This window comes from Nitratireductor sp. L15S-10 (genome assembly GCF_045011005.1).
GTDB lineage: Bacteria > Pseudomonadota > Alphaproteobacteria > Rhizobiales > Rhizobiaceae > Nitratireductor.
In genome coordinates this window covers 2,582,949-2,694,553 of record NZ_CP120674.1, presented here as the reverse complement: position 1 = coordinate 2,694,553, position 111,605 = coordinate 2,582,949, and the positions used below count along the sequence as shown (strand labels likewise).

112 protein-coding genes, 1 tRNA gene, 1 pseudogene and 1 riboswitch (2 of these 115 cut by a window edge) are annotated in these 111,605 nt (G+C 59.2%); of the genes and pseudogenes, 55 read left to right on the top strand and 59 right to left on the bottom strand.

What is annotated here, in order from left to right:
- A protein-coding gene (locus P2W41_RS12930) for a xanthine dehydrogenase family protein molybdopterin-binding subunit (RefSeq protein WP_292893321.1) crosses the window boundary here: on the top strand, positions 1-716 show its 3' portion. 1,594 nt of this gene lie to the left of the window's left edge; the window shows 716 of its 2,310 coding nt (coding positions 1,595-2,310); the start codon falls outside the window, past its left edge; the stop codon is at positions 714-716.
- 67 nt (positions 717-783) lie between these two features.
- On the top strand, positions 784-1,737 hold the full coding sequence (locus P2W41_RS12925; protein WP_292893324.1) for a DMT family transporter: 954 nt from the start codon (positions 784-786) through the stop codon (positions 1,735-1,737).
- On the opposite strand, the gene P2W41_RS12920 is transcribed toward P2W41_RS12925, so the two are convergent.
- Positions 1,732-2,550, bottom strand: a complete 819-nt coding sequence (locus tag P2W41_RS12920; RefSeq protein ID WP_292893327.1) for a helix-turn-helix domain-containing protein — start codon at positions 2,548-2,550, stop codon at positions 1,732-1,734. The genes P2W41_RS12925 and P2W41_RS12920 overlap by 6 nt on opposite strands.
- A 138-nt stretch (positions 2,551-2,688) precedes the next feature.
- Here P2W41_RS12920 and P2W41_RS12915 point away from each other — a divergent pair, with 138 nt between their 5' ends.
- A complete protein-coding gene (locus P2W41_RS12915; protein WP_292893329.1) occupies positions 2,689-3,078 on the top strand; it encodes a hypothetical protein in 390 nt (129 codons plus the stop codon).
- A 51-nt stretch (positions 3,079-3,129) separates the two neighbouring features.
- Here P2W41_RS12915 and P2W41_RS12910 read toward each other — a convergent pair whose 3' ends face one another.
- The 4 genes from P2W41_RS12910 to P2W41_RS12895 all read right to left on the bottom strand — a co-directional run bounded on the left by P2W41_RS12910 (position 3,130) and on the right by P2W41_RS12895 (position 6,251).
- On the bottom strand, positions 3,130-4,014 hold the full coding sequence (locus tag P2W41_RS12910; RefSeq protein ID WP_404933340.1) for a hypothetical protein: 885 nt from the start codon (positions 4,012-4,014) through the stop codon (positions 3,130-3,132).
- Between the two features lie 82 nt (positions 4,015-4,096).
- The gene (locus P2W41_RS12905; RefSeq protein WP_404933339.1) at positions 4,097-4,921 is read right to left on the bottom strand and encodes a uracil-DNA glycosylase family protein; all 825 of its coding nucleotides are present in this window, start codon (positions 4,919-4,921) and stop codon (positions 4,097-4,099) included.
- Positions 4,922-4,993: 72 nt separating this feature from the next.
- On the bottom strand, positions 4,994-5,419 hold the full coding sequence (locus tag P2W41_RS12900; RefSeq protein ID WP_292893338.1) for a hypothetical protein: 426 nt from the start codon (positions 5,417-5,419) through the stop codon (positions 4,994-4,996).
- A 232-nt stretch (positions 5,420-5,651) separates the two neighbouring features.
- On the bottom strand, positions 5,652-6,251 hold the full coding sequence (locus P2W41_RS12895; RefSeq protein WP_292893341.1) for a DUF2585 family protein: 600 nt from the start codon (positions 6,249-6,251) through the stop codon (positions 5,652-5,654).
- 469 nt (positions 6,252-6,720) lie between these two features.
- Here P2W41_RS12895 and P2W41_RS12890 point away from each other — a divergent pair, with 469 nt between their 5' ends.
- Positions 6,721-8,403 (top strand): 4Fe-4S dicluster domain-containing protein, encoded by a 1,683-nt coding sequence (locus P2W41_RS12890; protein WP_404933338.1) that lies wholly within the window; start codon positions 6,721-6,723, stop codon positions 8,401-8,403.
- 5 nt (positions 8,404-8,408) lie between these two features.
- Positions 8,409-9,260: a class I SAM-dependent DNA methyltransferase gene (locus P2W41_RS12885; protein WP_404933337.1), complete on the top strand. Its 852-nt coding sequence runs from the start codon at positions 8,409-8,411 to the stop codon at positions 9,258-9,260.
- Here the strand turns inward: P2W41_RS12885 and P2W41_RS12880 are convergent.
- The 4 genes from P2W41_RS12880 to P2W41_RS12865 are packed head-to-tail and all read right to left on the bottom strand — an operon-like array spanning position 9,257 to position 12,245.
- Positions 9,257-10,276: an endonuclease/exonuclease/phosphatase family protein gene (locus P2W41_RS12880; protein WP_404933336.1), complete on the bottom strand. Its 1,020-nt coding sequence runs from the start codon at positions 10,274-10,276 to the stop codon at positions 9,257-9,259. The two genes, P2W41_RS12885 and P2W41_RS12880, sit on opposite strands and share 4 nt — an antisense overlap.
- 57 nt (positions 10,277-10,333) lie before the next feature.
- Positions 10,334-11,833: an AMP nucleosidase gene (locus tag P2W41_RS12875; protein WP_292893351.1), complete on the bottom strand. Its 1,500-nt coding sequence runs from the start codon at positions 11,831-11,833 to the stop codon at positions 10,334-10,336.
- Between the two features lie 42 nt (positions 11,834-11,875).
- Positions 11,876-12,016 carry a hypothetical protein gene (locus tag P2W41_RS12870; RefSeq protein WP_404933335.1) on the bottom strand — a complete coding sequence of 47 codons (141 nt, stop codon included), beginning with the start codon at positions 12,014-12,016 and terminating at the stop codon, positions 11,876-11,878.
- Positions 12,017-12,074: 58 nt separating this feature from the next.
- Positions 12,075-12,245 (bottom strand): hypothetical protein, encoded by a 171-nt coding sequence (locus P2W41_RS12865; RefSeq protein WP_292893354.1) that lies wholly within the window; start codon positions 12,243-12,245, stop codon positions 12,075-12,077.
- 225 nt (positions 12,246-12,470) lie between these two features.
- Between P2W41_RS12865 and P2W41_RS12860 the strand changes: the two genes are divergently transcribed.
- Positions 12,471-13,175, top strand: a complete 705-nt coding sequence (locus tag P2W41_RS12860) for a glutathione S-transferase family protein (RefSeq protein ID WP_292893356.1) — start codon at positions 12,471-12,473, stop codon at positions 13,173-13,175.
- A gap of 64 nt (positions 13,176-13,239) precedes the next feature.
- Here P2W41_RS12860 and P2W41_RS12855 read toward each other — a convergent pair whose 3' ends face one another.
- Entirely contained in the window at positions 13,240-13,557 is a 318-nt protein-coding gene (locus P2W41_RS12855; RefSeq protein WP_292893359.1) for an SMR family transporter, read from the bottom strand.
- Positions 13,554-13,904: a multidrug efflux SMR transporter gene (locus P2W41_RS12850; protein ID WP_292893362.1), complete on the bottom strand. Its 351-nt coding sequence runs from the start codon at positions 13,902-13,904 to the stop codon at positions 13,554-13,556. The genes P2W41_RS12855 and P2W41_RS12850 overlap by 4 nt, the downstream gene beginning before the upstream one ends.
- Positions 13,905-14,003: 99 nt before the next feature.
- Here P2W41_RS12850 and P2W41_RS12845 point away from each other — a divergent pair, with 99 nt between their 5' ends.
- Positions 14,004-14,912, top strand: a complete 909-nt coding sequence (locus P2W41_RS12845; protein ID WP_404933334.1) for a LysR family transcriptional regulator — start codon at positions 14,004-14,006, stop codon at positions 14,910-14,912.
- Positions 14,913-15,003: 91 nt separating this feature from the next.
- Here P2W41_RS12845 and P2W41_RS12840 read toward each other — a convergent pair whose 3' ends face one another.
- Both P2W41_RS12840 and P2W41_RS12835 read right to left on the bottom strand, forming a co-directional pair.
- Positions 15,004-15,348, bottom strand: a complete 345-nt coding sequence (locus P2W41_RS12840) for a DUF2147 domain-containing protein (protein ID WP_292893368.1) — start codon at positions 15,346-15,348, stop codon at positions 15,004-15,006.
- A 115-nt stretch (positions 15,349-15,463) separates the two neighbouring features.
- Positions 15,464-16,363 (bottom strand): ABC transporter substrate-binding protein, encoded by a 900-nt coding sequence (locus P2W41_RS12835; RefSeq protein ID WP_292893371.1) that lies wholly within the window; start codon positions 16,361-16,363, stop codon positions 15,464-15,466.
- 120 nt (positions 16,364-16,483) lie between these two features.
- On the opposite strand from P2W41_RS12835, the gene P2W41_RS12830 reads away from it, so the two are divergent.
- The 4 genes from P2W41_RS12830 (at position 16,484) to P2W41_RS12815 (ending at position 19,900) form a co-directional block, all read left to right on the top strand.
- Positions 16,484-17,485 (top strand): iron ABC transporter permease, encoded by a 1,002-nt coding sequence (locus P2W41_RS12830; protein ID WP_292893374.1) that lies wholly within the window; start codon positions 16,484-16,486, stop codon positions 17,483-17,485.
- 47 nt (positions 17,486-17,532) lie between these two features.
- Complete coding sequence (locus tag P2W41_RS12825; protein WP_404933333.1) at positions 17,533-18,525, top strand: FecCD family ABC transporter permease; 993 nt, start codon at positions 17,533-17,535, stop codon at positions 18,523-18,525.
- Positions 18,518-19,345, top strand: coding sequence for an ABC transporter ATP-binding protein (locus P2W41_RS12820; protein WP_404933332.1), 828 nt, complete (start codon positions 18,518-18,520; stop codon positions 19,343-19,345). The genes P2W41_RS12825 and P2W41_RS12820 overlap by 8 nt, the downstream gene beginning before the upstream one ends.
- Positions 19,346-19,633: 288 nt before the next feature.
- Positions 19,634-19,900, top strand: a complete 267-nt coding sequence (locus P2W41_RS12815; protein ID WP_007008458.1) for a sel1 repeat family protein — start codon at positions 19,634-19,636, stop codon at positions 19,898-19,900.
- An 81-nt stretch (positions 19,901-19,981) separates the two neighbouring features.
- Here P2W41_RS12815 and P2W41_RS12810 read toward each other — a convergent pair whose 3' ends face one another.
- Positions 19,982-21,937: an acetyl/propionyl/methylcrotonyl-CoA carboxylase subunit alpha gene (locus tag P2W41_RS12810; RefSeq protein ID WP_404933331.1), complete on the bottom strand. Its 1,956-nt coding sequence runs from the start codon at positions 21,935-21,937 to the stop codon at positions 19,982-19,984.
- Between the two features lie 862 nt (positions 21,938-22,799).
- On the opposite strand from P2W41_RS12810, the gene P2W41_RS12805 reads away from it, so the two are divergent.
- Both P2W41_RS12805 and P2W41_RS12800 read left to right on the top strand, forming a co-directional pair.
- A complete protein-coding gene (locus P2W41_RS12805; RefSeq protein WP_404933330.1) occupies positions 22,800-26,510 on the top strand; it encodes a TonB-dependent receptor in 3,711 nt (1,236 codons plus the stop codon).
- Between the two features lie 205 nt (positions 26,511-26,715).
- Positions 26,716-27,327 (top strand): DUF922 domain-containing Zn-dependent protease, encoded by a 612-nt coding sequence (locus P2W41_RS12800; protein WP_404933329.1) that lies wholly within the window; start codon positions 26,716-26,718, stop codon positions 27,325-27,327.
- A 17-nt stretch (positions 27,328-27,344) separates the two neighbouring features.
- On the opposite strand, the gene P2W41_RS12795 is transcribed toward P2W41_RS12800, so the two are convergent.
- From P2W41_RS12795 to P2W41_RS12765, 7 genes are all read right to left on the bottom strand, one after another.
- Positions 27,345-28,952, bottom strand: coding sequence for a carboxyl transferase domain-containing protein (locus P2W41_RS12795; protein WP_404933328.1), 1,608 nt, complete (start codon positions 28,950-28,952; stop codon positions 27,345-27,347).
- Between the two features lie 25 nt (positions 28,953-28,977).
- Entirely contained in the window at positions 28,978-29,703 is a 726-nt protein-coding gene (locus P2W41_RS12790) for a flavodoxin family protein (protein WP_404933327.1), read from the bottom strand.
- 55 nt (positions 29,704-29,758) lie between these two features.
- On the bottom strand, positions 29,759-30,919 hold the full coding sequence (locus P2W41_RS12785; protein ID WP_404933326.1) for an isovaleryl-CoA dehydrogenase: 1,161 nt from the start codon (positions 30,917-30,919) through the stop codon (positions 29,759-29,761).
- 13 nt (positions 30,920-30,932) lie between these two features.
- On the bottom strand, positions 30,933-31,541 hold the full coding sequence (locus tag P2W41_RS12780) for a TetR/AcrR family transcriptional regulator (RefSeq protein ID WP_292893405.1): 609 nt from the start codon (positions 31,539-31,541) through the stop codon (positions 30,933-30,935).
- 285 nt (positions 31,542-31,826) lie between these two features.
- Positions 31,827-32,381, bottom strand: coding sequence for a cysteine hydrolase family protein (locus tag P2W41_RS12775; RefSeq protein WP_404933325.1), 555 nt, complete (start codon positions 32,379-32,381; stop codon positions 31,827-31,829).
- 19 nt (positions 32,382-32,400) lie between these two features.
- Positions 32,401-33,021 (bottom strand): LysE family translocator, encoded by a 621-nt coding sequence (locus P2W41_RS12770; protein ID WP_404933324.1) that lies wholly within the window; start codon positions 33,019-33,021, stop codon positions 32,401-32,403.
- 49 nt (positions 33,022-33,070) lie between these two features.
- On the bottom strand, positions 33,071-34,264 hold the full coding sequence (locus P2W41_RS12765) for an MFS transporter (RefSeq protein ID WP_404933323.1): 1,194 nt from the start codon (positions 34,262-34,264) through the stop codon (positions 33,071-33,073).
- Positions 34,265-34,566: 302 nt separating this feature from the next.
- Between P2W41_RS12765 and P2W41_RS12760 the strand changes: the two are divergent.
- From P2W41_RS12760 to P2W41_RS12745, 4 genes and pseudogenes are all read left to right on the top strand, one after another.
- Positions 34,567-35,613, top strand: a pseudogene (locus P2W41_RS12760) (P1 family peptidase).
- 135 nt (positions 35,614-35,748) lie between these two features.
- Positions 35,749-36,819: an imelysin family protein gene (locus P2W41_RS12755; RefSeq protein WP_292893418.1), complete on the top strand. Its 1,071-nt coding sequence runs from the start codon at positions 35,749-35,751 to the stop codon at positions 36,817-36,819.
- Positions 36,809-37,903: a DUF1513 domain-containing protein gene (locus P2W41_RS12750; protein WP_292893421.1), complete on the top strand. Its 1,095-nt coding sequence runs from the start codon at positions 36,809-36,811 to the stop codon at positions 37,901-37,903. The genes P2W41_RS12755 and P2W41_RS12750 overlap by 11 nt, the downstream gene beginning before the upstream one ends.
- A 60-nt stretch (positions 37,904-37,963) precedes the next feature.
- Positions 37,964-38,116: riboswitch (FMN riboswitch) on the top strand.
- An 82-nt stretch (positions 38,117-38,198) separates the two neighbouring features.
- The gene (locus P2W41_RS12745) at positions 38,199-38,633 is read left to right on the top strand and encodes a 6,7-dimethyl-8-ribityllumazine synthase (protein ID WP_404933322.1); all 435 of its coding nucleotides are present in this window, start codon (positions 38,199-38,201) and stop codon (positions 38,631-38,633) included.
- A gap of 169 nt (positions 38,634-38,802) precedes the next feature.
- Here P2W41_RS12745 and P2W41_RS12740 read toward each other — a convergent pair whose 3' ends face one another.
- Positions 38,803-39,915, bottom strand: a complete 1,113-nt coding sequence (locus P2W41_RS12740) for a pyridoxal phosphate-dependent aminotransferase (protein ID WP_404933321.1) — start codon at positions 39,913-39,915, stop codon at positions 38,803-38,805.
- A 161-nt stretch (positions 39,916-40,076) separates the two neighbouring features.
- Positions 40,077-41,198 (bottom strand): porin, encoded by a 1,122-nt coding sequence (locus P2W41_RS12735; protein WP_292893428.1) that lies wholly within the window; start codon positions 41,196-41,198, stop codon positions 40,077-40,079.
- A 495-nt stretch (positions 41,199-41,693) separates the two neighbouring features.
- Between P2W41_RS12735 and P2W41_RS12730 the strand changes: the two genes are divergently transcribed.
- From P2W41_RS12730 to P2W41_RS12720, 3 genes are all read left to right on the top strand, one after another.
- Positions 41,694-41,784: transfer RNA gene (locus P2W41_RS12730), tRNA-Ser, on the top strand.
- 162 nt (positions 41,785-41,946) lie between these two features.
- Positions 41,947-43,026, top strand: a complete 1,080-nt coding sequence (locus P2W41_RS12725) for a porin (protein ID WP_404933320.1) — start codon at positions 41,947-41,949, stop codon at positions 43,024-43,026.
- 402 nt (positions 43,027-43,428) lie between these two features.
- The gene (locus P2W41_RS12720; RefSeq protein ID WP_292893434.1) at positions 43,429-44,364 is read left to right on the top strand and encodes a site-specific integrase; all 936 of its coding nucleotides are present in this window, start codon (positions 43,429-43,431) and stop codon (positions 44,362-44,364) included.
- Positions 44,365-44,436: 72 nt separating this feature from the next.
- Here P2W41_RS12720 and P2W41_RS12715 read toward each other — a convergent pair whose 3' ends face one another.
- On the bottom strand, positions 44,437-45,366 hold the full coding sequence (locus P2W41_RS12715; RefSeq protein ID WP_404934978.1) for an alpha/beta fold hydrolase: 930 nt from the start codon (positions 45,364-45,366) through the stop codon (positions 44,437-44,439).
- A gap of 167 nt (positions 45,367-45,533) precedes the next feature.
- Positions 45,534-47,609 (bottom strand): transglycosylase SLT domain-containing protein, encoded by a 2,076-nt coding sequence (locus P2W41_RS12710; RefSeq protein WP_404933319.1) that lies wholly within the window; start codon positions 47,607-47,609, stop codon positions 45,534-45,536.
- 234 nt (positions 47,610-47,843) lie between these two features.
- Here P2W41_RS12710 and dapA point away from each other — a divergent pair, with 234 nt between their 5' ends.
- Both dapA and smpB read left to right on the top strand, forming a co-directional pair.
- Positions 47,844-48,725 carry a 4-hydroxy-tetrahydrodipicolinate synthase gene (dapA, locus tag P2W41_RS12705; protein ID WP_292893443.1) on the top strand — a complete coding sequence of 294 codons (882 nt, stop codon included), beginning with the start codon at positions 47,844-47,846 and terminating at the stop codon, positions 48,723-48,725.
- A 119-nt stretch (positions 48,726-48,844) separates the two neighbouring features.
- Positions 48,845-49,318 carry an SsrA-binding protein SmpB gene (gene smpB, locus P2W41_RS12700; protein WP_292893446.1) on the top strand — a complete coding sequence of 158 codons (474 nt, stop codon included), beginning with the start codon at positions 48,845-48,847 and terminating at the stop codon, positions 49,316-49,318.
- 29 nt (positions 49,319-49,347) lie between these two features.
- On the opposite strand, the gene P2W41_RS12695 is transcribed toward smpB, so the two are convergent.
- Together P2W41_RS12695 and P2W41_RS12690 are read right to left on the bottom strand one after the other, a co-directional pair.
- On the bottom strand, positions 49,348-50,013 hold the full coding sequence (locus P2W41_RS12695; protein WP_292893449.1) for a uracil-DNA glycosylase: 666 nt from the start codon (positions 50,011-50,013) through the stop codon (positions 49,348-49,350).
- Positions 50,010-50,600 carry an NYN domain-containing protein gene (locus tag P2W41_RS12690; protein ID WP_292900095.1) on the bottom strand — a complete coding sequence of 197 codons (591 nt, stop codon included), beginning with the start codon at positions 50,598-50,600 and terminating at the stop codon, positions 50,010-50,012. The genes P2W41_RS12695 and P2W41_RS12690 overlap by 4 nt, the downstream gene beginning before the upstream one ends.
- 297 nt (positions 50,601-50,897) lie before the next feature.
- On the opposite strand from P2W41_RS12690, the gene rpoZ reads away from it, so the two are divergent.
- Together rpoZ and P2W41_RS12680 are read left to right on the top strand one after the other, a co-directional pair.
- Positions 50,898-51,296, top strand: a complete 399-nt coding sequence (gene rpoZ / locus P2W41_RS12685; protein WP_292893452.1) for a DNA-directed RNA polymerase subunit omega — start codon at positions 50,898-50,900, stop codon at positions 51,294-51,296.
- Positions 51,297-51,429: 133 nt separating this feature from the next.
- On the top strand, positions 51,430-53,682 hold the full coding sequence (locus P2W41_RS12680) for a bifunctional (p)ppGpp synthetase/guanosine-3',5'-bis(diphosphate) 3'-pyrophosphohydrolase (protein WP_292893455.1): 2,253 nt from the start codon (positions 51,430-51,432) through the stop codon (positions 53,680-53,682).
- A gap of 59 nt (positions 53,683-53,741) precedes the next feature.
- Here the strand turns inward: P2W41_RS12680 and P2W41_RS12675 are convergent, their stop codons facing one another.
- Positions 53,742-54,119, bottom strand: coding sequence for a hypothetical protein (locus P2W41_RS12675; RefSeq protein WP_404933318.1), 378 nt, complete (start codon positions 54,117-54,119; stop codon positions 53,742-53,744).
- A gap of 120 nt (positions 54,120-54,239) precedes the next feature.
- Here P2W41_RS12675 and P2W41_RS12670 point away from each other — a divergent pair, with 120 nt between their 5' ends.
- The 7 genes from P2W41_RS12670 to recO all read left to right on the top strand — a co-directional run bounded on the left by P2W41_RS12670 (position 54,240) and on the right by recO (position 59,676).
- Positions 54,240-55,193, top strand: a complete 954-nt coding sequence (locus P2W41_RS12670; protein ID WP_404933317.1) for a methyltransferase, TIGR04325 family — start codon at positions 54,240-54,242, stop codon at positions 55,191-55,193.
- Positions 55,194-55,419: 226 nt separating this feature from the next.
- Positions 55,420-56,016 (top strand): DUF2062 domain-containing protein, encoded by a 597-nt coding sequence (locus P2W41_RS12665; protein ID WP_404933316.1) that lies wholly within the window; start codon positions 55,420-55,422, stop codon positions 56,014-56,016.
- Positions 56,013-56,420 (top strand): holo-ACP synthase, encoded by a 408-nt coding sequence (gene acpS / locus P2W41_RS12660; RefSeq protein ID WP_292893467.1) that lies wholly within the window; start codon positions 56,013-56,015, stop codon positions 56,418-56,420. The genes P2W41_RS12665 and acpS overlap by 4 nt, the downstream gene beginning before the upstream one ends.
- 91 nt (positions 56,421-56,511) lie before the next feature.
- Complete coding sequence (gene lepB / locus P2W41_RS12655) at positions 56,512-57,261, top strand: signal peptidase I (protein ID WP_292900097.1); 750 nt, start codon at positions 56,512-56,514, stop codon at positions 57,259-57,261.
- Between the two features lie 13 nt (positions 57,262-57,274).
- Positions 57,275-57,991 (top strand): ribonuclease III, encoded by a 717-nt coding sequence (gene rnc / locus P2W41_RS12650; RefSeq protein ID WP_292893469.1) that lies wholly within the window; start codon positions 57,275-57,277, stop codon positions 57,989-57,991.
- Entirely contained in the window at positions 57,991-58,917 is a 927-nt protein-coding gene (gene era, locus P2W41_RS12645; RefSeq protein ID WP_404933315.1) for a GTPase Era, read from the top strand. Before rnc ends, era begins: the two co-directional genes overlap by 1 nt.
- A gap of 18 nt (positions 58,918-58,935) precedes the next feature.
- Positions 58,936-59,676, top strand: coding sequence for a DNA repair protein RecO (gene recO, locus P2W41_RS12640; protein ID WP_292893472.1), 741 nt, complete (start codon positions 58,936-58,938; stop codon positions 59,674-59,676).
- Positions 59,677-59,681: 5 nt separating this feature from the next.
- Here recO and P2W41_RS12635 read toward each other — a convergent pair whose 3' ends face one another.
- Positions 59,682-60,923, bottom strand: a complete 1,242-nt coding sequence (locus P2W41_RS12635; RefSeq protein WP_292893475.1) for an MFS transporter — start codon at positions 60,921-60,923, stop codon at positions 59,682-59,684.
- Between the two features lie 199 nt (positions 60,924-61,122).
- Between P2W41_RS12635 and P2W41_RS12630 the strand changes: the two genes are divergently transcribed.
- Both P2W41_RS12630 and P2W41_RS12625 read left to right on the top strand, forming a co-directional pair.
- Positions 61,123-61,638 (top strand): sigma-70 family RNA polymerase sigma factor, encoded by a 516-nt coding sequence (locus tag P2W41_RS12630; RefSeq protein WP_292893478.1) that lies wholly within the window; start codon positions 61,123-61,125, stop codon positions 61,636-61,638.
- The gene (locus P2W41_RS12625) at positions 61,638-62,429 is read left to right on the top strand and encodes an anti-sigma factor (RefSeq protein WP_292893481.1); all 792 of its coding nucleotides are present in this window, start codon (positions 61,638-61,640) and stop codon (positions 62,427-62,429) included. The genes P2W41_RS12630 and P2W41_RS12625 overlap by 1 nt, the downstream gene beginning before the upstream one ends.
- 9 nt (positions 62,430-62,438) lie before the next feature.
- Here P2W41_RS12625 and P2W41_RS12620 read toward each other — a convergent pair whose 3' ends face one another.
- The gene (locus tag P2W41_RS12620) at positions 62,439-63,332 is read right to left on the bottom strand and encodes a mechanosensitive ion channel family protein (RefSeq protein ID WP_404933313.1); all 894 of its coding nucleotides are present in this window, start codon (positions 63,330-63,332) and stop codon (positions 62,439-62,441) included.
- A gap of 223 nt (positions 63,333-63,555) precedes the next feature.
- Between P2W41_RS12620 and P2W41_RS12615 the strand changes: the two genes are divergently transcribed.
- Both P2W41_RS12615 and P2W41_RS12610 read left to right on the top strand, forming a co-directional pair.
- A complete protein-coding gene (locus P2W41_RS12615; RefSeq protein ID WP_292893486.1) occupies positions 63,556-64,032 on the top strand; it encodes an N-acetyltransferase in 477 nt (158 codons plus the stop codon).
- Positions 64,029-65,480 (top strand): RimK family protein, encoded by a 1,452-nt coding sequence (locus P2W41_RS12610; RefSeq protein WP_404933312.1) that lies wholly within the window; start codon positions 64,029-64,031, stop codon positions 65,478-65,480. Before P2W41_RS12615 ends, P2W41_RS12610 begins: the two co-directional genes overlap by 4 nt.
- A gap of 29 nt (positions 65,481-65,509) precedes the next feature.
- On the opposite strand, the gene P2W41_RS12605 is transcribed toward P2W41_RS12610, so the two are convergent.
- The 7 genes from P2W41_RS12605 to P2W41_RS12575 form a co-directional block, all read right to left on the bottom strand.
- Complete coding sequence (locus P2W41_RS12605; protein ID WP_292893492.1) at positions 65,510-66,328, bottom strand: mechanosensitive ion channel family protein; 819 nt, start codon at positions 66,326-66,328, stop codon at positions 65,510-65,512.
- A gap of 253 nt (positions 66,329-66,581) precedes the next feature.
- Positions 66,582-67,202: a YfbR-like 5'-deoxynucleotidase gene (locus P2W41_RS12600; RefSeq protein WP_404933311.1), complete on the bottom strand. Its 621-nt coding sequence runs from the start codon at positions 67,200-67,202 to the stop codon at positions 66,582-66,584.
- On the bottom strand, positions 67,202-68,059 hold the full coding sequence (locus P2W41_RS12595; protein ID WP_404933310.1) for a YgfZ/GcvT domain-containing protein: 858 nt from the start codon (positions 68,057-68,059) through the stop codon (positions 67,202-67,204). Before P2W41_RS12595 ends, P2W41_RS12600 begins: the two co-directional genes overlap by 1 nt.
- A gap of 84 nt (positions 68,060-68,143) precedes the next feature.
- The gene (locus tag P2W41_RS12590) at positions 68,144-68,560 is read right to left on the bottom strand and encodes a hypothetical protein (protein WP_292893501.1); all 417 of its coding nucleotides are present in this window, start codon (positions 68,558-68,560) and stop codon (positions 68,144-68,146) included.
- Positions 68,561-68,621: 61 nt separating this feature from the next.
- Entirely contained in the window at positions 68,622-69,425 is an 804-nt protein-coding gene (locus tag P2W41_RS12585) for a hypothetical protein (protein ID WP_404933309.1), read from the bottom strand.
- A 9-nt stretch (positions 69,426-69,434) separates the two neighbouring features.
- Positions 69,435-69,776: a TIGR02301 family protein gene (locus P2W41_RS12580; RefSeq protein ID WP_404933308.1), complete on the bottom strand. Its 342-nt coding sequence runs from the start codon at positions 69,774-69,776 to the stop codon at positions 69,435-69,437.
- 140 nt (positions 69,777-69,916) lie between these two features.
- Positions 69,917-70,324 (bottom strand): NUDIX hydrolase, encoded by a 408-nt coding sequence (locus P2W41_RS12575; RefSeq protein ID WP_404933307.1) that lies wholly within the window; start codon positions 70,322-70,324, stop codon positions 69,917-69,919.
- A gap of 66 nt (positions 70,325-70,390) precedes the next feature.
- Between P2W41_RS12575 and P2W41_RS12570 the strand changes: the two genes are divergently transcribed.
- The gene (locus P2W41_RS12570) at positions 70,391-71,017 is read left to right on the top strand and encodes a DUF2799 domain-containing protein (RefSeq protein WP_404933306.1); all 627 of its coding nucleotides are present in this window, start codon (positions 70,391-70,393) and stop codon (positions 71,015-71,017) included.
- A 24-nt stretch (positions 71,018-71,041) separates the two neighbouring features.
- Positions 71,042-71,797: an SOS response-associated peptidase gene (locus P2W41_RS12565; RefSeq protein ID WP_404933305.1), complete on the top strand. Its 756-nt coding sequence runs from the start codon at positions 71,042-71,044 to the stop codon at positions 71,795-71,797.
- Here the strand turns inward: P2W41_RS12565 and P2W41_RS12560 are convergent.
- A complete protein-coding gene (locus P2W41_RS12560; RefSeq protein WP_404933304.1) occupies positions 71,794-73,077 on the bottom strand; it encodes an NAD(P)/FAD-dependent oxidoreductase in 1,284 nt (427 codons plus the stop codon). The genes P2W41_RS12565 and P2W41_RS12560 overlap by 4 nt on opposite strands.
- Before the next feature lie 195 nt (positions 73,078-73,272).
- Positions 73,273-73,431: a transcriptional regulator gene (locus P2W41_RS12555; protein ID WP_141686065.1), complete on the bottom strand. Its 159-nt coding sequence runs from the start codon at positions 73,429-73,431 to the stop codon at positions 73,273-73,275.
- A 446-nt stretch (positions 73,432-73,877) separates the two neighbouring features.
- Between P2W41_RS12555 and cysS the strand changes: the two genes are divergently transcribed.
- The 5 genes from cysS to rarD all read left to right on the top strand — a co-directional run bounded on the left by cysS (position 73,878) and on the right by rarD (position 79,623).
- A complete protein-coding gene (gene cysS / locus P2W41_RS12550; RefSeq protein ID WP_404933303.1) occupies positions 73,878-75,353 on the top strand; it encodes a cysteine--tRNA ligase in 1,476 nt (491 codons plus the stop codon).
- Positions 75,354-75,492: 139 nt separating this feature from the next.
- Positions 75,493-76,005, top strand: a complete 513-nt coding sequence (locus tag P2W41_RS12545; protein ID WP_292893527.1) for a GFA family protein — start codon at positions 75,493-75,495, stop codon at positions 76,003-76,005.
- Positions 75,998-76,951: a prolyl aminopeptidase gene (pip, locus tag P2W41_RS12540; protein WP_404933302.1), complete on the top strand. Its 954-nt coding sequence runs from the start codon at positions 75,998-76,000 to the stop codon at positions 76,949-76,951. Before P2W41_RS12545 ends, pip begins: the two co-directional genes overlap by 8 nt.
- Entirely contained in the window at positions 76,948-78,579 is a 1,632-nt protein-coding gene (gene cimA, locus P2W41_RS12535) for a citramalate synthase (RefSeq protein WP_292893533.1), read from the top strand. Before pip ends, cimA begins: the two co-directional genes overlap by 4 nt.
- Before the next feature lie 108 nt (positions 78,580-78,687).
- Complete coding sequence (rarD, locus tag P2W41_RS12530) at positions 78,688-79,623, top strand: EamA family transporter RarD (RefSeq protein WP_292893537.1); 936 nt, start codon at positions 78,688-78,690, stop codon at positions 79,621-79,623.
- A gap of 246 nt (positions 79,624-79,869) precedes the next feature.
- Here the strand turns inward: rarD and P2W41_RS12525 are convergent, their stop codons facing one another.
- Positions 79,870-80,481 carry a TIGR00730 family Rossman fold protein gene (locus P2W41_RS12525; protein ID WP_292893540.1) on the bottom strand — a complete coding sequence of 204 codons (612 nt, stop codon included), beginning with the start codon at positions 80,479-80,481 and terminating at the stop codon, positions 79,870-79,872.
- 233 nt (positions 80,482-80,714) lie between these two features.
- Between P2W41_RS12525 and P2W41_RS12520 the strand changes: the two genes are divergently transcribed.
- From P2W41_RS12520 to pssA, 5 genes are all read left to right on the top strand, one after another.
- Positions 80,715-82,109, top strand: a complete 1,395-nt coding sequence (locus tag P2W41_RS12520) for a LysM peptidoglycan-binding domain-containing protein (protein ID WP_404933301.1) — start codon at positions 80,715-80,717, stop codon at positions 82,107-82,109.
- Positions 82,110-82,174: 65 nt separating this feature from the next.
- Positions 82,175-82,549, top strand: coding sequence for an ArsR/SmtB family transcription factor (locus P2W41_RS12515; protein WP_404933300.1), 375 nt, complete (start codon positions 82,175-82,177; stop codon positions 82,547-82,549).
- A complete protein-coding gene (locus P2W41_RS12510) occupies positions 82,539-84,416 on the top strand; it encodes an ABCB family ABC transporter ATP-binding protein/permease (protein WP_404933299.1) in 1,878 nt (625 codons plus the stop codon). The genes P2W41_RS12515 and P2W41_RS12510 overlap by 11 nt, the downstream gene beginning before the upstream one ends.
- Positions 84,417-84,558: 142 nt before the next feature.
- A complete protein-coding gene (locus P2W41_RS12505) occupies positions 84,559-85,257 on the top strand; it encodes a phosphatidylserine decarboxylase (RefSeq protein WP_292893552.1) in 699 nt (232 codons plus the stop codon).
- Positions 85,257-86,081 (top strand): CDP-diacylglycerol--serine O-phosphatidyltransferase, encoded by an 825-nt coding sequence (gene pssA, locus P2W41_RS12500; RefSeq protein ID WP_292893555.1) that lies wholly within the window; start codon positions 85,257-85,259, stop codon positions 86,079-86,081. The genes P2W41_RS12505 and pssA overlap by 1 nt, the downstream gene beginning before the upstream one ends.
- A 9-nt stretch (positions 86,082-86,090) precedes the next feature.
- On the opposite strand, the gene P2W41_RS12495 is transcribed toward pssA, so the two are convergent.
- The 15 genes from P2W41_RS12495 to P2W41_RS12425 all read right to left on the bottom strand — a co-directional run bounded on the left by P2W41_RS12495 (position 86,091) and on the right by P2W41_RS12425 (position 100,239).
- Entirely contained in the window at positions 86,091-86,756 is a 666-nt protein-coding gene (locus P2W41_RS12495; protein WP_404933298.1) for a 1-acyl-sn-glycerol-3-phosphate acyltransferase, read from the bottom strand.
- A gap of 202 nt (positions 86,757-86,958) precedes the next feature.
- A complete protein-coding gene (locus P2W41_RS12490) occupies positions 86,959-87,708 on the bottom strand; it encodes an SDR family NAD(P)-dependent oxidoreductase (RefSeq protein ID WP_404933297.1) in 750 nt (249 codons plus the stop codon).
- Positions 87,705-89,180 carry an amidophosphoribosyltransferase gene (purF, locus tag P2W41_RS12485; RefSeq protein ID WP_292893563.1) on the bottom strand — a complete coding sequence of 492 codons (1,476 nt, stop codon included), beginning with the start codon at positions 89,178-89,180 and terminating at the stop codon, positions 87,705-87,707. Before purF ends, P2W41_RS12490 begins: the two co-directional genes overlap by 4 nt.
- A 42-nt stretch (positions 89,181-89,222) precedes the next feature.
- Positions 89,223-89,762 carry a CvpA family protein gene (locus P2W41_RS12480; RefSeq protein ID WP_292893566.1) on the bottom strand — a complete coding sequence of 180 codons (540 nt, stop codon included), beginning with the start codon at positions 89,760-89,762 and terminating at the stop codon, positions 89,223-89,225.
- A 114-nt stretch (positions 89,763-89,876) separates the two neighbouring features.
- Positions 89,877-91,265 (bottom strand): DNA repair protein RadA, encoded by a 1,389-nt coding sequence (radA, locus tag P2W41_RS12475; protein ID WP_292893568.1) that lies wholly within the window; start codon positions 91,263-91,265, stop codon positions 89,877-89,879.
- Positions 91,265-92,440: an alanine racemase gene (alr, locus tag P2W41_RS12470; RefSeq protein ID WP_404933296.1), complete on the bottom strand. Its 1,176-nt coding sequence runs from the start codon at positions 92,438-92,440 to the stop codon at positions 91,265-91,267. The genes radA and alr overlap by 1 nt, the downstream gene beginning before the upstream one ends.
- Positions 92,441-92,447: 7 nt before the next feature.
- On the bottom strand, positions 92,448-93,941 hold the full coding sequence (locus P2W41_RS12465; protein ID WP_292893573.1) for a replicative DNA helicase: 1,494 nt from the start codon (positions 93,939-93,941) through the stop codon (positions 92,448-92,450).
- A gap of 231 nt (positions 93,942-94,172) precedes the next feature.
- Positions 94,173-95,432, bottom strand: coding sequence for a class I SAM-dependent methyltransferase (locus tag P2W41_RS12460; protein ID WP_404933295.1), 1,260 nt, complete (start codon positions 95,430-95,432; stop codon positions 94,173-94,175).
- 269 nt (positions 95,433-95,701) lie between these two features.
- The gene (rplI, locus tag P2W41_RS12455) at positions 95,702-96,322 is read right to left on the bottom strand and encodes a 50S ribosomal protein L9 (RefSeq protein ID WP_404933294.1); all 621 of its coding nucleotides are present in this window, start codon (positions 96,320-96,322) and stop codon (positions 95,702-95,704) included.
- A 205-nt stretch (positions 96,323-96,527) separates the two neighbouring features.
- On the bottom strand, positions 96,528-96,776 hold the full coding sequence (rpsR, locus tag P2W41_RS12450) for a 30S ribosomal protein S18 (RefSeq protein ID WP_002963610.1): 249 nt from the start codon (positions 96,774-96,776) through the stop codon (positions 96,528-96,530).
- A complete protein-coding gene (gene rpsF, locus P2W41_RS12445) occupies positions 96,776-97,207 on the bottom strand; it encodes a 30S ribosomal protein S6 (RefSeq protein ID WP_292900103.1) in 432 nt (143 codons plus the stop codon). Before rpsF ends, rpsR begins: the two co-directional genes overlap by 1 nt.
- 638 nt (positions 97,208-97,845) lie before the next feature.
- A complete protein-coding gene (locus tag P2W41_RS12440; RefSeq protein ID WP_404933293.1) occupies positions 97,846-98,001 on the bottom strand; it encodes a hypothetical protein in 156 nt (51 codons plus the stop codon).
- 137 nt (positions 98,002-98,138) lie between these two features.
- A complete protein-coding gene (locus P2W41_RS12435; RefSeq protein WP_065818315.1) occupies positions 98,139-98,900 on the bottom strand; it encodes an ABC transporter permease in 762 nt (253 codons plus the stop codon).
- On the bottom strand, positions 98,897-99,826 hold the full coding sequence (locus P2W41_RS12430) for an ABC transporter ATP-binding protein (RefSeq protein ID WP_292894334.1): 930 nt from the start codon (positions 99,824-99,826) through the stop codon (positions 98,897-98,899). Before P2W41_RS12430 ends, P2W41_RS12435 begins: the two co-directional genes overlap by 4 nt.
- A gap of 134 nt (positions 99,827-99,960) precedes the next feature.
- Positions 99,961-100,239, bottom strand: coding sequence for a hypothetical protein (locus P2W41_RS12425; protein WP_292894337.1), 279 nt, complete (start codon positions 100,237-100,239; stop codon positions 99,961-99,963).
- Positions 100,240-100,416: 177 nt separating this feature from the next.
- On the opposite strand from P2W41_RS12425, the gene fabD reads away from it, so the two are divergent.
- From fabD to gmk, 8 genes are all read left to right on the top strand, one after another.
- Positions 100,417-101,358: an ACP S-malonyltransferase gene (gene fabD / locus P2W41_RS12420; RefSeq protein WP_404933292.1), complete on the top strand. Its 942-nt coding sequence runs from the start codon at positions 100,417-100,419 to the stop codon at positions 101,356-101,358.
- 51 nt (positions 101,359-101,409) lie between these two features.
- Positions 101,410-102,147 carry a 3-oxoacyl-[acyl-carrier-protein] reductase gene (gene fabG / locus P2W41_RS12415; RefSeq protein WP_404933291.1) on the top strand — a complete coding sequence of 246 codons (738 nt, stop codon included), beginning with the start codon at positions 101,410-101,412 and terminating at the stop codon, positions 102,145-102,147.
- Between the two features lie 23 nt (positions 102,148-102,170).
- Positions 102,171-102,725 (top strand): GNAT family N-acetyltransferase, encoded by a 555-nt coding sequence (locus P2W41_RS12410; RefSeq protein WP_404933290.1) that lies wholly within the window; start codon positions 102,171-102,173, stop codon positions 102,723-102,725.
- Positions 102,726-102,958: 233 nt separating this feature from the next.
- Positions 102,959-103,195 (top strand): acyl carrier protein, encoded by a 237-nt coding sequence (locus P2W41_RS12405; protein ID WP_007007691.1) that lies wholly within the window; start codon positions 102,959-102,961, stop codon positions 103,193-103,195.
- Between the two features lie 51 nt (positions 103,196-103,246).
- Positions 103,247-104,503 carry a beta-ketoacyl-ACP synthase II gene (gene fabF / locus P2W41_RS12400; RefSeq protein ID WP_404933289.1) on the top strand — a complete coding sequence of 419 codons (1,257 nt, stop codon included), beginning with the start codon at positions 103,247-103,249 and terminating at the stop codon, positions 104,501-104,503.
- A gap of 188 nt (positions 104,504-104,691) precedes the next feature.
- Positions 104,692-105,858, top strand: coding sequence for an endolytic transglycosylase MltG (gene mltG, locus P2W41_RS12395; RefSeq protein WP_404933288.1), 1,167 nt, complete (start codon positions 104,692-104,694; stop codon positions 105,856-105,858).
- 42 nt (positions 105,859-105,900) lie between these two features.
- Entirely contained in the window at positions 105,901-106,791 is an 891-nt protein-coding gene (locus P2W41_RS12390; protein WP_404933287.1) for a YicC/YloC family endoribonuclease, read from the top strand.
- A gap of 3 nt (positions 106,792-106,794) precedes the next feature.
- Positions 106,795-107,460 (top strand): guanylate kinase, encoded by a 666-nt coding sequence (gene gmk, locus P2W41_RS12385; protein WP_292894361.1) that lies wholly within the window; start codon positions 106,795-106,797, stop codon positions 107,458-107,460.
- A gap of 3 nt (positions 107,461-107,463) precedes the next feature.
- Here the strand turns inward: gmk and rsmA are convergent, their stop codons facing one another.
- From rsmA to P2W41_RS12365, 4 genes are all read right to left on the bottom strand, one after another.
- Entirely contained in the window at positions 107,464-108,294 is an 831-nt protein-coding gene (rsmA, locus tag P2W41_RS12380; protein ID WP_292894364.1) for a 16S rRNA (adenine(1518)-N(6)/adenine(1519)-N(6))-dimethyltransferase RsmA, read from the bottom strand.
- Positions 108,291-109,301, bottom strand: coding sequence for a 4-hydroxythreonine-4-phosphate dehydrogenase PdxA (gene pdxA / locus P2W41_RS12375; protein ID WP_404933286.1), 1,011 nt, complete (start codon positions 109,299-109,301; stop codon positions 108,291-108,293). Before pdxA ends, rsmA begins: the two co-directional genes overlap by 4 nt.
- Before the next feature lie 70 nt (positions 109,302-109,371).
- A complete protein-coding gene (locus P2W41_RS12370; RefSeq protein WP_404934977.1) occupies positions 109,372-110,307 on the bottom strand; it encodes a SurA N-terminal domain-containing protein in 936 nt (311 codons plus the stop codon).
- A gap of 187 nt (positions 110,308-110,494) precedes the next feature.
- Positions 110,495-111,605 carry the end of an LPS-assembly protein LptD gene (locus tag P2W41_RS12365; protein ID WP_404933285.1) on the bottom strand. It continues 1,259 nt past the right edge of the window, so only the last 1,111 of its 2,370 coding nucleotides appear in the window; its start codon lies off the right edge, out of view — the gene reads right to left on this strand; the stop codon is at positions 110,495-110,497.

Below are 111,605 nucleotides of genomic sequence, written 5' to 3'. Positions count from 1 at the left end.
GCACGGGCGGCTCGCGCTCCATTCCGCTGGGCGGTGTCTCTGCCGCGCGGGCGGGTGAAGACCTCGCCGAGAAAATCCGCAGGCTGGCGGCAGACGAACTGGAAGCGTCGGTCGATGATATCGAACTGTCCGGTGGGGCCGCGCGCATCGTCGGCACGGACCGCGCCGTGGACTTTGCAGCCATCGCCAGGGCAGCAAAGGCACCTGAAGACCTGGAAGGCTTCGGTGAGTTCGTGCAGGAAGAGGCGACCTATCCGAACGGCACGCATATCTGCGAGGTCGAAATTGACCCGGAAACCGGGCGCACGGAGGTGTTGGCTTATTGGATCGTTGATGATTTCGGCGCGACAGTGAACCCGATCCTTCTGGCTGGTCAGGTTCATGGTGGTGTTGCGCAGGGGCTTGGGCAAGCCCTGACGGAAGACACGGTCTACTCCGAGGATGGGCAACTCGTCACCGCAAGTTTCATGGACTATGCGATGCCACGGGCGGATGATCTGCCGTTCATCCATTTCGAGACCCGCAACGTGCCTTCGACCACCAACGCCATGGGCATCAAAGGGGCTGGCGAGGCCGGCACGATCGGTGCCACGCCGGCTGTTCTCAACGCCGTGACGGATGCGCTCTACCGCGCCTACGGCATCACCCATATTGACATGCCCACCACGCCTTCGCGGGTGTGGGAGACGATCCGACAGGCCAGAGAGGCGGCATGATGGCATCGTCGGCGATGATTTTGCTCCACCCTCCCGCTTCTTTATCGGCCTTATAGGATATCAGATCATGCCCGCTGAGACCGAAGTCGGTGCCGAAGGCAAACCACTGATCGGCATCGCGCTTAAGGTCATTTCGGTCTCGGTTTTTGTCATGATGTCCTCGCTGATCAAATCGGCGGGGATGGTGCCTTCGGGCCAGATTGTCTTCTTCCGCTCGTTCTTTGCGATATTCCCGATCATCGCCATGCTGGCCTGGCGGCGTGAGTTGGCGACAGCTTTCCGCACCACACATCCCGTCAGCCACATCATGCGCGGCCTTGTGGGCGTTACCTCCATGGGCCTCGGCTTCTTTGCGCTGACGCGCCTGCCTCTGCCCGATGCGATTACGCTCAATTACGCGCAGCCGCTCATTGTTGTCGTCTTCTCGGCAATCTTCATGGGCGAGGTCGTGCGCATCTACCGCTGGAGCGCAGTGGCGGTCGGCTTCCTGGGGGTCATCATCATCGCCTGGCCAAAACTCACCCTTCTAACCGGGGACGCCGGCCTTGAGGCGGCTGAGGCGGTGGGTGTCATCGCAGCCCTTTGCGGCGCGACCGGCTCTGCCGTCGCCATGCTTCTTGTTCGACGGCTTGTCCAGACAGAAAAGACGGCCACCATCGTTCTGTGGTTCTCGGTTACCGCCACCGTGCTCTCCCTCTTCACCATCCCTTTCGGATGGGCAGAGTTATCGCGCGGTCAGTTTCTCGCTCTGGCCGGCGCGGGAATTTGCGGCGGGGTGGCACAGATCCTCATGACCGAGTGCTATCGTCATGCGGAGCTATCCACCATCGCGCCTTTCGAATACACGTCGATGCTCCTTGCCATCGTGATCGGCTATTTCGCTTTCGGCGACGTGCCGACCCTTTACACGCTGGTGGGCGGAACGATTGTGATCGGGGCTGGTCTCTTTATCATCTGGCGCGAGCGTCGACTCGGCCTCAGACGGGTGGCTGCCCGCCGTTTCGTGCCGCCTTCCTCATGACCCCTTGCCTTGCGACTGCCTTAGAAAGGCAGCGGTTGTAGCGTCGGTTGGGAAAAAACTTTCAATGGCAAGCTCCGACAGCGTCACGTCGAGTGGTGTGCCAAACACGGTCGTCGTGGTGATGAAGGAAAGTTCGGTTGCTCCAAGGCGCAGTCGAAGGGGAACGGCGATCATGTCCGCCGCGCCGGGTTTGAGCTCCGGCCCGGTTTTTTTGACCGGGTAGCCAGCCAGTTCCTTTTCCAGCGCCATGAGTTGTGGATCGGCCGAGTGGTCAATCAGGAGGCGCAGTCGTTCCAGCACATGTGCGCGCCACGAGGCCAGATTGACGATGCTCGGTGCAACACCCTCGGGATGCAGGCTCAGGCGCAGGACATTCACCGGCGGTTTTAGCAACTCCGCATTGGTCACAACCTCGAGCAGCGGTGCGATGGCCCGGTTTGCGGCGACCATGGTCCAGTGCCGGTCGATCGCGATTGCAGGGTTGGGCGCGTGGCCATCGAGCACGGCCTGTACGACGTTCATTGCAGGCTTCAAAGCCGGATCGTGAATATCGCGTTCTGAGAAGCCCGGTGCATGGCCCGAGGCAAGGAGGATGCGATTGCGCTGCCGAAGCGGGATGGAAAGACTGTCCGACAACAACAGGACCATCTCTCGCGACGGATTCGAGCGGCCTCGTTCCAGGAAGCTGAGGTGGCGCTGGGAAATGCCCGCCTCCAGCGCAAGATGAAGCTGGCTCATGCGCCGTCGCTCCCGCCACTCCCTGATGAGCGCACCGGCGCTGGTCTTTCTGGGTAAGGTATTTTCTGTGTTCATGAGAACACTGTAGAGCCGAGCGGCACGCATTTCCATTACCTCCCAGGTAATCGCCCGAGGGCGCTCCATCGGTCAGGTTCCCAGGCATCGAGGTCGACATCCGACCCGCCAAACCCGGTCTGAAGAAAGGAAACCGTCATGCCACTCACGCTCACACCCGCTCTGAGAAAATCACTTCAGCTCGACGCTGTCATGAGTGGAGCCGCAGCACTCCTGCTTCTTTTCGCGGCGCCGCCGCTATCACGGCTTCTCGCCTTGCCCGAAGACCTGCTGTTTTGGGCCGGTGTGGTTCTGGTGCCTTTCGTGATGATGCTGTTGATGATCGCCGCCCGGACAACACTGTCCCGTCTTCTGCTCATAGACGTGATTTTGCTTAACGCAGGCTGGGTCGTGTTGAGCTTCGCGCTGCTCGCAAGTGGATGGGTCTCTCCCAATTTACTTGGAACCGCTTTCGTCAGCCTTCAGGCCTGCGCGGTTGCCCTTTTTGCCCTGCTTCAGTTCGCGGCGATGCGTAAGGCGCAATGCTGAAAGGCACGGGCCCGCCTAATAGCGCGGCCCGGCCGTTCTGCATTCAATAATTCAGTAGTTGAGATAGGGCGCGGCGGTCCAGACCGGACCGTTGCGCTCTTCTTCCCGCAGGCTGGTAGAGCCGAAATGGTAGCGAAAACCCGCTACAATACCGTGAGATGTTGTGTCCCCGGCATGCACATCGCCCGATGTCAGCGAGGATGAGCGAAATCGATATCCTCCGAATGCGGTTACCGGCTTGTCCGAAAGCCGATAATTGGCAGCCGTTGATATGGAGTAGGTTTTCAACGCAGCATCTTCACTCAGCAATTGCTCAAAGCCTGCGTCGAGATCGAAGCGCAGGTTGTCTGTGTAATAATACCGTGCGCCGAGGATACCATTGAGCTTGGATGCCTCCTGCTCTTCCAGATGCGCCTGGCCGAGACCGATTTGGCCCAGGACAGTTGTCTGGCTAAGAAAGAAGGCACCTTCCAGTCCGGCCGAAATTTCCGTCGGCCCCACCGCCAGGGTTTCGTTGGAGATACGCTCATACTGGGCATAGAGGCCAATGGCGTAGCTGTCCGGCTTGCGGTAGTAGCCATGTGCGCCGAACTCCATGGTCTGGTCGGAAAGATCCTCGAACTTCAGTTTTTCTAGCCGGCCGTCGAGCTGGACGTTAAAGCGCTCTCTGATGGGCAGGTTTGCCACGCCGCGCAGCGCCCATCCGCTGCTCTTGACAGGTTCTTCCACCAGATTGGCTTTGCCCAGTGCCGAATTCACTTCGACAAAGCCGGAAAAGCGCCGGCCGAACTTTAGAAGCAATGGCGCGTTCTCCACGTTGGGAGGAACCGGTGGATCGGATGTCACCAGATCCGCGGCAGGCGCGGGATGCGATCCCAGGGTAAGGAAAGAGAGAAGGAAAAACAGGCGCCCCCCGGACGTGACGCGAACACACATGCTCGACTCCGGGACGTTGTTACGAGACGCTACCTTGCGCCCACAGCGTTAATGCGCGCTTAATTCGCGCAGTTCTGTCGTCTCAGTGAGCGCTTTCCAGCTTCAGTTTGATTTGCAGAAAATCCTGCCAGGCGAGCTTCTTGTGGGCCGGATTTCGCAGAAGATAGGCTGGATGCAGCGTTGGCATGGTGGGTATTTCGATGCCTGAAGGTGTCTTGTGTATGGCCCAGTTGCCGCGCATCCGCATGATGCCGGTCTGTGTGTTCAAAAGAAGCTTCGTCGACGGGTTTCCGAGCGTCACCAGCACCTTGGGTGCAACGAGCTCGATATGCCGCTCGATGAAGGGGCGACAGATTTCCGTTTCCAGAGGGGAGGGGTCCCTGTTTCCCGGCGGTCGCCACGGGATCACGTTGGAAATATAGACGGTGGTGCGGTCGAGACCTATGGCCGCCAACATGCGATCCAGCAGTTTGCCGGACCGACCGACGAAGGGCAGGCCCTGGATATCCTCGTCGCGGCCCGGCGCTTCTCCGACGAACATCACGCTGGCCTGCGGATTGCCGTCGGCAAATACGGTGTTTTTTGCCGTGGTCTTCAGATTGCAGCCGTCGAAACCTGTCAGCTGCTCGCGCAGTGTATCGAGGTTTTCCGCGCTTCTGGCGATCTCACGCGCCCGCGCGGCCTGTGCATCGTCCGGAACCGCGGCCTTGGCTGCAGCCGGAGCAGCGGGGCGGGGCTGCATGGTCGCCACTGGTTTCTGCTGCGTTGGCTGCTGCCGTTGCGCGGCTCTTTTTTCCGCCTCCGCACGCGTTTCCTGAAACCGGTCGGGCGCTTCATCCATAAGAGGTTCGTCCACGCCGGCATCGGCGTAGAAAGTCAGAAGCTCCCTGAGTTCAGCGGAATCCATTGCGTCCGAAATCCTGAGCGTCGGCGAGGACGAAAGAAAGCATTTTCTCTTTCTTTGCCGCTGGTTGCAAGCTCAGGAAGCGGGAATGCGCGGGTCCTGCACCAGATAAAATACCGGTTTCGGGGTCAGGTCGGTGATCAGCAGTCGAAATGTCACGGAATGAGCTGCGTTGACGGTACCTGACTGGAACAGAAGGCGGTCATAGGGTTCTAGTTTGCGATCGTGCACGGCAAACGCACTGGAGCCGATGTGATCGGACCCCGCATTTCTCTGATCGAAAGAGAGACCGTCTCCATAGACGCTCGAGACGCCGCGCATCTCCTGAAGCTCGAATTCAAACTCGACCCAGGGCAGGTTGCTTGCATTCAGTGTGTCGATTTCCATGAAGAGATAGCCTGCGCCCGCCCTTTCGTCATAGGCATATCGCGGGACATCCCCGGTCGCCCTGATGACAAGAACGACGGCGGCAGCCGTATAAAGCTCCTGTTTTAGAAGCACCGGGTCGCTGCGTGAGCCTGTGCCTGAAACCGCCAGAATGCGGAAGCCGCCAAGCTCATCGGAAAAGGAATAGTGTCCGGCCTGCCAGCGTCCGTCATCTCCCGGGCCCGCGCCAAGAAGGACGGCGAGCAGGGGGAACAGGATTATGGAGACGGCACGGGGCAGGACAGCACCTCCCTTCCTGCCGCATTATACCGCCATTTCTCGCTCTGGAGAACGGGAAAGCATGCCCTCAGCCACCAGTCTGCCAGTTGGAGACCGTCTGTGAGGGGTAGACAAGCTGAAGAATGTTGAGCGTGAGATTGTCGCGGATCATGACCGCCATGAAAATTTCCGTCGCAACGACCAGAAGAATGCTGACCCATAGAGGCGAAACGCGTGCGACGAAAAAACCGGTGATGGTGGCAAGTGTGTCGGAGAGCGAATTGATCACGCTGTCTCCGTAGTAGCCCTGCGCAAGTGCCGATTCCCTGTAACGGTTGATTACCATGGGTGTGTTTTCCGCCATCTCCCATGCAGCCTCCAGCCCCACTGCAAGTGCAAGTCGGTAGCCGAGCGGCATGCGCGGCGCGACAAGCCAGATAAGCCCGTAGAAGAGCAATCCGTGCAGAAAGTGCGAGTAGGTGTACCAGTCGCCGATATGCTGTGAAGTCTCGGGGCCGGAGGGGTCCGAATACCAGAGCTTCACCGTTCCGCAGTCGCAGATCGTCGTCTGACCCATGAGTTTCAGGAACAGCGCCTGAAGGGCGAGGATGGCAAGCACACAAAAGGCGGTAACGGCGACCGGCCTCTGCCTGTAGGCGACCAACAGTCTATTTTCGCGCATCCCCATGCTCCTTGCCAATGCCCCTTAAATTGCACCAGTCCCTTAACGTATCTGCTTCCACAGTGTCCCGAACGGCTTCAGAACCGTCTGCCTGCTCTCATGCGGGCCCTGCCGAACCGTGGACCACTCCCATCAGAGATGCCTCATGGTCGAACATGTTCGACATAGGTTCGTGTTCCGCACGGTGCGCGTATTGCACCTTCCATCAACAGAGCGGCTGAAATTGCTCGGATTCGATCCGGGAGGCAAACAGGAATTGCCCGCGGGAAAATTGTCAATTATTGACGTTTACGTTAAAGTAATATCAGTTTGCGGCAATCAGGAATGGATTGATGCAACTTCTCTGGTTTCGACAGTCGCGCGGATGCGCTATAGCCCGGCGTTGAAACCGTTATGCGGGACTGATGGGTATCCGGATCGCGCCGGCGCCAAACGAGAGCAGGGCGCGCGAGAGAAAAAGACTGCGGAGGGTGGAATGAGCGAAGTGGAACGCGAAAGCATGGAATTCGATGTGGTCATCGTCGGCGCAGGTCCGGCGGGGCTGGCCGCGTCCATCCGGCTCAAGCAGCTGAACCCGGAGCTTTCCGTCGTTGTACTCGAAAAGGGCGGCGAAGTCGGTGCGCATATTCTTTCAGGCGCCGTGGTAGATCCCATCGGCATCGACCGGCTCTTGCCGGAATGGCGAGAAGACCCCGATCACCCGTTCAAGACCCCCGTCACCGACGATCAGTTCCTCGTTCTCGGGCCGGCGGGCTCCATGCGGATTCCCAATTTCCTGATGCCGCCGCTGATGAACAATCACGGCAATTACGCCGTATCGCTCGGCAATGTCTGCCGCTGGCTTGCGGGCTACGCGGAGGGACTGGGCGTTGAAATCTATCCGGGCTTTGCCGCCTCCGAAGTGCTCTACAACGACGAAGGCAAGGTCATTGGCGTCGCCACCGGCGATATGGGCGTCGAGCGCGATGGCTCGCACGGCCCCAACTATCAGCCCGGCATGGCGCTCCTGGGCAAATATGTCCTGATCGGCGAGGGCGTGCGCGGCTCGCTCGCCAAGCAGCTGATTGAAAAATTCCGCCTGTCCGAGGACCGCGAGCCTCAGAAATTCGGCATCGGCCTGAAGGAACTCTGGGAGGTCAAGCCGGAGAACCACAGGCCGGGTCTCGTCCAGCATTCCTTTGGCTGGCCGCTCGACATGAAGACCGGCGGCGGCTCCTTCCTCTACCATCTGGAAAACAATCAGGTGGCGGTCGGTTTCGTGGTTCACCTGAACTACAAGAACCCGTTCCTGTCGCCGTTTCAGGAGTTTCAGCGCTTCAAGACGCACCCCGCGATCAGCAAAACGTTTGAAGGTGGCAAGCGCATCTCCTATGGCGCCCGCGCCATCACCGAGGGCGGCTGGCAATCCGTGCCGAAGCTTGTGTTCCCGGGCGGGGCCCTCATCGGTTGCTCGGCAGGCTTCGTCAACGTCCCGCGCATCAAGGGGTCTCACAATGCGGTCCTCTCGGGCATGCTTGCCGCCGAGCATGTTGCGGAAGCGCTGGGCGAGGGACGCGGCAATGATACGCTGGAAGGCTACGAGGCCGCCTGGCGCGCCTCGGACATCGGCAGGGACCTGAAAAAGGTGCGCAACGTCAAGCCGCTCTGGTCGCGCTTCGGCACGCTTCTGGGCGTCGGCATTGGCGGCTTCGACATGTGGATGAACTCGCTGTTCGGCTTTTCGCTGTTCGGCACCCTGAAACATGGCAAGACCGACGCGGCTTCGCTGGAGCCGGCCGCAAAGCACAAGCCGATAGACTACCCGAAACCCGACGGTGTGCTCACCTTCGACCGTCTCTCCTCGGTGTTCCTGTCCAACACCAATCACGAGGAGGAGCAGCCGGTTCATCTTCAGGTGAAGGACATGGAACTGCAGAAGACGTCGGAATACGCCGTCTATGCTGGTCCGTCTTCGCGCTATTGTCCCGCGGGGGTCTATGAATGGGTGGATGCTGACGGCAATGCGCTCACCGATGGCAGCGATGTGGCTGACGCCCGCTTCGTCATCAACGCGCAGAACTGCGTCCACTGCAAGACCTGCGACATCAAGGACCCGAACCAGAACATCAACTGGGTGCCGCCGCAGGGTGGCGAGGGCCCTGTCTATACCGGGATGTAACACCATTGTCCGAGCCCGAACCCGAAAGCGGCACCGCCAGCCCCATCGATGAAGAGGCGCTGGCCGAGGCCTATAACCGCGCCCTCGCGCTCGAAAAGGCCGGCGACCTCGATGCAGCCGCTGCCGCCTATCGGGAGGTGCTTGCTCTCGATCCTGCCGACCATGGCGGTGCCGCGGTGCGGCTTGCGTCTATGGGACGGGGCGAGACACCCTCACGGGCATCGGAAGCCTATGTGGCGACCCTGTTCGATCAGCACGCCGGCGCGTTTGAGAGCATTCTGGTCGATCAACTCGGCTACGACGTGCCGGCACTGACCCGCAGGGCGCTGGATGAGGTGGCGCCGGGGCCGTTCAGCCGCATGCTGGATCTCGGTTGTGGAACTGGGCTTGCCGGAGAGGTTCTGCGCGACATCGCGGACCACATCACCGGCATCGATCTTTCGGAGACCATGATCGAGGTCACCGACGAGAAGGAGGTCTACGACGCGCTCTATGTGGGCGATGCGGTGGACTTTCTCCATCACGCGGATGTCGAACCTTTCGATCTGATCACCGCGACCGATGTTTTGCCCTATCTGGGCGATCTGGATGCTTTCTTCGCCGGCGCGGCGGAACTCGCCATGGACGGTGCGGTCCTCGCCTTTTCAAGTGAGACCCTGCCGGACGACGTGCTTGCCAGTCGCGCCTTCATGGTCGGGCCGCATCAGCGTTTTGCCCATTCCGAGAGCTATCTCGCCGAAATGCTCGCCACACACGGCTTTGCGGGGCTTGCCATAGGCAACATCGTGGTGCGACACGAAAAGGGAAAACCGGTTCCCGGTCACCTGGTCATCGCGCGCAGGAAGCCCACCGCTTAACGTCCGTTTCGTGCCAGCTTCACTTCAATCACGTCTTCGGGCTGACCGTCGGGCATGACGCCGAATTCGAGCAGAACGGGCAGGTGATCGGACCCCACATCTTCGAGCCGCTCGACCGTGAGTGGCACGATGCGGCCCTTGGTGAAAAGATTGTCGATGGGCAGTCCCACCAGCCGGCGGAGCCGTTCTGGGAGGATGGGCTTCATCCATGTGGGGCCGATGCCGGGCATGAGATTCATCTGGCCGGCGGCGGCCACACGGTGCGCAGTCACACTCCAGGGGGTTGCGTTCAAATCGCCGGCGAGGATGGCAGTGTCGGGAAATCGTTCAAGCACTGGCGTGACCCGGCTTACCTGATGGTGCTGTTCGAAAGGCCACGGCCAGCCGAGATGCAGGGCCCCGACCTCCACTGCTTCCGCACCCAGCCGAACGGTCGCCACAGCCATGGAACCGCGATCATAGCAGGCAAAGGCTTCTGGATCGGCGAATGGTCGGCGCGAGAGAATGGCAACGCCGCCAATGCGGGCCGGCGGCGGGCAAATTACCCGGTAGGGATAGGTGGCTTCGAGGAACTCGAGTTCCTTCATCCACATGCCGGACACTTCGTTCAGCGTCACGATATCCGGTTTTGTGCGACCGATCAGTGAAAAGACCCGCTTGGGAGTGGCGTTGTCATATCTGAGGTTGAGCTGCAGAAGCCGATAACGCGCCGCTGGCGTGTCGGTGGGTTCTGCTCTCGCCGAACCGGCGGCAGACTGGAAAGAAAGCAGCGTTGCACTCAGGGTCGCGATGCCGAGCACGGTTCCCGCCGCACCGATCTGACGCCAGCCTTTCACGAACAGCAGCGGTGCCGACAAAAGAGCGATGAGCACCGCAAGATGAAGACGGAAATGCGCCATGGAATCGAGGGCCGGGTGCAGCCTCCCCCAGAAACCGGCGACCAGCGGGAGCGAAACCGCAAAAACCCCGAGGGCCAGAACAGCCGGCAGGATTGTAGCGATCCTCAATTTCTTCATCGCTTTGCGCCCATGGACCTGAGTGTGAATGCAGCAGCGCCTATCCGCATTTTCGGGCTATTGAAAGGCGGTTTCGAAAAAGCTCCTCAACTTGCGCGAATGAAGCCGCTCGGGGGGCATCGCTGCAAGCTTTTCCACGGCTCGCATCCCGATCTTGAGATGCTGGGAGACCTGCCTCTTGTAGAAATCAGTGGCCATGCCCGGTAGCTTCAGCTCGCCGTGGAGTGGCTTGTCGGAAACACACAGTAAAGTGCCGTAGGGCACACGGAAGCGGAAGCCGTTGGCGGCAATCGTGGCCGATTCCATGTCGAGCGCGATCGCGCGCGATTGCGACAGGCGCTGCACCGGGCCGCGCTGTTCGCGCAGTTCCCAGTTGCGGTTGTCGATGGTGGCGACCGTACCGGTCCGCATGATGCGCTTCAGCTCATAGCCGGAGAGCCCGGTGATCTCGGCCACCGCTTCCTGCAGCGCCACCTGTACTTCTGCCAGTGCTGGCAGGGGCACCCATACGGGAAGATCGTCGTCGAGCACGTGATCCTCGCGCACATAGGCATGGGCCAGAACATAGTCGCCAAGCGCCTGTGTGTTTCTCAGCCCCGCGCAATGGCCGAGCATGAGCCAGGCATGAGGGCGAAGCACCGCCACATGGTCGGTGATTGTCTTGGCGTTGGAGGGCCCAACACCGATGTTGACCATGGTGATGCCCGCATGGCCGTCGCGCGTCAGATGATAGGCCGGCATCTGCGGCAGACGTGCAAGAGCACTCGACGACGGGCTCGTCTCCCCGGCTTTGGTGATGACATTGCCCGGCTCCACGAAGGCGGTGTAACCGTTTCCGCCCTCGGCCATCATCTCGCGGGCGAGCGCACAGAATTCGTCGATGTAAAACTGGTAGTTCGTGAACAGAACGAAATTCTGGAAATGCACCGGTGCCGTGGCGGTGTAGTGCGAGAGACGGTGCAGGGAATAATCGACGCGCTGCGCGGTGAAGGGGGCGAGCGGCAGGGGTTCCCCGGGCGGCGCTTCATGTGTGCCGTTGACAATGTGGTCGTCCGTGGCGTTCAGATCCGGCACATCGAAGAGATCGCGCAGAGGCCGTTTCAGCCGGTCCGCGATGGACCCTTCCACATAGGTGTCCTGAAGGAACGCAAAATGCAGCGGTATCGGTGTTTCCGATTCGCAGATGGTGACGGGAACGCCATGGTTGCGGATCACGAGGCTTAGCTGGTCGATCAGGTAATCCTCAAAGAGATCCGGCCGGGTGATCGTGGTGGCATAAACGCCGGGCGCCGCCACATGGCCATAGGCAAGCCGCGTATCGATCTGGGCATAGGAGCCGGTGGCGAGGCTGACTTCGGGATAGAAGGCGCGAAAGCGGCGGTCGCTTTCGCCGTCCTTGGCGACCTGCGCAAAGGCATCGCGCAGGAATGCGGTGTTGCGCTCGTAGAGCGCCTTCAATGCCGCAACGGCTTCGCGGGCATCGGTAAAGCTTTTCCGGGCAAACGGCTCGGGGCTTGAAATCGTCTGAATAGGCTGAGGGTATATTCTATGTTCCATGGCCTTTTATATGGATATTCTTCTTCTTCTCAAGGCCTGAGCCTACCTTGAACGTTTCAGACTGACCATCAGGACGAGGCCGACACCGCTCGAGCGCTCATAGTTTCCTTCAATGATGTTTTCATTACCAGCGCGGACGTTCTGAACCGCAAGCAGCGGTGAGCCGATTAGGGCAGCAAACATCAATCCCCGGGCCATGTGTGTAATCGTCCGCATCGTCTCATACCTCAATTCATCTTGCTCAGCGCAGCGCCGTTCTGCCGCAAAGGGCTGTCTGCTCACCGGAGCAGGAGAACGGCCGATTGTTCTGCCAGGGATCGGAAGGCCTGCTGGCTTCTGCAACCAGTATGGCGAGTGCCATGCCGAAGATGGCGGTGATCAGACAGACAATTGAAAAGCGGCGCATCAACATTGGTTTGTCCTCAGTGTCGCCATCACTGTGGCAGACGCGGACTGAACCGATACTGAGAGGAGCATTCATCCAGGGTTCAGCAGTGTTAACACCGTGATTATGAGAAGATAACGGATCGTTTACCGGCAGGCGCGTTGCAAAGTCAGCAGCCGGTGCTTACTTGCCCGGGTATTGCCGCATTCCTCCCCCGACTGCGCGGCATCCAACACCTGGAGGCAACAAAGCATGACCACCCAGACCAAGCCGATCGAGCTCCACTACTGGCCCACGCCCAATGGCTGGAAAATCACCATTTATCTTGAAGAGACCGGGCTTCCCTACGATGTGCACTATGTGAACATCGGCAAAGGCGAACAGTTCGAACCTTCCTTCCTCAAGATCGCGCCGAACAACCGCATGCCGGCGATTGTCGACCCCGAAGGTCCGGGCGGCGAGCCGATCTCGGTGTTCGAATCGGGTGCCATTCTGCAGTATCTGGGTCGCAAGACGGGCAAGTTTTATCCGACTGACGAACGGTCCCGTGTGGAGGTGGATCAGTGGCTCTTCTGGCAGATGGGCGGGCTCGGCCCGATGGCCGGACAGGCCCACCACTTCCGCAAATATGCCCCGGAAAAGATTGCCTACGGCATCGAGCGCTATACCAATGAGGTGAACCGCCTCTATGGTGTCATGAACAAGCGCCTCGCAGACCGGCCCTTTCTCGCCGGCAACGAGTATACGATCGCCGATATGGCGAGCGTCGGCTGGGTGAAGCCCTATGAACAGCAGGGGCAGGACCTCAACGATTTTCCAAATCTCAAGCGCTGGTTCGAGACGATCATGGCGCGGCCAGCGGTCGTGCGCGCGCTCGAGGTCGGTCAGGAGCATCGCCGCAACATCGCCGAAGACAAGGAAGCACAAAAGGTGCTCTTCGGTCAGCGCGCCAGCTGACGACGGGCTTGCACGGTTCAGACAGGGCGGGCGTCCATTGGGCGCCCGCCCTTTGCTATTTCGACTATCCGAGGCGGATCAGCAGAATGGCGAGGATGAGAATGCCCACGCCCAGCCAGCTCGTCAGATTGAGCCGGTGTCCGAAGACGAGCCAGACAGCAAGCGCCGTTCCGAGGATCGAGAGTACGCCCCACACCGCATAGGCGATGAAAAGGTCCATGCCGGTGACAGCGAGCGCCAGAAGCGCAAAGGCCGCCATGATGAGCAGGACGGCTGCAGATCCCCACCCCCTGCGCGCAAAGCCGCCGGATTTCTCCAGAGCCAGATTGGCGAGGATGTCCAGTGCCACCGAACCCAGAACATAACCCATATAGATGTTCATCTCGTTTCGCCCTGCTGGTGGTGGCCATAGTTGATCACCGCGATCCCAAGCAGCGCCACGCCGATGCCGATGCCCTGCATCGGCGAGATCGTCTCGTCGAAAAGGTGAAGCGACACGAGCGCGATCATGATCATGCCGAACCCTTCCCAGAACGCATTGGCCAGCGCAACGGGGATGCGAAGCGTCGCGCGTCCCAGAAAGAGATAGGCGATGCCGATCATGGCAATCGCCGCCATCGTTCCCTGAAGAAGCGCGCCGCCGGATACCAGGAGTTTCATGAGTGTGGTTCCGACCACTTCTGCAAAGACCGCAGCGATCAGATAGAACCAGTGCAATTTCGACCTCATATTGTCAGATCAAGTTTTATGTCACTCGATTGAGATATCTGCCCAATTGCCATATGGAAAATCGCTGAGCGACAGGATTTTTGACGAAGAAGCTTTGCCGTGAGACTGGATTATCTGGAGTATTTCGTGGCCGCGGCGCGCGCGGGCTCCATCTCGGGTGCCGCGCTCCAGCTTGGGCGCAACCGTTCCACGGTCAGTATGGCAATCGCGGCGCTTGAGGATGAGCTTGGGGCCGCGTTGTTCGTGCGGCGCGGCAACAGCCTTGCCCTCTCGCCGGTCGGCGAGCACATTCTCGATGACTGCGCCCGCATCGTCGCGCTTTCAAACAGCATCATCGAGCGTTGCGCGCGCGGCGAGGAGACCGCAGGTCAGGAGTTGCGGATTGGCCGTGACGACGTTCTATCGGAAAACTTCTGGCGTCACGTGATCCGGGCCATCCGAAAGGCGCGGCCCAATGTGCGCCTCAGCATGCGTTATGCCGAAAGCGATGTGCTTCCCGAACTGGTGCGTGAGGGCCAGCTCGATATCGCCTATTTTATTGCTTCAGGCCGTGCCGGTCCCGCTCCAGGGCTTTACAGCCGCGTAGTCGCGCGCATCGGCATGCGAATGATGGTGGCAAGAACCCATCCGCTCCACTCCATGAGCTATGTCGCCGACGACGATCTCGCCATCCTGCCGCAGATCACCTATCTCGACAGCACGCAGCGCGAGCGGTTTCATCTTGAGGCGATGGGCAGCGAGCGCATTGCACTCAGCAGTTTCGAGCTGGGAAAAGACGCGATCTGTGATGGTCTGGGATGGGGGTATGTGCCGGAATCTCTTTTGTCGGCAGAAGATGATGCGCAACTTGGCCAGATCAATCACGGACTGGGCGCTGCCTGGTATCCTTATTTCGTATGCAGCCGGGAGCCGCTCACCATCGGGGGGAGGGCGGGTTCTGCTTTGCAATCATGTGCCCACGACATCATTCTTGCTCAAATGCGCAGCGAAGGCCTCATAGCAGATTGAGCCCCCACGCGTTTCGCAGGGAGGAAACGCGTGGGGGCTCCGACTGGAGACGGTATTCATTGTGCGAATGGCAATCTGGGCAGCGTCTGGTTCAAAGGCGCGACCACGTCTGGTTTCGGCAAATCAGTCCGCCGAGAACGCAGCCGCCCATCTTGAGACTGTTGCCGGAGAGCGTGCCCTTGCCGGAATAGGTCTTGTCGTTGGCCGGATCCGTGATCTTACCGGTATATCTGCTGCCGCCGGCCGCCTGAAACGTGCCGATCTTCTTGCCTGCGTGCTTGCCGCTTTTCAGCGTGATGCAATAAGATCCGCCGCACGATGCAATCTGAGCCGTCGCACCGGACTCCGTCCGCCAGTTCCCTTCGATAGGGTCGGCCATGGCAATCCCGCCCGCCAAAAGCAGCGCTGCGCTACTTAGAACAAGTCTGCCAATCATCACTCTTCCTCCCAATGATGTTGCAAGTGCAGCTTACGCAAACGTAAACGTAATACAACTGCTTTCTGCACTCGCACTTTCAAGGGGCTGTTCGCCTGGTCGGCGGTGCTGCGGATCACTCGAGACCGTAGAGCCGGGCGATATCTTCGAGCATGAGCCGCGCGGCCAAAACACCGCCCGCTGTATTCCAGATCGTGTCGTCAACCTCGTGAACATTGCCGGCCTTCACCGCCGAAAGCGTTTGCCAGAGCGGATCCCGAAGCACCTCATCGGAAAGTTTTGTCGCCTCGCCATCGCCGGGCTCATAGGTGAAATAGAAGATGCGGTCGCCATCCATGTCCGGAATGCTTTCCTTGCCCACCTTCAGCACGAAGCTGTCGACATCCTGGTTCTCGGGCCGTTTGAAACCGATCTTTTCGAGAACGAAGCCGGAAAAACTGTCTTTCTGATAAATGCGGATGTGACCCGGCATGAAGCGGACGACAGAGACCTTTTCGTTCACTTTCTCTCCCAGGGCGTCCGCAAGTTGCCGGACGCTCGCGTCGAAGTCCGAAAGCACTTTCTCGCCCGCTTCCTCTTTGTTCACGGCCTTCGCCCAGAGCTGGAAGTTCTCACGCCAATCGCCCCGTAGTCGCTCAGATATGACAGTGGGCGCAATTGCCGAAAGCTGCTCAAAGATTGCCTCATGGCGGAGCTTGGTTCCAAGGATGAGATCGGGCTCCAGAGCGGCGATCAGTTCCAGATTGACCGCACTTTCCTTGCCGACCGGTTCCACATCGCTCATTTTCTCGGAGATGTGATGGTACCACGGGTCGCCATTCCACGAATTGGCGGCACCCACAGGCTTCACGCCAAGCGCCAGCAACGCTTCGGTACCCTCGTTGGTGAGAACGACGACGCGTTGCGGTTCATCCGGAACCGTTGCCACCCCCATGGCATGCTCGATCTCGGCAGCACTTGCCGACATGGCGAAACCCGCAATCAATGCGGCCGATAAAAAAGGCAGAAAGCGCATCTACGTCTCCTGTTGTGGCGCGACGTCCTGTCGAAGGCATCGTCCAAACAAATGTTGTATAATAATGTCAAGTTTTAAGTTGACATGGCTTTCCCATTTCTGAAATGCAGCGGGGTGAAGATGAGATCGACGCCGCGCCATTTACCGCATGTTCTGATGCTCGGGCTGATCGCTGTCCTGGCGGTCGTCAGTCTGCATGTGGGGATTCGGTTCACGCCTGCGAGCGAGGTCTGGCGCGCCTTGACCGAAGGTGGAGAAGATCAAACGGCCTTGATCGTCAACACGCTCCGTGTGCCTCGCACCCTGATTGCCATGGTGGTTGGCGGTGGGCTCGGACTTTCGGGGCTTCTGCTCCAGACTGCAAGTCGCAACCCGCTGGCCGAACCCGGCCTGCTTGGCATCAATGCCGGGGCGGGGCTGGCCGTGGTGTTGCTCGTCGTCTGCGCAGGAACCAGTTCGCTCACCCTGATCGCGGCAGCGGCCTGTCTGGGCGCGCTGTTATGCGCGCTCCTTGTCTTCTCTCTGGCATTTTCGGCAGGTGGGATAGCCTCCCCGTCCTACCTGCTGCTCGCCGGCGTCACGGTTGCAGCGCTTCTTTCCTCCGGGATTCAGATCATCATGGTGGCCGATGAACGAACCATGGAGGAGCTGATCTTCTGGCTGTCAGGAGGCTTCGCTGACCGGAATGCTGACCTTCTCTATCTAGCAGCACCGGCCATCGGCGGATGCGCGCTGATCAGTGCGCTGCTTTATCCAATGCTGGATGCGCTGCTTACCGATGACATGACAGCTCAATCTTTGGGCGTTCCGGTTGTTAAACTTCGTCTGGCAGCGCTCATTCTGGCGGCGCTCATGGCCGGGATCGGCGTCTCGGTCGCGGGGCCGGTGGCGTTCATCGGCCTTGCCGCGCCACATCTTGCAAGGCTCACCGGCCTGCAGAGCCATCGGGATCTCATCCCTCTATCCCTCCTGACAGGTTCCGCACTCGCGTTGGCGGCAGACATTGCCGCTCGTTTCGTCATCTATCCGTCTGAAGCGCCCGTCGGTGTGCTTCTGGCGGCGGTGGGAGTGCCGGTGCTGCTATATCTTCTGCAGAGAAAACGGATTGGAGGCGCGGCGTGAGGGCAGCCAGTCCTGTATACTTTGCCACTCCCGTCGCATCGCGGATCATGGTTCTTGCCCTCTGTGTGTCGGTCGTTTGCCTTCTGGGGCTTGCCGGTGTTGCGCTGGGAAGTTCCGGCATGCCGCTGAACCGCGTGGTGTCGGCCATTTTGGGAATGGGGGAGCGGAGCGATGGCATCATCATCTGGTCATTGCGCATGCCCCGTCTGCTGATGGCTGGGTTGAGCGGCGTGGCGCTCGCGCTCGCCGGTTTCATCCTTCAACGGGCAACGCGTAATGAGCTTGCTTCCCCAGCGGTGCTCGGCATTGTCGATGGCGCGGCGCTGGGTGTGATGTGCTTCCTTTTCATGTTCAGCAATGAATCGAACGCTCTTGTTGTCAGCATCATGTGGCAGCCACTGGCTGCCGCACTGGGGGGCATATTCTTCGCGAGCGTCGTCATCATTCTCGCTGTGCGCACGGAAGCGCCGCCATTACGCACCATTCTCTATGGTGTGGCGCTGGGAGCGCTGGCAAAGGCGGGAGTGACGCTCTTTCTTGTCGATGGACCTGTGCATCGCGCCAGCCAGGCAGCCATGTGGCTCGCAGGCTCAGTTTATCAGGCGCGCTGGGCAGACGTCGAGGTGATGGCCATGGTGCTTGTCATTCTTGTGCCGCTCACCTTTCTGTTTTCACGCCGCATGGATCAGCTGCAGCTCGACGAGATCAGCGCACAGGCAAGTGGTCTGCCCGTGCGCTCCACTCAGTTGATGCTGTTTGCGCTCGCGGCATTCCTCACCGCTGCCGCCGTTTCCTTTGCCGGCGCCATCGGTTTTGTTGGTCTCATGGCTCCCCACGTTGCGCGCCTTATTTTGCCGGGGCGCGCCGGCACGCAGATGCTGGCTGCGGCATTGGTGGGCGGGGCGATGGTTATGGCAGCCGATATCGTGGTGCGGATCCTGTTCGCCCCGCTTGAGGTTCCCGCCGGCGCGGTGACGGCAGTAATCGGTGCGCCGTATTTCCTTTTCATTCTCATACGTGCGGGGCGCGTTCATGCATAACGATCAACGAAATGAGATTGAGTTGCGCTCCGTTACGCTCGGCTATCCGGGCAAACGTGTGTTCAGCGACCTGAACCTCTCGATCCGTCCTGGGAGGCTGACGGCCTTCTGTGGGCCCAATGGCTGCGGCAAATCAACGGCGTTGCGCGCCATGCGGGCGCTCCTGCCGGCAGATGCCGGTTTGGTGCTGCTGCGCGACACGCCCATTACCGATCTGCCGGTGAGGGCGCTTGCCCGTGAAATCGCCATGCTGACGCAAAGCCCCACAGCACCCGGGGAACTGTCTGTTGAACAGCTGGTCACACTTGGCCGCTATGCACACCGCAGGGCCTTTACCTCTGCCGCGGGGAATGACCGCACGGCCGTTACAAATGCGCTGCGGGAAACGAATCTGGCGGATATGGCCGACCGCCCAATCGGCACGCTGTCGGGTGGGCAGCTTCAGCGGGTATGGATTGCGATGGTTCTGGCGCAGGCATCTCCTGTCATCCTGCTGGACGAGCCCACCAACCATCTGGATATTGCGCATGCTCTGGAAGTGCTGGCGCTGGTGCGTCGTCTCGGCGCGCAGGAGGGCAAGACGGTGGTGGTCGTACTCCATGATTTGAATCTGGCTGCACGTTTCGCCGACGATATCGTCTTCTTTCGCGGGGGCGAAGTGGCTGGATCCGGCCCGGTGGAAGAAGTCTTCCGTCAGGAACTCATCCAAGATGTGTTCGGGATCGAATGCATCGTGCGGCAGGAAGAGGTGTCTCAACGGCCTTTCTGTGTGCCCATCGCTGCCTGTCCCGGACGCCGGGATCGCCTGGTTCAGGACTAGAATTTTCAGGAAATGCTTCGCCAAAGCGTTTCGCATGGTTATCAGAACCTTGCTGCGACCGTTAACGATTTGAGCTTGTCCGTCTGCCCAAAACCCATGACCGGCAGGGCTTTGCGATGCTTAACAAAAACAGGCATTTACTGAAAATTTGAACTTTGTTTTCTTCAAATTAAGCACAAGATTTAACGGCGATTTCAGCCGCACCCTGCATTCTCGAAAGCATCGAAGGGCTGGCCCGACAGGGACAAAACAAAAGGCTCTCGGGAGTAAAAACAGGGATCTTGAATTATGGCACGTTACGATGTTCAGGAAGCAGGCTTCGGTACGGCTGGTTCGTCCACCCAGGCCGACGTGCTGTTTCAACTTGGAATGATGTATGCGACCGGTCGCGACTGCGACGTCGATCTGGTGGCCGCGCACAAATGGTTCAATATTGCAGCCATCAAGGGTTCTGAACGTGCGGCTGAGCTGCGCTCGGAACTGGCGGCGGGCATGTCCAAGCCAGAGCTCGCCAGAGCGCTGCGCGATGCCCGTGAATGGATGACGATGCACTGATGCGGTGGGGGGCGGACCGTTCAGGGCCTGGCCTGAAACTGGCCGGGCCCTGAGCGCAAGGCACCATCAAAAAATGGCCGCCTATTCGGCGCCCTGAAAACGGACGAGCATTGCACCATCGTTGACCTGCGCACCCTCAGCCGCGATCTCGGCGATGACACCGTCATGCGGCGCGGTAATGGTGTGCTCCATTTTCATTGCTTCGAGCACCAGTAGTGGCTGGCCTTTCTGCACCGTTTCGTTGACCGCGGCACGGACCAGCTTCACCAGACCGGGCATCGGCGCCCTTAGTCGGTCGCCACCGCCACTTTCTTCAGCGGCCTGCAAAGGGTCCGGCACTTTCAACGTCAGCGCATCGGCACCCTCAAACACTGTAATGTGCCCTGGCCACGAGGCAATGCGGGTGGGATCGTCACGTCGCACGATGATGGGTTGAGCGGATTGATCATCGCCAAGGCGAATGGCCAGCGCGCCATCGGCCTGGGCCGAGACGCGGGCTTCCACAATGTCCTCATCATGCATTACCGTCCGCTTGTGAATGAGCGGCCTGAAATGGCCATAGCCCGAAATTGCGGAGAATGGGCTGGCCGTGTCTTCCGAACGATCAGTGCTGCTCGTTGCCGCGATGGCTGCTGCAAGATGTCTTTCCTGCAGCGCCGCGGTCTTGGTCAGAACGTCCTGCTTGCGGCCGATCAAGCCGGTTTCAAGCCGCCCGGCATAAAAATCATCGTCGCGCAGCAGCCGTGTTAGAAAACCGAGATTGACGGTGGAGCCGGCAACTTCGGTTTTCTCAAGCGCGGTTGCCAGTCCGTCAATGGCGCCCTCTCGCGTCGGGGCATGGACGATCAGCTTCGCGATCATCGGATCGTAAAAGGGAGTGATCGCATCTTTCTCCGCGACACCGGCATCAATGCGCAGCGTTGCGGTGTCGAGCCTGTCTGGGAACCGCAAATGGTGCAGCGTTCCCGTGGCCGGGAGAAAATCCCGTGTCGCATCCTCCGCGTAAAGACGCGCTTCGACCGCATGGCCGGTCAGGGTGATCTCCTCCTGGGTGCGGGGCAGGGGCTCGCCTGCAGCCACCCGCAACTGCCACTCTACGAGGTCAACGCCTGTGACCATCTCGGTCACGGGGTGCTCCACCTGCAGCCGCGTGTTCATTTCCATGAACCAGAAGCGATCCGGTCGTAGCCCTTCCGAAGCATCGACGATGAACTCGATCGTGCCGGCGCCGCTATAGGAAATGGCCCTGGCCGCCTTCACGGCGGCGTCCGTCATCGCGATACGTGTTTCCTCGTTCATTCCGGGCGCAGGAGCCTCTTCGATCACCTTTTGGTGCCGGCGCTGGGCCGAGCAATCGCGTTCGAAGAGGTGGACGGCGTGACCGTGCCTGTCCCCGAAAACCTGCACCTCGATATGCCTCGGTGACTGAATATACTTTTCGACCAGCACGCGCTCATCGCCGAACGCCGCCTTTGCTTCCCTTTGGGCGGCCGCCAACGCATCGGGAAAGGCGTCGGGGTCGGATACCAGCCGCATGCCCTTTCCCCCACCGCCCGCGCGTGCCTTGATGAGCACCGGATAGCCGATTTCATTGGCCTTGGAGGCAAGGGCGACAAGCGCCTGCGTGTCACCATGATAACCCGGCACGACTGGGACCCCGGCCTTCTCCATGAGCCTTTTTGCGGCATCTTTCAGGCCCATTGCGCGGATGGCTTGCGATGACGGGCCGACAAAGATCAGACCCGCCGCCTCCACCTGTTCAACGAAGTCCGGATTTTCTGACAGAAAGCCATAGCCTGGATGGATGGCCTGCGCGCCGGTTTCACGAGCAGCGGCAATGATTTTCTCACCATTGAGATAGCTTTCCGCAGCCGGGGCAGCACCGATGCAGATTGCCTGGTCAGCGACACGCACATGCAGTGCGTTCCTGTCCGCATCTGAATAGACCGCCACTGTAGCGATCCCCAGACGTCGTGCGGTTCTGATGACCCGGACGGCAATTTCTCCGCGATTGGCAATGAGAATTTTGTCGAACATGCAGAACGTTCCTCCTACGAAGCAGCAATACCATAGTGTGTTGAGAGCGGTTTGTGGCGGGAAATTTGCCGCTTATTCCATCCGTTCTGCGCGGCTCCCATATCGCTTGCGTCTCTTGGAAAATTTCTTTCCTCGGCACGGAATATTTGAAGTGTATCTCACCCGAAAGTGGGTAAGCCATACAGTATTGATGACCCCCGCATCCGGTAATGATACCCAGAACTACTGCGACATGGCCGATCCGATCAAATATGTTTTGGTGAAAGTGCCGGGGGTTTTTTGTAGCGCCTGCATGCTCCTCATATGCCTTGCAGGGGGAGAAAATCGGCTCCTCGGCAAATGGAATACTACTGTGTGTGTCCCGAGACGGCCGCAGTGCGAAGCGCGTGTGGCTCCGCCTGCCCGGGATACTTCAGAAACAGCCGGTTCGCGTTCGACGTAGTTTGACCTTGAAATCCTGTGCGCGGGTATGAGCTGCTCGAGTGGAATAGCGTTGCAACGCCGGGAAACGGTGTTCTGGGCAAACGAGTAGCGAAAACCATTGGCGAGAAAAAAGCGGATCGGTGGGTTGAGCCCGCCGCGAGCCGTAGCGGCCGCGCGTATGACAGTGAGTCGGGAATGTTCGGAGGCGTGAAGCGGAGCAATTCGCTGAATTTGTCAGCAGATAACAGATGGAAATTCCATGATGAAATATTCACCATCCCGCTTTCTGTTCGCCAGTAGTCTTGTATCTATTTCGGCTACTCTGCAAATCGGACCGCTCTTCGCAGCGGATATGCAGGGGACGGAGCCCATTCCTGAGCCACCAATATTCTCTTCCTCCCCCTTGCGGCAGAATGCGCGCATTGTGGGAGGTGCTCCCATGGGGGGGACGGTTGGTGGAGCCCCTATGCTCGTGCCTGGAGATGCGGTTCCCGTATACAAAGGGGACGAGATGCCGCCGCTTGTCGATCTGGAAGGAAACTGTGGCGGCGTTCCCTGTCCTGCGGCCATGCGCGGAAAGATGCTGGACAACAGTTCCGTAGGAAAGTTGCGGATCGGTGAGAACACGGAATTCGCTGGACCAGGCGATCGACCGGCTGTTCCGTTCGTCATTTCCGTTGATGGGCAGATTGTCGATGAAAGCGGTCAGATCACGAATGAGGGCATGTTCGGCGTTTCACCGAATTCGCGACCGGTCGACAAGCAGCGCAAAACCGATCTCGACCTCAGCTCCGTGGATATTCAGATCAAGTTCGACGGGTTGGACACGGAACCATTGCTCAATGTGTCGACCGTGCCCGTGCAGCGGATCTTTCGCGAAGGAGAGCCTGTTCGTTTCTACGCCACCTCCAATTACCCTGCATTTATCACGCGCGCGGAAATTCGCATCTACGAGAGCAACGTTGCCTGGAGCAACCGGCCTTTGGCGGTCGTTCCCATCAATGTTAATGGCGAGGCCAGCTGGGTTATGCCTGCCCGAAGTGGCCGTGAGTTCCACTATGTGTTGCGTGTCTACGATGCCAAGGGTCGCTTCGACGAAACAGTACCGCTGAGCATCGCCAGCACGCGCGGCGAGTTTCTATCCGATTCGGGATACGGCGTGGCTCCAGGCAAAGCGGAAGACAGGACCGCATTTCGCAATATTCCGGTCTACGGCGGTGCCATAACGGTCTACGGAAAGAACGTTCCTGAAGGCTACGGTATCGTCGCATTCGATGAACTTGTTCCCCTGGACCCCAACGGGACATTTGTCACCCAGCGCATTATGCCTCCGGGGCAGCACGTGGTCGACGTTGCTGTTGATGGTGGCTCGAAGGCCGGTGGCCTTTACTTCAGCCGCGACGTGAACATTCCGACCAATGATTGGTTCTATGTTGCGCTTGCAGATTTCACTATCGGCAAGCGAACCGGCGATAGCGGTATCGAGGAAGTGCGGACAGGTGAGTTTGACAAAGTGTGGAACACAGGTCGCCTCGCGTTCTATCTGCGTGGTAAGATCAAGGGCAAGTTCCTGCTGACGGCAGCCGCTGATACAGGCGAGAACGAGGTCAAGAACCTCTTCCGGGATCTCGATGCGCGAGATCCGAGGGAGCTTCTGCGTCGTATCGATCCCGACAAGTATTATCCCGTCTATGGTGACGATTCCACCTCGGTCGAGGACGCGCCCACCAACGGGAAGTTCTATGTGCGCCTGGCCCGTGGTGAGAGCCACGTGATGTGGGGCAACTACAAGACAAAGATTTCGGGGACACGCTTCCTCCAGGTGGACCGTGGTCTTTATGGCGCCGAGATGGTTCTGCGTTCAGCGGGCAATAACGCGAACGGCGAGCCCAAATTCACAGCAACGGCCTTCGCGGCAAAGCCAGAAACGCTCCCACAGCGGGACGAGTTTCTTGGCACTGGTGGTTCGGCATACTTCCTCAAGCGGCAGCGCATCATAGAGGGGTCGGAGACGCTTCACATCGAATACCGCGACAAGATTACAGGGCGAGTTATCGAGAGGCGCGCTCTGGTCTATGGCGAAGACTATACCATCGACTATCTGCAGGGCGTCGTCATTCTCGATGCACCGCTGTCTTCCGGTTCCATTGATGACGGTGCGGTTCGTGAGGGTGCTCTGGGTGGCTACAAGGCCTACATGATCGCCCAGTACGAGTATCGTGCACGAGCCGGTGATATGGAAAACTATGTCTATGGTGGTCGTGCGCAGACCTGGCTTGGCAAGAGCATTCGGCTGGGTGCCACCGGTATCAAGGATTCGACGGGATTGTCCGATCAGACAGCCTACGGCGCCGATTTGCGCCTGCAGCGATCCGAGGACACCTTTATTGACGGTGAAATCGCGTATTCGAAGGGGCCAGGTTTCGGGCTCTCGCGGTCAACCGACGGCGGTCTGTCACTGGCGGATCAGGAGACGGCGGGACGCGAGGGCATTTCGGCCAAGGCGTGGAGCCTGCGTGGTCAGATGGCCTTCAAAGACCTGCGCTTCCTGGGCACTGCAGGCAAAATTGGCGGATATTATGAGCAGAAAGAAGCTGGCTTCTCCAGCGTGACCGAGCAGGTGGATTCCGACGAGCGCAGTTGGGGCGCGGAAGCCGAAATTCCCTTGAGCGCAGCCATGAACCTCAAGCTCTCTTATGACGACTATCTGAACGAAGATGGCAAGCAACACAGCAATGCGGAACTGGAGGTCAGTTACGCCTTCGATGCCTACTGGAAGGCGGCCTTCGGCATCGCCTATTCCAAACTCCACTCGCCAGGAGCCATTGCGTCTGGAAAATCCGGTTATGACGGGACGCGGCTCGACGCGGGTCTGCGTGTCGACTATCGCCAGGATGATGATTACCTCTACTATGGTTTCGTTCAGGGAACAGTCGACAGGAAAGGCAATATTTCCAAGAATGATCGCTACGGTGTGGGCGCGGAAGTCCGTCTGAGCGAAAAGCTTGGCGCCGAGGGCGAGGTGTCCTGGGGTAAATCCGGGATCGGCGGACTTGCCGCGCTGACTTACGATCCGACACCTGAAGATCACTACTATATCGGTTATCGCCTCGATCCGGATCGCGCTACGGACGGCACCTATGGATACGACCTCCAGGGCCGGGACCATGGCGCCGTGGTTGCGGGCGTAAAGAAGCGAATGAGCGATGTGGTTTCGGCCTATTCGGAAGCCGATGTCGATCTCTTCGGACGTCGTAACTCCCTGGCTCAGCGTTACGGTGTCATCTACACACCTGATGTCGCCTGGACTGTCGATGGCGGTTTCGAAGCCGGCAATATCGAGGATGATCGCATCAACCCCGCCTCCGGGAAACAATATGCCGATTTCGAACGGTACGCGGGCTCACTCGGCGTAGGATTCAAGGACGAGGAATTGGGCGTCAGCGCACGGGTTCGAGGTGAAGCCCGGATCGAACGGTCCGAAGATGAAACACGAAACCGCAATACCTATGTCGTAAGCGCCGGCGCCAGTATGGATCACGACGGGTATGGCAGGGTTCTCGGAAGCGTTGACGCCGTAATCTCGCAGACGCCGTTGGGTACTTACTACAACGGAGACTATATCGAGGGTTCGCTGGGATACGCCTATCGCCCCGTCGACAACGATCTCCTGAACGCCTTGTTCAGATATACCTACCTCTACAATCTCCCGGGCAACGACCAGATCAGCAGCATGTCGCGTTCCACAAATGGCCCGCTTCAACGCAGCCACATCGTCTCCGCCGATCTGACTTATGACCTCCTTCCGTGGTTGTCCGTTGGTGGCAAGTACGGCATGCGCCTGGGTGAGATCCGGGCAAGGAGCAGCGACAGTTCCATGGGCGATTGGGAAAAATCCTCAGCCCATCTGGGCATCGTCCGCGCCGATCTGCATGTCGTGAAGAACTGGGATGCGATGCTTGAAGGCCGAGCCTTCTATCTTCCGGAGATTCAATCGGTGGATTACGGCGCGCTTGCCGCTCTGTACAGGCATGTCGGCAACAACTTCAAGGTCGGCGCAGGGTACAATTTCGGGCGCTTCTCAGATGATCTCCGCGATCTCACGCTGGACGACCGTGGAGCCTTCCTCAACGTGGTTGGGAAGTTCTGACGCCCGAAGCGGGCGCCGCTCGTGGGGGGAGGCGCCCGCACCCGCTTCCGCCAGAAGGGAGATTTGTCGTCATTTCGACAAGGTTGTGTCCTGAAACACATCCAACATTCAAGCGCCAGGGCGTCTTTCCAGACGCCCTGGCGATCTGCTACGTCAATGGTGGCACCGCAGCGGACGCTGCTGGCAACAAACGGGGGCATTGGAGTTGGCCAAAATTCGCTGGACCGTCCTGGCCGTGGCCACGGCCATTTTTCCTGGTTCGGCGCTGGCCGACTGGAAGCCGGTCGAACGTGTCGAACCCTACGCCATCTCCGGGGCAACTGCACTGGATCTTTATAGGTCCATCGGAGAGCGCGGGCCCAAACTCGGCGTACGCCGGGTGATCGCATACACGGATTTCAAACTCACCTGGCGTCGCGATTATCAACCACGCAAGGATGGCGCCTGCGTCCTGGCTTCAGCAACGCCGAAACTGATCATCACCTACCGCCTGCCACAGGTCACAGGGGCGCTGTCATCGCAGACACGTTCGGCCTGGGAGCGCTTCATAGAGGGGGTGAGGGCGCACGAGCGCGTTCATGGAGATATCATCACTGATATGGTGAAGAAGATTGAAGAGGTGTCGGTCGGATTGCGGGTCGAGAATGATCCTGGGTGCCAGAAGGTGCGTGCAACACTGCAGGAGCATCTGGGAAAGCTCTCTCAGGAACAGCGACAACGCAGCCGCGAGTTCGATCGCGTCGAAATGGGCGATGGCGGTAATGTGCACCGCCTCGTGATGGAGTTCATCAATGGCGACAGGCAGCGCAGCAACTGACGCTGCCTGTCCGCGTCCTACATTCTGAATACACCGAACTTCGTATCAGCGATTGGCGCGTTCAGTGCTGCGCCAAGGGACAGGGCAAGAACCTCCCGCGTCTTGGCAGGGTCGACGATACCGTCGTCCCAAAGGCGGGCGCTCGAATAGAGCGGGTGGCCTTCGCGCTCGTATTTTTCGAGGATGGGCCGCCGAAATTCGGCTTCCTCCTCCGCGCTCCAGCTTCCACCCTTACGCTCGATGCCTTCACGCTTGACGATGGAAAGAACGGTGGCCGCCTGCTCGCCGCCCATGACCGAAATGCGCGCATTTGGCCACATCCAGAGGAAACGGGGAGAATATGCGCGGCCACACATGCCGTAATTGCCGGCACCGAACGATCCGCCGATGATCGCTGTGACCTTTGGCACCTGTGCCGTCGCGACTGCCGTCACCAGCTTGGCTCCGTCGCGTGCGATGCCCCCGGCCTCATATTTGCGCCCGACCATGAACCCGGTGATGTTCTGCAGGAACACAAGAGGGATCTTTCGCTGGCAGCACAATTCGATGAAATGGGCTCCTTTCAATGCGCTTTCGGAGAAAAGCACACCGTTGTTTGCCAGAATGCCTACCGGAATCCCGTAAATATGGGCAAAGCCGGTAATCAGCGTGGTTCCATAATTGGCCTTGAATTCATCGAACTCCGAGCCGTCCGCCACGCGCGCGATCACCTCGCGCACATCGTAGGGCTGGCGGGTATCGGCGGGGATGATGCCGTAGATCTCACGTGGATCGTAGGCGGGCGGAATCGGTTTGCGAAGATCGAGCGATATGCTCTTCTTTCGATTCAGGTTTTTGACAATGCGCCTGACGATGGCGAGCGCATGTTCATCGTCCAGCGCATAGTGGTCTGCAACGCCGGATTCACGCGTATGGACCTCTGCGCCGCCGAGCTCTTCCGCGGTAACCACCTCGCCGGTCGCCGCCTTTACGAGCGGCGGTCCGCCGAGAAAAATTGTGGCGTTGCCCTTCACCATCACGGTTTCATCACTCATTGCCGGCACATAGGCGCCGCCGGCAGTGCACGATCCCATCACACAGGCGATCTGGGGAATGCCTTTCGCGGACATGTTCGCCTGATTGTAGAATATGCGGCCGAAATGATCGCGGTCGGGAAAAACCTCGTCCTGATTGGGCAGGTTAGCGCCGCCTGAATCGACCAGGTAGATGCAGGGGAGGTTGTTCTCCAGCGCAATTTCCTGGGCACGCAGATGCTTCTTCACCGTCAGAGGATAATAAGTGCCGCCTTTCACGGTCGCATCGTTGACGACCACGACACATTCCTGCCCTTCAATGCGTCCCACACCGGCAATCAGGCCAGCGGAAGCAATGTCTCCGCCATACATATCGAAGGCGGCGAACTGGCCGATCTCGAGAAAGGGGGCGCCCACATCCAGCAATTGCGCAAGTCTCTCGCGTGGCAGGAGCTTGCCACGATTGACGTGGCGTTCACGAGCCTCATCCGACCCGCCGCGCTCGATCTGTGCGGCTTTTCCGGTCATTTCGCCCACCAGCGCCTGCATCCGGTCGAAATTGGCCTTGTAGGCGTCGGAGGAGGGGGAAAGTTGCGATTGAAGGACGGTCATGCGATCTCCTGCGGCGAATGGGGCACTATGCCCAATCCGTGGTTTGATTCCCATGGTCTGGCAAGCCGCCTGCATCACGCAGCATACGAGCCAGGTGCATTAGGTTGAAGGTCATGAAGGTCAGGTTGCGTCGCGTGAACGCGCTGTCGTAGCCGGCACGGCCGCCGTTCTCGGTCTCATCGCCGTAGGACGGGCCCGGGCCAGCTTCGCCAATCCAGCCGCAATCGGCCTGAGGCGGAATCGTGTAGCCGATATGCTGCAGCGAATAGAGCACGGTCTTGGCCACATGCTTGATGCCATCTTCATTGCCGGTGATGATCGCCCCGCCGACCTTGCCATAGTAAATGTACTGGTCCTTGGTGTTGCGCTGGCCGGAATGGGCGTAGAGCCGTTCGATGATCACGCGGCAGATGGAGCTCTCTTCGCCAAGCCAGATGGGTGAGCCGATCACCAGAATGTCGGCTGCATTTACTTTTGGCCAAATCTTCTCCGGCCAGTCATCAATCGGAGCACCTTCCTCCCGCATATCCGGCGAAACGCCAAAAGCAATGTTGAAGTCGACCGCGCGCAGATAATCGGTCGCGACCCCGCAGCGCTTCATCAGGGCGATGGAATCCTGCATCAGGTCTTCGGTATGCGATGCAGTCCGGTCGCTTGGTTTCAGCGTGGTATTGATGAACAGCGCTCGAAGATCGGAAAAATCAGTGCTGGTCTCATCGGCAAGGCGCTTCTGCAGATCATTGAGTGGCATGGGTTTTCTCCATGTGTGTGTGACCAGGGTCAACGCACGGGAGAGGACATGGTTCTCACGCCTCTGACATCATCTCACGTCCGATCAGCCAGCGCCTGATCTCGCTCGTACCTGCGCCGATCTCGTAGAGTTTGGCATCTCTCAGGAGACGCCCTGCCGGAAATTCGTTCACATAGCCATTGCCGCCCAGAAGCTGGATTGCATCAAGTGCGGTCTGGGTGGCCTTTTCGGCCGCGTAAAGGATGCAGCCCGCCGCGTCCTTGCGGGTCGTCTCGCCGCGGTCGCATGCGGCTGCCACCGCATACACATAGGCGCGGCACGCGTTCATCGTTGTGTACATGTCCGCAAGCTTGCCCTGGACAAGCTGGAACGAGCCGATAGGCTGACCGAACTGTTCACGCTCCCGCACATAGGGGGCTGCGACATCAAGGCAGGCTGCCATGATGCCAACGGGCCCACCCGCCAGCACCACGCGCTCATAGTCCAGACCCGACATCAAGACATTGACGCCCTTGCCTTCCTCGCCAAGCACGTTTTCGAACGGCACTTCGACGTTCTCGAAAACCAGCTCGCCCGTGTTGGATCCGCGCATGCCAAGCTTGTCGAGCTTCTGGGCAACGGAAAATCCCTGCATGTCACGCTCGATGATGAAGGCCGTAATGCCGCGTGATCCGGCGTTCGGGTCGGTCTTTGCATAGACAACCAGGGTGCCGGCATCAGGCCCGTTGGTGATCCACATCTTGGACCCGTTGAGGACAAAGCGGTCGTTGCGTTTTTCCGCCCGGAGTTTCATGGATACGACATCCGAGCCGGCACCCGTCTCTGACATGGCGAGCGCCCCCACGGTCTCGCCCGAGCATAGTGCGGGAAGGTATTTCTGCTTCTGTGCGTCGTTACCCCAGCGGCGGATCTGGTTCACACATAGATTGGAGTGCGCGCCATACGAGAGCCCGACCGAGGCCGATGCGCGCGAGATTTCCTCCATGGCCACGACATGTGCCACATATCCGAGACCCGAACCGCCATAGTCTGGATCGACGGTCATGCCGAGCAGACCTAGCGCTCCCATCTCCTGCCAGAGATGGGCGGGAAACTCGTTGCTTTCATCGATGCCCGCTGCAAGGGGGGCAATCTTTTCCTGCGCGAAGCGATGTGTCATCTCCCGCAGCGCGTCGATATCCTCGCCAAGCCCGAAATTCATCGATCCGGTATACATCGGTCTCCTCCGGTCACATCACGGCGCCCACAAGGCGCATGGTCATGGTATGGTAATTGGCAGCGACCTCGTCCTCCGAAAGCCGCAGCTCAGGGCGAAACCAGACGATCACGCCCGTGATCATCTGGATGATCGCCATGGCGGTCAGTGAAACATCGTCAATCCGGAAGACCCCGTCGCGCAGGCCATCTGTCAAAATACCCCTGAGCTCGCCTTCATACTGGCTGCGCAGATCGAGAATGCGCTTGAGGCGTTCCTCGGAAAGGCTGCGCAGTTCCAGATTGCTCACATGAGTGGAGTTGCGACGGGCCAGGTGAAAGCGGATGTGGTTTTCAACGAAAGCAGCGAGGCGTCCTGCTGGCTTTTCTTCAACAGAGCCCTCTGCAGGACGCGCTTCCCTCCAGGAAATGATCAGGTTTTCCATATGCTCGCGCATAAGCGCGTAAAGCAGCTCTTCCTTGGTCGGAAAATACCGGTAGAGCGCGGCCGGCTGAACACCAACCTTGCCGGCAAGCTGGCGCATTGCCATGGCCTCGAAGCCAAGACGCGCGATCAGGTCGAGCGCCGCCTCTCGGATCGCCGCTTCGGTCTTCTCTCCATCGGATCCGGTCGTGCGCGCCATGAAGCCTCCTCGGGAAATTAATAAAACGAACGTTCAATTAATTCAAGAGCCAGTGAAGCATGTGACGTTTTCTGATGTGTGTGAACCGGAGGGCCTGGGATTTTTGGAGAAACGGAGCCGCCCGGACGGGACAGAAGCACGTATGCCAATGCGTTGATGCCAGGGCGGGAAACCGGGAAAATCGTCCCTGTTCTCCATACCGTCGTGCCCGGTTGACACAGGCGGCTCCGTTGCGAAAACAACGTGATCGGCTGCCATAGGTTCCAGAGTTTTTACAGCGTCGTTTCAAAGAGTTTGCAGGAGCGCGCTGGTCGTCGTGACCTTACAGAATTCGAAGCCGAGTGTAGCCACATGGACCCGGTGCACCGTCTCGGCCGGGATGGTCCCACCGCGCCCATCTGGCAGATCGAAACAGTCGCAGGCATCCTCCACCAAAAGCATATTCCAGCCCATATTCGCGCCGGTTCGGACTGTGGTGGACACGCACATGTCTGTTGAAATTCCGCAGGTCACGATGGTTTTCGCTTCGAGCCGGCGCAGGCGAAGATCGAGATCTGTTCCAATGAATGAGGCGTTGACGCTCTTCGTGACGAGCGCTTCGCCGGGCTGCGGCTCGAAACCAGGGCGCATTGCATGTCCAGGTTCGCCCGGCCGTAGCGTTGAGCCAGGTTCGACGGAATCATGGCGCACATGGATTACCGGCCGACCGGTTTCTCGCCAGGCTTCAAGCAGGGCGAGCGCCTTCCGGTCGACGTCCTTGTTCCAGCGTCGCGGCCATGGCGCATCGTCGAATGCCTGCTGATAGTCGACGAGCAGAAGAACGGCGGCATCCATGTCCATTCTGGTAACCTTTCAATGATCAGGGGGTAACCGGATTGCGCGCATCGGAAAGGATTCGCCCACCGATAGCCATGAAGCACACGCCGGCGGCGCGTTCTATCCAGTGCTGCACGTGCCGAAAGCGGCGAATGATTGGCGCCGAGGACATGAAAAGCGTGACAAGGGTGTACCAGACCAGCGCGCTTAAAATGACCATAACGACCATCAGTCCCATCAGCCAGAACGGTGTGCTTTCGGTGACCGCGGTGGCAAAAACGCTTGTGAAGAGCACAATGGCTTTGGGATTGGTCGATGTGACCAGAAAGCCAAACACGAGCGGATTTCCCTTTGGCCGATCGCTGCCCTCCGTCATTTCCAGTTTGGCTGGTTGGGCGAAGAGCAGCTTGAGCCCCAGATAAATGAGATAGCACCCGCCTAAAAGGCGCACTGCCCACGCCAGCCAGTGATACTCGATCAGGATCGCCGAGAGACCCGCAAGACTGAGCGTCGCGTAGATGCCAAGGCAGAGCGAAACGCCGAGTGTGGTCCATAACCCGGCGATTGTGCCGCGGGTCATTGACGTGCGCACGACGGCGATAAAGTCAGGGCCCGGCAACATCAATGCAGGGATGAAAACCGCAAACACGCTGGCCAGGATCATAAAGGGCCCCATATCTCCTCCAATCCGGAAAGGTGCACAGAGACTGAGCCTAATCGCGCTGGCGTGTTCCGCAAGAGCCATCGGCAGATCTTCGTGCTCGTAACTGGACCAAAATGTCCAGAAAGAGAAGGCCCGTGCCAAAGAACATGCCGACGCCGAGCGTGGCGCCCGCAGCATTAGCCCCGAATGCTTCCAGCGAAAGCGCGGCGAGAGAAAGCATAGAAAGCAATGCGACATTGTTCGCGCTTTCGGAGAGTGCGAGGAGGAACCCTTTTTCCCGACCTGCGCGCTGAGCGATCATGGTCGTGCTCGTCGGTGCGGCAAACCCCAGCGCGACACCCCATCCACCCAGACACAAAACCGCCCCATGGAGCGGAAGCGGCAGGAAGAGGAACATGACCAGGGTGAAAATGAGCAACAGCAGGGCCCCCAGGAGCAAGGTCTGATCGTCTCGAAAAAGCCGTTTGGCAGCGCCGATCAGAACATTCCCCAACGCCAGTCCGATGCCGAAGGCCGCGACGGAAAGACCTGTCTGAAATGTGTTGATCGCAAATCGATCACGCAGCAGTTCGCCGCTCAGGCCGAAGGCGGCAACAGCGGTTCCGTTCCACAGTGCCTTGGCCGCAATGAGCATGAGAAGACTGTGCTTGCGGCCTTTGAAACGAGGGCGAACTTGCCGAAGCGGTGGAAAGTTTTCGGCCTTGAGAACACGATGGGCGGGAAGCATCAATAGAAGGCACCCAGAGGCACTTGCCAGAAAAGGAGCGCGCCAGCCAAACGCGTGGGTGAGAGCGCCAGCGAGCACCGGCCCGAATGCAATCCCGGCCGTCATACCCAGCATGACGAACCCCATTGCCTGCGCGTGGCGTGCATCAGGCAATCGGTCGGCGATCAGGGCGAAGGTAGCGGGGATCAGCGCTGCTGCTGCTGCGCCACCAAGCACTCGAAGGAGGACGGCGATGTCAAGCGCTGGAGCAAAGGCAACCGCAAACCCGTCAGCCGCAAGAACCGCCAGGGCAACGATCAGGAGTCGTTGCCTGTCGATCTTATGGGCGAAGAGCCCGATAATCGGTGCCCCGACCGCATAGGAAAGGGCGTAGCCGGAGATCAGCCACGAAACAGCAGCAGGTGAAGCACCGAAAGCCGATGCTATGGGTGTCAGCATGGGCGCGATCATGAATTCCGTCGCGCCGACGAAGAAAACGACCAGTGCAAGCACTGGCAGAAAAAGCCGTGAAGGCATGGATAACTCCATGAGTGCGTTGATAAGGATGGCCGAACGGCTGGAAAAATGGGGGAGAAAACACCTAAGAGCAGGCGCAAGGGCGCTGCATAGGACACACGAAAATGGGAAAGGTGTTAAAGCGTCTGGCGGCTTGGCCGCATGGAGCAGGTTGCCCCGACGTCTTTGCAACTTTGCACGAATGCGGTGAGCCTGCAAGCGCCATGCATTGTTGGCGATTGTTCATGAGGCTGGAAATCAGGAGACCAATCTAGTCGAATGACAGCGATTCAGGACCAGCGTTTCATGACAGGGGTCTTCATATGAATTTCTCGATCCGGTCGGTTGCTCAAGACGCGGATGGCTGGTGGGATCTGCCCACGGGCTTCGCCAACACCATCGCCGATGTGCCGGGCGTAGCCGTCGGGCACACGACTTGTCTCCACGGCGCAGCACGGACAGGGGTCACAACCGTCATTCCACACAACGGGGATTTGTTCCGTTATCCCGTGCCGGCCGGGTTTTGCGGTGCTGAACGGCTTTGGAAAGAGTGCGGGGCTCCTGCAACTGGCCGAACTTGGGCGTATTGAAACACCGATCCTCCTGACCAATACATTCGGCGTTGCCGCCTGCACCACGGCACTGATCCGCAGGGCGATTGAACAAAATCCGGAAATCGGGCGCAGCCGCGCCACGGTCAACCCGCTTGTTCTGGAATGCAATGACGGACGCGTCAATGACATTCAGGCTCTGGCTGTCACTGAAGCCATGGCGAATGATGCCATTTCGGCGGCCAGCCCGGAGTTTGCACAAGGCACAGTGGGGGCCGGAACCGGAATGCGTACATTTGGCTTTGCAGGGGGCATCGGCAGTGCCTCGCGGCGCGTGGCGCTGCCGTCCGGTCGGGAAACACGTGCTTGGCGCGCTGGTTCTTTCCAATTTCGGAAGACCGGGCGATCTCCGATTGCTGGGTAAACGTGTCGACACGCCCGAGGCCGGGCGTTGCGACCCAGACGACAAAGGCTCGGTGATCGTCGTCTACGCCACGGATGCACCGCTTGATTCGCGCCAGCTCACCCGGCTCTCCCGGCGGGCGGGAGCAGCGCTTGGGCGTCTTGGCAGTTACTGGGGCGATCAAAGCGGCGATATAGCCCTTGCATTTTCGACCGCCAAACCTCCTGTCCATCGACAGTGAGGTCGTTACCATCGAGCGCCTCGGCGAGGCTCGGCTCGACCCGTTCCTGTGCGCGGCAGTCGAGGCGGCGGAAGAGGCGGTGCTGAATGGGCTGTGGCACGCAGAGTCGCTCACCGGTTATGACGGCCTTCGGCTCCCCGCCCTGCGTGATCAACTTTTGCCACGCATGACCTGATGCCCTTGTTCCAGGCTTTCTGGAAGAGTAAGCCGGAAGCAAGGAAGCTGGTATCCGGCTTCCGGCCAGCCCTCGCACATCTCCTCTCCTCCGGTGCGACAGCCAGCATAAAGAACCTGGTTAAGGAGACCCTTGATGTACGCCCGCCTTTTCCGATCCGTTCTGGCTGTGTGTCTGCTGGCAATGCCGGCACTTGCGCAGGATGAGACGGATACGACTGCTCCGGACATCGGAAGCAGGGTTTTGGAAAACTACGTGACCCCTGCTCTTGCCCGGTTTGGCGAAACGAGCAGCGCGCTTGCAGCGGCATTGAGGGCAGCGTGCGAGAGTGGTTCTGCAGGTGATCTTCACGCAGTGCGAACGGCATTTTCTGACACGCTTTCCGCTTTTGCACACGTCTCCGCGCTTCGGTTCGGGCCATTGGTCGCGGAAAACCGTTTCGAGCGCATATTCTTTTGGCCGGACCCGCGCGGTGTAACGCTGCGCCAGGTACAGGGACTGCTGGCTGCGGAGGAGCCGTTACCACGCAATCTGGCTGATCAGAGTGTCGCGCTGCAGGGTCTTCCGGCGCTGGATTACGTGCTCTTCGGCACTGGCGGGGACGTGTTGGCCGAGGACGCCCGTCGTTGCAACTATGCGATGGCAGTTTCCAACAATGTGTCAAATATGGCCGCGGAACTGGAACAGGCATGGGCCGAAGGGACATTGTTTCGTACCGCCTTTGTCGCGCCTGCGGCAGACCGTGACCCTTACCGCTCAACGGCCGAGGTGGCTGGCGAAATCGTCAAGGCTGCTGGCACGGCATTGGAATTTGCCCGCAACGCCGAGCTTCTTCCCGCTCTTGGCAAAACCGTAGAGAAAGCCCGTGGAAAGCGCGCGCCGTTTTGGCGCAGCGGCCAGACCTTCGCTTTCGTCGCCGCTCAGATCGAGGGCGTGCAGCAGCTCATCGATGCCGCCGGGTTTGTCGATGGCCCCTCTGATCTCGTTAATGGTTATGGCCGTGGGATGGATTTCGATCTCTCGCATGCCCGCCAGGCGTTGCTTGCGGTTGAAGCAGCACCGGAAGCGGCGTTTTCTGAAGAACAGGACCGCGGGCGGATTTCCTATGCGGCGATTGCCATGGAGGGAGCGAAGCACACGCTGAACGGAGAGCTGTCTGGAGCACTCGGACTGGTGATGGGGTTCAATGCACTCGATGGAGATTGATCGGCGGACGTTCCTCGTCCTGGCCGCTGCCGCGTCGGTGTTCCGCTCCGATCGCGCGATGGCGGAAGAGGAGCCGCTGTTCCTTGGAGCCCGGCTCAATGCGGGCGCGTTCGAGGCTGCCGTGATCGATGCGGCCGGGCGCGACCGCCTCGTTCTGCCGCTCGAGGCGCGCGGGCATTCTTTCGCCATTGACGCACCACGACGGCGCGCCGTCGCCTTTGCGCGTTCACCTGGTCGTTTCGCCGTCGCTTTTTCCGTTGATGGGAAAGGGGATCCACTCGCCTTCGCACCGCCGCCGGACCGACATTTTTACGGCCACGGAGTTTTTACACCGGACGGGAAACTCCTGCTTGCGACGGAAAATGACTTCGATGGCGAGCGCGGCGTAACCGGTCTTTACGACGCCACCACTGGTTTCCGCCGCGTTGGCGAATTTGAGACCGGCGGCATCGGTCCGCACGAGGTAATCCTTTTGGGGGATGGAAGAACGCTCTGTGTTGCCAATGGGGGCATTCTCACCCATCCCGACTACGAGCGTGTGAAGCTCAATCTTGCGACGATGAAGCCGAGCCTCTCCTATATCGATCTTGAGACCGGCGAGATTGTCGAGCAGGCCGAGCTCGCGCCGGAACTGCACAAGCTCTCGCTCCGTCACATGACACTCGATCGCTTCGGCGCGGTCTGGTTCGGCGCCCAGTACCAGGGCGAGGATGACGCACGACCACCTTTGGTGGGCCGCCATCGTCGGGGTCGGGCGATTGAGTTTTTCTCCGGCTCTGAGGCAACCCTGAAGGCACTCGATAACTATATCGGCTCCGTGGCAACCGATTCGTCGGGCGAGGTCGTCGCCACCTCGTCGCCGCGCGGCGGATTGGCTGTTTTTTGGGATGCTCAAACAGGCCGCTGTCTCGGCGAGCGCGCCCTCAAAGACGGATGCGGGCTCGCTCCGCTTGCCGATCATCGTCTTGTGGGCACCAGTGGGCGGGGCGCGATCGTCCTTACGGGCCCGGACGCACCTCTGGAAAATGTTCGTGTCAACGATCCGACTTCGCCTGCGTGGGACAATCATCTCCGCCGCGTGTGAAGACACACCGTCAATGCGCATTTTGCGTCTTGCGGTCGTCAGGCCGTGTGCTTATCTTCGCCCCGTTCTCAGGGCGGGGTGAAACTCCCCACCGGCGGTAAGCGGCACTGGCCGCAAGCCCGCGAGCGCCTTTTCGCAAGACTGCGGCAAGGGTCAGCAGATCAGGTGAAACTCCTGAGCCGACGGTCATAGTCCGGATGGAAGAGAACGCGCGATTTCCGTGTGCCGGATCCCGGCAGCGGTTCATCGCCCGTGATCGCCTTGGGTGACGTGTCTGTTGCGAAAGGAGATCACGATGACACACACCCGCTATGCATTCATCAAGGCCAATTGGCACGCCGATATTGTCGATCGCGCGCTTGAAGGCTTTTGCCAACTTATCCCTGCCAGCCAAGTAGACGTGTTCGATGTGCCGGGTGCCTTCGAATTGCCGCTGGTCGCGCGGGATCTGGCGGCCTCCGGACGCTACGCCGCCGTTGCTGCGGCAGCCTTCGTTGTGGATGGCGGAATCTACCGCCATGACTTCGTCGCCCAGGCTGTTGTCGACGGCCTGATGCGAGCGGGGCTCGACACGGGTGTGCCTGTCCTCTCGGTCTCGCTCACGCCCCATCATTTTCAACCCACCGAACATCATACCGCGATCTATCGCGAACATTTCATCGAGAAGGGGCGAGAAGCTGCCAGTGCCGCCCTCATGATTGGCAAGACGCGCGCCGCACTGGCTGCGTGACCAGCTTTGCCGCGTGAGGGGCACCGAACCGCGACAAAGTGTCAAAGGACGAATTGCCCCTCACTTTCACCCTCTTGCCGCAGGGCTGAGAAGCTGCTGGCAGGTCGGCAAAGACCGGCGTTGGCGGATAGTTCCGGCGCGAGCCGTTGGTCTATGGACGCTTATGTTCTCAACGCTGGTGATGCGCTTCAGCCAGCGCTTCGGCGAAAGCCTCTTCGAACACATCGATTTCGTGATCCGGGCCGACACTGACGCGTATGCAACGGTCCAGCCCGGGTGTCGCCGGCTTGCGTACAAACACGTCGCGCGTGAGCAGGCCCTGCATCACGGCCTCGGCTGTTGTCTTGCCGCCGCAGTCGATGGCAACGAAATTCGTGGCCGAGGGAATTGAAGCCAGTCCATTTGCCGAAGCGATCGCGGCGATCCGGTCCCTGCAGGCGCTGATGCGATCAAGCGTTTGCCGCAGATACGCCTTGTCCTGCAAGGCGGCCAGACTTGCCGCCTGTGTGATACCTGGCATGCCGAAATGATTCCGGATTTTATCGAAAGCCCGAATGGTCTCCCGCTCGCCGATCGCATACCCGCAGCGCATGCCGGCCAGAGCATAAGCCTTGGAGAAGGTGCGCATGCGCAGGACATTGGGCCGGTCTGGCTCGAAACGGGGCAGGGCGTCTGCCGGTGCGGTCTCTCCATAGGCTTCGTCAAGGATCAGCATACTGGTTTCGGGCAACGATTCGATAAATCGCTGCACCTCGTCTGCCTCCCACCACGTGCCCATCGGATTGTCGGGGTTGGAGAGATAGACCAATGGCGCCTTCTCAGCGATGGCCGCACCGCGCAAACCTTCGAGGTTCTCGTAGTCGCCTGCATAGGGCACCGTCACCAGCCGCCCGCCGAAGCCGGCGACGTGATAGTTGAAGGTGGGATAGCCACCGAGCGAGGTGACGACCGGCGTGCCGGGCTCGATGTAAAGGCGCGCGACAAGGCCTAGAAGCCCGTCAATGCCCTCTCCGACGACGATGTTCTCCGGTTTTACACCATGCTCGTCGGCCAGCGCCGCGCGCAGGTCAGAACTCTCCGGATCGCCATACTTCCAGACATGATGCGCCGCGCTCCCAATGGCCTCGATCACGCGGGGCGAGGGACCAAAACCGTTCTCATTGGCACCGAGCCGGGCGCGAAAAGGCCGCCCTGCGGCGCGCTCCTGCGTTTCCGGCCCCACGAAGGGCACGGTGGAGCGGAGGGAATGTGCGAGTGGGGTAAGCGGTGGGCGTCGTGTCATGGGCCGTGTCTGGTCTGTGCTTTCTCAAACTGAACGCGGCGACCCTACATCAAGCTCGACAAGTGTGAAATCGCCTTTGCGGCGTTGAGCAGAAACACTGCGCACAAAAAACGGGGCCCGGCAAAAGCCAGGCCCCGCTTTAAGCTTTACGGCTCTTCTGATTAGAAGTCGCGCTGGAAGCGCAGGAAGCCGTGGAACTGATCCGGATCGGTCAGACCGTTAACCACACCGTCGAACTTGGTGTAGTTGACTGCGAGCTTCGCGTTGAAGTTCTGCACGATCTCGTAGTCGATCGTCGTGCCGATGTTCCAGGCGTCGACATCGGTGAAGACAACGTCATGACCGACTTCGCTGTAGTATGCGCCGCCGATGGAAGCGGTCAGCTTCGGCGTGGCCTTGAAGCCGATGACGCCAGCGAGCGACCATTCTGCACCCGGCATGACTGCAACGCCACCGTAGGTCGCGGTAGCAATGCCGTCCAGCGGGTTGGCCGAGTAGAAGCTCACGCCGCTTTCGTACTGGGCAAGACCCTGGATGAAGAAGCGGTCGGTCAGGTTCGCCTTGACGATACCCTTGATCGCGAATTCTTCAGCCGTTGCATCGTAAGCTGCATAGAGGTCTGCGGAGCCCCAGCCCTGTGCGATGCCGACCTTACCGACAACATTCGGCGTCCAGTCGTAGTTGTCATCAGCTTCTTCGAGCATGACGGCGAAGGTGACGCCATTGCCAGCTGCGAAGTTGTAACCGATGAAGTGAACGCGGCCATACGGGAAGAAGCCGCGGTCCTGCTCGCCGTGGAGACCCGTGTCCCAGATCGAGTCGGACATACCCATGGAGAGGCCGCCGAGCGAGATCACTGCCTGCTGCAGGTTAACACCCGAGCTGGTCACACCGTGCGAGTAAGCGTCGCCGTCGTTCAGACCAACGGTCGCATTCGCATCGCTGTTGGAGCTCGTGCCACGGAATTTGATCCATGCGCCAAGCGTGCCGTACTCCGTCTCGGAGCGGGCATCGATGTTCAGCTCACCGCGAGCATACTTGTCCCAGCCTTCCTGGTCGGAGAAGTCACCGTCGCCGTAACCGATCTGGTAACGGACCATGCCGCTGATCTTCAGGCAGGTCTCGGTGCCGGGGATGTAGAAGAAGCCTGCGCCGTAAACGTCGCAAACGCGCACATATTCCATCGGCTCCGGCTCGGGGACGACGATCGGGTCGGCCGCTTTTGCGCCGGTCGCAGCAGCTGCGAGAGCTGCGGAGCCAATCAGAAGGCTCTTGAGTTTCATGTTCTGACCTCCAGTCAAAGTTCTAAATGCGGGTCTGGGTATTTTGCTGAAGGACAGCGTTCCCTGCCCCATCCCCAAGAAAAGAAAAGTTCGCGCTTTCGCGCCCCCTTTCCGAGCCTGACATTACTCATGGGGGCGGCAGGTTCAACCGCGATTACGCGGCAAGCCCCCCTGACGGTCGTCTATCCGGAATGGCTGTTGCACAAATGACACGATCTGAGCCACCGGGTAAGTCTTTCTTAACACTTGAAGGCCGGATATCGGCATAACAAACGGCTTCTGGATTGCAGTACTACCGCATTCCGGGGACGAATCGAGGCAAATTGGAGCGGAATCACTGGTTTTGAACCTGATGATTCTCCGCCGCGATTTACGGTGATTCACGCAGCCGCCCGGCGCTCGCCAGGCAGGATGCAGAATTTCCTTATAATAAAGCATGGAAATGCGAATGCCGTATTGATTGTGCGGCCGGTTTTCTTTATCCAGCGTCTCGCCGGAGAGGTGGCCGAGTGGTCGAAGGCGCTCCCCTGCTAAGGGAGTAGACCTCAAAAGGGTCTCGTGGGTTCGAATCCCATCCTCTCCGCCATTCACTTCCCCCCAGGTTCTCGTTTTCCTGAATGGCGGCAAAGCGGCAGCTCTTTTCCGCGGTCTGATATTTCCTTTTTATTTCAATGGATTGACCTGCGCTCTTGCGCATTCGAGCCGCAACAAGCTTCCATCTTTCATGATTCTGACTGGAGGTCAGAACATGAAACTCAAGAGCCTTCTGATTGGCTCCGCAGCTCTCGCAGCTGCTGCGACCGGCGCAAAAGCGGCCGACCCGATCGTCGTCCCCGAGCCGGAGCCGATGGAATATGTGCGCGTTTGCGACGTTTACGGCGCAGGCTTCTTCTACATCCCCGGCACCGAGACCTGCCTGAAGATCGGCGGCTACGTTCGCTACCAGATCGACTGGTCCGACAGCGATGATACCGCTTTTGGTTTCCCGGGTAATATCTCCCTCGACTCCGATGACGACTGGGACACCGGTGGCTGGCGTAAGCTGGCACGTGCCAACCTGACCATCGATGCTCGTTCCGAGACCGAATATGGTACGCTCGGCGGCTTCTTTGAGGCTCGCGCTGATGCCTATTCCGGTTATTCGCAGCTCAGCATTCCTGCTCCGCTTGATAAAGTCGGCAACGGCATCAAGAAGGGCTTCTATCTGAACCAGGCCTACATCACTCTTGGCGGCTTCTTCCTCGGTTACAAGACCACGATCTTCGACCAGGGCATGGCTGGCGAGTACGATGCTGGTGGCTTCGATTCCTCCATCCACACGCTGGGCTACACCTTTGTGCCGGGCAATGGCGTTTCGGTCTCGATCGCTCTTGAAGAGAACGATTACAACTACGACTACACGCCGAACGTTGTTGGTAAGGTCGGTGTCAGCCAGGGTTGGGGTTCGCTCGCAGCATTCGCAGCATACGACGCGACGGCTGAAGAGTGGGGCCTGAAGGGCTATGCGAGCATCAAAGCGACGCAGCAGCTCACCCTTGAACTGCTTGCCACGTATTTCTCCGATGGCAGCCTCTACAGCAATGGCTACGACTACTCTGTCGGCGGTCATCTGAAGTACGCAGCTTCGCCCAAGCTGGCAATCGGCTTCGGCGGTCAGTACTTCGGCGACAAGCACGGCACGAGCGCTGATGACTGGGCAATCGGTGGTGTAATCGACTACCAGCTGGTCGAGAACCTCGATACGAAGATCGCCATCAACTACAAGGACGGCGACAGCTACGACGACGGCGCATTCAGCGGCTTCTTCCGCATCACGCGGGGCTTCTAAGGAAGCGTCAGTATAAATATCGGAACCCGGCAGAGAAATCTGCCGGGTTTTGGCTTTGAAGACCTCGCTGGTAGCGGGCGCGTCAGGCGCAAATGCTTCGGGTGACAGGGTTTAGCGGGATCTTCAACCAGGCTCTCTCAAGGGCGAGTTCGACTGTTTTCTTTGAAAACTCCAGGAAGGAGAAACCATTACCCGCCGTCAGGGGCTCATAAGGGCGGGGCCATAAGTAAGTGACAAAAATGCTTTTTTTTCTGGACTGGCCTAAGTCGCGAGTGCTAGTCCCCTTTGTTGGGGACAATAACAACTTGGGGAACTCGAGAATTTCTATCTCGAAGGGGTGGTTCACAACTCAGAATTTTACCGAACACGCATTTGACATAAACGCCCGGGACGTGACCTGACATGGGGGCGGTCAACAGTCCTGATGGCGATTGGGGCCTTTCCAGGTCTCGCTATTCCGTCACGTTCGGTAACGAGCACTTGCGTCTCGTTTCTGAGTACAGTTTAAAAGAACTCTTTGCAAAGTATGGAGACATACTTTGGGAACCTGGCACGCATAAATACAATGTCACCTTCTTCATCGGAGAGCTGGACGAGCTCCTGTTGGGGAAACGTTTCAGTACATTCGAGCAAAGTCTGCTCGATGAACTGATCGGAAAATTGCGCGCCCGCGGAAACAGCAACGCGACCATCAATCGAAAGATGGCCGCGCTTAGCAAGCTTCTGCGGAAAGCGCATAAGATGGGTGACATACATAGCCTGCCGGAATTCCGGCGCCAGAAGGAGCGCTCAGGGCGCATCCGTTTCCTCTCCTGCAATGAAGAAGAGATGCTGTTTGCCGCAATTCGCCGGCGCAGCGAGGATGCCTGGCGGCTTTCGGTTTTTCTGGTCGACACGGGCTGCCGTCTGGGTGAGGCCATCGGTCTGACTTGGAATGATGTCGGTGAGGGACGGGCCAGCTTCTGGATCACCAAGTCCGCGCGCGCGCGCTCAGTTCCTTTGACCAAGCGCGCGCAGAAAGTGACAGACATCCCCAAAGATGGCCAAAAGGGACCTTTCGCCATGCTTCGGCAGGCGCAATACCGGGTCATCTGGAATGAGGCCAAGGCGGAAATAGGTTTGTCGCAAGACGCCCAGGTGGTGCCGCATGTGTTGCGCCATACCTGTGCGTCACGTCTTGTTCAGGGCGGCATTGATCTGCGCCGCGTGCAGATGTGGCTTGGCCACCAGACCCTGACCATGACCATGCGTTATGCGCATCTGGCAACAGGTGATCTGGACCCGTGCGTTGGAGTTTTGGAGCGTTGTTCCAAACCTGCAACCACCAGGCGTGCATAGGATCCACGGGCTCCACGGGCTCCGGGCCGTCATGCTTCGGCTTTCGTCGGGCAAGCCGTATTGTGATCACCCCTATGGAACGGAGGCAGAAGAATGCCTTCGTTCCTCTCGGGTTTGAAGGGATTTTTCCGCCCGCCTGATAAAGGCCGAGATTTCCCTGGGCAGGCTGCCGGTTTCAAGAAGCGGTGCATGGCCCTGACCGGGCACCACGATTTGCTGCATTGTCGGATGCCGCGTGGCCATTTCTTCGAGGGTTCGGCTCGAAAGAAGACGGGAGTTTTCTCCGCGAACGGTCAGGAGCGGGGTGGCAGCCAACCCATCGAAAAGCGGCCAGAGGGCGGGCAAAGGCCTGTTCAGATTAATTGCTTTGAGCGGTTTCAACAGGTTTGGATCAAAGTCGGTGCGCAGGCGCCCCTGTTCCTCTTTGTAGAGCGCTGCAGTAAACCGCTCCCAGTCGTCTTCATTCAATGCCGGAAAAGCTTCACCATGAACGGTTTTCTGGATTTTGATCGCCTCGTCCAGCGTAGCAGGTTTGGGCGAGCGTTGAAGATAAGCGCGAATCTGCGCGAGGCCGTCTCCTTCCACAACCGGACCGATGTCGTTGAGCACCACGGCCTTGATGAGGGTGGGGCGAGAGCCTGCAAGGGTCATGATAATGAGCCCGCCGCGCGAGGTGCCGATGAACGCCGCATGTTCTACCCCGAGTGCGACAAGTCCTGAAATGATGTCAGCGGCCTCCACAGCCACGTCGTAGCGCCGCCAGTCCCGGTCATAGTCGGAAAGGCCGCGTCCGCGATAATCGAAAGCAATAACCTTTCGTCCCTCGGTCTCATGGGTGGAGAGTTTTTTTGCCAACGCGTGAAAGTCCCGGGCATTGCGTGTCAGGCCAGGCAGGCACACAACCGGCAGGCCCGGATTGCCTTCGCCGTAGACGCGTGCATGCAGCTTCAAGCCATCCTGCGCCGAATAAAACACATCGCGAAATCCGTCTTCAGCCACCATATCCTCCCGCAGGCGCCCAGCCCCCAACCCAGTCAACAGCTCTGAACGTAGCGCATTTTGGTCAAATGGACCGAATTGATCTTTGTGCGGAGGTGCATCTTGTACACGATTGAGTTTGGATGCCTGGATGCTGTGCGGGGAACACGCAGTTTGGCCCGCAGAGGCCTTCAACCTCCGGCGGAGAGGTCCGTAAGGACATCGAACCGGCCGGTAAGGCGCATCTTGTAGACCTGCAGGTTCTCCATCACCCTTTGAACATAGTTTCGCGTCTCCGAGTAGGGGATGCGTTCGATCCAGTCGACCACGTCCTCCACAGGCTTTCCACGAGGATCCCCATAACGCTCCATCCATTCGCCAGCTCGGCTCGGGCCGGCATTATAACCCGCAAAGGTGAGGATGTAGGACCCGTTGAATCGTGAAAGCTGCTCTTCCAGATACGCAGCACCCAGAGTGGCGTTATAGCTTGGATCATTGGTCAGGCGCGCCCGAGAATAGGGAAGGCCGCTCTTGCGCGCCATCTCCCGGGCCGTTGCTGGCATGAGCTGAAGCAGGCCGCGGGCACCGGCCGGCGAAACGGCGGTGGCATTGAACTCGGTTTCCTGCCGGGCAATTGCATAAGCGAGCGCTTGACGGGCGGAGGGGATGGAAGCGGCTTCCGGGATTGCGCCCACCGGATGCGCAAGCGCGCCGATCTCCAGCCCCCTGCCTCCCGCGATCTTCCCGACCCGCAGCGCTGTTGTGTAGTCACCGCGAGCCTCGGCCATGCGGGCAAGCAGGGTCAGTTCGCCCGGTTGATCCAGTGTTTCCGCGAGTTTCCGATAAAGGCTGCCTGCGCGCCACACATGGTTGGTCTGCTCGAGGCTCTGGATCGCGCGCACCATTTCCCGGGCGGAAAAATGGCGGCGATCCTCATCCGTAGGTTCCGGCGCCTCGGCCGCGAGCGTGGTCCGGCCAAGCCTGGCGGTGGCAAGCTGCCCATAGAACGTGGCGCCGAAGCGTGCTGCTTCTTCGTAATGGGCGGCTGCGTTACCGGGACCTCCAGCGTCCGCTGCCCGTCCCAGCCAGTAATTGGCCCGAGCATTCGAGATCGGCCCTTCGGCGATGGCAGCAATCTGCGCAAAATGAGACGCAGCCTTCGCGGGGTCTTTCAGCGCGCGCAGAGCATACCAGCCTGCATGAAATTCTGCATCTGCTGCACGGGAAGGGCTCTCGGCAGAGTGGGCGGCGGCAAGTTTATAGGCGGTCTCGGCGTCTCCGATATCAAGAAGCTCGCGTGAGAGTACGCGTCGCTCCACCCACCATTCGTCGGGATCAATCAGGCGTTCCGCGTCCCGCGGCGCGGTCAGCATCAGCTTTGCGGCCTCTTCGAACCGTTCTGCGCGACGCAGGAAGCGTGCTTTGGCAAAAATGTATCCAGCACTGCGCTCCGTCTCTGGCACTGCATCGAGTAGGGCCTCTGCATTCCTGTCGCCGCGGATCACCGCAGCCCACGCCTTGGTCAGCGCTTTGCCCCCGGCCCGCGCGGCAACCCGCTCGGCCGAGCGCACCCGTGCTTCGTACAGCATTCGTTCCATACGAACCCGGTGATCCGCTTCCGAAAGCTGGTCGTCGAAAGCGCTCAGAAATGACGTTTCGCTAGAAGCATCAAGCTTGGCCCGACGCCAGAATCCGGAAACGAGCGCGCGCGCTTCCTCGTTTTTTCCCAGCGACAGATAAGACTGGGCAAGCACAACGGTACCCTCGAAAGTGACAGGACCCGCGTCGCCGAGCAGGCTTACCACGACCTGTGGACGTTGATTTTCACGGTAGAGTGCACGCTCCGCATGTTCACGCAGCGTGAGCATGCCTGGCCAGTCCTTCAATTCCTTGGCGGTTGCGGCGATCTCAGCGCTCGAAAACGTTTCGCTCGCCGAAAGCGCAAGCGCCCAGGTCAGAATTCGCCGCTCGAGACTTTTCTCCTTCATGTGATCGCGAAGCGTGCGGGCGGTTGCAGGGTCGCCGACAGAAAGCGCATCGAGCCCCGCGATCAACGCGCGCTGATTGGCAGATTGTCCACCCGGAGCGCTCATCACGTTCGGTCGAAGAGCCGCCGCGTTCGTCAGCGCATCGATAGCGGCTGCGGGCGAATTGACGGCGTCTGGACGTGCGAAGGGGATCGGGCCAAAATCCGGAAGGGACTGAGCCATGGCCAAGGGCGAGACTGAAAAAAGAAGGAGCGAAGCAAACGCCGCCTTTATCGTCATACGCAAACGTCCTGAATATTGGAGCTGATTGGCCGTCAGCACGGTCCAAAACAGACTTTGTCATTGCAAGATGGAGCAAAGCCTGCGGATGCTGGCGTAACACACCATCTTTACAGGATTCTTGCGGGCAAGAGATGGCAAGACTATGGTGCGCCGCCTGATCTTCGGTTAGAAGCATCCGGCGCCGGCTCGGGCTGGCACCGCACCATTAAATTCATTCAGGAGTTCGACATCATGTTCAGGGGGTCTCTCACAGCGCTTGTGACACCGTTTGCCAAGGATGGCAGCCTGGACAAAAAAGCGTTTCGCGAACTCGTTGAATGGCAGATTGCGGAAGGCAGCAACGGGCTCGTGCCGGTTGGTACGACTGGCGAATCTCCAACGCTCACGCATGAGGAGCACCGCGAAGTTGTCCGGATCTGCGTCGAAGCTGCTCAGGGCCGTGTTCCGGTCATCGCTGGCGCCGGCTCCAATTCGACTCGTGAGGCAATCGCATTGGCAAGGTTTGCCGAAGAGGTGAAGGCCGACGCGGCACTGGTGGTCACGCCGTATTACAACAAGCCGACACAGGCTGGGCTATATGAGCATTTTGCCGCCGTCGCCCGCGCCACGAGTTTGCCCATTATCATCTATAATATCCCTCCGCGTTCTGTCATAGACATGACACCGGAGACCATGGGGCGTCTGGCGAAGGATTTTTCCAACATCGTCGGCGTTAAGGATGCAACGGCGAAGGTGGACCGGGTCTCCGAGCAGCGTATGACCTGCGGCAAGGATTTCATTCAGCTTTCGGGTGAGGACGCGTCGGCTCTCGGGTTCAATGCGCATGGCGGGGTGGGGTGCATCTCGGTCACGGCCAATGTCGCACCGCGTCTGTGTGCCGAATTCCAGGCAGCCACACTTGCCAACGACAAGGAAAAGGCGCTCGAGCTACAGGATCGGCTGATGCCGCTCCACAAGGCGATCTTTATTGAGCCCGGGCTTTGCGGGGCAAAATACGCTCTCTCGCGCCTGGGTCGTGTCGAAAATACTGTGCGATCGCCGCTTGTGACGATCGAAGCCTCGACGGCAGAGCGCATCGATGCTGCCATGCAGCATGCAGGGCTTTTGAACTGACGCATTTGTAGCCGGGGAAGGCTCCTGGCGTCGCACAAATGCGGTGAAACGAAAGGGCGCGTCTCTGGCCGCCCCAGGAAAGCGGGAGCGCTGCGGCGCTTCCGGCGCATTTGGAACTGATGGCAAAAGACAAGAATCCCAACCTCAAGACGATTGCCGAAAACCGCAAGGCGCGCTTCTCTTACGAGGTGCTCGACACGCTGGAAGCCGGTATCGTCCTGACAGGAACCGAAGTGAAATCGCTGCGCGATGGGCATTCGAATATCCAGGAAGCTTACGCTTCCATCGAGGATGGCGAGTGCTGGCTGATCAATTCCTATATCCAGGAGTATTCGGCCGGGAACCGTTTCAACCACGAGCCTCGCCGCAGGCGCAAATTACTGGTGTCAAAGCGTGAACTGTCGCGTCTGGCGCAGTCGATTGAGCGCGAAGGCATGACGCTTGTGCCCCTGCGTCTCTATTTCAATCCGCGCGGACTGGCGAAGCTTCAGATTGCCGTGGCACGTGGCAAGAAGCTGCACGACAAGCGCGAAACAGCCAAGAAACGCGACTGGAACCGTGAAAAAGCAAGGCTTCTCAAACAGCATGGCTGAGCAGGCCGGTGCTGCGTCTGAGGCGGATTCTATTTATTCAGAAACGCACGGATGTCACGGAAAACACTTATGAACATCTCTTCGGTCAATCGACCGGTATTCGTGTTGTATCGTGAGCAGTGATAACTTGAGAAAATCGAGAGTCCACCGAGTGACTGTTCTCCGCCATGCGTGAATGGATAGGCGGCCACACGTCCACCAAGGGCCCGAACGGTCGACTGATGGGCGATCACCCCAAGCGTTAGAACTGCTCTCAGATTCTTGAAGTGTTTCAGTGTCGGCGTAAAGAAATGCTGGCGGCAGGTGTTGATCTCGGCCCCGACCGGCTTGTTCTCCGGCGGAACGCAGCGCACGGCGTTGATGATCGCTGTATCGACGAGGGACAGATTATCATCAGGCCGCGCTTCGTACTCGCCCTTGGCGAAGCCGAATGTCTTCAGCGTACTGTAGAGTAGGTCTCCAGCGTAGTCGCCTGTAAAAGGCCGCCCCGTTTTGTTGGCACCGCGAAGACCGGGAGCCAGACCGACGATGAGAAGCGTAACCGCGTCGTGACCGCCCTCAGGCAGGAAGGTGGGCACCGGTGCATTGTGCCACTCAGGCTCGCGCACACGCCAGTCGGCAATGAACTGGTGGAGGCGCGGGCAGAGAGGACAGTCGCGGGGCGGCTCGGTTTCAAGCGCCGGGACACGTGTCATAGATCGTCGAAGGTCTCGTCTGTATCGTCGTCAGGTTCCGCCTTGCGGGAAGGCCGTTCGCTTGTTGCACGGCCAACTTCCTCGCGCAATGTCGACAGATCGATGAAATTATCCGCCTGCCGCCGCAGATCGTCAGCGATCATCGGCGGCTGGGACTGGATTGTGGACACGACACTCACCTTGCGCCCCTTGCGCTGCAGGGCGTCAACCAGGGTGCGGAAGTCACCGTCTCCGGAGAATATCACATAATGGTCAACCACGTCGCTGAGCTCCAGCGCGTCAATTGCCAGCTCGATATCCATATTGCCCTTGATCTTCCGGCGCCCGGCGGAGTCGGTGAATTCTTTGGCCGGCTTGGTAACGACCTTATAGCCGTTGTAGTCCAGCCAATCGATAAGAGGACGAATGGAGGAATACTCCTGATCTTCCACAAGCGCAGTGTAATAGTAGGCACGCAAGAGATACCCACGTTCCTGGAAATTGCTCAGGAGCTTTCGATAGTCAATGTCGAATCCTAAAGCTCTCGACGTGGCATACAGATTGGCGCCATCAATGAAGAGAGCAATTTTTTCACGCGGATCAAACATCGACAAAAATCCTGTTTCAAATAAACGTTCAGCGCTCAAATGGATGGTCTGGGACGGGAAATCGCCCGACAAAGCCATCTCTTATAAGGAAATAGCGCTGGAATATGATTGTTCCAACGAATATATAAATTCGTTATAAATACAAGCGTGCGAGAGACATGCTGCACAATCACACCCACGCCGCATTTCCGTGTTGATCGGAAAGCGAGTGTTGCGTGCTGGCCTTGAATTTTATGGTGCGGCAGGCTATTGACGCGCTGGATTTCCTTGCAGATTTACGCATGAAAGGGGCACTGAATGGCCCGTGTGACCGTTGAAGACTGTATCGACAAAGTCGATAACCGCTTTGAGCTCGTGCTTCTGGCAGGGCATCGTGCCCGTCAGATTTCACAGGGCGAGGCGATCACCGTCGACCGCGATAACGACAAGAACCCTGTCGTTGCGCTGCGCGAGATCGCTGAGGAGACCCTCTCTCCCGGCGATCTTAAAGAAGATTTGATCCATTCTCTGCAGAAGCATGTAGAAGTGGATGAGCCTGAGGCCGATCTTCCCGAGATCACTGAACCGACCGCAACCTCTGTCGAGGGTGGTGCCGATCAGCCGGAAGAAGAGATCTCCTTCGACCGTATGACCGAGGAGGACCTTCTCGCCGGTATTGAAGGCCTGGTGCCGCCGGAAAAAAGCGACGACTTCTGATCGATACGGATGTTCGGCACTGCATTCTCTTCCTTGCCGAAACATTCCTGCCTATCTTAAACATGCGCCGTGAATCTCGCGGCGCATGTTTTGCTTTGCGTAGATAATAACAACAAGAACGAGGAAGCCGCCCATGATGCGTCAATACGAGCTTGTCGAGCGTGTCCAGCGCTACAAGCCGGACGTCAATGAGGCGCTGCTCAACAAGGCCTATGTCTACGCAATGCAGAAGCATGGCCATCAGCGCCGTGCCTCTGGCGACCCGTATTTCTCACACCCCCTCGAAGTCGCGGCCATCCTCACCGACATGCATCTGGACGAGGCGACGATCGCGGTCGCCCTGTTGCACGACACCATTGAGGACACGAGCGCCACGCGGGCAGAGATCGACGAACTCTTCGGACCAGATATTGGCAAGCTGGTTGAGGGGCTGACCAAGTTGAAGCGCCTCGATCTTGTATCGAAGAAGGCGCATCAGGCGGAGAACCTGCGCAAGCTTTTGCTTGCGATCTCGGAGGATGTCCGCGTCCTTCTGGTCAAGCTCGCCGACCGCCTGCACAACATGCGCACACTGGATCATGTGCCTGAGCACAAGCGCCTGCGGATCGCGGAGGAGACGATGGATATCTATGCGCCGCTTGCCGGTCGCATGGGCATGCAGGATATGCGCGAAGAGCTTGAGGAATTGGCCTTCCGGCATATCAATCCGGAGGCTTTCCGCGCGGTCACTGAGCGGCTTGCTGAGTTTTTTGAGCGCAATCGCGGGGTCATCAAGGCGATTGAAGAGGCTCTGTCACATCTCTTCACCGAGCACCATATCGAATCGACTGTGAAAAGCCGCCAGAAGAAGCCCTGGTCGGTTTTCCGCAAGATGGAGACCAAGGCGCTTTCCTTCGAACAACTGTCCGACATTTTCGGCTTCCGCGTGCTCGTGGACGATGTTGAGGATTGCTACCGCGCTCTGGGTGTCATTCACTCCACCTGGTCGATGGTGCCGGGCCGCTTCAAGGACTACATTTCGACGCCCAAACAGAACGATTATCGCTCGATCCATACCACCATTGTCGGCCCGTCCCGTCAGCGTGTTGAACTGCAGATTCGCACCTACGAGATGCACCGCATTGCAGAATACGGTGTGGCCGCTCACTCGATTTACAAGGACTTCGGTGGCAAGGTGAACGGCGCCGATCACCGCATCTCGCGTGATACCAATGCTTACGCCTGGCTCCGGCGCACCATTGAGGCGCTTTCCGAAGGCGACACACCTGAAGACTTCCTCGAAAACACCAAGCTGGAACTGTTCCAGGACCAGGTGTTCTGCTTTACGCCCAAAGGGCGGTTGATCGCCCTTCCGCGTGGAGCAACGCCCATCGACTTTGCCTATGCGGTCCACACCGAGGTGGGCGACACCTGTGTCGGCGCGAAGGTGAACGGGCGCATCATGCCGCTCATGACCGAATTAAAGAACGGCGACGAGGTGGAGATCATCCGTTCCAAGGCGCAGGTGCCGCCGGCAGCCTGGGAATCTGTCGTGGTGACGGGCAAGGCACGCGCGGCCATCCGCCGTGCGACCCGGAATGCCATCCGCAAGCAATATTCCGGCCTTGGAGCGCGCATTCTGGAGCGCGCTTTCGAGCGAGCGGGGAAGGGCTTCTCCAGAGATGCTCTTAAACCGGTGCTTCATCGCCTCGGACGTCAGGATGTGGAGGATGTCCTGGCGGCTGTCGGTCGCGGCGAGCTTTCCTCCCAGGACGTGGTGCGCGCTGTGTTCCCCGACTACAAGGACGAGCGCGTGACCCAGGCTCCGAAAGAGCGTGAGGAGGGCTGGTTCAATCTGCGCAATGCAGCTGGCATGCTGTTTCAGATCCCTGGCCGCTCCTCACGCAAAGCCAAGCGCACCAAAGCCGGTGGGGTTCCGGTAGAAAAGGGTGCGGGCGGAGCCCTGCCTATCCGCGGCGTTTCGGGAGATCTCCCCGTCAGTTTCGCCCCGGAAGGCGCAGTCCCGGGTGATCGTATTGTCGGCATTCTTCATCCGGGGTCGGGCATCACCATTTATCCCATACAGTCACCCGCGCTGACCGCGTTCGATGATCAGCCCGAACGTTGGATCGACGTGCGTTGGGACATTGATGAGCACATGAAGGAGCGGTTTCCGGTCCGCATGTCTGTAACAGCGATCAACGAGCCCGGCTCGCTGGCAGAGATCGCGCAGGTGATCGCATCGAATGACGCCAACATCCACACATTGGCCATGGAGCGAACGGCCCCGGATTTCACCGAAATGCTGTTCGATCTGGAAGTGTGGGACCTGAAACACCTCACCCGTCTTGTCTCGCAGCTGAAAGAGATCAGTTGCGTGAGCGATGCCCATCGGGTGAATGGATAGGAAACCCCTCAGGCGGAAGCCCTATCTGATACCAGACTTCGACAGATCGGAGTGCCGCCTCATCCCAAATGAGTAGCCTGCAAACGACCCGAGTGAATTGACCAGCTCGCGGCGCGGCGCAAACATCCTGAATGCGCAGCGTTCAGATAAAATCGTCTTTGCCGATATTGAGAGGTGGACTGGCCACTCTCATCCTGCTCGCCCTTGTGCTGTTTCCTTTTGGCGGCGTGCATCCGCATGTTGCACCGCAGGCCGTTGCAGGCGGTCTCTCCTCCGATCACGCAGTTTCCTACGCGCAGGGTCATGCCCATGGGCATGACGATGAACGTGCCCATGAGCACAACGATAGTGATGGCGAAGCTTCGCGAAACGAAGCGGCAGGCGCAGAGTGCTGCATGTTCCATTGCATGCCGCTGGCCAGCCTGAAATACGAGCAATTGTCCGATTCGCGGTTTGCCCCATGTTTCGCTGCGAGCTCGATGCTTGCTCTCAGTTCCAGCCTTTCTGAAAAGCCGCGCAAACCACCCCGCTCATAGCTCTCCTGAACAGTCTCGACCATGCGCGCCGGCATGCCGGTGCCTGATGCTTCCCTCATAAGGCGTTGGCCATGGCGCGTGGCGAGTGCACGTTACTCGTGTTCAAGAGAGGTTGACATGAAAGCCCTACTGCATTTCGACGGTGGGAGGATCAAGCGTTTCGCCCAACCGTTCCATTCGGCATTGTCGAAGCTTCATCTCGTCGCCCGCCGCGCCGAATTGACCGGTGCTTATCCGGATCGAAAAAGCGCCGTAAGAGCAGCGCCCCGCTGGGCGTTGACCGATTATGATCATGAAGAAGTCGTCCCCGTCGCGCTCGACAAGATGAGCCGGATCATCGACTGGGATTATCCCGTCCTGTTCTGGCTTGAGCGCGAGTTGCGGGCGCGGGAAGGGCACCCCATTCGCTTGCTGGACGCTGGAGGGCATGTTGGAACGAAATACCGTGCTTTCCGCAACCTGATCGATCTCTCCAGCGTGCAATGGCAGGTCTACGAGCTGCCCTCGATGGTGAAGGCCGGTCGGGACATGGCGCGCGCGGAAGGCCTCGGGCCTCAGCTTTCCTTCTGCGATACCTTCTCCGACATCAGGGAAGTCGACATATTGCTGTGTTCCGGTCTGCTACAGTATCTGGACATCCCGTTCGCCGATTTCGTGAGCAATTTGCCTAAGCGCCCGCAGGTGATTCTCCTCAACAAGGTGGCGTTGCGGGAAGGACCGTCCATCTACACGCTGCAGCGTGGAGGGCCGACTTTCTTGCCTTACCACATCCGCAGCAAGCATCAGTTTCTGGCGGACCTGGACGCTCTGGGCTATCGCATCGTCGATAGCTGGCGCATTCAATACCTGGCTCACAGAGTGGCCAGCCACCCGGAACTGGGCTGGAGCGAGAGTCGTGGATACATGCTCCTGCGTAAAGACCTGGCGCGCGGCGCGCGTGAACCGGTCGAACCGGCAATGGCGAAAGCGGGGTGAACTGATGCGCCCCAATTCCGCCGTTTCGCTTGATTAGTTCTTTCGTGTTTCCTGCTGTTTCGGCGGGAAACACGATTATTAACCCGTTTCCCTTGCCCCGTCCGACCGAGCTTGCCTATATCGAACCAAAGACATGTCCAAGGGAACCCGTCGTTAAGAGAACGGGCTCTAGGATTTTGTTGGTTGGGGGAAGCCTGGTTGCTGTTGGGGGTGCTGCGTAGCCGCGATGTTGTTTCGACGTAGAAAACCTGCGGATCTCTGGGAGAGGGCGCGGACCATGGTCTGGCCGCGACGCTCATTCTGGCGCTCCGCACAATATTTCGTCAAACGCGCTTTGCGGTTGACGGCAACGCCTCATGCCATCGCTGCAGGCATTGCTGCCGGTGTGTTCGCGTCGTTCACGCCCTTCATGGGTTTTCATTTCTTCATCGCCGCGGGCCTGGCCTGGTGCATCGGTGGAAACCTCGTGGCATCGGCCATCGGCACAGCCGTTGGCAATCCGCTAACATTTCCGTTTATATGGGGAGCCACGCTCGAAACGGGGCGCCTCATCCTGTACGGTAGAGAACTGTCGCACGGCGCTCCGATCCATCTCGGTAAGATGCTGCGACATCTCGAATTTTCGCAGCTCTGGGAGCCGCTGATCAAGCCGATGTCCGTTGGCGCGCTGCCTCTGGGCATTTTCTTCGCCTTGGTATTTTACTTCGTGACACGCTGGGCCACGTTCACCTTCCGTGAGCAGCGCCGCAAGCGCCTCGCCGAGCGGGCGCGCCGCAAGGCTGGCCGGCAAGCCTTCGATGCAAGGACTGCGACAAGTTCATGATTATCGGTATTGGAAGCGACCTGATCGACATCCGTCGGATCGAAAGGACACTCGAACGCTATGGGGAACGTTTTACCCAGCGTGTGTTTACAGAGGTTGAGCGGGCAAAGTCCGAAAGGCGCCGTGAACGCGCGGCTTCCTACGCGAAGCGCTTCGCGGCCAAGGAGGCATGCTCAAAGGCACTCGGCACCGGCATTGCACGTGGCGTGTTCTGGCGCGAAATGGGTGTCGTGAACCTCCCCGGCGGAAAACCGACAATGGAACTGTCAGGCAAAGCCAGGACGAGGCTTGAGGGCATGACACCTGCAGGCATGAAAGCGCTGGTTCATTTGACCATCACTGACGACTATCCCCTGGCTCAGGCATTTGTGATCATAGAAGCGGTTCCCGACAACGGGAGCTAATGCCGAAAACTGCGCACGGGTTGTGCTGTCGCATTGCCGCCGCCTTTCTGGCGCGATAAGACCGTCCCGAAACACTCGAACCGAGGACATGATGAGCGTGGCTGACAAGACGAAGAAGAAATCGGGCGGCGTGGGCGAAACTGTCAATGTGATCGTCCAGGCCTTGATCCTCGCACTGGTCATCCGTACCTTCCTGTTTCAGCCATTCTCCATCCCGTCAGGTTCCATGCGTCCGACCCTCCTTGAGGGTGATTACCTGTTCGTCACCAAGTGGGCCTACGGTTATTCGCGTCATTCTCTCCCGTTTTCACCACCGCTCTTTTCCGGTCGCATCTGGGGTGCGGAGCCGGAACGCGGTGATGTGGTTGTCTTCAAGTTTCCGCCCAATCCATCCATTGATTATATCAAGCGCGTGGTTGGTCTGCCTGGCGATAAGATCCAGATGCGAGAGGGAGCTCTCTACATCAACGACAAGGCCGTAGAGCGCGAGAAGATTGGTGAAATCAATGATCCCGACATTACCGAGATGGATCGCCCGGTCGACGTTTACCGGGAGACACTGCCCAATGGTGTATCTTACGAGACGTTGGATTTGACCGCGAACGGGATCGGCGACAACACGCGCGAATTCATCGTCCCCGAAGGGCATTATTTCATGATGGGGGACAATCGCGACAACTCTGCCGACAGCCGGTTTTCAGTCGGTTTTGTGCCTGCCGAAAACCTTGTCGGTCGCGCCAATATCATTTTCTTCTCCATCGCTGGTGGTGCGAGCCCGTTGGAAATCTGGCGCTGGCCGAGCGAAGTGCGCCCATGGCGCATCTTCGACTGGGTAGACTAGAGTTGTCAGGATCATGACTGCCAAGCGCCCCCGTGGTCCGGAGCTCGTCAAAGCGGTAGCCGGTTGCACCGGATTTGACTTCAAGAATGCCGCCCTGGTCGAAGAAGCGATGACCCATGCCAGTGCCCGTGGGCGCTCGGGTGTCGATTATCAGCGGCTTGAGTTTCTCGGCGACCGGGTTTTGGGACTTGCCGTGGCGGAACTGCTCTACGAGAGCTTCCCGAAAGCACCTGAAGGCGAACTTTCGGTGCGGCTCAATGCGCTCGTGAATGCCGAGACGTTGGCGGAGGTCGCCGACGATATGAAGATCAGCCCGCTCATCAGAATGGGTAGCGATCTGCGTAGCGCGGCGACCCGCAAGCAAATTAACTTGCGTGCGGACGTGATGGAAGCACTGATTGCGGTGGTCTATCTTGAGGGCGGCATCGACGCGGCACGCAGCTTCGTGCGCAATCACTGGAGAACCCGGGCTCAGGCTGAAGGCGCTGATCGCCGTGATCCCAAGACCGCTCTGCAGGAATGGGCTCACCAGGTTGCCGGTGTCACGCCAGGCTATACTGTGGAGGACCGGGAGGGGCCTGATCATGATCCGGTCTTCTCTGTGTCTGTTAGAATTAAGGGATACAAGCCCGCGCACGGTACGGGCCGTTCCAAACGAGAGGCCGAACAGGCCGCCGCCATCGGCATGCTGGAGCGTGAAGGTGTGTGGCAGAGCAATGAGAGCACATGATGAGTGAAGACGTTCCCACAGCCGATGCACAGGATGAGACCCGGTCCGGGTTTGTAGCTTTGATCGGCGCTCCCAATGCGGGCAAGTCGACACTGCTCAATCAACTGGTCGGCGCCAAAGTGTCTATTGTCACGCACAAGGTGCAGACAACACGCGCCATCGTTCGCGGCATTGCTACCCACGAGAATGCGCAGATCGTGTTCATTGACACGCCCGGCATTTTCAATCCGCGCCGCACGCTCGACCGAGCCATGGTGACGACCGCCTGGGGCGGCGCCAAGGATGCCGATATTGTGGCTCTGCTTATCGATGCCGAGCGCGGGATCAAGGGCGATGCCGCCGCAATTCTCGAGAAGCTCAAGGATGTGGCGCAACCGAAGATTCTGATCCTGAACAAGATTGATCGTGTGAAACGCGAAACCCTGCTGGAACTCGCTGCCCGGGCCAATGAAGCGGTGGAGTTCGAGCGTACCTTCATGATCTCCGCCTTGCAGGGGTCGGGCTGCAACGATCTTCTCGCCCATCTTTCCGAGAGGCTGCCCAAAGGTCCCTGGTATTATCCGGAAGATCAGCTATCCGATTTGCCGATGCGTCAGCTCGCAGCGGAAATCACACGCGAGAAGCTCTTCCTGCGACTGCACCAGGAATTGCCCTATGCAATCCACGTCGAAACCGAGAAGTGGGAAGAGCGCAAGGACGGCTCCGTGCGTATCGACCAGGTGGTTTATGTGGAGCGCGACAGTCAGAAGAAAATCGTGCTCGGTCACAAAGGCGCGGCCATTCGTGCCGTGGGGCAGGCCGCCCGTGAGGAATTGGCGGGGATTCTCGAGCAGAAGGTTCATCTCTTTCTGTTCGTGAAAGTGCGGGAAGGTTGGGGCAACGATCCTGAACGCTTCCGCGAAATGGGACTTGAATTCCCCGGTTGAGGGAAGGACAGCGACCGCATGGAATGGCGCGACGAAGGGATAATTCTAGGCGCCAGAAAGCATGGCGAGACGAGCGTCGTCCTCGAAACGATGACTGCTTCCCATGGGCGTCATCTGGGACTTGTAAAAGGCGGCCGCTCGCGGCGCATGCAGCCCCTTCTACAGCCGGGAAATCGTGTTGACCTGGTGTGGCGGGCCCGCCTTGAGGAGCATCTGGGTACGTTTCAGGTCGAGCCGCTGGAGTTAAACGCCGCCCGTCTTCTAGCCTCGGCGCTGGCCGTTCACGGCATACAGCTTTTGGGTGCGCATCTGCGCCTCATGCCCGAGCGCGACGCCCATGCGGGCCTGTATGAGGCGATAAAAGTCATCACCGAGCATCTGGACGAGCCTGAAATTGCTGGTCCGTTGATGGTACGCTTTGAATTGGCGATGCTTGAGGAACTGGGTTTCGGGCTCGATCTGACAAGATGCGCGCTGACGGGGAGCCGACAGAGCCTTGCTTATGTATCGCCGAAGTCGGGTCGCGCGGTAACAGAGGAAGCGGGATTTCCCTGGCGGGACAGGCTCTTGCCCCTGCCGCGTTTTCTTACAGCCCAGACGCGAACGGAGGCTTCGCCGGCTGCGTTGAAGGACGCGTATCGCCTGACGGGCTTTTTCCTTCACCGGAACGTCTATGAACCCCGCGGTATGGAAGAACCGGTTTCGCGGGGCGGCTTTCTTGCCGCTCTCGCCCGCAGCGCAGCAGGGGCTATGGGCTGAGCTTGCTACTCGGCAGGGGCAAGGGAAGGACGCGTTACCGCGGCTTCCTTGATTGGCCAGTGTACCAAAGCAGCAAACAGACCAAGCAACACTCCCAGCCACCAGACCGGGTCGTAGCTTCCAAACAGGTCGTAGAGATAGCCGCCCAGCCAAACGCCTAGGAATGAGCCGACCTGGTGTGAAAAGAACACGACCCCGCCCAGAAGCCCCAGATGGCCCGTCCCGAACATGATCGCCACCAGCGAATTGGTCGGCGGCACCGTGGACAGCCACAAGAGTCCCATGACTATGGCGAAGATGATCACGCTTGTGGGCGTTTGCGGGAGCAGTAGAAACGCCGTCACGGCGATTGATCGCGCGATGTAGATCAGGGCCAGAAAACCGGGCTTGGAATAGTGCTGGCCGATATAGCCCGAAGCGAGTGAACCGATAATGTTGAAGAAGCCGATCAGGGCCAGCGCCACGACCGCATAGCGTGCATCGATGCCTATATCGCCGATATAGGCGGGGAAATGCGCGGTGATGAACGCGACCTGAAAGCCGCAGACGAAAAAGCCCGAGACCAGCAGCACGAAGCTGCGATGCGCGAAAGCCTCCCGCAGCGCTTCGCCGATGGTCTGCTTGAAGGTCTCAACACTGTTGCGCGCTGTCGCGGCATTGCCGACCAGAGGAATTGCCAAAAGCGGAACGATCAACATCGCTACGCTCATGTAGACCAGTGTGTCGGACCAGCCGAACGCGTCTATCAGGCCCTGGCTTATAGGAGCAAAAATAAACATGCCCGCAGAGCCCGAAGCAGTCGCGAGACCAAAGATCAGGCTGCGCTTCTCGGCAGGAACGCTACGGGCGAATGCAGCAAGAATGATACCGAAGGAACCGCCGGCCACGCCCAGGCCGACAAGCACACCGCCGCCGATATGCAGCATGGCTTCGTGGGTGGGCATGGACATCATTAGCAGTCCAAGAGCGTAAAGCACTGCCGAAAGGGCAAGTACGCGCCAGGTGCCGAACCGATCTGCCACAGCGCCAAAAATAGGCTGCCCGATACCCCAGAGGAGGTTTTGGATCGCCATCGCAAGCCCGAAAGTGGTGCGGTCCCAGCCTGTCTCGGCCAGCAGCGGCAACTGGAAAAAACCCATCGCGGAGCGTGGCCCGAAATTAAGGGCTGCAATCAGGCAACCGCAGATGACGACCGCCCAGGGAAACGAAACGGGGGTGGCCGCACGGGCCGGGCTTTGCTGTATCATGTCGCCTTCATGCGCTTTTATTGGCGCCTCGATTTGGAAATCCGCCCATGAGAGTAGCCGATGCGGCATTTCAGAGATAACGACAAATTGTGCATCTTCGATCAGTTTTTCTTATGATTGGCGCGGCGGCCGGGAATAAATGCCTTTAGGCAGCCGTTGATCGGACAGGAACAGTGTCCCGTGAAAGGCGGGCGGGTGCATGGACGGCAAGAGGGAAGCGATTGTACGCGAGATTCCGGCGCTTCGACGCTACGCGCGAGCACTGCTGCGCGATGCGGAAGCGGCTGATGATCTCGTGCAGGATTGCCTGGAACGGGCGTTCTCACGGCTTGAAAACTGGCAGACGGGCACATCGCCCCGGCGATGGTTGTTCACCCTGATGCACAACCTCTTTGTTGATGGTCTGCGGGCGCGCAAGCGCAGGAACGAACTCGCCTCGGCTTCAATCGCCGATATCCCGGCGTCGGCCAGCACACCGGAACAGAATGGCGTTCTCGATCTTCATGACGTTCTCGACGCATTGCAGGAGGTCAGTCCCGACCGCCGCGCAGCGATACTTTTGGTCGGGGTGGAGGGGATGAGTTACGCCGAGGCTGCTGACGTCTTGGACATCCCCACAGGAACACTCATGTCGCGTGTGGCGCGCGGACGACAGGATCTGCGCGAAGTACTCGATCTCGCGCGGCGTCGGCGCATTCTCAAGGCGGTGCAGTGATGACAGGTCGCAGCTTTGATGAGAGGGATATTCATCTTGCACTCGATGGCGAACTGCCTCGGGAGGATCTGCCGGCGTACGAGGCCTGGCTGGAAACCAGGGCCGATATGCGAGCTTTAAGCGCACGCTACGTGTCTGATCGGGCGGTCCTGCGCGAAGCACTGGCGAAGTTGAGTAGCGAAGACGTGCCGCACCGCCTGCAGGGCAATATGGTAACCGTTGATCGTGCGACGAAAGGCGCTCGGCACATGACGCTTCGCCGCCTCGTTGCTGCTGCTGTTGTCTGCATAGTGGCTGGCGCAGCAGGCGGCTTCTGGGTAGGGCGGCAACAATTCGTCACCGGCGAGACACTTGCTGCGTTGGATGTGGTCGGCGAGGCAGTCGCCGCTCACCAGGTTTATGCGGCAGAAAAACTGCATGTCGTCGAGGTCGGCGCCAGCGAGCGCAGCCATCTGGTCGGCTGGCTTTCCAACAGGGTCGGCACCGAGCTCATCGCCCCCGACCTGCAGGCCGAAGGCTTTGATCTCATGGGCGGTCGGCTGCTGCCATCGGGGGGGAAGGCCGCCGCTCAGTTGATGTATGAAGATGAGGCTGGTGAGCGTATTTCACTCTATGTAGCCCATTGCGTAAAGGGCGAGGATACGGGCTTTAGGCTCTTCGAAGACGAGGGCGGACGCGCGTTCTATTGGCAGGAAAAAGGGTTTGCATACACCGTGGCGGGCTCAATCGACGAGAAGCGTCTCCTGCAACTTGCGAACGTCACCTACCGGCAATTGCTTGCCGGTAGGTGAGGACTGCAATCAGCTCTTGGTCGTACCTTTCTTCGAACCCGACGCGTTTTGCGTCTCGGTCTGCAGTGGAAGGTAGTGGACGTCCCGCTGCGGGAAGGGGATCGAAATGCCCTTTTCGTCAAATGCCTTCTTGGCTGCCTTGGTCAAATCGAGGCGGGTCTGCCACCAGTCGGACGTCGTGGTCCAGTAGCGCAGCGTGATGTTCACGGCACTGTCTCCAAGCTCCGACACAAAAGTGGCTGGCTCCTGATCGCTCAGAATGCGGTCGTCGGCCGTGGCCAGTTCGAGCATCGTTTTCTGTGCCAGGTCGATATCGTCATCGTAACCGATGCCGATCACAAGGTCGTTGCGGCGTCGCGGATTGCGAGAATAATTGGTGACGGACGTGTTCCACAGAGAACTGTTCGGCGCGAGAATGTACAGGCCATCAACGGTCTTCATCTCAGTCGCAAACAGACCAATGGTCTGGATAGTCCCCGAGATGCCGCTTGCCTCCACGTATTCACCCACGCGGAAAGGCTTCAGAACGAGGAGCATGATGCCGGCGGCGACGTTCTGCAGCGTGCCTTGAAGGGCGAGGCCGATCGCCAGACCAGCTGCGCCGAGAGCGGCGATAATGCTTGCGGTCTGAACGCCGAACTGCGCCAGAACGGTGACGCCCACCAGAACCAGCACCGCGTAGCGTGCAATCTTTGAAAGAAAACTGGTAAGCGTGACATCGAAAGAGGGAAAGCGATCGAGCGCGCTCCGCACCCAGTTTTCCACCATCCCCGCGACAATAAAGCCGGCGATGATGAGAATGATGGCGCCGAGAATCGAGAAGGCGTAAGATACGGCAAATTCGCTGACCTGGGCCAAAGCTGCCTGGGCAGCTGTCATGAGGTTCTCAGTTTGCATTTCCATGTTAGGGAATGTCTCCGTTCCGTGTTTGTCGTTGCCGGCCTTCAGGGGACGGTTCCAACCCATTTGCCGCGCTTGAAGCGCGAGGGATTGGCAGGGCAGGCGACCGGTCGCAACTGCCCGATTGGTTTCGAGTGTCTAGCAATCCCGGCCTGGTGCTGCAAATCGGGGTGCCGGCATCTCTCTGCTGCGCTTGTGATCGCGCGCATCTCGCCCGGAGCCTTGCATGCCGATTGACGTTCGTCCCGCCGGTTTTGCCGATCTCGACACTCTGGTTGCAATTGAGAACGCAGCCTTTTCGGGCGACAAGCTCTCGAGGCGCTCTCTTCGGCGTCTGATTGGTTCCAGGACGGCCATTGTAGGCGCGGCCGGGGAGCGAGGGGTGATTCTCGGCTATGCGCTGGCCCTGACCCGCCGGAGGAGTGGTGTCGCGCGGCTTTATTCTATAGCCGTGGCCCCGGAGGAAACCGGAAAAGGGGTGGCTGCGTTGTTGTTGCATTATGTCGAGAACGCGGCGTACCGGCGAGGGTTCCATACGATGCGGCTTGAAGTGAGGTCAGACAACAAACCGGCCATCCGGCTTTATGAAAAGACGGGATATCGTAGCTTCGCCCAGTATGAGAATTACTATCATGACGGTATGAGTGCATTGCGCTATCAGAAATCGCTCTGCGCATTGAACATGGAGAACGGCCCCAAATGAGTTGGGTCATCCTGACTGGCAAAAAAGGCGATCTCGACGAGACTGCCACACCCTACAAGATCATTACCAATCGCGACTATCTGGCCCACCCGGCGTTGTTCCGCGGGCAGCGCCCCAAGGTTATCAATCTCTCATCCAGCTATGCTTATCAAAGCCGCGGCTACTATGCTTCGCTGCTTGCCAGTTCCCGTGGCCATCGCGTGATCCCCTCGGTCGAGACCATGATCGACCTCTCCGCGCGCAAGCTCTACGAGAATGCCCTTCCGGAACTGGAACAGGCCCTGAATCGCTGCCGCGGTGAATTGGGGGGAAGCTTTCCCTCAAGCGTCAGCATCTTTTTCGGCATAGGGCCCGAAAAAGCCTGGGAACGCTTCGCCAAGCTTCTTTTCGACTGGTTTCGCGCGCCCGCGCTGGAAGTCGTCATCAAGGACGGCGAATGGGCCACCATCACGCGCATCGGGTTTCGTTCCCTTTCGAGAATGAACGCGGACGAGAAGGAACGCTTCACGGCATCGCTTCACACCTACACGAGCCGGCAATGGCGCGACGGCCGCACCCGCGTACCGGCTCGCTATGGGTTCGCCACTCTCATCGACCCGAGAGAGGAACTGCCACCGTCAAGCGTGGCCTCGCTCAGGCATTGGTCGCGCATAGCCGCAAGGATGGGAGTTGAAGTAGAGCCGATCACCAAAAGGGATCTGCCGCGCCTGGCAAACTTCGATGCCCTGTTCATCCGCGAGACGACATCGATTTCCAACCACACATACAGGTTCGCAAGGCGTGCCCAGCAGGAGGGGATGCCGGTTATCGACGACCCCCTGTCGATGATCCGCTGCACGAACAAGGTTTATCTCAACGAATTGATGGCGACGCACCGGGTGCCCGTTCCGCCGACAATGATGATCGCCGGCACCGCCGACCTCGAACGCGCCGCCGATCTGCTAGGCTTCCCTCTGGTTCTCAAGACGCCGGACAGCTCTTTTTCACGCGGTGTGAAGAAAGCAGCGAACATGACGGAGCTCAAGGCTCTGGCGACGACGTGGCTTGAGGACTCCGATCTTCTGATCGCGCAGAAATTTCTGCCCACGTCCTTCGACTGGCGTATCGGCGTACTCGATGGGAGGCCTCTCTTTTCCGTGCAGTACCTGATGGCCAAAAAACACTGGCAGATCGTCAACCACGAACGGCAGGGGCGTCCGGATGAAGGAGGTTTCCGCTCTTTCACCTTGGCCGACACTCCCTCAGACGTGCTCGAGATCGCGGTTCGCGCGGCACGCTGCATCGGCAATGGCCTCTACGGTGTCGATCTTAAGGCCACGCCGGAAGGGGTTTATGTCATTGAGGTCAACGACAACCCCAATCTCGACCATGGGTGCGAAGACGCTGGGGAGAAGGACGCCGTCTGGACAAGCCTTACACAGTGGTTCATCGACCGGCTGGAAAGGTAGAGCTCTCGTTTCGGCGTCCTTCGGGTATCTCAATCAGGGATCGAGACACTCACTCCTTTCTTTCCAAGGGTCTTGTTGATGGCTTCGGTTAGCGCTGAGCGAGATTTCTGCCAGCCCTCGCTTCTGGTCCAGAACCGAAGTGTCAATTGCGAGGTCCCGCCATCGATAGCCGAAAAGAGTGTCTCGGCATCGGGCTTCTTCAAAACGCTCTTTTCTGCAGCGAGGATTTTCAAAAGCCCTGTTTGCACCTGCTCGGGGCTTAGGCCGTCGCCAACGTCAATCTGAAGTTCCAGCCTGCGAGCCTTGTTTCGGGAATGGTTGATGATGGCCGCATTCCAAAGCGTGCTGTTGGGAGCGAACACGATCAGCCCGTCGTCGGTATTCAATTCCGTTGCAAAAAGCCCCAGCGTGCTGACGGTCCCGGATATTCCGTTCGCAAATACATGCTCGTCCACCTCGAAGGGGCGCAAAATCAGAAGCATCACGCCGGCCGCGATATTCTGAAGTGTTCCCTGAAGGGCGAGCCCGACCGCGAGACCGATAGCGCCAAGCGCGGCAATGATGCTGGCGGTCGGAACACCAAGCTGGGTCAGCGCCGCGACGCTGGAAAGGGCCATAACGGTGTATTTGGCAAGAACAGAAAGAAATGACGTTAAAGTCGCGTCGAAAGAGAAGATCTTGCTGAGTGTGTTGCGCACCCAGCGCTCCAGCATTTTGGCGGCGATAATGCCGATCACCAAGAGGGCGCAGGCCCCGAGTAAGGTGGGCCCGTAAGTCAGCGCGAAATCAGTGATGTAATCGAGCGTCGCATCCGCGGTGTGGATAAGGTGTTCAGCTTGCTTTTCCATGTTCCGAACATCTCCGTGGCGTGTTCAGGGTTTCCATTTCGAGAAACCGAAGCACCGCCCCGTCGACGTTCTCATCTGCACAGAAGATCTATCTGGAAGATCAGAAGCGTTAAACTGCGTCAGTTTGAATGATGCGTTTAGCAAAGAAAATTGAGTTACAAAAGTATATATATAATATAATTTTACTGCGTTGAGATATATTTCATGAGGGAAAATATTTAAATTAAAATACGAAAAACAAACTACAAATACGTTAAATTTTTTCTCCTCTCGCCTCTTCTATCATTTTAAAGCGGTCGAGAAACTTTGTCTGCGCCAGTTTGGGGGGATGAGGTTGAATCCGCAACTCCTCCTGTGACATTCCGCGTGGGCGGCCGAAAAGTTTGGCGGCTTCCGTGACACCAAAGCCTGCCAGTTGCGTCGCCTCATAAAATGCCGCGATCTGGTCAGCGCGCTTTATCGCTTTCTTAAGCTTTTGCGGCAGATCTGGAGCCAGGGTGAAACGCAGGTGGATGGCGCGCTGCAGCCGTTTTTCGACCGACTTGTAATCATCGCCCAGCGTAGCCTTGAAGGGGGATATCATATCTCCGATCACATATTCTGGAGCGTCATGCAGCAGCGCCGCCATCGAGCACTCGGGTGTGACGTCAGGCGTTGTCCGACGGAAGATGTCCTCCACCAGAAGGGAGTGTTGGGCGACAGAATAGGCGTGGTCACCCTCGGTCTGCCCGTTCCACCGGGCAACGCGCGCAAGGCCATGTGCAATGTCGCTGATCTCGATGTCGAGCGGTGACGGGTCGAGAAGATCGAGGCGGCGACCGGAAAGCATCCGTTGCCACGCGCGCGGAGGAGCGGCTTTGGGCGACGCCGGCATCAACCCGCCTCGTCCGAACTCACGGGAAAGGTGAAACTCGCCCATTGCGGTATAGCGAACGTCACGGCGGTCTGGTCCGCCAGAACTGGAATCGAGGCATCCATGGCCTCCTTGACTTTATCGATCCGCACGATAGCCAAAGCCTTGGAGCCGGCAACGGTGCCGAGGGTGCCGACGATTTTTCCGTCGGCGCGCAAATCGGTGCCTGGCGGAGGCAGATCCGCGGCACCGCTTGCGGTCAGTAGCCGCCGGCGGGCTGTACCCCGATGGTGCATCCGCGACACCACTTCCTGTCCGACATAGCAGCCCTTCTTCAGCCCGACACCGCCATTCTGGTCGTACAGCACATCGTGTGGAAAGGCGTCACCCAAAGCGAAGTCGCGGCCGCTTTCAGCAACGGCATGGGCAATTCTCAGTTCATCCCAGCGCATCTTGTGGCTGTCTGCATCAGGCGTGTCGCCATAGTGGCGCCGAACGTTCAGGTTTTTGTCAAAACGTCCGTCGATCGGAGTTGATTCACTTTCTGAAGGACTGGAATCAGTTTCCCATGATACAGCGATAGATCTTTGTTTTATATCGGAAATATCGACCTTTGCGCGAAGCCTGTAGAGTGTCAGCCGCTTCACCAGGTCTGCAGCGACATCCGCCCGGCATTCAATGCGTAACACGTCGCTGCCGGCGCGGGAGATAAGGAAATCGAACAGGATCTTGCCCTGCGGCATGAGCAGGGCGCCCGGGCGGCATTCGCCGTTCTGGAGCGCCGAAAGGTCCGTTGTGATCACATTCTGGAGGAAATGTTCAGCCTCGGGTCCCTGCAGATGAATGAGGGCACGTTCGTCGAGATGGCAGATCGGCATGGCTGGTCCGGCAAGATGAGGAGGTCGTCCGCTTCTAGCTAGGATGCTTTGCCCCCGACGACAACCCGCGAATGTTGGACGGGATCAACGCGCAGCCTTTTCCCTCAGGCGGGCTGCTGCTTCTGCGAGCGCCCTCGCACTTCTGGCGCTCAGGCCGCCGTTTTCATAGTCATGACGAAGCGCCTCTTCAATCTGTTCTGCAATTCTATCCAGGGAAGGGGTATCGTTCGGTGCGCTTCGGTGATCGAACAGATTGATCCAGTGATCCGTCTCGCGGCCAAACCGCATAAGACGGTCGAGGTAGAGCTCGGCGCTGCCATTGCGCGAAACAAGTCCCAAAAGGCCGGCAGCTATCGAAAGCGGACTCATCACCACATCGCGCATGCCGTCAGCCATGAGCTTGACCTGAAAGAGGATGACACGTCGGACAAGACGTCCACGCCTCCCTCGGCTCTGAGGCGATGCCACAATGCCGCTCTGCGAATGCGCTATCCCCTCCATCGCAAACCTCCCTGAAGCTTCAGCGGATATGGGGGCAGCGCTCAGGATTGCAAGAATGAACTCAGTCCCCGGCGACGAAAAACGCCCAGTGGCCCTCCGGCGTGATGCCAACCCGGTAGAAGATGTAGGCGCCAAAGCTCTTCATGTCTTCATAATCGCCGGCGGTCACCAGTGTGAACAGTTCAACCCTCTGCCTCTTGTCGAGGGATTCGAGCGGGATGGCGAAAAAGTATGGCCAGACATACATCTCCTGGGGTGTGCCTGCGTCGAGATGCACATAGCCGGCGAGTAGCACCTCCAGAAGTATGGCCAAAACCTCCTGGCCTTCTTCATCCCCGGATAGCTCGACGAGAAACTCAAGCGGATCCCCATCCAGTCCACCGAGCGAGAGGCGTGTCGCACTGTCGCCGTTACCGATCAGCGGGCGCAGATTTTCGATATCGCCGCTTTTCGCCGCTTCGACGATCAGGCCGTGCATACGCCGGACAGGTTCTGGCAACTCTTCCAGATCGTAATGGACCTCCGGTAGCTCCTTCCCAATCTGGGTATCCGGGCGCACGACGTCGCGCAGCGGCGTGTCCCCAATTGGCGAGGTGCCCTCTGTGGGCTCAGAACCCTCCGGAGAGGACGTGTCATTCTTGGGAAAGCTGATCGGCGGCGGCAGCGGCACGCGCTCAACACTGTCGGATCCGGCCTGATCTTCTTCTATCGGTTCAGCCTGCTGAAGCTCACTGAGAGCGTACGCAGAGAGGCCTGACGTTGCGTTCAAGCCAAAGGCTGCCAGACCGGCTAGAAGGATGTGTCGCCAACGCCTGCGAACTCGCAGGCTTGCAGGGTTTAGGACGTTCACCAGATTCCAGGTCATTGTCACGTCTCAGTTTCCGTAGCGCTGCACGATTTCCGTGGAGATGCGCGTGCCTTCGCTCATATAGTGATCGATTGCTGACAGTGCCTGGTCCGTGCAGTTTTCATAAGTCCCTGCGAAGGATCTGTAACCACGGTTGAAACTCGCAATCAACTTTTCGCGCCGTGCTGGTGATGGCGCTTCTGTTTCCAGAAGCTCTTCCATTTTCCCGCGCCACGTCTCAGATTCTTCCCCACACAGATTGCGCAGATAGTGAATCGAACCGAGCACTTCTGCCAATCGCAGAAGAGGGGCTTCATAGCTGGTCTCGTTGGCCTGCGTTGCAGGCGCGGCTATGAGAAGAGCCGCCATAAGTCCGGAAAATACTGAACCACTACGCATGCCGTGTTGTCTCCCAGCAGGCGCTGCCTGTCAAACGCCCGCGATTGCGGGAAGAGCACCACAAAACATTCACGAAAGTGGCAAGATTGAGGGCAGGGCACCCGGCAGATTCATCTGCCAGGAAAGTGTCGCAATTCTTCAACAATCGTTCGCGTGCTGTCGGTCAGTGACATGGTAGCGACTTCTTCGTAGGAATACCAACCAGCCTCGCTCGCATCGTCGCCCGCCATAACGGGGCCGCACGCGACCGTGGCGCGAAAAACGGTCAATCGAAAGGTTTGCTGATCGTCGTCGTCACGCAACACAACTTCGCGATAGGGGTTCGCCGTCTTCATTACCAGTCCCGTCTCTTCCAGTAGCTCGCGTGCGATTGCCTGTTCCAGTGTTTCCCCGGTCTCCACCCGACCGCCGGGAAACGCATACAGGTCTCGCGCGGGTGCGCGGCCACGGCGCACCAGTAGAACGCGGCCTTCCTGAACGACGGCCGCAGAAACGGCGAGGATTTCCTCCGATTTCATAAGCAGAGCCCTTGCATACTGCCACTCGATCACCAAAAGTCCGGCCTGAGTTGTGGCCAGAAAGTTATGGCCCAGAGTTATGGCCCAGAGTTATGGCTGGTGAATTGGCGGGAGGCAATCGTGCGGATGGAGCAGAGCACATGGCTGGTTGCAGGTCTGGCGTGCATGTTGTCTTTGTCGGCATGTGCAACGCTGAATGAGAGCGAGTGCGAAACGGTAAACTGGAGCGAGCTCGGACGTAATGATGGCGCGGCTGGCCGGAGCCCTTCTTATGTACAGCGTCACCGCGAAGCCTGTCAGAAGTACAGCTTGCCTGTCGACGAAACTGCCTGGCGCGCTGGCTGGGAGGGCGGTATCCGTCGCTATTGCACACCCGAGAACGGTTTGAGCGTCGGGCGTGACGGCAGCGGTTACGCCAATTCCTGCCCGGCGGATGTTGCGCCAGGCTTCGAGAGCGCTTACCGCGTCGGCAAGCGTGTTCATGATGCCCGGTCAGAGTATGATCGCTTGAAGCGCGAACTCGAACAGCTTTACGACGATCTGGAAGATGCCGCCAAGGGCGAGGACCGTAGCAAGGTGCGCAATCGGATTTCACTGAAGGAATCGGATCTGTTCTTTGCTGAGGGGCGTGTGCGTGATGCCGAACGCCTGTACGATCGCTACCTCTATGAGGAGGCAGCGCGCCGCTACTAGCGGTCTGGCGGGGGATATTCGCTTATGTGTGGTCGCTTCGCTCTCACCGATACACCCGATGCGGTGCAGTCGCTGCTTGCCGTGACAGATTTCGAACCGTTCCCCCCGCGCTACAACATCGCTCCGACGCAGCCTGTTCTAATGGCCCTGTCAGGTCCTTCCCGGGGGCCCGGAGCCAACCTGCCTTCACGGCAAAGCGTGCTCGTTCGCTGGGGGCTCATTCCCTCCTGGGCCAAGAATCCGGACGACTTCTCCCTGCTATTCAATGCCCGCTCTGAAACGGCGGCGGAAAAGGCATCGTTCCGTACCGCCATGCGCCACCGCCGGACATTGGTTCCAGCCAATGGATTCTACGAATGGCGTCGCGTCGGCTCAAAGCGGGCGGAGCCATATTGGGTCCGGCCTCGCGATGGCGGGCTGATCGCCTTCGCCGGGTTGATGGAAAGCTGGTCCGATCCCGGGGGGACCGAGATCGATACAGGCGCCATCCTGACGACGGAAGCGAATGAGGATTTACGTGGCATCCATCATCGCATGCCTGTGATTATCAGGCCCGAGGACTTCGACCGCTGGCTGGACTGCCTCAATCAGGAACCGCGTCACGTGGCCGATCTCCTGAAACCGGCCGATCCCGGATTTTTCGAGGCAGTGCCTGTATCGGACCGGGTCAACAAGGTGGCAAATGCCGGCCCGGGCCTTCAGGAGCGGGTCGAGCGTCATGACGAAAAGGCTTCTGGCACGAAATCCGCGAACGACACCGACCAGCTCGACCTTTTTTAAGCGATGGTCCGCATGAGATGGACGGCTTCGGCGCCGAAACGGTAGACGCCTTCCCGCAGCCCCTGGAACGATTGGCGCGACACATCGCTGACGGGCAGGGGAAGCTCTTCCTCTGAAATGCGCCCCAGCATCAGCTCGGCCAGAGCTTTGCCGAACACGGTACCCGGCCCGATGCCGCGACCGTTATATCCGGAAAAGCCGACAACTTTGTCGCCGAAGCGATGGAACTTCGGCAGGTGGTCTGAGGTCATACCGATATGCCCGTACCAGCAATGCTCAAACCGGGTGCCTTTCAGTTCCGGAAACAACCGGGCGATGGCGCGTTCGGCCCACGCACGATGCACGGCCTGACCCGTACCCTTCAGGGCACCAACGCTTCCGAAGACAAGACGTCCCTCCCGGTCCCACCGGAATGAGGTCAGTATCTGCTTCGTGTCCCATGCACCCTGCCGCTCCGGCAATATCCGCTCGCGCATGGCCGGCGGCAGGGGAGGCGTGGCGAAGTTGAAATAGGGCAGGTGGACGATTTCCTCACGGATCTGCGGCCACGGCGTGGTGGTGTAGGCGTTGGTTGCAACAATCACCTGCCGGGCCGTTAGCGAGCCCTTGGGAGTTTCAAGCCGCCAACTATCACCTCTCTGTTCCGCTTTCGTCACCCGGGAGTCGGTGTGAAGCCTTGCGCCGGCGTTTGCGGCCGCATGGGCGAGGCCCCTTGCATAGGCCAGCGGCTGGATCGTGCCGGCTCGTTCATCCAGCAACGCGCCCGAAAACGCGTTGCTCCCGATCTTTTTTTGGGCTTCCTCGCGTTCAAGAAGCCGCACCGGTGCACCGCGCGCCTTCCATTGCCTTGCGCGCTCATCAAGTTGCCTGAGACCGCTTTCCCCAACGGCGCAGTGGAGCGTGCCCACGGGCATAGCCTCGCAGTCCATGCCGTGTCGCGCCGCCAGATCGAACACGACGCGGGGTGCATCGCCAAGGACGCTGAGCAGCCGCTCTCCATAGGTTTCACCGAGAATCCCGGGAAGGTCATCGGGCATGACCCACATGCCGGCATTCACGAGGCCCACATTGCGCCCTGAGCCGCCAAAGCCGATCTCATCGGCCTCCAGCAGAACCACATCGGCTCCAGCTTCGGCCAGATGCAGCGCAGCGGAAAGACCGGTATAGCCAGCGCCGACGATGGCGATCTCAGTCATCACATCGCCCGTCAAGGCTGTTGTCTGCGGCGCGGCAGGGGCTGTTTTCTCCCACAGGCCGTGGGAAAGCGGGTCGTTCCTCATCTAGCGGACTCACTGCAAACCGAGATTGTTCCGACAGATCACATGCTGACCGCCGCCAAGCAAAGCGAAAAATCAGCATGATCTCATGCAGACACGGCATTGAATGTATCGCACACCATCCTAGCCATCGCTCTCGCAATGTCTGGAAACCGTGCTGCCCCTAGTCACCCGCTCCGGCCGCGCCAGAGCAAAACCTCAGTCGGTCTGCGTGTCGTAAGGGGATTGTTTCGGTGCCGGTGCCGGCTTCTCGGCCTTGCACTGCAGAGCAGCGTTGATCGCTGCGGGTCCAACCGCGTGATACTGGCTTAGCAGGAGCTTTTCCTGTTCGGCGGTATACTCTGCTGGCTTGTTCATGTCGCGGGGCATAACTATTCCTTGGTTCCGCGTTGTCGTCCCTTCCGCGCAGATGGGGACCAAATCCGACAAAATCTTGACAGACTGCCCCGTCGGAAGACGCATTCTTAAAATTGCCGCATCAGCCTTAACATTTCCTTCACATTGCCATTTTGCTTGCAATACCTCTTTCGGGCCGCGAAGCAGGGTTTCAGCGTGATCCCCAGCCTTTTGGCTTTCAGCTTTTAGTCTTGACGCATTTGCCGCCTGCGGCGATAAGAAAGTCCATGAAAACGCTGTGCACCATTATTGGCATTTGCATTATCGGCTAGCGCACACCGCTGGTCCGGACGTTTTCGCCCTTCTTTCCCGACGAGAAAAACGCCCAGGCCAGAGGCCGGTGCGAACCATGCCCGCAATATGCGTGTCGCTTGAGCATGGCGACGGGTTGAAAACGGAAGGCGAGGATGACGAACGGTTTCAAGGGCCTCAGGGTCTACAACACGCTGACGCGGGCCAAAGAGGACTTCGTCCCCATCGATGAGAAGAATGTCCGCATGTATGTGTGCGGGCCGACTGTCTATGACTATGCCCATATCGGCAATGCACGTCCGGCCATCGTCTTCGACGTCCTGTTTCGTCTTCTTCGCCACCTCTATGGCGAGGACCACGTTACCTATGTGCGCAACATCACCGACGTGGACGACAAGATCAATGCGCGTGCCCGCCGCGACTATCCGGACTTGCCGCTCAATGAGGCGATCCGCGAAGTCACGCAGAAAACGGCCGACCAGTACCATGCAGATGTCGCCGCCCTCGGCTGCCTGAAACCGACCATCGAGCCGCGCGCCACTGATTTTGTCTTGCCCCGCTCGGACGGGCTGACGGATATGGTGAGCCTGATTCAATCTCTCATGGATCGCGGGCATGCCTATGAAGCCAAAGGAGAAATCCTTTTCGACACCGCCTCCATGCCGGCCTATGGCGGGCTCTCCAGGCGCAAGCTTGAAGACCAGCAGGCCGGTGCCCGCATCGCCGTCGAAGCACACAAGAAAAACCCGGCCGATTTTGTCCTGTGGAAGCAGTCCTCTTCAGATGAGCCGGGATGGGACGCACACTTCACCATCGCCGGGGCGGCCATGACCATCTGCGGCCGCCCCGGCTGGCACATCGAGTGCTCGGCCATGTCGGCGGCCTATCTTGGCGAGGAGTTCGACATTCACGGCGGCGGCCTCGACCTGATCTTCCCGCACCACGAAAACGAGATCGCGCAATCCTGCTGCGCCCATGGCCGCGATGTCATGGCGCATTACTGGATGCACAATGGCTTCCTTCAGGTGGAGGGGCGAAAGATGTCCAAATCCGAGGGCAATTTCGTCACCATCCATGAGTTGCTTGAAACGGAGAAATTCGGCGGGCGTAAATGGCCGGGCGAGGTCTTGCGTCTTGCAATGCTGATGACGCACTACCGCGAGCCGATCGACTTTTCGGTGCGCAAGCTCGAAGAGGCGGAGGCGGTGCTCGACGGCTGGTATCGGGCCGTCGGTGATATTGGAGCCGGTGATATCGGTTGCGCGGATACCATCGCCGCGCTCGGCGACGATCTGGGGACAACCGCTGCTATTGCCAGCCTTCACGAGTTGCGCGGCGAGGCGATGAAGGGCAGCAACCCCGCGAGACAGGCTCTTAAAACAAGTGCAGCTCTTCTCGGATTGTTGTCAGCAAGTGAGAGCGATTGGTTTGCGGCAAAAGTGTCAGAGGCGTCTATCGACACCGGTGCGGTGGAGACTGCAGTCGAGGCGCGGCTTGCGCATCTGCGCCAAAAGAACTTCTCGGAGGCCGACCGGATCCGCGACGAACTTGCCGCACAGGGTGTCCAGCTCATGGACTACAAGGACACGGAGAGCGGCGAACGCCGCACCAGATGGGAGGTGAAACGGTGAGGCAGGTGGTGTTCACCCCCTCTGTCTTGCCCGGCATCTCCTCCTCAAAAGGGGAGGCCAGACGGTGGGGCTGGTTTCGCCAATCGCCAGCGTGTTCGTCGAAGCCATCTGTCACACGTCGGCCTGGGAGAGAGCAGGGATGAGCCTCGACAACAAACCTGTCTATTCCGGCGGCTGCCAGTGCGGGGCGGTGCGTTTTCATGTCGAAGGCGCGCTTGGCGAGGCATCGGTTTGCCATTGCCGCATGTGTCAGAAGGCGAGCGGCAACATCATGCTTCCGCTGGTTTCGGTGCGTGGCGCGAAACTCGCCTGGACACGCGCCGAACCGAGGCGCTTCCAGTCGTCCAGCCATGTGCGGCGGGGCTTTTGCCCGCAATGCGGCACGCCGCTTACCTATGAGGCGCCCGACGGGCTGGCGATCACCATCGCCGCCTTCGACCACCCGGAGGAAATCGCGCCGGTGGTGCAGTGGGGCTTGGAAGGAAAACTTCCCTACACCGACGGTATCGCAGCCCTCCCGGGCTATACCTCCGAAGAAGACGCAGGCGCGGTGGAGTTTCTGCGTGACCTGGTTTCCTACCAGCATCCCGATCACGATACGGACAAATGGCCGCTGCATGAAAACGCACGGAAAGACTTCGAGAATGACTGAGTTACGTACGCTCTACCCGGAAATCGAGCCATTCGAGAGCGGTATGCTGGATGTGGGCGATGGTCACACCGTCTATTGGGAGCGCGTGGGCACCCGTGGCGCAAAGCCAGTCGTCTTCCTTCATGGCGGTCCGGGCGGCGGGTGTTCCCCGACGCATCGACGTGCGTTCAATCCGGAAAAATACGACGTAATGCTCTTCGACCAGCGCGGTTGCGGCCGTTCGAAACCTCATGCGGAACTCGAGGCAAATACCACCTGGCATCTCGTTGCTGATATCGAGCGGCTGCGGAACCTGATGGGTGTTGAGAAATGGCAGGTCTTTGGTGGCTCATGGGGCTCCACACTGGCGCTCGCCTATGCCGAGACCCATCCCGAACGCGTCTCCGAACTGATCCTGCGCGGCATCTACACGCTCACCCGTGCCGAACTCGATTGGTATTACCAGTTCGGCGTCTCGCAGATGTTCCCCGAAAAGTGGGAGCGTTTCATTGCTCCGATACCGGAGGAAGAGCGCGGTGACCTGATGGCGGCCTACCGCAAGCGCCTGACCTCAAGCGATCGCGTGGTTCAGCTTGAAGCGGCAAAGGCGTGGAGCTTGTGGGAGGGCGAGACCATTACGCTGTTGCCCGATCAGGGCCTCACAGAGGATTTCGGCGAAGAGGATTTCGCCATCGCCTTCGCGCGCATCGAAAATCACTTCTTCGTCCATGGCGGCTGGTTTGAAGACGGCCAGCTTCTGCGCGACGCGCATAAACTCGCGGGCATCCCCGGCGTTATCGTTCACGGCCGCTACGACATGCCGTGTCCGGCGCACTACGCCTGGCAGTTGCATAAGGCCTGGCCGGACGCGCAATTCCATTTGATTGAGGGGGCGGGGCACGCCTTTTCAGAACCGGGCATTCTCGACCGCTTGATCCGGGCAACAGACCAGTTTGCAGGCAAATGACGATGGCACAGAAAGAACGCATCTACCTTTTCGACACCACGCTGCGCGATGGTCAGCAGACGCCGGGCGTGGATTTTTCCGTCGAGGACAAAATCGCCGTGGCAAGGCTGCTCGACGATTTCGGCTTCGACTATGTTGAAGGTGGCTATCCCGGCGCAAACCCCACGGATACCGCCTTCTTTTCGAAGAAGCGCACCGGCAATGCCGCTTTTGTCGCTTTCGGCATGACCAAGCGCGCCGGTGTCTCCGCCTCCAATGATCCGGGCCTTGCGGCCCTGCTTCAGTCGGCGAGCGATGCGATCTGCTTTGTCGCCAAGAGCTGGGATTACCATGTGCGCGTCGCGCTCGGCTGCACCAATGAGGAAAATCTGGAATCGATCACTGCCTCGGTCGAGGCGTCGGTTGCCGCCGGCAAGGAGACGATGGTCGACTGCGAACATTTTTTCGATGGCTATAAGGCCAATCCGGACTATGCGCTGGCCTGTGCGAAGGCGGCCCATGACGCAGGCAGCCGCTGGGTGGTGCTGTGCGACACCAATGGGGGCACGCAGCCGTCTGAGATTAGGGAAATCGTGAGTGCGGTTATCGGGGCTGGCATTCCCGGCACGCATCTGGGCATTCATGCTCATGACGATACGGGCCAGGCCGTGGCGAATTCCCTTGCCGCCATCGAGGCTGGAGTGCGTCAGGTCCAGGGCACGCTCAATGGCATTGGTGAACGTTGTGGCAACGCCAATCTGGTGACCATCCTGCCCACTCTCATGCTCAAACCCGCCTATGCGGAACGCTTCAAGACGGGCATTCCCGGCGACAGGCTGGCTGATCTCGCGCGCCTTTCCCACGGCTTTGACGAGCTATTGAACCGCGCTCCTGAGCCGCAGGCGCCCTATGTTGGCGCATCGGCCTTTGCCACCAAGGCCGGTATCCACGCCTCTGCCGTGCTGAAGGAGCCCGCAACTTATGAGCACGTGCCGCCGGAGAGCGTTGGCAACACGCGCCGCGTCATGGTCTCCGACCAGGGCGGGAAGTCGAATTTCATCGCAGAGCTCAAGCGCCGGGGTATTGCCGTTGACAAGGCCGATCCGCGGCTCGATACGCTCATCGCGCTCGTGAAGGAGCGTGAGGCTCAAGGCTATGCCTATGAAGGCGCGGATGCGAGCTTCGAGCTCTTGGCGCGCCGAACCCTCGGCCGCGTGCCGGAGTTCTTCAAGGTGGATGGTTTTCGGTGCATGGTGGAGCGTCGCTTCGATGCGAATGGCGAACTGAAAACCGTATCGGAGGCCGTCGTCCGGGTGACGGTGGACGGTGAGACGCTGATGTCGGTCGCGGAGGGCCACGGCCCCGTCAATGCACTCGACATCGCTCTGCGCAAGGACCTTGGCAAATATCAGGCCGAAATTTCGGATCTGGCGCTGGCCGACTACAAGGTGCGCATTCTGAATGGCGGAACCGAGGCGATCACGCGTGTTCTGATCGAATCGTTCGACGGCACGGGCGCACGCTGGTGGACGGTCGGTGTTTCAGACAACATCATTGATGCTTCGTTCCAGGCGTTAATGGACTCCATCGTCTACAAGCTGGTCAAGAACCGCGACAAGGCGGTGGAGGCTGCAGAGAACGCTGCATGATTGAGGCGCGCCAATTGCTGGACCAATAAAATGAGATGGCGCCGCTCCGCAGCGATGTGACAGGATGTAGAAACGCCTGTCGCCCGCCGGGCCTGCCGTGGAAAGCACATGTCCGAGATTGCAGAAAAGCCGCTCAGCGCGGACCGAAACGATGCCATGCGCGGGTTCTTTTTCGCGTTGTCCGCTTATGGATTGTGGGGTTTTCTTCCTCTCTACATGAAGCTCGTTTCTCATATCCCGGCGATGGAGGTGGTGGCCCATCGCGTTCTATGGTCGCTGCCGGTCGCAGCCATCATCCTTTATCTTCTGGGGCGCACCGACGATATCCGTCAGGCATTGCGTTCGCCCCGTACGCTTCTCATGGCAGCGCTGACGGCGGCGATTATCTCGTGCAACTGGGGTATCTATGTGTGGGCGATTGCTGTCGACCGGACCGTCGAAACGGCGCTTGGCTATTACATCAACCCGCTGGTCAGCATCGCCATGGCGGCGCTTTTTCTCGGTGAGCGTCTGAACCGTTACCAGATCGCGGCGGTTTGCCTTGCCGGCCTCGCCGTTCTCATCCTCACCACCGATGCGGGCGGTCTGCCCTGGGTGTCCCTCAGCCTCGCCTTCAGCTTCGCAGCCTACGGCATTCTGCGCAAGACTTTGCCCATCGGGCCAAGCCAGGGCTTTTTCCTGGAGGTGCTGATCCTCGCTCTTCCGGCCCTCGGCTATCTCATGTGGCTGGGTGCAAAGGGAGGCGCACACTTTACGCTGTCCAGCCCGGGCGACATCGCGCTGCTGATCGGTTGTGGCCCGGTCACGGCCATCCCGCTCATCCTGTTTGCCATGGGCGCCAAGCTTCTGCGCTATTCAACAATCGGCATCATGCAGTACACCGCGCCAACCATGATCTTCCTGATCGCCGTGTTTGTCTTCAAGGAGCCTTTCGGAGGCGTCAAGGCGGTGGCGTTCGCCCTGATCTGGGCAGCCCTTGCACTTTATAGCTGGTCGATGCTGCGGGATGCACGACGCGCAAAAAATAGCCGCCCCAAAAGCTAAATGAGGGGCGGCGAAAGACGCCCGTGATGTCTGGAAGGGGTGTGCGGCGGACATCGCGGGTCAGGGACGGCTGCGCGGAGCAAACGGAACCGGGAAAACATGAAAGCAGACAGTCCCGGCGGTCGGATTGGGTTCACATGCGATGCACCGCGCCATGAGAGCCAAGCAGTCTAGTGTTACAGAGGCACGGCGTTTGCATAACACCGCGATGACAATCCTGCGCGGCTGCATGAAAGCTGTGGACAGTTAAAGCCGGTCGATGACCGCCTGATCCTCACCATTGGCTGATTTGCGTTCAGTGGCCGCTTTTAGGATTGCGGGAACAATGTCCCGGGCCTCATCCACCACAATGGGACGAACACGGTGATCGGAATGCACAAAGCATTCCAGCTTCATGTGATCGATCAGCGTGAGAAGCGGATTCCAGAAGCCACCTATGTTGGCAAAAACCATGGGTTTGTCATGCCGGGCAAGCTGGGCCCAGGTCATGATCTCGATAATCTCTTCCAGCGTACCAATGCCACCGGGTAGCGCGACAAATGCATCCGAGCGTTCGAACATGGTGTGCTTGCGTTGGTGCATGTCGTCGGTGACGATCAGTTCATCTAGCTCTGCCAGATCGACTTCGTTGGCTTCTCGGCGGATCAGGAATTTTGGAATGATGCCGGTTACCTTGCCACCGGCGTCCATCGTGCCCCGGGCAACGGCACCCATGATGCCTCTGGTTCCCGCGCCATAGACGAGCCGGAGGCGCGCCTCTGCCAGATCGCGACCCAGCGCGAGTCCAGCCTGAAAATAACGTTCATCGCGCCCATTGCTTGATCCGCAATAAACGCAAACCGACTCAATTTTGCTCATGTGACCATTGCTCGTCCTGGCCGCTGCCGCGGTCAAGAGGGTGGTGGCTTTTTCTTGTCGCTTACGCGAAAAAGCGTTACAGCGTTTCACAAAGGGACTATCGTGGGTTTATGGGCTTGACACCTTTAAAGGGGCTTCTTTTTCTCTCCGGCGCTGTCGTGGCGGGTCTCGGGGCCGCATATGTTATGGGCGCCTTCGAAACACGGGAACCTTCCCCGGCAGGTCTGTCATCGATGCCGTCTCCCGAACCGGACGCATCTTCGACCCCGGCGAAGCTGAATGAGCCGGATGCAGGCCCCGGAACAAAGGAAGCGCGCCTGGAAGGGCCAGACGATGCTGAGACGGACGACAGGGCTTCTGAAACTCTGAAGTCTGCTCAGGAGATTGAACCGCCGACATTCGACGTTGTGCGGGTCGAGCCCAATGGATCGATGGTGGTCGCTGGCAAGGCTGCACCCAATGCGCGGGTCGAGATCATCAATGGAGCGACCGTTCTTGGAACCACGATAAGCGGTCCTTCAGGCGATTTCGCGGCTGTGCTTGATGAGCCTCTGAAGCCAGGGGATTACCAGATCGTTTTGCGGGCAACGACACCAGAAAACCTTGCCGCGACATCCGTTGAAACGGCTATCGTTACAGTGCCCGACAGCGAAACCGGACAGGTGCTTGCACTTGTCGATCAACCGGGTGCGCCCAGCCGCCTGATCACGGTGCCTGAAGCCACAGCCCCCGAAGAGGGCAAGGCGCAGATGGAAGGGGAAGAGAAGGCCGAAGCCACACCAGCAGGCCAGGAGCAAGCGGTCTCGGTAGAAACGCCGCAGGCCGAACCCGCACCAGCCAACGCTCAGGTCATGAGCCCGCCGGCGGAGGAGACCGCGCCTGCGGCCGAGCAGCCATCGCCGTCCGCTTCAACAATCGCGCAAACCTCTACGCCCCCCGCGGCAAGCCCGGAAACCCCCTTTATCGAAGCGGTCGAGATTGATGGACGCCAGGTCTTCGTTGCCGGTGCGGCTCGACCCGGCAGCACGATCCGTGTCTACGTGAATCAGATTCTTCTGGGAGAAACGGTCACCACACCCAATGGACGTTTCCTGATCGAAGCGACCCGTGAACTGCCCACCGGTGATTATATCGTGCGCGCTGACATGCTTTCTGATGATGGTCGCAGCGTCATTGCCCGTGCAGCCGTGCCTTTCACGAGGTCGGAGGGTGAGCAGGTGGCGGCTGTCGCTGCCCCGAATGCCGGGCCGGACGTGCGCAATGATGCCTCCGATGACAAGGATGCCCGTCTACCGACCACCGAGACGCCCAAAACTGGGCAGGAGCAGAAGACTGCTGCAGCGGCGACTGCGTCTGCTGATCCGGAGACCACGGCTCCAAAGCTCGCTCCGGTGGATGGCTCTGTCATCATCCGTCGCGGCGACACCCTCTGGCATATTTCCCGCCGGGTCTATGGCCGCGGCATTCGCTACACCACGCTCTATCTGGCCAATCAGGACCAGATCGAAGACCCTGACCGCATCTGGCCGGGGCAGGTTTTTGCCGTGCCTGAAAGCACGGAGGAAGGCGAAGCCGCCGATATGGATGCTATCGAGGATCGGACGGTCAAACCGGACAGCGCAAATTAGTCGACAACAAAATTTTTCTTTGCCTTGAAATCGCGAGACCTTTCATCGTATATCGCCGATGAACGATGAAAGGTTCAGCCATGCCGAGAACTATGCCGGACACGTGCTGCGCGCATCACGCCATCACGAGGGGTGTGAGTGCGCTGTCTCATCCTGCACGCATAGAGATACTCAAGCATCTTTCGGGCTATGATGCATGTTGCTGCAAGGATGTGGTGAGACACCTTCACCTTGCGCAGTCGACGGTCTCCCAGCACTTGAAAGTGCTCGTGGATGCGGGGCTCGTGCATGTGCGTCCACAGCGTCAGAGTTCGCGCTATGAGGTCGACACAGAAGCTCTCCAAAGCCTGACCGAAGCCCTGGCGCATCTGACGCAGACCTGCATCGACGCCAAGAAAAGCAGAAAATCAAACCACGAGGCCGAAGCGAATGACCAGTAAAACCGTATCCGCCGAGGGCTCGACTTTCCAGACCTTGCGCAATCTCTGGCCCTATATGTGGCCGTCCCACCGGGCGGATCTGAAACGGCGTGTAGTCATCGCCGCATTCTTCCTGGTGCTCGCCAAGGTCATTCTTGTCTTTGTTCCGTATTTTTACAAATGGGCCACCAACGTCCTGTCCGGTGAAGGCGAGGCGCCCGGCTTCCTACCCGCCATTCTGGCCGGACCGATCATGTTGGTCGTGGCTTACAATGTCGTGCGTGTGGTCCAGCTTGGTTTTAACCAGTTGCGCGATGCACTTTTTGCAAGTGTGGGGCAGCATGCGGTACGCCAGCTTGCCCACCGCACCTTTGTCCACATGCATCAGTTGTCGCTGCGCTTCCATCTGGAGCGGCGCACGGGCGGGCTGTCGCGCATCATCGAGCGTGGCACCAAGGGTATCGACACGATCGTCCGCTTCACGATCCTGAACTCGATACCCACGGTTCTCGAGTTCGTTCTCGCCGCGGGTATTTTCGCATTCGCCTATGGCTGGGTCTACGTTGCGATCATCGCCGTTACGGTCTGGCTCTATACCTGGTTCACGATCCGAGCGAGTGACTGGCGCATCGGAATTCGTCGGCAGATGAATGATTCGGATACCGATGCCAACACCAAGGCCATCGATTCCCTGCTCAATTTCGAAACGGTCAAATATTTCAATAACGAAGCGATGGAGGCCCGGCGTTTCGACCGGTCCATGGCGCGCTACGAGGATGCGGCAACCCGCACCTGGACATCGCTAGGCTGGCTCAATTTCGGTCAGGGCGTCATTCTGGGGCTGGGCATGACCGCCGCCATGGGGCTGTCGGCCTACGAGGTGATGCGCGGTACACAGACGGTTGGCGATTTCGTTTTCATCAACGCGATGCTGATGCAGCTTTCCATTCCTCTGAACTTCATCGGCTTTGTTTATCGCGAAATCCGGCAGGGCCTGACCGATATCGAGCAGATGTTCGATCTGCTTGACGTTCGTGCTGAGGTCACCGACAGGCCCGATGCAGAGACACTCACCGTTGAGGAGGGCGACGTCCGCTTCGAGAATGTGCGTTTTTCCTATGATCCTGAACGGCCGATCCTCAAAGGCATCAGCTTCGAAATCCCGGCCGGAAAGACTGTCGCCGTTGTCGGCCCTTCCGGTGCAGGGAAGTCCACCATCTCACGCCTTCTTTTCCGCTTCTACGATGCGCAGAGCGGTGAGATCACAATAGACGGGCAGAATGTGAAGGATGTGACGCAGGAAAGTCTGCGCGCGGCTATCGGAATGGTCCCACAGGATACGGTGCTCTTCAACGACACCATTGCCTACAATATCCGGTACGGCAGGCCTGACGCCAGCGATGAAGAGGTGCGCAAGGCGGCCGAGTTGGCTCAGATCGGTTCGTTCATCGAGAGTTTGCCGGAAGGATATGAGACGATGGTCGGTGAGCGCGGGCTAAAGCTTTCTGGCGGTGAAAAGCAGCGTGTCGCCATCGCCCGCACGATCCTCAAGGCACCACCCATTCTCCTGCTTGACGAGGCCACGTCAGCCCTTGATACGCATACGGAGCAGGAGATACAGACGGCGCTCGACACCGTCAGCCGCGGGCGGACCACACTGGTGATCGCGCATCGGTTGTCGACCGTGATCAATGCAGATGAGATCATCGTTTTGAAAGGCGGAGAGATAGCCGAACGGGGACGCCATGGAGATCTTCTTGCGGCTGGCGGCCTGTACGCCGAAATGTGGAACAGGCAGCGCGAAGCAACCGAGGCTGAGGAACGCCTGCGCAAGGCGCGTGAAACCGATGAAATGGGCATCGTGGTTCGCCGGAAGCCAGCATACTAGTGGCCATCCCGCAGCTCGCTGACGTGTATCGAAAGGACACGCAGGTGTTGGAAACGGGCCGGCGGTCCTGTTGATGCGTTGCGGGAGAACCCGGATTCCGTTACCAAGGCGGCACATTCATTCGATTTGAAAGTGGCCGCCCATGAGCCTGATTGACACGATCCGCAACACTCTGGTGCCGATCCACCGCGAGGGATACCCATTTATTGCGGCCTTTGCGGGCGCTACGATTGTGCTGGGTTTGATCTGGGGGCCGTTGTTCTGGATCGGTCTGATCCTCACGGCCTGGTGCATCTACTTTTACCGTGACCCCGAGCGCGTCACCCCGGTTGACGACAGTCTGGTGATTGCGCCTGCGGATGGCGTGGTGTCCTTCGTGGGCCCCGCCGTCCCGCCTGCGGAACTTGGCATGGGCGACGGGGAGATGACCCGCGTTTCCGTTTTCATGAATGTCTTCTCCTGCCACATCAATCGCGCGCCGGTACGCGGCCGGATTTCGCTGATCGAGCATCGCCCGGGCCGTTTCCTCAATGCTGAGCTCGACAAGGCGAGCACCGAGAACGAGCGCAACGGTCTGGTGATCGAGAGTCCCCACGGCCCGGTTCCGGTGGTGCAGATCGCGGGGTTGGTCGCAAGACGCATTGTCTGCTGGGCAGAAGCACCCGGCCAGATCTCTGTCGGCGAGCGTTTCGGCCTGATCCGCTTCGGGTCCCGTGTCGACGTCTATCTCCCTTCAGGCGCGGTGCCACAAGTTGCCATAGGTCAGACCGCCGTTGGCGGCGAAACTGTGATCGCCGCTTTCGGGCATGACCTCAAGCAGCCCATCGTCAGGGTTTCCTGATGGCCGGGCCCTTTCCACCATTCGAGCCGCATGGCGGGGGCGGGCCGAAACTTAGTGAAATTCCGTTGCGCATGCTGGTGCCGAACGTCATAACCGTTCTGGCAATTTGCGCCGGGCTTTCCGGTATACGACTGGCCTTCGAGCACCGTGTCGAAACGGCGGTGGTCATGGTGCTGATTGCTGCTTTTCTTGACGCGGTGGATGGGCGTGTGGCGCGCATGCTCAAGGCTTCGTCGAAATTCGGCGCACAGATGGATTCACTTGCCGACATCGTGAATTTCGGTGTCGCCCCGGCGCTTGTCCTCTATGCCTATGTTCTGGACAGGGCTGGCGCACTCGGCTGGATTGCAGCGCTCCTGTTTGCCATCGCCTGTTGTCTGAGGCTAGCGCGGTTCAATGTGATGCTTGAGGATCCGGAACGGCCCGCCTGGCACACGGATTATTTTGTTGGTGTTCCCGCGCCTGCCGGAGCGGCGCTTGTGCTCCTGCCAGTTTACCTGGGCTTTCTCGGCATTGCGCCGGATACCACCATGGCCTTTGCCGCATCGGCCTATACCGTTCTGATCGGCTTCCTGCTGGTGAGCCGCTTGCCGGTCTATTCGGGAAAGAGCTCCGGGAGCCGTGTCCCGCGTGAATATGTTCTTCCACTGATTCTGGGGCTGGCGCTCTACGTGCTTCTTCTAACCAGCTTTACCTGGATGACCCTGACGGTCTCAGCGCTTGGTTATCTGGTTTTTCTTGTTTTCAGCATGCGGGCCTACGCCCGCCGTGCGGAACTGGAAGACAGGAAAGTTGCCGAAGAAGCCGGTGACGGCCCGACGTAATTTCCCGTATCAGGTCTCGACTGTTGGCGCAGGCGCGCCACGAACCTCGATCATTCGGCCAAAGAGGGCTTCGGAAGCGCGCATGTCTTCCCTGCCAGAGCGTGCGATCAAGGCCTCGATCGTCATCGGAGGCAGGGTGCGTACGTGGCGCGCCGGTACCAACCCGCGCCGCTCCATATAGACAGGGACCACGTTTGCCTCGGCCTTGAGCGCAATCCGTGCGACGGCACGAAACAGGCGAAACGCCTTGGTGTCCGGCTCCGTGTCGTCAGGCATGTAGACGGCAAGTCGACCATTACCTTTGAGGCGGCGCACAAGCCTGCGGCTGACGAAAACATGATGCGCGTTGAAGGCAATCGTGCGGGCGAGCGCGCGCCAGGGCTCGAGAAGTGGTGACTTTGCCGATGCTTCGTCCAGAATATGCAGCGTGTCGTCCGGCAACAGTGCAAGCATCGTCGCAGGGTCGAGGCTGGACTGATGCCAAACTGCATAGATCACCGGGGTTTCGGCTTTCCGCGCCAAATCGATCTCACGATCGCTGATGCGGAATACGAGCTTCAAAGGCGCATGCAAGGCCGCCTGGTGAAAGCTGACACCGCGGCGATACTGGACGATGCCTGCCATGGCGGCCCACACCGCCAGAACAAGCAGCACGAATTGGATGATCAGTATCATGCCGCATCTCCCAATCGCCGGTCCTTTACCATTGGGCGCAGCCCGGCATAATTCTCAATGTTCGGTCAGTCACGTCGAAGACGCAGACCTTTCCGCAGCCCCTCGTGGCGCGGTCGCTTCGTCCGCTGCCGGGTGGAAAGGTAACGAATGCGTTCCGCAGGTCAATCGTGAAGTCTGGTTTGAAACCGAGCCTGTATCCGCTTCATTCAGGCATCTGATAGCGAGTGAAGCGATTCTTCTTCACATCGAAGATCAGTCCTGTTTCTGCCAGTTCGGGGCTGGCAAGCGGCAGGATTTTGGCAGCCACTTCAGACGGGTGCGGCAATGTCTCGGGGTCTTCGCCCGGCATGGCTTGTGCGCGCATGGCGGTTCGCGTAGCGCCTGGGTTCACGGAATTGACCCGCAACGGCATGTTCTTCGTTTCATCGGCCCAGGAGCGTGCCATCGCCTCAACAGCCGCCTTGGAGGCTGCATAGGGCCCCCAGAATGCGCGCGCGGAATGTGCCGCTCCCGATGACATCACGATGGCGCGTCCCGTATCTGAAGCACGCAGCAGCGGGTCCACTGACCGGATCAACCGCCAGGTGCCGGTCACATTGATGTTCATGACCTTCTCGAAGACCTTGGCCTCCACATGGCCAAGCGGCGCGATCACGCCGAGAACGCCGGCATTGGCAACCAGGATATCCAGTTTGCCCCAGCGCTCATGGATAGCGCCGCCGATACGGTCGATGCCGGCCATGTCGCTCAGGTCAAGCGGAACAAGCGTGGCTTCGCCGCCTGCAGCCTTGATCTCATCGTCGAGTTCTTCAAGACCACCGACAGTGCGCGCCACTGCAATGACATGCGCGCCACACGCTGCAAGCTCCTTTGCCAGAAAATAGCCGATGCCGCGGGATGCGCCGGTGACAAGAGCCAGCCGGCCTTTCAAGTCTGGTTTGGTGTCTGTCATTGACCGCCTGCTGCGAGAAGGGAAAGCGTGCGCACATTGTCTGTGCTGTCGTGATCGGTCAACCGCGTCGGGTAGTCCTTGGTGAAGCAGGCGTCGCAATATTGCGGCTGCTCTGAATTGCGTGCCGCCTCGCCAACCGCTCGGTAGAGCCCGTCAATTGTCAGGAAGGCGAGCGAATCCACCCGAATGAACTCCGCCATCTCCTCGATCGACATGCGTGATGCCAAAAGCTTCGTGGCTTCGGGGGTGTCTACCCCGTAGAAACAGGGCGAACGTGTGGGCGGGGAGGCGATGCGCATATGCACTTCAGCTGCGCCCGCATCGCGCACCATCTGCACGATCTTCTGACTTGTTGTGCCGCGCACGATGGAATCATCCACCAGCACAACCCGCTTGCCCTCAATGCAGCGGCGATTCGCGTTGTGCTTCAGCTTCACACCCATATGGCGGATGGAATCGGTCGGCTGAATGAAGGTACGTCCCACATAGTGGTTGCGTATGATTCCCAGTTCGAAGGGAAGGCCAGCGGCCTGAGCATAGCCAATGGCGGCAGGAGTGCCTGAGTCCGGAACCGGAACGACAATATCAGCTTCGACTGGCATTTCGCGCGCGAGCTCGGCACCGATTTCCTTGCGCACCTCATACACATTGCGTCCCTCGACAAGAGAGTCGGGGCGCGCAAAATACACATACTCGAAAATGCAGAACCGAGGGTTCTCTTTGTTTTCAAACGGGAAAAAGCTCTCGATACCCTTTTCCGTCACGACCACCATTTCGCCCGGTTTCAAATCGCGCACGAACCGCGCGCCGATAATGTCGAGCGCACAGGTCTCCGAGGCCAGGATATAGGCGCCGTCGAGATCGCCCAGAACCAGCGGGCGTATACCCAGCGGATCGCGGCAACCGATCATTTTTTTCGATGTAAGCGCAACAATCGAGAAAGCGCCCTCAATCTGCTGCACGGCCTCGATGAAACGCGCATTGGTGTCGCGTTCCTTGCTGGTGGCGACCAGGTGCAGCACCGTCTCGGTGTCGGAAGTGGACGAGAAGATCGCCCCTTCCTTCTGCAGCTTGCGTTGCACCGTCATGGCGTTGGTAATGTTGCCGTTATGAGCGATCGCAAGTCCGCCATCAGCCAGTTCGGCGAAAAAGGGCTGGACGTTGCGCAGGCCTGAGCCGCCCGTCGTCGCATAGCGCGTGTGGCCGATGGCGCGGCTTCCGCTCAGGCGGTCGAGGACCGACTGTTTGGTGAAAGTATCGCCGATCAGGCCGATATGCCGCTCGACATGGAATTGGGTGCCATCGAAGGAGACGATGCCGGCTGCTTCCTGTCCACGGTGCTGCAGGGCGTGCAGGCCAAGCGTTACGATCGCCGCCGCGTCACTGCGCCCGAATATACCGAAGACGCCGCATTCATCATGAAAATGGTCGTCCGCTTCGCCCGCGAGAGGCAAATTGTCTTCCAGTGCCATTTCTGGCCGCCCTTTCATTGTGACACAGACGGCCTGTGACCGTCAGTTTGCGGTTTCGCTCTCGCCGGATACCCCATCGGTGAGGCGGTCGAAAACCGAATTGTCCGGATCATCCGGAAGCATTCCCTGGATCCATTGGCCCACGCCGTCCAGCAACGGGCGGGATTTGGCTTCCGCTACCCAGCTGGGCGGGTTCGCACCCATCAGCCAGTTGAGAAACAGCAGCGCAACAGCCACCACCAGAATACCGCGTGCGGCACCGTAGAGGAAGCCGAGCGTGCGGTCGAGCGCACCGATCCGCGAATCAATGATGAAGTCCGCGATCTTCATCGTGATGATCGTCACCACGATCAGCGCAATGAGGAAAACGACCGCTGCTGCAACCGCCAGGGCCAACATGTCATTGCTGATATAGGGCGTGACGTAGGGCAGAACCAGCGAATGAAAATAATACGCTGCCACCGCCGCCGCCGCCCACGAGGCGATCGACAACACTTCGCGTGAGAAACCGCGCACCATGGCCAACATGGCCGAAACGAGCGTGAAGCCGACAAGAATTCCGTCAAGCAACGTGATTGGCATTGTCACCCCTACTCCTTTGGCAGATAGGATGCCCCCGCAAGGTCATTTTCTTCGTCTTTCGGGCCACTGTGCCGCCAATCGATCTGTTCAAACCGCCCCGCCAGGCCGCCCCAGCTACTCCGCCTTGGAGCCCGCGATCCGAGCCACAAGTTCGGCCAGCGCTTCAGGGCGTGCGGACCGCGATGCTATCCCGCCCGATCCGTCCTCATTCCCCGGCGGCATGACCGCTTGGGCAAAACCGAGCTTCTCGGCTTCCTTGAGACGGCTCGCTGCATGTGCAACGGGTCTGACAGCTCCCGAAAGGCTGATTTCGCCGAAATAGACGCAATCGGCGGGCAGGGCAAGCCCGGTGAGCGAGGATACCAGCGCCGCCGCAACCGCCAGATCTGCTGCAGGCTCTGAAATCCGGTAGCCGCCCGCCACGTTCAGATACACATCATGGGTTGCAAACCGCACCCCGCAATGCGCCTCAAGAACGGCCAAAACCATGGAAAGTCTGGCAGAATCCCACCCCACCACGGCGCGGCGCGGCGTGCCGAGCGGGGAGGGCGCGACGAGCGCCTGGATTTCCACAAGAACCGGCCTTGTTCCCTCCATACCAGCGAATACGGCGGCGCCTGGTGCGGCGGCGCTTCGCTCCCCCAGAAACAGCTCCGATGGGTTTGACACTTCGCGCAGGCCCTTGTCGCCCATTTCGAAAACGCCGATCTCGTCGGTCGGCCCAAAACGGTTTTTTACCGTGCGCAGAATGCGGTAGTGATGTCCGCCTTCACCTTCGAAATAGAGAACCCCGTCCACCATGTGTTCCACCACGCGTGGACCTGCGATCTGGCCTTCCTTGGTTACGTGCCCCACAAGAACCACCGCGGCGCCTGTGGATTTCGCATAGCGGATCATGGCCTGGGCCGAGGCGCGCACCTGCGTCACCGTGCCGGGTGCAGACTCGGCCATGTCGGTCCACAGCGTCTGGATGGAATCCAGAATGACGAGATCGGGCCGCTTGCCATCCTCGATCGTGGCCAGAATATCCTCGACATTGGTTTCGGCTGCCAGTTCCACCGGCTGCTGTGCCACATCAAGGCGCTGGGCCCGCAGGCGGATCTGCGCAACTGCCTCTTCGCCCGACACATAAACGATGCGATGACCGCGCGAGGCAAGGGCGGCCGCAGCCTGGGTGAGCAGGGTGGACTTGCCGATGCCCGGATCGCCGCCGACCAGCAGCGCCGAGCCGCGCACGAAGCCGCCGCCGGTCACCCGGTCGAGCTCGCCAATGCCGGTGGTGATTCGCGGGGCGTCCTCAATGTCGCCCGAAAGCGTGGTCAGCGCCACCGCACGCCCCTTGCGGGCCTTGCGCGAGGCCGCCTGGGGGCCGGAACCGATCCCGCTGGAGGTGCCTTCCTCGACGAGCGTGTTCCAGGCACCGCAGCCATCACACTTTCCCGCCCAGCGCGCGTGCACCGTGCCGCAGTTCTGGCAGATGAACTGAACGCGCGCGCGCGCCATCAGGCACCATCTCCGCTGTGAATATAATGACGCTCGAAGCGATGTCCGAGCGCAGTCAACAGTTCATAGGAGATCGTTCCAGACGCTGACGCAAGATCGTCTACCGGGATATTCGGTCCCACGAGCTCGATGAAGTCGCCTATCTGCAGTGCATCAGGACCAAGATCGGTGACGTCGAACAGCGTCAGGTCCATTGTGATGCGACCGAGAACAGGTACGCGCTGCCCCTCGATGAAACCGCATGCGCCTTCTTGCAGAACGTTGCGCAATGGCACACCAGCGCCGGAACCTGAGCGATGGTATCCATCGGCATAGCCCGTGGCGGTCACGGCAACGAGCGTGTCGCGGTTGAGAGGTGTTGCGCCGTAGCTGACAGTGCCGCCAGCAGGCACATGCCGCAATTGAGCAATGCGCGCGTGAACACGCACGACTGTACGCATGGGATTGAGCCCATCGCTTAGCGGATTGCTACCATAGAGTGCCACGCCAGGCCGCGTCACATCGCACAGAAATTCGCCACCGAGAAAAATGCCCGCAGAGTTCGCCAGACTTGATTCGGCATCTGGAAAAAGTGCGCGAAGTGCCTGAAATGATTCCAGTTGTTGCTGGTTCATTGGGTGGGTTGGCGTGTCGGCGCAAGCCAGATGACTAAGGATGAGGCGCGGGGTCAGTGCTCCGGTCAGCGCGTTTTCCTGCGCCAGAACATTGGCGCGATCAGCCGAAAGCCCGAGACGGTTCATCCCGGTTTCGACATGAAGGGCACAGGGGCGCGGCGTGTCCCCGTCATCCCAGCCATGCGCCTCCCAGATAGCCAGATCCGATTGCGAGTTCAAAACCGGCAGAAGCCGTCCTTCACGGTAGAATGAGGCTGCTTCAGGACTGAACAGGCCGTTGAAGACGTAAATGTCGGCCTCCGGAGCCGACGCGCGAACGGCAAGCCCTTCCTCGGGGAGGGCGACGAAGAATTTTCGACACCCTTCGGCGACCAAGGCTTCCACCACCGGACCCGTTCCGAGCCCATAGGCATCCGCCTTTACGACGGCTCCGGCTTCCGCCGGTGTCGACTGTTCCGCCAGGAACCTGTAATTGGTCGCCAGCGCATCGAGGTCGACCGTAAGTCGCCCTCCCGCCACACGGGGGTCGGCGCCGCGCACTTGCGGATCGGTATGGATCATATCGCTATTACTCAAAACGCTCGGGCATGCGGTCCTCTTCTGCAAGGTCCGAGAAACGTGTGAATTCGCCCTGGAAGGCAAGCTGTACGGTGCCCGTCGGGCCGTGGCGCTGCTTGGCAATGATCACTTCGGCCTTGCCGCGCACTTCGTTCATCTCGGCTTCCCACTGAAGATACTCCTCGGTACCGGGTTTCGGTTCCTTGTTCTTCAGATAGTACTCGTCACGATAGACGAAAAGCACAACGTCGGCGTCCTGCTCGATGGAACCCGATTCGCGCAGGTCGGCAAGCTGCGGGCGCTTGTCGTCGCGTGACTCCACCTGGCGCGAGAGCTGCGACAGCGCGATAATCGGCACAGAAAGCTCCTTGGCGAGCGCCTTGAGGCCCGTGGTGATCTCGGTGATTTCCTGAACGCGGTTTTGCGCAGATTTCGCGGAAGACCCCTGCATGAGCTGCACATAGTCGATGATGATGACATCGAGGCCACGCTGGCGTTTGAGACGTCTTGCACGGGCTGCGAGCTGGGCGATGGAGATACCACCCGTCTGATCGATGAAAAGCGGAATCTTCTGCATGGTCTGGGCGCAGGCCACGAGTTTCTCGAAATCGCTTTCCGTGATCTCGCCGCGGCGGATCTTGGAGGAGGGGATTTCGGTCTGTTCGGATATGATACGCGTGGCGAGCTGTTCGGACGACATTTCCAGAGAGAAGAAACCGACAACACCGCCATTCGCCGCGGCGTAAGAACCGTCTGCCTGCTGAGCTGGCTCATAGGCTGCCGCAATGTTGAAGGCGATGTTGGTCACCAGCGAGGTTTTACCCATGGCAGGGCGGCCGGCGAGGATGATGAGGTCCGAAGGTTGGAGCCCGCCCATGCGCGCGTCGAGATCGCGCAGGCCCGTCGAAATACCCGAGAGGTGCCCGTCGCGCATGAATGCGGCATTCGCCATGTCGACGGCGATTTTCGTGGCATCGCCAAAGCTCTCGAAGCCACCATCGTAGCGGCCGGTTTCCGCCAGTTCGAAAAGACGCCGCTCCGCATCCTCGATCTGCTTGTTCGGGGCCATGTCCACCGGCGCATCATAGGCGATGTTCACCATGTCCTCGCCGACGGTGATCAGCGCGCGGCGGATGGCCAGATCGTAGATCGCCCGGCCGTAGTCGGCGGCGTTGATGATGGTGACGGCTTCCGCCGCAAGGCGTGCCAGATACTGCGCGACGGTCAGTTCGCCGACCTTTTCCTCGGCAGGCAGAAACGTCTTTATCGTGACCGGGTTTGCGGTCTTGCCCATGCGGATGAGTTCGCCTGCAACCTCGAAAATCTTGCGGTGCAGGGGCTCGTAGAAGTGAACGGGTTTGAGGAAATCGGAAACACGGTAAAGCGCGTCATTGTTCACCAGGATCGCGCCAAGCAGCGCCTGCTCGGCTTCGATGTTGTTTGGTGCTTCTCGATAAAGCTGGGTTTCCGCGGTCTCAAGCTTGCGGACTGCCGCCTCTGCCATTTGCTCTTGTTCTTCCGGTATGATTTCGCCACGTGTGCCCGGACAATGATCGACATGAAGCCCCGGCACCCCGAACGTCTTTCGTACCTTTTCTTGGGAGAAGGTGAAAGCTCGGAGATGGTCTGTGACCGCGATTCACAGTTGCAGGTCTCAGCTGTGGGCAAGTTTCAAGATTAGCTTGACCGCGACTGCAGTGCAGCGGCACGCGAATCGCACCAGGGCTCGTGGAATTTATTCCGCCGCCTGCTTGAATTTCCCCGTTCTTTTTCCGGTCGCATCAGCGAGGTGCTTTTCGGCTTCGCCGATATAGGTCCGGGTCAGGGGCAGGGTTTCACGCTTCTTGGTAAGCTGAATCTGGAAGACCACCATTTCCTGCCAGCGGAACGAGGCCTCCGAGCCTGCGAGATAAAACTCCCACATGCGGGCGAAACGCTCATCGTAAATCTCGACCGCCTTGGCACGATTTTTCTGGAAGCGCGCCTGCCAGTGTTTCAGGGTCTCGGCATAGTGCAGCCGCAGGATCTCGATGTCGGTGACGATCAGCCCTGACCGCTCGATCGCCGGCATCATCTCCGAAAGTGCCGGAATATAGCCTCCCGGGAAAATATATTTGCGAATGAACGCGTTGGTCGCGGCTGGCGGCGCCGAACGTCCTATCGTGTGCAACAGCATCACGCCGTCATCGGCCAGAAGGCGCGCGCTCTGGTCGAAGAACGTTCGATAGTGGTTAATGCCCACATGCTCGAACATGCCCACCGAAACGATTCGGTCGAAAGGGCCCTTCAGGGAACGGTAATCGACAATCTCGAAACGTGCTCTGTCGGAGAGTTTCTCCTTCTGGGCTCTTTGAGTGGCCACGCGGTGCTGTTCTTCTGAGAGCGTCACGCCCAGAACATGGGCGTCGAACTGACGAGCAATATCGAGGCCCAGACCGCCCCAGCCACATCCGATGTCCAGGACTTTCTGTCCCGCACCCAGTGCCAGTTTCGCCATGATATGCCGTTTCTTGGCCCTTTGTGCTTCCTCAAGCGAGACCTCCGGCGTTTCGAAATAGGCGCAGGAATACTGCATGTCTTCGTCGAGGAAGAGGCGGTATAGCTCCTCCGAAAGATCGTAATGTCGATGGACGTTGCGTTTCGAGCGCGCAGCGGTGTTCCATTGCTGCAGGCGGCGGAAGGGGTGGCGCAGCGCCTCTCCCAGCCTGACCAGGAAAAGCTGCGAGCCTATTTCGTCCATGTTCGCATAGGCGATCTGAAGGAAGGTGAGAATATCGCCTTCCTCGATGTCAATCTCGCCGTCCATATAGCGTTCGGGGACAGCCAGTGTCGGGTCGATCGCAATGGCGCGTTCGGCAGCCTTGGTATGAATGACGATGTGGACGGGATCGCCGCTCCCGTCCCCGAAAACATGTGTTTTCCCAGCCGCATCGGTGACGGAAAGCTCTCCTTTGCGGACGAGGCGAGAAAGGATTTTTTCGAGCAACCAGTTCATCGCATAACCCCCAAAAGTCTCGGGAGGCCGCAAGTATGAAACAATTTTGAGACGGTTGAAAAGGGGGGAGGCCCCTGCTGGTCTGCAGTCAGCAACATGCTCTTGCCGCTTCTTGCCATTCCGGGCCGGAAGAACCGCTGAAATCCAAGCCGTTTGCGCGAACCATTCAAGGCATGCAAGCCAGGATCAAAACAATTGAATAACGCGATGGCCAGCACAAAAAAAAGCCGGGCATGAGCGCCCGGCTTCCAATCTCCGAAACGCGTGATTTACGCGTTTTCGTCGGTCTCTTCCACGGCCGTCTCTTCGGCCGCTGCATCGTCATCTTCATACTCGGCTTCTGGATCGAAGAACTCGTCCGGACGCGCGCTGTCGTTGATGTCTTCGCCGTAGATGGCTTCAGCCGAATCCAGCGTTTCGCCGCGCGCCTGACGCTCGGCCTCGTCGCTCGAACGCGCAACATTAAGTGTCACGGTGACCTCGACTTCCGGATGAAGTGCAATGGCCACATTGATCAGGCCAATGGTCTTGATCGGCTGGTTAAGCTCAACCTGGTTGCGGCCGATCTTGAAGCCTTCTTCAGCCAGGATCTCGACGATGTCGCGGGTGGCAACCGAACCGTAGAGCTGTCCGGTCTCGGCAGCCGAACGAACGACGACGAAGGACTTGCCGTCGAGCTTCTCTGCAACAGCCTCGGCTTCCTTCTTCTGTTCCAGATTGCGCGCTTCGAGCTCGACGCGCTGGCTCTCGAATTTCTTGCGGTTGGCTTCGTTCGCGCGCAGAGCCTTCCCCCTGGGCAGGAGAAAATTGCGTGCGTAGCCGTCTTTGACCTTCACCACGTCGCCCATCTGGCCGAGCTTGGCGATACGCTCAAGGAGAATAACGTCCATCGTTTCTGTCCTTTGTCATCGGCGCTTTGCGCCGGAATTTCGTCAAGGCAGGTCAGAAACGGGAATGCCGGCATGCGGCATGAAAGTCGCTGTCCTGCCCGTCGTGGCAGTTAGGGGCGTCTGCCCCAACTCGGGATTTGAAAAGCCTCTTCCGCGCCCGCCGCGGTGGAGGGAGCGGGCGGAAAACCGCCCGCGCCAAAAAGTCTTACTTCACCACATAGGGAAGAAGGCCCAGGAAACGGGCGCGTTTGATGGCCTTGGCCAGCTCGCGCTGCTTCTTCTGGCTGACTGCCGTGATGCGGGAGGGAACGATCTTGCCGCGCTCCGAGATGTAACGCTGCAGGAGCTTCACGTCCTTGTAGTCGATCTTCGGTGCATTGGCGCCGGAGAACGGGCAGGTCTTGCGGCGACGGTGGAAAGGGCGCCGCGTCGGGATCTGGTTGATGTCGACCATTATTCGGAGCCTTCCTTGTTACTGTCGCGGTCATGATCGCGGCGCGGGCCACGGTCGTCGCGGCGCGGGCCACGCGGGCCTCGGTCGTCACGGCGCGGGCCACGGTCGTCGCGGCGCTGCATCATCGCGGAAGGACCTTCCTCATGCGCGTCGACGCGAATGGTCATGAAGCGCAGAATGTCTTCCGACAGGCCCATCTGGCGCTCGACTTCCTTTACGGCCGCAGCCGGAGCGTCGATGTCCATGAGGGTGAAGTAAGCCTTGCGGTTCTTCTTGATCCGGTAGGCGAGGGACTTCTGCCCCCAGTTTTCAACCCGGCCAACGGAGCCGCCACCAGCCTCGATCACACCCTTGTACTGTTCCACAAGGGCATCGATCTGCTGCTGCGAGAGATCCTGCCGGGCAAGAAACACGTGTTCGTAAAGTGCCATTGTCTTGCCTTTCTTCGTTTCCATCCACCGGCCCAGCGGCTAAGCCTCTGCGACTAGTCTTGTCCCTGAAGGGCCGAAGAAAAGCGCGTTGGACGGTCGAGAGCGGAGACACGGGAGGCGGAAGAACCTGTCTTCACAGCGTACGCTTCGCGAAATCGAGAAAAGCGCACGGCCCTCCGTTCAGCCCCCAGCTGAGACCGGCAGATCGCGCGCTTATACAGGGTTTGTTGCAGGATGCAAGGGACTCCGGGACCGGAAGATAACACGATCAGGATAGGTGACCCCTCGGGGAGGGGGAGGCACGAAAAAGAGACACATGGCCACGACATGCCAAATGACCTGCAAGCTGCTGCATACGGGTGCCCCCTCGGTGGCATCGCTTTCGGTCATGGTGCTGTGTAACAGTGCGATAGCGGCATTTGCTTCCTGAGACGGAACACAAATGGGCATGCCGCCAAACGCTGTCGTATGTGTCCACAAAACCGAGCAAAGTTGGAAACCCAGCACAACAGGATGGAGGCCGTAGCCCTCCAGAAACGACACAACGGCGCAGGTCTCACCATGACCGGAGCCGGTGGCGATTTGTACAAGAGTACCACTCTGGGGAGAAACAGATGTTGGCATTTCAAGTATCTCGGTCAGGGACTGCTGAAAAATGGCCGATGCAGCGGTGATGTGGAAAACAGGGTTTTGTAAAAACATTGGCGTAAGGAAGCGCGCGCCATGGTCGCAGCATCCTGCTTGAGTGTTCGCTTGCGCTGCAGCCGGACGACGCTGGCCTCCAGCGATGCCATGAACGCAACGATTTCCGCAGTTTTCTCACTGATCGGCTGGTGACGGTCGCCGAAACCGGCGACCGCTTTGCACTAGGTCCTGACCCTCGAAACCGGCAGGGAGTCCAAAGACCATTTGAAGACTCTGCGATAGCGCGTCACGTCTTGAGCTTGTAACCAGTCTTGAAAATCCACCAGATGGCGCCAAGGCAAAGCGCAAGGAAGAAGGAGATCATGGCGATGCTCACGCCAATTCCCACATCTGCAGTCTCGTAAAAGCTCCAGCGGAAACCGCTGATAAGGTAGAGCACCGGGTTTGCAAGCGTCACCTTCTGCCAGAATTCCGGCAGCATCTCGATGGAGTAGAACGATCCGCCAAGGAAGACGAGCGGCGTGATCACCAGAAGGGGTATCAGCTGAAGCTTCTCAAAATTGTCGGCCCATATGCCGATGATGAAGCCGAACAGACTGAAGGTAACCGCCGTCATCACCAGGAAGAACAGCATCCAGAATGGGTGCCTGATTTCTATGGGGACGAAGAGATGCGCCGTAGCCAGGATGATGAGGCCGAGGATCAGCGACTTGGTTGCAGCCGCCCCCACATAGCCAAGCACGATTTCGAAAAAGGAGATCGGTGCCGAGAGAACCTCATAGATCGTGCCGATGAATTTTGGAAAATAGATGCCGAACGATGCGTTGGAGATGGAATTCTGCAACAGCGTCAGCATCATCAACCCGGGAACGATGAACGCGCCATACTGGACGCCGTCGATCTCCTCGATGCGCGAGCCGATCGCCGCGCCAAAGACGATGAAATAAAGCGAGGTGGAGAGCACGGGCGAAATCACGCTTTGAAGAAGCGTGCGCTTCATGCGGGCCATCTCGAAGAGATAGATGGATTTGACGGCTTCGAAATTCACTTGTTTTCCTCCACCACGAGGCTCACGAAAATGTCTTCGAGCGAGCGCTGTTCCGTATCGAGATCCTTGACGGTGATTCCGGCTTCGCTCAGCGCCGACAACAGGGAGGCAATTCCCGTCCGTTTCGCCTGTGTGTCGTAATGATAGATGATCCGCGTGCCGCCATCGGCGAGTTCGAGATCGTATCCGGAAAGCTGTGCCGGCAACGCGTTCAGTGGCTTCTGTAGATCCAGCGTGAGCTGCTTTTGTCCGAGTTTACGCATCAACTCGGCCTTTTCCTCGACCAGAAGCAGCTGCCCTTTGTTGATGACACCCACTCGGTCGGCAATTTCTTCCGCCTCTTCGATATAGTGCGTGGTCAGGATGATCGTGACACCGGTATCCCGCAAGCGCTTGACGAGCCGCCACATATCCTTGCGCAGTTCCACGTCGACACCCGCGGTCGGTTCATCCAGAAAGAGGATGCGCGGCTCGTGGGCCAGGGCCTTGGCGATCATCACGCGCCGTTTCATGCCGCCCGAGAGAGCCATGATCTGGCTGTCTTTCTTGTCGTAAAGTGAGAGGTCGCGCAGGATCTGCTCGACCAGCGCCGGCGCCGGTTTCTTGCCGAAAAGGCCGCGACTGTAGCTGACCGTTGCCCAGACCGTTTCGAAGGTTTCGGTGTGCAGTTCCTGGGGAACGAGCCCGATCAACTGTCGCGCCTGGCGGTAGTTCTGGACAATATCATTGCCTTCCACGGTTACCGTGCCAGTAGTGGGCTTTACCAGCCCGCAGACGATGGAGATCATCGTCGTTTTTCCGGCCCCGTTTGGGCCGAGCAGCGCGAGTATCTCGCCGCGCCTGATATCGAGGTCGACCGATTTCAGTGCGGTCACACCAGTGTCGTAGGTCTTTGAAAGATCTTTGATGGAAAGAGCTGTCGTCATGGGAAAAGTCCGTCATGTCGGGGCTTTGGCAGGCCGCGCACATATAGACATTATGCAGCCCGCTTGCCAGCGCACGCGATTGCTCGCTGACAGTTCCTGACATGAACGGACGGTTTTTCTTCCCTTCGCCCGGATCAGTTGTTTTCCGGGTCGGTCTCCGCAGCGAAGGCGAGTTGCCCGCAGCGCACCATCGCAAAAAGCGCGGGAATGCCGATGATCACCGACAGAATGATCTCGCCGACGGTCTGAAGGTGCAGTAATCCGGAGAGCCCCCATATCCCGGCAGCGGAAGCGGTTGCCACTTCCGTGGAAATGAAGAGTGTCACGGAAACAAAGCCCAAGATCTGCGCGAGCGTAAGCCTGCGGCGAGGTGCAATTTCCTGCTGTCGTGGCCCGTTTGCTTTAAAAGACATGTCTAAAATACCCCTGCACGCCACCGGAATTGGGGCGGAACAGCGATACATCTCTCCTCAATTATGGAGTTTTCATGTCACGGCTCTCGGGGACCGAAAACGCCCAAAAAGCTTGACGCGCCGATTGTGTTGCGTCACCAGATGCGCCCGACAAGGACGAATACCGGAGATTTGGCGATGGGCATCGCTTTCACCTTTCCAGGTCAGGGAAGTCAGGCTGTCGGCATGGGGCGCGATCTGGCCGATGCGTTCCGCGAGGCAAAGGACGTTTTCCAGGAGGTTGATGACGCGCTCAACCAGAAACTTTCCAGAATCATGTGGGAAGGTCCTGAGGACGAACTGACACTCACCGCCAATGCACAGCCAGCGCTGATGGCCGTTTCAATCGCCGCTATGCGGGTGATGGAGAAGGGCGGTCTTTCGCTTAGGGACAAAGTGTCCTTCGTGGCCGGTCATTCGCTTGGTGAATATTCTGCCCTGTGCGCTGCCGGCACATTCTCGCTGGCTGACACCGCGCGGCTTTTGCGCATTCGAGGCAATGCCATGCAGGCTGCCGTGCCGGTGGGCGAAGGGGCGATGGCCGCGATCATCGGTCTCGAAGCTTCAGACGTGGAATCGGTCTGCTCTGCTGCCGGAAAGGAAGGCGTCTGCCAGATCGCCAATGACAATGGCGGCGGACAGCTCGTGATTTCCGGTGCCAGGAGCGCCGTCGAGGAGGCTGCCAGGCTCGCGTCGGAAAAGGGTGCCAAACGCGCGATAATGCTACCGGTTTCCGCACCCTTCCACTCCGCGCTCATGCAGCCTGCTGCCGGGGCCATGCGCGAAGCGCTCGCCGGTGTCAGGAAACACGCCCCGGCCGTTCCGGTGGTGGCTAATGTCACCGTCTCGCCTTTGAGGGATCCCGAAGAGATAGCCGAACGACTGGTCGAGCAGGTCACGGGTCGTGTGCGCTGGCGCGAAACCATCGACTGGTTTGGAGAGAACGGCGTGGAGACGCTTTATGAAATCGGCTCCGGCAAGGTGCTGTCTGGTCTCGCCCGTCGCATCAACCGTGATCTTGCCGCAGTCCCGGTTAACACACCGGCAGATATCGAAGCGGCAATGGCGGCACTCGGCTGAGCCGGGCCGCTTATACAACGAAGAATTTAGGTGATTGAAAAGGACAAGGCCATGTTTGATCTGAGCGGCCGCAAGGCACTGGTGACAGGGGCGTCCGGCGGCATCGGCGAGGCCATCGCGCGCACTTTGCATGCCCAGGGTGCCATTGTCGGCCTGCACGGCACGCGGGTTGAAAAGCTGGAGTCGCTTGCCGCCGATCTCGGTGATCGCGTCAGGCTGTTTCCCGCCAACCTGTCTGACCGCAATGAAGTCAAACAGTTGGCCGAGAAGGCGGAATCGGAACTTGAGGGGGTCGATATCCTCGTCAACAATGCCGGCATCACCCGCGACGGCCTCTTCGTGCGCATGAGCGACGATGACTGGGATCAGGTTCTGGAAATCAATCTTGGATCGGTCTTCCGGCTGACGCGCGAACTGACACACCCGATGATGCGCCGCCGATTCGGCCGCATCATAAACATCACCTCCGTTGTCGGCGTTACCGGCAATCCCGGTCAGGCGAATTACTGTGCCTCAAAGGCGGGTTTGATCGGCTTTTCCAAGTCGCTTGCCCAGGAAATCGCCAGCCGGTCGATCACCGTCAACTGCGTTGCCCCCGGCTTCATCGAATCGGCCATGACCGACAAGCTCAACGACAAGCAGCGCGACGCGATCATGGGCGCCATTCCCATGAAACGCATGGGCAGCGGTGAGGAAATAGCGTCCGCTGTAGCATACCTCGCCTCCAACGAGGCCTCCTATGTCACGGGCCAGACCGTGCACGTTAATGGTGGCATGGCAATGATCTGAATACGGCTTGTGCAGGATCAACAATGGACGGGCTCTCCACACGGCGCTTTGATCTACGTGATTTCGAGCCCGCCGACATTCCGGCATTGGCCGCTTACCAGTCAGACCCCCGCTTTGTGTCCGCTCGCAGAAATGCGGGACAGGAAGCGGGGGATCCAGCCGAACTCGTTGCGCTGTTTTGCGCATGGGCGCAGGAGCATCCGCGCCGGAACTACCAGTTTGCCATTGTCGAACGCAGAATCGGACGGGTCGTTGGCTGTGCGGGTGTTCGCACCGCCAATTGTCCACAGGGTAGCGGTGAACTGGGTATTGAACTCTCTGCGGATCTGTGGGGGCGTTACGGCTGCGCCGTTGAAGTCATGCGCGCTCTGCTCGACTTCGGTTTCTCCACACTAAGTCTGCACGAGATTATAGGTGAAACCACTGCCGAAAATCATCAGGCAGCCAGGCTAGCGTCCTTTCTCGGTGCGCGGTGTGAGAAGCCTGCAGGGCACGGAAATAAAGGGCTCCAGCCATCCGGAAATCCGGTCCTGTGGCGATTCCTGTTTCGTGACTGGACCTTTGGGAGGAGTGGTTGAGGCGTCTTTCCCCATAAGCGCGGACACGCGGAATACCTCTTGGCGCGCGCGCTAAAATCGTGATAAGCGCCCGCTCGAAGCCGTTCCGCACGCCGCATGCACAGAGTGCATCGTTAACGGAACATAACAGACTGGGCGTCGATCGTATCGGCGCTTTAGTCGTCATTTCGCTTGATTAGCGGCATTCGTGCGGCTAACGAAGATCGGAAATTCAGAAAGTCGAGGGTTCTCTCATGAGCGATACTGCAGAACGCGTTAAGAAAATCGTTGTCGAACATCTGGGCGTCGAAGGCGACAAGGTGACCGAAGGCGCTAGCTTCATTGATGATCTTGGCGCAGACAGCCTCGACACCGTCGAGCTGGTCATGGCCTTTGAAGAAGAGTTCGGCGTTGAAATTCCGGATGACGCAGCCGAGACGATCCTCACCGTCGGCGATGCTGTGAAGTACATCGACAAGGCGACCGCCTGAGGCCGTCCGGCGTTTTCGTTACGAAACGTAGTCAAGGCGGATAATCAGCATATGAGACGCGTCGTCGTCACCGGTATGGGGCTTCTTTCACCCTTCGGCCTCGGTGTTGAACATGGGTGGAAGAGCCTGCTTTCGGGCAAGAGTGCGGCCAGCCGCATCGATCGTTTCGAGGTCGATGATCTGGCCTGCAAGATCGCCAATTCGATCCCGCGCGAAGGCGAGGGGGCGTTTGACCCTGATGCTTTTCTGGAGCCGCGCGAGCAGCGTAAGATAGGTGAGTTCATCACCTACGGCATTGCTGCGGCTGATCAGGCGTTGGAGGATTCGGGCTGGAAACCGGAAACCGAAGACGAAAAATATGCCACTGGCGTGCTTATCGGCTCGGGGATTGGTGGCATTGAAGGCATTGCTGAGAACGCCTTGACGCTCGCTGAGCGCGGCCCGCGCCGCATCAGCCCGTTCTTTATTCCAGGCAACATTATCAACCTGGTCTCGGGGCAGGTGTCCATCCGCCACGGGCTGAAGGGGCCGAACCATGCAGTGGTGACCGCGTGCTCAACCGGTGCGCATGCCATTGGCGATGCCGCGCGGCTTATCATGCTGGGTGATGCTGACGTTATGCTGGCGGGCGGTGCAGAAGCACCGATCACGCGTCTTTCCATTGCAGGCTTTTCTGCCTGCAAAGCACTTTCCACCAGCTTTAACGACACGCCGGAAAAGGCCTCCCGCCCCTATGACCGCGACCGTGACGGTTTTGTCATGGGCGAGGGCGCTGGCGTGGTTGTTCTAGAGGAGCTGGAGCACGCAAAGGCGCGCGGCGCCAGGATCTACGCTGAAGTCGTGGGTTATGGCCTCACCGGCGACGCCTACCACATTACGGCTCCGGCCGAGGATGGCGACGGTGCCTACCGTTGCATGAAGGCTGCTTTGAAACGTGCAGGTCTTTCCCCGGCCGATGTGGATTATATCAACGCACATGGTACATCCACCATGGCGGATACGATTGAACTCGGTGCCGTGGAGCGTCTCCTGGGGGATTCTGCCAGCAAGGTATCGATGTCCTCCACCAAGTCCTCAATCGGACATCTTTTGGGTGCCGCCGGGGCGGCAGAGGCGATCTTCTCGGTTCTTGCCATTCGTGACAACATTGCTCCGCCGACCATCAATCTGGACAATCCACAGGTGGAAACGCCAATCGATCTGGTACCCAACAGGCCGCGTGAGCGGCAGGTTGACGTAGCGTTGTCCAACTCGTTCGGCTTCGGCGGCACCAATGCATCGCTTGTGTTCAAGCGTTATGATGCATGAAGCTTTCCGATAACGGTCTTGCAGTTTTGCCATTTTCGCAATTCAGTCTGACAGACACGAATCGAGATGGCGAACGTCAGGTGCCGGAGGAGTGTTTTTCCGAAGCCTGTGTGGACGTTTAAGACACGAATATTTAGGACAGGACTGGCGACCGTTGGCGCCGTTCTGAAGGGAGCGGTCCAAGAGGCATGACAGGGACTTCCGGTGACAATTCCGGCTTCGGCCGTCAGGCAGGCGATGAACGCGGTCGCGCGTTCAAATCGGCCAACCAGACTTTGCGGCCGGAGGCCGGAACACCGCCGCCACGTCGCTCGAAGCGTGCGCGCAGTCAGTTCGTGGTATTCCTGAACTTCGTCTTCTCATCGGTTGTATTTCTGGTCATTCTTGCCGGCTTCGCATTTTATTTCGGCAAGCGGGAGTTCCATCAGCCGGGTCCTTCGCGAACGGCCGAGACCGTGATGATCAAACCGAACACCGGTGTGCGCCAGATCGCGAGCCTGCTTGAACGCGAGCGCGTTATTTCCGATGCCCGCATCTTTTCGCTCGGCGTTCGCGCCTATGGTGCGGATTCCCAGTTGAAGGCGGGCGAATACGCCATCGATGCCGGCGCGTCCATGCACGACATCATGGAACTGTTGAAGAGCGGCAGGAGCGTTCTGTATTCGCTCACCATTCCCGAGGGACAGACCGTCTTCCAGGTGTTCGAGCGGATCCGTGAAACCGAAGAGCTTTCTGGCACTCTGCCCGACGAACTCCCACCCGAAGGCAGTCTTGCCGCCGATACGCTACGTTTCACGCGCGGTATGGATCGTGCGGCGGTCGTTGAGAAACTGCTCGAGGATCAGCGCGAGCTCGTTGACAGCATCTGGGAGCGTCGCGACGAAGATTTGCCGATCAAGGACAAGAATGAGTTCGTGACGCTGGCTTCCATTGTTGAAAAGGAAACGGGAATCGCCGATGAGCGCCCGCGGGTTGCCGCCGTATTCATCAATCGCTTGCGCAAGGGCATGCGGCTACAGTCGGATCCCACGATCATCTACGGGCTGTTCGGCGGTCAGGGAAAACCGTCTGATCGACCGATTTATCGGTCTGATCTCGACAAGAAGACACCCTACAACACGTACCTTATCGATGGTCTGCCACCCACACCCATTGCCAATCCCGGCCGCGCGGCTCTCGAGGCCGTGGCAAACCCCTCTCAGACGGATGAACTCTATTTCGTCGCCGACGGAACAGGCGGGCACGTTTTCGCCAAGACACTCAAGGAACACAACGAGAATGTCGCTCGCTGGCGCAGGATCGAACGTGAGCGTCGGGCGGAGGAAGAAAACGGGAGCGACAACGGTTCGAATTGAGCCGGACGCGCAGGCGCACAGAGGGGAGGCATGAGGGGAGGCATGAGCAGGCTCCAGAGCATGACGGGATTTGCCCGTGCCGCGCGCGACCACGATGCAGGCGGCATCGCCTGGGAGGTGAAGTCGGTCAACGGGCGCAGCCTGGAAGCGCGCTTTCGTTTGCCGGCAGGCTTCGAACGCATTGAGCAGACGGCCCGGCAGCGCCTGCAGAAGCGCTTTTCCCGCGGCAATGTTCAGGCTTCTCTTACATTCACGCAGAGCGCGGCGCTGCGTCGCCCTGTCGTTGACGAGGACTTTCTGAAAGAGATTGCGGCTCTTGCCGGACGGCTTCAGCATGAGTTCGGTACGGGGCCGGCCACAGCCGATGGGCTGCTCGGTTTGCGCGGGGTTCTCGATTTCGCCGATCCCGTGGCGGATGAAGACATGCGTGCTTCACTTGACGAGGCGATCCTCGCTGCCTTTGACGATGCGCTGCAGGGCCTTGAGGAGGCCCGACGGGAAGAGGGCGGCGCGCTGCAATCCATTTTGCTCGATCAGGTGGCCCGTATCGAGACATTGACCGATCAGGTCGAAGCCGATTCTTCGCGCTCTCCCGAAGCCATTCGAGAGCGCCTGCGTGAGCAGGTATCGCGGCTTATCGATGCAGCCACCGGCTTCGATTCGGACCGTCTGCACGCGGAAGCAGCCATTCTCGCGGCAAAAGCCGACATACGCGAGGAAATCGACCGTCTGCGCACGCATATCGCATCGGCGCGGGCGCTGATCGACGCAGGTGGCCCCATCGGGCGAAAGCTCGATTTCCTGGGTCAGGAGTTCAACCGCGAATCCAATACGCTTTGCTCAAAGTCCAACGCGGCAACGGTGACGGCCATCGGCCTGGAACTGAAGGCTGTCGTGGATCAGTTTCGAGAGCAGGTGCAAAATCTGGAGTAGACCATGTCCTCGGAACCCTCGCCTGCCGTTTCCACCGATGTCTCGCGCCGCGGTCTTATGCTGGTGCTGTCTTCGCCTTCAGGCGCGGGGAAATCCACCATTGCACGCACACTGCTGGCGCAGGTTCCCGGTTTCGAGCTTTCCGTCAGCGTGACAACGCGCGCGAGACGCGGCAGTGAGATCGAAGGCGTGCACTATCATTTCAAGTCGCAGCGCGAGTTCGAGATCATGCGCGACAATGACGATCTGCTCGAATGGGCCGAGGTCCACGGCAATTTCTACGGCACCCCGCGTGGCCCGGTCGAGAAGGCCCTTACGGAGGGCCGCGATATGCTCTTCGACATTGACTGGCAGGGAGCAGAGCAATTGCGCGAGAAAATGCGTGGCGATGTCGTGTCAATCTTCATTCTGCCCCCCACCATGAAAGAGCTTCTCGGCCGTCTCACGCGGCGGGCAGAGGATACGCCGGAGATCATCCAGACGCGCCTGAAGAACGCACGCACCGAGATAGAGAAGTGGATCGATTACGATTACGTGGTCATCAATGATCAGCTTGATCGGGCGTTCTCCGCGGTTCGCTCGATCGTTGAGGCGGAGAGGCTTCGCCGCGACCGGCGCCCCGGCCTGTTCGATTTTGTGGCAGGGCTCCTCGCAGAAGAGGCGAATTGAAGCTCAGGCCTTGTTCGCCAGCGTTACGAATTCGGCCACCGAAAGCGTCTCTGCGCGGCGCGTCGCATCAATGCCCGCACGAGCCAGAAGCACCTCACCACCAAGCGGTTTCAGACTCTGCCGCAGCATCTTGCGACGCTGCCCGAACGCAGCTTCGGTAACCTTTGCCAGTTTCGCCGGGTCGACGGCCAGCGGGGTTGCGCGCGGCACGATATGCACCACTGACGAGGTCACCTTGGGCGGTGGCGTAAAGGCCTGCGGCGGAAGGTCGAAAGCAATTCTTGCCTCTGTGCGCCAACCGGCCAGAACGCCCAGCCGGCCATACGACTTGTCACCGGGCTGCGCCACGATCCGTTGCGCCACCTCGCGTTGAAACATCAATGTCATGGAAGCATAGAACGGCGGCCAGGTTTCTGGCGTGAGCCAGCGCACCAGGAGTTCGGTGCCTATATTGTACGGCAGGTTTGCAACGATCCGCACTTCACCCGCCGCATGTGGTGCGAGATCAGCGAAATCCGTCTCCATCGCATCACCGCTGACAACGTCCAGCCGGCCCGGATAATGACTGGCGATCTCAGCCAGGGCATCAAGGCAGCGCTCATCGCGCTCGACAGCGATGACACGTTCGGCGCCTGCCATGAGAAGCGCACGTGTCAGCCCTCCAGGCCCGGGGCCAACCTCGATGACCGTCGCGCCTTCGAGATTTCCGGCAGCGCGCGCCACCTTCGCCGTCAAATTGAGATCAAGAAGAAAATTTTGCCCAAGCGACTTCTTCGCAGCAAGGCCGTGAGCGGCGATCACTTCGCGCAATGGGGGAAGGCCGTCAGCGCTCATCGGGTCGCACTCGTGTTGTCCGCCAATGCTCTCGCCAGGCGAATGGCCGCGATCATACTGTCGACGCGCGCAATGCCCCTGGCGGCAATATCAAACGCGGTACCATGGTCGGGGGAAGTGCGGATGAAGGGGAGGCCGAGCGTGACATTCACCGTTTCATCAAAGCCTATGGTTTTGACGGGGATCAATGCCTGGTCATGATACATGCAAAGCGCTGCATCATAGTGCTGGCGGGCTCGTGCGTGAAACATCGTGTCGGCGGGTAGGGGCCCGAACGCATTGATCCCGGCCGCCCGCAGAGCATGGATTGCTGGCGCGATGATATCGTTATCTTCGGTTCCCATTGCTCCACCTTCGCCTGCATGCGGGTTGAGGCCGGCGATGGCAAGCCGGGGAGCAGCAATGCCAAAGCGCTCGCGCAGATCGTGCACGGCTATCCTGGCCGTCTCTTCCACAAGCTCCCGTGTAAGCGTCGAGGGAACGGTTGCCAGTGGCTCATGGACCGTCACCGGTATGGTGCGCAGGTCAGGACCGGCCAGCATCATTACAGGCTTTGCAGGGGTGCCCGTAATCTCTGCCGCCAGATGACCGAGATACTCTGTATGGCCAGGGTAGCGAAAACCCGCGTCATAGAGCGGCTTCTTGGCAATGGGGGCTGTAACCACCGCTGCGGAACGCATCTGCATAGTGTCATCCACGGCACGCGAAATGGCCTCGATGACGCCGGCCGCATTCACCGTTTGAGCATGCCCGGGCTTGTCGGCCAGCCTGTTGTCGAGCGGCGAGATCGGCAGGCGTTGGGCAAAACCGGCGGTCGCATGTTCCGGTTCGGTTTCTGAAATCGGAACGTCCAGTCCCAGATATCGGGCCCGAGCCGAAAGCAGAGCTGGATCCCCAAGAACATAGAAGGGAGGCAATTCAAACTTGCCTCTCCCAAGCCACGCCTTGAGGATGATTTCGGGGCCTATCCCGGAAGGATCGCCGATGCTGAGCGCGAGCGGGAGCACGACCCATCTCCTTCTGGAGAAAATAGCTGGTGGAAAGAAGGGAGCCCGTCTGTGTCAGGCCCTTGGCAAATCACCGTTGGCTTATGCGCGCATTCTTGCGCAGTTCCTCCAGGAAAGCCTGCGCTTCCTTTTCCATGGCGTCATTGCCGGAGTTTTCGTTCTGGAAGACCATTTGCGCAACCCGGTCATCGGAAACCTCACGTGTGCTACACACACCGATGAACTCGACACCGCGCTCAGTTTCACGAACGCCCGTGGCACTTCCGGGAGAGGTCTTTTTGACCTGGTCCTTCCAATCGGACGGCAACTCCGGCTCCAGAATGCGGCCGAGGTCTCGTACCGTCACGTCGATCAGGCCCTTGGCAAACTGGCGCGTGCTGTCGCAGCCGCGAAAGCGGTCGCGCATGGCCTGTGCCTCACGCTTGCGTTTGCCCAGAAGACTGGAACGCTCCCCCGAAGGGACCACAAAGATCACCTGCTGGAGCATGTACTCGGTCGCGCTCGGCTTGCTGCCGCCCTGCTGGAGCATTTTGGCAACGACATCCTGCTCGCTCATGCGACCCGCCGAACTGGAGCGTGCCTGCATGACACGCCCCCAGCCGATCTGTGAACGGATGAATTCCTTGAAATGATCGGCGGTAACGCCGCTTTGCGCCAGAACGGTGTTCAACTGGCTGGTCGACATGCGATTGCCGCTGGCGAAGCGGGCATAGGCCTGGTTCACCATTTCATCGGGTATGTTGATATTGCGACGCTGCATTTCCTGCGTCTTCAGCGTCTGCTCGATCATCTGATCGGTTGCCTTTTGGCGCAGATTGCCACCTTCACGCTGCAGCTTCAGAAACGCCACGCGACGGTCGATATCATAGCTGGTGATCGGCGCGTTGTTCACAACATAGCGGATTTCCGTCGCCTGTGCGCTTGTTACGGTAAGCATTGGCAGGGCCGTTGCCATGGCTACCGTAAGAACGCCCGCGCTCAGAAACCGCCTGCAATTGCTAAACATCGTCATTGTTCTCATCTTTGCACCCCGCAATTGCGCCTGAGATAACAGCAAATGCACGGGAGCTACAGTCCCTTAAGCTGTTTTATCGACATCGCGTGGGGCGAAAACATGGCCTTTTGACCGAAAGGAAAGCGCAAGCGGTGCTCGAAACGGCCCCGTCACCTGGACAGGGGCCGTATCAGGCGGGCTAGAAGCTGGTATTCAGCTCGCCGCTGCTGGTTCCGAAGTCACCGATTGTCCGCAGTGAAATACGAAATCCGAAAGACTGACTGACTTCCTGCGTATCGCGGTTCTTGCTGCGGGAATAGGTCATCGAATAGATGAAACATTCGTCGCCGTAGGAGAAGCCGTAATCGTTTTTCACGAGGGTCTGGCTTTCAATATCATAAGTGCCCGAGGCAAAGCCGCTCCAGTTTTCGTCAAAGCGCACTTTGGCAACACCGGTAACTTCCTGCCGGTCGTCTTCAAACCCGTAGAGTGGCTGTGCTTCGATATAGGCGTATTGCAGCGATGTCGTGAGCTGGCCGAAGGTCGCGGCTGTTTTCAGGTCAGTGCGGCGAAGATCGAATGTCTTTTCGTCGAACCGTGCCCCGGCAGAAAACGCAAAACCGTTCGGGCTGGCAATACCGATCATACCCACAAAATCGGAGACGTCCGTCTCCAGACCCGAATAGGCACCCGCGTGGACGAGGTCCGTCTGGGCGTATGGGTTGGCGCCGGCCAGATGATAGGATTGCCCGAACAGCCCCTGAGTGGTCCATCCATTGGCAAAACTGCCCGAATAGCGGATGCCCACATTGGCGCGCGTGCCACCCTCAATCCGGTCATAGCCGGAGAACTTGTCGCGCTCGAACAAGGTCGTCGCGTCGAAGACAAGCGATTGAGCATCCTCGTTGGGAATGCCCAGCCTGTCCTGATGGGGCGCGTCCGGCCGCATGAAAATCTGCGCCATCGGCTCCAGAACATGGCTCGCGCTAGAGGTGGAGAAGAGGATGGGCCAGCGGGCTTCAAGGCCGGCCGTGGCCATGTAGCGGTAATAGGATGAGCGAACATCGCTGCCAACAGCCGTGTTGTTCAGCTCGAAACTGGTAATACCATTAACGGTATTGGCATCGTAGTCGGTGTAGATCGCATCGCCGCGCGCCTGCAGGATAGGTGTGACTACAAGGCCGCCGGAGCTCACGAAGGAACGTTTCCACTCGGCCTCGGCCGTCATGCGGCTGGCCAATCCCTCAATACCGTCGATTCGCTCATAGATTCCCGAGTTCTGGGAATTCAGATTACCGCTAAGCGAATCC

Bases quoted from the DNA above. Each gene is read 5' to 3' on its own strand.
- P2W41_RS12925 (WP_292893324.1), top strand. From the start codon at position 784: ATGCCCGCTGAGACCGAAGTCGGTGCCGAAGGCAAACCACTGATCGGC.
- P2W41_RS12920 (WP_292893327.1), bottom strand. From the start codon at position 2,550: ATGAACACAGAAAATACCTTACCCAGAAAGACCAGCGCCGGTGCGCTC.
- P2W41_RS12915 (WP_292893329.1), top strand. From the start codon at position 2,689: ATGCCACTCACGCTCACACCCGCTCTGAGAAAATCACTTCAGCTCGAC.
- P2W41_RS12910 (WP_404933340.1), bottom strand. From the start codon at position 4,014: ATGTGTGTTCGCGTCACGTCCGGGGGGCGCCTGTTTTTCCTTCTCTCT.
- P2W41_RS12905 (WP_404933339.1), bottom strand. From the start codon at position 4,921: ATGGATTCCGCTGAACTCAGGGAGCTTCTGACTTTCTACGCCGATGCC.
- P2W41_RS12895 (WP_292893341.1), bottom strand. From the start codon at position 6,251: ATGGGGATGCGCGAAAATAGACTGTTGGTCGCCTACAGGCAGAGGCCG.
- P2W41_RS12890 (WP_404933338.1), top strand. From the start codon at position 6,721: ATGAGCGAAGTGGAACGCGAAAGCATGGAATTCGATGTGGTCATCGTC.
- P2W41_RS12880 (WP_404933336.1), bottom strand. From the start codon at position 10,276: ATGAAGAAATTGAGGATCGCTACAATCCTGCCGGCTGTTCTGGCCCTC.
- P2W41_RS12875 (WP_292893351.1), bottom strand. From the start codon at position 11,833: ATGGAACATAGAATATACCCTCAGCCTATTCAGACGATTTCAAGCCCC.
- P2W41_RS12870 (WP_404933335.1), bottom strand. From the start codon at position 12,016: ATGTTTGCTGCCCTAATCGGCTCACCGCTGCTTGCGGTTCAGAACGTC.
- P2W41_RS12865 (WP_292893354.1), bottom strand. From the start codon at position 12,245: ATGTTGATGCGCCGCTTTTCAATTGTCTGTCTGATCACCGCCATCTTC.
- P2W41_RS12860 (WP_292893356.1), top strand. From the start codon at position 12,471: ATGACCACCCAGACCAAGCCGATCGAGCTCCACTACTGGCCCACGCCC.
- P2W41_RS12855 (WP_292893359.1), bottom strand. From the start codon at position 13,557: ATGAACATCTATATGGGTTATGTTCTGGGTTCGGTGGCACTGGACATC.
- P2W41_RS12850 (WP_292893362.1), bottom strand. From the start codon at position 13,904: ATGAGGTCGAAATTGCACTGGTTCTATCTGATCGCTGCGGTCTTTGCA.
- P2W41_RS12840 (WP_292893368.1), bottom strand. From the start codon at position 15,348: ATGATTGGCAGACTTGTTCTAAGTAGCGCAGCGCTGCTTTTGGCGGGC.
- P2W41_RS12835 (WP_292893371.1), bottom strand. From the start codon at position 16,363: ATGCGCTTTCTGCCTTTTTTATCGGCCGCATTGATTGCGGGTTTCGCC.
- P2W41_RS12830 (WP_292893374.1), top strand. From the start codon at position 16,484: ATGAGATCGACGCCGCGCCATTTACCGCATGTTCTGATGCTCGGGCTG.
- P2W41_RS12825 (WP_404933333.1), top strand. From the start codon at position 17,533: ATGGTTCTTGCCCTCTGTGTGTCGGTCGTTTGCCTTCTGGGGCTTGCC.
- P2W41_RS12820 (WP_404933332.1), top strand. From the start codon at position 18,518: ATGCATAACGATCAACGAAATGAGATTGAGTTGCGCTCCGTTACGCTC.
- P2W41_RS12815 (WP_007008458.1), top strand. From the start codon at position 19,634: ATGGCACGTTACGATGTTCAGGAAGCAGGCTTCGGTACGGCTGGTTCG.
- P2W41_RS12810 (WP_404933331.1), bottom strand. From the start codon at position 21,937: ATGTTCGACAAAATTCTCATTGCCAATCGCGGAGAAATTGCCGTCCGG.
- P2W41_RS12805 (WP_404933330.1), top strand. From the start codon at position 22,800: ATGGGGGGGACGGTTGGTGGAGCCCCTATGCTCGTGCCTGGAGATGCG.
- P2W41_RS12795 (WP_404933328.1), bottom strand. From the start codon at position 28,952: ATGACCGTCCTTCAATCGCAACTTTCCCCCTCCTCCGACGCCTACAAG.
- P2W41_RS12790 (WP_404933327.1), bottom strand. From the start codon at position 29,703: ATGCCACTCAATGATCTGCAGAAGCGCCTTGCCGATGAGACCAGCACT.
- P2W41_RS12785 (WP_404933326.1), bottom strand. From the start codon at position 30,919: ATGTATACCGGATCGATGAATTTCGGGCTTGGCGAGGATATCGACGCG.
- P2W41_RS12780 (WP_292893405.1), bottom strand. From the start codon at position 31,541: ATGGCGCGCACGACCGGATCCGATGGAGAGAAGACCGAAGCGGCGATC.
- P2W41_RS12775 (WP_404933325.1), bottom strand. From the start codon at position 32,381: ATGGACATGGATGCCGCCGTTCTTCTGCTCGTCGACTATCAGCAGGCA.
- P2W41_RS12770 (WP_404933324.1), bottom strand. From the start codon at position 33,021: ATGATCCTGGCCAGCGTGTTTGCGGTTTTCATCCCTGCATTGATGTTG.
- P2W41_RS12765 (WP_404933323.1), bottom strand. From the start codon at position 34,264: ATGCCTTCACGGCTTTTTCTGCCAGTGCTTGCACTGGTCGTTTTCTTC.
- P2W41_RS12755 (WP_292893418.1), top strand. From the start codon at position 35,749: ATGTACGCCCGCCTTTTCCGATCCGTTCTGGCTGTGTGTCTGCTGGCA.
- P2W41_RS12750 (WP_292893421.1), top strand. From the start codon at position 36,809: ATGGAGATTGATCGGCGGACGTTCCTCGTCCTGGCCGCTGCCGCGTCG.
- P2W41_RS12745 (WP_404933322.1), top strand. From the start codon at position 38,199: ATGACACACACCCGCTATGCATTCATCAAGGCCAATTGGCACGCCGAT.
- P2W41_RS12740 (WP_404933321.1), bottom strand. From the start codon at position 39,915: ATGACACGACGCCCACCGCTTACCCCACTCGCACATTCCCTCCGCTCC.
- P2W41_RS12735 (WP_292893428.1), bottom strand. From the start codon at position 41,198: ATGAAACTCAAGAGCCTTCTGATTGGCTCCGCAGCTCTCGCAGCTGCT.
- P2W41_RS12725 (WP_404933320.1), top strand. From the start codon at position 41,947: ATGAAACTCAAGAGCCTTCTGATTGGCTCCGCAGCTCTCGCAGCTGCT.
- P2W41_RS12720 (WP_292893434.1), top strand. From the start codon at position 43,429: ATGGGGGCGGTCAACAGTCCTGATGGCGATTGGGGCCTTTCCAGGTCT.
- P2W41_RS12715 (WP_404934978.1), bottom strand. From the start codon at position 45,366: ATGGTGGCTGAAGACGGATTTCGCGATGTGTTTTATTCGGCGCAGGAT.
- P2W41_RS12710 (WP_404933319.1), bottom strand. From the start codon at position 47,609: ATGACGATAAAGGCGGCGTTTGCTTCGCTCCTTCTTTTTTCAGTCTCG.
- dapA (WP_292893443.1), top strand. From the start codon at position 47,844: ATGTTCAGGGGGTCTCTCACAGCGCTTGTGACACCGTTTGCCAAGGAT.
- smpB (WP_292893446.1), top strand. From the start codon at position 48,845: ATGGCAAAAGACAAGAATCCCAACCTCAAGACGATTGCCGAAAACCGC.
- P2W41_RS12695 (WP_292893449.1), bottom strand. From the start codon at position 50,013: ATGACACGTGTCCCGGCGCTTGAAACCGAGCCGCCCCGCGACTGTCCT.
- P2W41_RS12690 (WP_292900095.1), bottom strand. From the start codon at position 50,600: ATGTTTGATCCGCGTGAAAAAATTGCTCTCTTCATTGATGGCGCCAAT.
- rpoZ (WP_292893452.1), top strand. From the start codon at position 50,898: ATGGCCCGTGTGACCGTTGAAGACTGTATCGACAAAGTCGATAACCGC.
- P2W41_RS12680 (WP_292893455.1), top strand. From the start codon at position 51,430: ATGATGCGTCAATACGAGCTTGTCGAGCGTGTCCAGCGCTACAAGCCG.
- P2W41_RS12670 (WP_404933317.1), top strand. From the start codon at position 54,240: ATGCGCGCCGGCATGCCGGTGCCTGATGCTTCCCTCATAAGGCGTTGG.
- P2W41_RS12665 (WP_404933316.1), top strand. From the start codon at position 55,420: ATGTTGTTTCGACGTAGAAAACCTGCGGATCTCTGGGAGAGGGCGCGG.
- acpS (WP_292893467.1), top strand. From the start codon at position 56,013: ATGATTATCGGTATTGGAAGCGACCTGATCGACATCCGTCGGATCGAA.
- lepB (WP_292900097.1), top strand. From the start codon at position 56,512: ATGAGCGTGGCTGACAAGACGAAGAAGAAATCGGGCGGCGTGGGCGAA.
- rnc (WP_292893469.1), top strand. From the start codon at position 57,275: ATGACTGCCAAGCGCCCCCGTGGTCCGGAGCTCGTCAAAGCGGTAGCC.
- era (WP_404933315.1), top strand. From the start codon at position 57,991: ATGAGTGAAGACGTTCCCACAGCCGATGCACAGGATGAGACCCGGTCC.
- recO (WP_292893472.1), top strand. From the start codon at position 58,936: ATGGAATGGCGCGACGAAGGGATAATTCTAGGCGCCAGAAAGCATGGC.
- P2W41_RS12635 (WP_292893475.1), bottom strand. From the start codon at position 60,923: ATGATACAGCAAAGCCCGGCCCGTGCGGCCACCCCCGTTTCGTTTCCC.
- P2W41_RS12630 (WP_292893478.1), top strand. From the start codon at position 61,123: ATGGACGGCAAGAGGGAAGCGATTGTACGCGAGATTCCGGCGCTTCGA.
- P2W41_RS12625 (WP_292893481.1), top strand. From the start codon at position 61,638: ATGACAGGTCGCAGCTTTGATGAGAGGGATATTCATCTTGCACTCGAT.
- P2W41_RS12620 (WP_404933313.1), bottom strand. From the start codon at position 63,332: ATGGAAATGCAAACTGAGAACCTCATGACAGCTGCCCAGGCAGCTTTG.
- P2W41_RS12615 (WP_292893486.1), top strand. From the start codon at position 63,556: ATGCCGATTGACGTTCGTCCCGCCGGTTTTGCCGATCTCGACACTCTG.
- P2W41_RS12610 (WP_404933312.1), top strand. From the start codon at position 64,029: ATGAGTTGGGTCATCCTGACTGGCAAAAAAGGCGATCTCGACGAGACT.
- P2W41_RS12605 (WP_292893492.1), bottom strand. From the start codon at position 66,328: ATGGAAAAGCAAGCTGAACACCTTATCCACACCGCGGATGCGACGCTC.
- P2W41_RS12600 (WP_404933311.1), bottom strand. From the start codon at position 67,202: ATGCCGGCGTCGCCCAAAGCCGCTCCTCCGCGCGCGTGGCAACGGATG.
- P2W41_RS12595 (WP_404933310.1), bottom strand. From the start codon at position 68,059: ATGCCGATCTGCCATCTCGACGAACGTGCCCTCATTCATCTGCAGGGA.
- P2W41_RS12590 (WP_292893501.1), bottom strand. From the start codon at position 68,560: ATGGAGGGGATAGCGCATTCGCAGAGCGGCATTGTGGCATCGCCTCAG.
- P2W41_RS12585 (WP_404933309.1), bottom strand. From the start codon at position 69,425: ATGACCTGGAATCTGGTGAACGTCCTAAACCCTGCAAGCCTGCGAGTT.
- P2W41_RS12580 (WP_404933308.1), bottom strand. From the start codon at position 69,776: ATGGCGGCTCTTCTCATAGCCGCGCCTGCAACGCAGGCCAACGAGACC.
- P2W41_RS12575 (WP_404933307.1), bottom strand. From the start codon at position 70,324: ATGAAATCGGAGGAAATCCTCGCCGTTTCTGCGGCCGTCGTTCAGGAA.
- P2W41_RS12570 (WP_404933306.1), top strand. From the start codon at position 70,391: ATGGCCCAGAGTTATGGCCCAGAGTTATGGCTGGTGAATTGGCGGGAG.
- P2W41_RS12565 (WP_404933305.1), top strand. From the start codon at position 71,042: ATGTGTGGTCGCTTCGCTCTCACCGATACACCCGATGCGGTGCAGTCG.
- P2W41_RS12560 (WP_404933304.1), bottom strand. From the start codon at position 73,077: ATGAGGAACGACCCGCTTTCCCACGGCCTGTGGGAGAAAACAGCCCCT.
- P2W41_RS12555 (WP_141686065.1), bottom strand. From the start codon at position 73,431: ATGAACAAGCCAGCAGAGTATACCGCCGAACAGGAAAAGCTCCTGCTA.
- cysS (WP_404933303.1), top strand. From the start codon at position 73,878: ATGACGAACGGTTTCAAGGGCCTCAGGGTCTACAACACGCTGACGCGG.
- P2W41_RS12545 (WP_292893527.1), top strand. From the start codon at position 75,493: ATGAGCCTCGACAACAAACCTGTCTATTCCGGCGGCTGCCAGTGCGGG.
- pip (WP_404933302.1), top strand. From the start codon at position 75,998: ATGACTGAGTTACGTACGCTCTACCCGGAAATCGAGCCATTCGAGAGC.
- cimA (WP_292893533.1), top strand. From the start codon at position 76,948: ATGACGATGGCACAGAAAGAACGCATCTACCTTTTCGACACCACGCTG.
- rarD (WP_292893537.1), top strand. From the start codon at position 78,688: ATGTCCGAGATTGCAGAAAAGCCGCTCAGCGCGGACCGAAACGATGCC.
- P2W41_RS12525 (WP_292893540.1), bottom strand. From the start codon at position 80,481: ATGAGCAAAATTGAGTCGGTTTGCGTTTATTGCGGATCAAGCAATGGG.
- P2W41_RS12520 (WP_404933301.1), top strand. From the start codon at position 80,715: ATGCCGTCTCCCGAACCGGACGCATCTTCGACCCCGGCGAAGCTGAAT.
- P2W41_RS12515 (WP_404933300.1), top strand. From the start codon at position 82,175: ATGAAAGGTTCAGCCATGCCGAGAACTATGCCGGACACGTGCTGCGCG.
- P2W41_RS12510 (WP_404933299.1), top strand. From the start codon at position 82,539: ATGACCAGTAAAACCGTATCCGCCGAGGGCTCGACTTTCCAGACCTTG.
- P2W41_RS12505 (WP_292893552.1), top strand. From the start codon at position 84,559: ATGAGCCTGATTGACACGATCCGCAACACTCTGGTGCCGATCCACCGC.
- pssA (WP_292893555.1), top strand. From the start codon at position 85,257: ATGGCCGGGCCCTTTCCACCATTCGAGCCGCATGGCGGGGGCGGGCCG.
- P2W41_RS12495 (WP_404933298.1), bottom strand. From the start codon at position 86,756: ATGATACTGATCATCCAATTCGTGCTGCTTGTTCTGGCGGTGTGGGCC.
- P2W41_RS12490 (WP_404933297.1), bottom strand. From the start codon at position 87,708: ATGACAGACACCAAACCAGACTTGAAAGGCCGGCTGGCTCTTGTCACC.
- purF (WP_292893563.1), bottom strand. From the start codon at position 89,180: ATGGCACTGGAAGACAATTTGCCTCTCGCGGGCGAAGCGGACGACCAT.
- P2W41_RS12480 (WP_292893566.1), bottom strand. From the start codon at position 89,762: ATGCCAATCACGTTGCTTGACGGAATTCTTGTCGGCTTCACGCTCGTT.
- radA (WP_292893568.1), bottom strand. From the start codon at position 91,265: ATGGCGCGCGCGCGCGTTCAGTTCATCTGCCAGAACTGCGGCACGGTG.
- alr (WP_404933296.1), bottom strand. From the start codon at position 92,440: ATGATCCATACCGATCCGCAAGTGCGCGGCGCCGACCCCCGTGTGGCG.
- P2W41_RS12465 (WP_292893573.1), bottom strand. From the start codon at position 93,941: ATGGCAGAGGCGGCAGTCCGCAAGCTTGAGACCGCGGAAACCCAGCTT.
- P2W41_RS12460 (WP_404933295.1), bottom strand. From the start codon at position 95,432: ATGAACTGGTTGCTCGAAAAAATCCTTTCTCGCCTCGTCCGCAAAGGA.
- rplI (WP_404933294.1), bottom strand. From the start codon at position 96,322: ATGGACGTTATTCTCCTTGAGCGTATCGCCAAGCTCGGCCAGATGGGC.
- rpsR (WP_002963610.1), bottom strand. From the start codon at position 96,776: ATGGTCGACATCAACCAGATCCCGACGCGGCGCCCTTTCCACCGTCGC.
- rpsF (WP_292900103.1), bottom strand. From the start codon at position 97,207: ATGGCACTTTACGAACACGTGTTTCTTGCCCGGCAGGATCTCTCGCAG.
- P2W41_RS12440 (WP_404933293.1), bottom strand. From the start codon at position 98,001: ATGGCATCGCTGGAGGCCAGCGTCGTCCGGCTGCAGCGCAAGCGAACA.
- P2W41_RS12430 (WP_292894334.1), bottom strand. From the start codon at position 99,826: ATGACGACAGCTCTTTCCATCAAAGATCTTTCAAAGACCTACGACACT.
- P2W41_RS12425 (WP_292894337.1), bottom strand. From the start codon at position 100,239: ATGTCTTTTAAAGCAAACGGGCCACGACAGCAGGAAATTGCACCTCGC.
- fabD (WP_404933292.1), top strand. From the start codon at position 100,417: ATGGGCATCGCTTTCACCTTTCCAGGTCAGGGAAGTCAGGCTGTCGGC.
- fabG (WP_404933291.1), top strand. From the start codon at position 101,410: ATGTTTGATCTGAGCGGCCGCAAGGCACTGGTGACAGGGGCGTCCGGC.
- P2W41_RS12410 (WP_404933290.1), top strand. From the start codon at position 102,171: ATGGACGGGCTCTCCACACGGCGCTTTGATCTACGTGATTTCGAGCCC.
- P2W41_RS12405 (WP_007007691.1), top strand. From the start codon at position 102,959: ATGAGCGATACTGCAGAACGCGTTAAGAAAATCGTTGTCGAACATCTG.
- fabF (WP_404933289.1), top strand. From the start codon at position 103,247: ATGAGACGCGTCGTCGTCACCGGTATGGGGCTTCTTTCACCCTTCGGC.
- mltG (WP_404933288.1), top strand. From the start codon at position 104,692: ATGACAGGGACTTCCGGTGACAATTCCGGCTTCGGCCGTCAGGCAGGC.
- P2W41_RS12390 (WP_404933287.1), top strand. From the start codon at position 105,901: ATGAGCAGGCTCCAGAGCATGACGGGATTTGCCCGTGCCGCGCGCGAC.
- gmk (WP_292894361.1), top strand. From the start codon at position 106,795: ATGTCCTCGGAACCCTCGCCTGCCGTTTCCACCGATGTCTCGCGCCGC.
- rsmA (WP_292894364.1), bottom strand. From the start codon at position 108,294: ATGAGCGCTGACGGCCTTCCCCCATTGCGCGAAGTGATCGCCGCTCAC.
- P2W41_RS12370 (WP_404934977.1), bottom strand. From the start codon at position 110,307: ATGTTTAGCAATTGCAGGCGGTTTCTGAGCGCGGGCGTTCTTACGGTA.